The organism is Duganella aquatilis (assembly GCF_009674565.1).
In the GTDB taxonomy this organism is placed as follows: Bacteria; Pseudomonadota; Gammaproteobacteria; order Burkholderiales; family Burkholderiaceae_D; genus Rugamonas; species Rugamonas aquatilis.
The window spans coordinates 737,579-849,164 of record NZ_WKJL01000001.1 but is presented as its reverse complement, the minus strand read 5'-3'; the positions used below and the strand labels follow the sequence as shown (position 1 = coordinate 849,164).

107 protein-coding genes, 1 tRNA gene and 1 other RNA gene (2 of these 109 cut by a window edge) are annotated in these 111,586 nt (G+C 62.9%); 51 read left to right on the top strand and 58 right to left on the bottom strand.

Annotated features, from left to right (window positions below; all coding sequences use genetic code 11):
• Both GJ698_RS03940 and GJ698_RS03935 read right to left on the bottom strand, forming a co-directional pair.
• On the bottom strand, window positions 1–969 hold the 5' portion of the coding sequence (locus GJ698_RS03940) for a sulfate ABC transporter substrate-binding protein (protein WP_154356248.1). The gene continues 36 nt to the left of window position 1, outside the view; 969 of the gene's 1,005 nt are visible here — the first part of the coding sequence; the start codon lies at window positions 967–969; the stop codon falls past the left edge of the window.
• Between the two features lie 88 nt (window positions 970–1,057).
• Window positions 1,058–1,441 carry a diacylglycerol kinase gene (locus tag GJ698_RS03935; protein ID WP_154356247.1) on the bottom strand — a complete coding sequence of 128 codons (384 nt, stop codon included), beginning with the start codon at window positions 1,439–1,441 and terminating at the stop codon, window positions 1,058–1,060.
• A 102-nt stretch (window positions 1,442–1,543) separates the two neighbouring features.
• Here GJ698_RS03935 and GJ698_RS03930 point away from each other — a divergent pair, with 102 nt between their 5' ends.
• Window positions 1,544–2,323 (top strand): IclR family transcriptional regulator, encoded by a 780-nt coding sequence (locus GJ698_RS03930; protein WP_154356246.1) that lies wholly within the window; start codon window positions 1,544–1,546, stop codon window positions 2,321–2,323.
• On the opposite strand, the gene pbpG is transcribed toward GJ698_RS03930, so the two are convergent.
• The 3 genes from pbpG to GJ698_RS03915 form a co-directional block, all read right to left on the bottom strand.
• Entirely contained in the window at window positions 2,305–3,372 is a 1,068-nt protein-coding gene (gene pbpG / locus GJ698_RS03925) for a D-alanyl-D-alanine endopeptidase (protein ID WP_154356245.1), read from the bottom strand. The two genes, GJ698_RS03930 and pbpG, sit on opposite strands and share 19 nt — an antisense overlap.
• A gap of 131 nt (window positions 3,373–3,503) precedes the next feature.
• Entirely contained in the window at window positions 3,504–4,196 is a 693-nt protein-coding gene (locus GJ698_RS03920) for a nitroreductase (RefSeq protein WP_154356244.1), read from the bottom strand.
• A gap of 10 nt (window positions 4,197–4,206) precedes the next feature.
• Window positions 4,207–5,115, bottom strand: coding sequence for a DMT family transporter (locus GJ698_RS03915; RefSeq protein ID WP_154356243.1), 909 nt, complete (start codon window positions 5,113–5,115; stop codon window positions 4,207–4,209).
• 339 nt (window positions 5,116–5,454) lie between these two features.
• Here GJ698_RS03915 and phaP point away from each other — a divergent pair, with 339 nt between their 5' ends.
• Window positions 5,455–6,012 carry a TIGR01841 family phasin gene (gene phaP, locus GJ698_RS03910; RefSeq protein ID WP_154356242.1) on the top strand — a complete coding sequence of 186 codons (558 nt, stop codon included), beginning with the start codon at window positions 5,455–5,457 and terminating at the stop codon, window positions 6,010–6,012.
• Between the two features lie 207 nt (window positions 6,013–6,219).
• Here the strand turns inward: phaP and GJ698_RS03905 are convergent, their stop codons facing one another.
• The 8 genes from GJ698_RS03905 to GJ698_RS03870 form a co-directional block, all read right to left on the bottom strand.
• Window positions 6,220–6,942: an ABC transporter ATP-binding protein gene (locus GJ698_RS03905; protein WP_154356241.1), complete on the bottom strand. Its 723-nt coding sequence runs from the start codon at window positions 6,940–6,942 to the stop codon at window positions 6,220–6,222.
• On the bottom strand, window positions 6,942–7,712 hold the full coding sequence (locus tag GJ698_RS03900; RefSeq protein ID WP_154356240.1) for an ABC transporter ATP-binding protein: 771 nt from the start codon (window positions 7,710–7,712) through the stop codon (window positions 6,942–6,944). Before GJ698_RS03900 ends, GJ698_RS03905 begins: the two co-directional genes overlap by 1 nt.
• 13 nt (window positions 7,713–7,725) lie before the next feature.
• Entirely contained in the window at window positions 7,726–8,943 is a 1,218-nt protein-coding gene (locus GJ698_RS03895) for an ABC transporter permease subunit (protein WP_154356239.1), read from the bottom strand.
• Window positions 8,944–8,952: 9 nt separating this feature from the next.
• Window positions 8,953–9,882: a branched-chain amino acid ABC transporter permease gene (locus tag GJ698_RS03890; RefSeq protein ID WP_154356238.1), complete on the bottom strand. Its 930-nt coding sequence runs from the start codon at window positions 9,880–9,882 to the stop codon at window positions 8,953–8,955.
• Between the two features lie 245 nt (window positions 9,883–10,127).
• Window positions 10,128–11,093 carry a 4-hydroxy-3-methylbut-2-enyl diphosphate reductase gene (gene ispH / locus GJ698_RS03885; RefSeq protein ID WP_154356237.1) on the bottom strand — a complete coding sequence of 322 codons (966 nt, stop codon included), beginning with the start codon at window positions 11,091–11,093 and terminating at the stop codon, window positions 10,128–10,130.
• A gap of 7 nt (window positions 11,094–11,100) precedes the next feature.
• Window positions 11,101–11,553: an FKBP-type peptidyl-prolyl cis-trans isomerase gene (locus tag GJ698_RS03880; RefSeq protein WP_154356236.1), complete on the bottom strand. Its 453-nt coding sequence runs from the start codon at window positions 11,551–11,553 to the stop codon at window positions 11,101–11,103.
• Window positions 11,554–11,704: 151 nt separating this feature from the next.
• Entirely contained in the window at window positions 11,705–11,860 is a 156-nt protein-coding gene (locus GJ698_RS31340) for a hypothetical protein (RefSeq protein WP_371865117.1), read from the bottom strand.
• A complete protein-coding gene (locus GJ698_RS03870) occupies window positions 11,857–12,036 on the bottom strand; it encodes an MbcA/ParS/Xre antitoxin family protein (RefSeq protein ID WP_154356235.1) in 180 nt (59 codons plus the stop codon). Before GJ698_RS03870 ends, GJ698_RS31340 begins: the two co-directional genes overlap by 4 nt.
• 106 nt (window positions 12,037–12,142) lie before the next feature.
• On the opposite strand from GJ698_RS03870, the gene radC reads away from it, so the two are divergent.
• The 3 genes from radC to rpmG all read left to right on the top strand — a co-directional run bounded on the left by radC (window position 12,143) and on the right by rpmG (window position 13,396).
• Window positions 12,143–12,817, top strand: coding sequence for a RadC family protein (radC, locus tag GJ698_RS03865; RefSeq protein ID WP_154356234.1), 675 nt, complete (start codon window positions 12,143–12,145; stop codon window positions 12,815–12,817).
• 161 nt (window positions 12,818–12,978) lie between these two features.
• A complete protein-coding gene (gene rpmB, locus GJ698_RS03860) occupies window positions 12,979–13,215 on the top strand; it encodes a 50S ribosomal protein L28 (RefSeq protein WP_008451488.1) in 237 nt (78 codons plus the stop codon).
• Window positions 13,216–13,228: 13 nt separating this feature from the next.
• Window positions 13,229–13,396: a 50S ribosomal protein L33 gene (gene rpmG, locus GJ698_RS03855; protein ID WP_005665735.1), complete on the top strand. Its 168-nt coding sequence runs from the start codon at window positions 13,229–13,231 to the stop codon at window positions 13,394–13,396.
• A 122-nt stretch (window positions 13,397–13,518) separates the two neighbouring features.
• Here rpmG and GJ698_RS03850 read toward each other — a convergent pair whose 3' ends face one another.
• The 5 genes from GJ698_RS03850 to GJ698_RS03830 all read right to left on the bottom strand — a co-directional run bounded on the left by GJ698_RS03850 (window position 13,519) and on the right by GJ698_RS03830 (window position 18,700).
• Window positions 13,519–14,715: a DesA family fatty acid desaturase gene (locus GJ698_RS03850; RefSeq protein WP_154356233.1), complete on the bottom strand. Its 1,197-nt coding sequence runs from the start codon at window positions 14,713–14,715 to the stop codon at window positions 13,519–13,521.
• Window positions 14,716–14,838: 123 nt separating this feature from the next.
• Complete coding sequence (locus GJ698_RS03845) at window positions 14,839–16,188, bottom strand: mechanosensitive ion channel family protein (RefSeq protein WP_154356232.1); 1,350 nt, start codon at window positions 16,186–16,188, stop codon at window positions 14,839–14,841.
• A 69-nt stretch (window positions 16,189–16,257) separates the two neighbouring features.
• Window positions 16,258–17,556 (bottom strand): RsmB/NOP family class I SAM-dependent RNA methyltransferase, encoded by a 1,299-nt coding sequence (locus tag GJ698_RS03840; RefSeq protein WP_154356231.1) that lies wholly within the window; start codon window positions 17,554–17,556, stop codon window positions 16,258–16,260.
• Between the two features lie 19 nt (window positions 17,557–17,575).
• Window positions 17,576–18,187: a phosphoribosylglycinamide formyltransferase gene (gene purN, locus GJ698_RS03835; protein WP_154356230.1), complete on the bottom strand. Its 612-nt coding sequence runs from the start codon at window positions 18,185–18,187 to the stop codon at window positions 17,576–17,578.
• Between the two features lie 123 nt (window positions 18,188–18,310).
• The gene (locus GJ698_RS03830; RefSeq protein ID WP_229259812.1) at window positions 18,311–18,700 is read right to left on the bottom strand and encodes a barstar family protein; all 390 of its coding nucleotides are present in this window, start codon (window positions 18,698–18,700) and stop codon (window positions 18,311–18,313) included.
• A 424-nt stretch (window positions 18,701–19,124) separates the two neighbouring features.
• Between GJ698_RS03830 and GJ698_RS03825 the strand changes: the two genes are divergently transcribed.
• The 8 genes from GJ698_RS03825 to GJ698_RS03790 all read left to right on the top strand — a co-directional run bounded on the left by GJ698_RS03825 (window position 19,125) and on the right by GJ698_RS03790 (window position 24,653).
• Window positions 19,125–19,640 (top strand): glycine zipper 2TM domain-containing protein, encoded by a 516-nt coding sequence (locus tag GJ698_RS03825; protein WP_154356229.1) that lies wholly within the window; start codon window positions 19,125–19,127, stop codon window positions 19,638–19,640.
• 103 nt (window positions 19,641–19,743) lie between these two features.
• Window positions 19,744–20,556, top strand: a complete 813-nt coding sequence (locus GJ698_RS03820) for a spermine/spermidine synthase domain-containing protein (RefSeq protein ID WP_154356228.1) — start codon at window positions 19,744–19,746, stop codon at window positions 20,554–20,556.
• 25 nt (window positions 20,557–20,581) lie between these two features.
• Entirely contained in the window at window positions 20,582–22,360 is a 1,779-nt protein-coding gene (gene tfpB, locus GJ698_RS03815) for a type IV pilus assembly ATPase TfpB (RefSeq protein ID WP_154356227.1), read from the top strand.
• A gap of 50 nt (window positions 22,361–22,410) precedes the next feature.
• Window positions 22,411–22,486, top strand: a tRNA-Lys gene (locus GJ698_RS03810).
• A gap of 93 nt (window positions 22,487–22,579) precedes the next feature.
• A complete protein-coding gene (relB, locus tag GJ698_RS03805; protein WP_154356226.1) occupies window positions 22,580–22,804 on the top strand; it encodes a type II toxin-antitoxin system RelB family antitoxin in 225 nt (74 codons plus the stop codon).
• Entirely contained in the window at window positions 22,773–23,048 is a 276-nt protein-coding gene (locus GJ698_RS03800; protein ID WP_154356225.1) for a type II toxin-antitoxin system RelE/ParE family toxin, read from the top strand. The genes relB (GJ698_RS03805) and GJ698_RS03800 overlap by 32 nt, the downstream gene beginning before the upstream one ends.
• Window positions 23,049–23,106: 58 nt before the next feature.
• Window positions 23,107–23,886 carry a substrate-binding periplasmic protein gene (locus tag GJ698_RS03795; RefSeq protein WP_154356224.1) on the top strand — a complete coding sequence of 260 codons (780 nt, stop codon included), beginning with the start codon at window positions 23,107–23,109 and terminating at the stop codon, window positions 23,884–23,886.
• A 14-nt stretch (window positions 23,887–23,900) separates the two neighbouring features.
• Complete coding sequence (locus tag GJ698_RS03790; protein WP_229259811.1) at window positions 23,901–24,653, top strand: substrate-binding periplasmic protein; 753 nt, start codon at window positions 23,901–23,903, stop codon at window positions 24,651–24,653.
• Here the strand turns inward: GJ698_RS03790 and GJ698_RS03785 are convergent.
• Window positions 24,650–25,495, bottom strand: a complete 846-nt coding sequence (locus GJ698_RS03785) for a PhzF family phenazine biosynthesis protein (protein WP_154356222.1) — start codon at window positions 25,493–25,495, stop codon at window positions 24,650–24,652. The genes GJ698_RS03790 and GJ698_RS03785 overlap by 4 nt on opposite strands.
• Window positions 25,496–25,630: 135 nt before the next feature.
• Entirely contained in the window at window positions 25,631–27,766 is a 2,136-nt protein-coding gene (locus tag GJ698_RS03780) for a metallophosphoesterase family protein (protein ID WP_154356221.1), read from the bottom strand.
• Between the two features lie 169 nt (window positions 27,767–27,935).
• Between GJ698_RS03780 and GJ698_RS03775 the strand changes: the two genes are divergently transcribed.
• Window positions 27,936–28,643, top strand: coding sequence for a hypothetical protein (locus GJ698_RS03775; RefSeq protein WP_154356220.1), 708 nt, complete (start codon window positions 27,936–27,938; stop codon window positions 28,641–28,643).
• On the opposite strand, the gene GJ698_RS03770 is transcribed toward GJ698_RS03775, so the two are convergent.
• From GJ698_RS03770 to GJ698_RS03750, 5 genes are all read right to left on the bottom strand, one after another.
• Window positions 28,640–29,947: an MFS transporter gene (locus GJ698_RS03770; RefSeq protein ID WP_154356393.1), complete on the bottom strand. Its 1,308-nt coding sequence runs from the start codon at window positions 29,945–29,947 to the stop codon at window positions 28,640–28,642. The two genes, GJ698_RS03775 and GJ698_RS03770, sit on opposite strands and share 4 nt — an antisense overlap.
• Before the next feature lie 180 nt (window positions 29,948–30,127).
• Complete coding sequence (locus tag GJ698_RS03765) at window positions 30,128–30,838, bottom strand: BON domain-containing protein (protein WP_154356219.1); 711 nt, start codon at window positions 30,836–30,838, stop codon at window positions 30,128–30,130.
• 90 nt (window positions 30,839–30,928) lie between these two features.
• Window positions 30,929–31,600 (bottom strand): hypothetical protein, encoded by a 672-nt coding sequence (locus GJ698_RS03760; RefSeq protein WP_154356218.1) that lies wholly within the window; start codon window positions 31,598–31,600, stop codon window positions 30,929–30,931.
• A 96-nt stretch (window positions 31,601–31,696) separates the two neighbouring features.
• Window positions 31,697–33,397, bottom strand: a complete 1,701-nt coding sequence (locus tag GJ698_RS03755; RefSeq protein WP_154356217.1) for a DUF8614 domain-containing protein — start codon at window positions 33,395–33,397, stop codon at window positions 31,697–31,699.
• Window positions 33,398–33,442: 45 nt separating this feature from the next.
• Window positions 33,443–34,042, bottom strand: a complete 600-nt coding sequence (locus GJ698_RS03750) for a short chain dehydrogenase (RefSeq protein ID WP_154356216.1) — start codon at window positions 34,040–34,042, stop codon at window positions 33,443–33,445.
• 95 nt (window positions 34,043–34,137) lie between these two features.
• Here GJ698_RS03750 and GJ698_RS03745 point away from each other — a divergent pair, with 95 nt between their 5' ends.
• Window positions 34,138–35,049: a LysR family transcriptional regulator gene (locus GJ698_RS03745; protein ID WP_154356215.1), complete on the top strand. Its 912-nt coding sequence runs from the start codon at window positions 34,138–34,140 to the stop codon at window positions 35,047–35,049.
• Between the two features lie 11 nt (window positions 35,050–35,060).
• On the opposite strand, the gene GJ698_RS03740 is transcribed toward GJ698_RS03745, so the two are convergent.
• Genes GJ698_RS03740 through GJ698_RS03730 form a run of 3 tightly spaced genes read right to left on the bottom strand, consistent with a single transcriptional unit; the run spans window position 35,061 to window position 39,335 of the window.
• Window positions 35,061–36,536, bottom strand: coding sequence for an efflux transporter outer membrane subunit (locus tag GJ698_RS03740; protein ID WP_154356214.1), 1,476 nt, complete (start codon window positions 36,534–36,536; stop codon window positions 35,061–35,063).
• 38 nt (window positions 36,537–36,574) lie between these two features.
• Window positions 36,575–38,188, bottom strand: a complete 1,614-nt coding sequence (locus GJ698_RS03735; RefSeq protein WP_154356213.1) for a DHA2 family efflux MFS transporter permease subunit — start codon at window positions 38,186–38,188, stop codon at window positions 36,575–36,577.
• 10 nt (window positions 38,189–38,198) lie between these two features.
• Window positions 38,199–39,335, bottom strand: coding sequence for an HlyD family secretion protein (locus tag GJ698_RS03730; RefSeq protein WP_154356212.1), 1,137 nt, complete (start codon window positions 39,333–39,335; stop codon window positions 38,199–38,201).
• A gap of 131 nt (window positions 39,336–39,466) precedes the next feature.
• Between GJ698_RS03730 and GJ698_RS03725 the strand changes: the two genes are divergently transcribed.
• The 4 genes from GJ698_RS03725 to GJ698_RS03710 all read left to right on the top strand — a co-directional run bounded on the left by GJ698_RS03725 (window position 39,467) and on the right by GJ698_RS03710 (window position 41,890).
• On the top strand, window positions 39,467–40,180 hold the full coding sequence (locus tag GJ698_RS03725) for a TetR/AcrR family transcriptional regulator (protein WP_154356211.1): 714 nt from the start codon (window positions 39,467–39,469) through the stop codon (window positions 40,178–40,180).
• A 76-nt stretch (window positions 40,181–40,256) separates the two neighbouring features.
• On the top strand, window positions 40,257–40,439 hold the full coding sequence (locus GJ698_RS03720) for a hypothetical protein (protein ID WP_154356210.1): 183 nt from the start codon (window positions 40,257–40,259) through the stop codon (window positions 40,437–40,439).
• Window positions 40,440–40,448: 9 nt separating this feature from the next.
• Complete coding sequence (locus GJ698_RS03715; protein ID WP_154356209.1) at window positions 40,449–41,381, top strand: alpha/beta fold hydrolase; 933 nt, start codon at window positions 40,449–40,451, stop codon at window positions 41,379–41,381.
• Window positions 41,378–41,890 carry a GNAT family N-acetyltransferase gene (locus GJ698_RS03710; RefSeq protein ID WP_154356208.1) on the top strand — a complete coding sequence of 171 codons (513 nt, stop codon included), beginning with the start codon at window positions 41,378–41,380 and terminating at the stop codon, window positions 41,888–41,890. Before GJ698_RS03715 ends, GJ698_RS03710 begins: the two co-directional genes overlap by 4 nt.
• 3 nt (window positions 41,891–41,893) lie before the next feature.
• Here the strand turns inward: GJ698_RS03710 and GJ698_RS03705 are convergent, their stop codons facing one another.
• Together GJ698_RS03705 and GJ698_RS03700 are read right to left on the bottom strand one after the other, a co-directional pair.
• The gene (locus tag GJ698_RS03705) at window positions 41,894–42,556 is read right to left on the bottom strand and encodes a thiol:disulfide interchange protein DsbA/DsbL (RefSeq protein ID WP_154356207.1); all 663 of its coding nucleotides are present in this window, start codon (window positions 42,554–42,556) and stop codon (window positions 41,894–41,896) included.
• Between the two features lie 33 nt (window positions 42,557–42,589).
• A complete protein-coding gene (locus tag GJ698_RS03700) occupies window positions 42,590–43,501 on the bottom strand; it encodes a LysR family transcriptional regulator (RefSeq protein ID WP_154356206.1) in 912 nt (303 codons plus the stop codon).
• A 91-nt stretch (window positions 43,502–43,592) separates the two neighbouring features.
• On the opposite strand from GJ698_RS03700, the gene GJ698_RS03695 reads away from it, so the two are divergent.
• Together GJ698_RS03695 and GJ698_RS03690 are read left to right on the top strand one after the other, a co-directional pair.
• Window positions 43,593–44,015 carry a PACE efflux transporter gene (locus GJ698_RS03695; RefSeq protein WP_154356205.1) on the top strand — a complete coding sequence of 141 codons (423 nt, stop codon included), beginning with the start codon at window positions 43,593–43,595 and terminating at the stop codon, window positions 44,013–44,015.
• 22 nt (window positions 44,016–44,037) lie between these two features.
• The gene (locus GJ698_RS03690; protein ID WP_154356204.1) at window positions 44,038–45,336 is read left to right on the top strand and encodes a M20/M25/M40 family metallo-hydrolase; all 1,299 of its coding nucleotides are present in this window, start codon (window positions 44,038–44,040) and stop codon (window positions 45,334–45,336) included.
• A gap of 10 nt (window positions 45,337–45,346) precedes the next feature.
• Here the strand turns inward: GJ698_RS03690 and GJ698_RS03685 are convergent, their stop codons facing one another.
• The 5 genes from GJ698_RS03685 to aceE form a co-directional block, all read right to left on the bottom strand.
• Complete coding sequence (locus tag GJ698_RS03685; RefSeq protein WP_154356203.1) at window positions 45,347–45,892, bottom strand: hypothetical protein; 546 nt, start codon at window positions 45,890–45,892, stop codon at window positions 45,347–45,349.
• Window positions 45,893–45,960: 68 nt separating this feature from the next.
• On the bottom strand, window positions 45,961–46,344 hold the full coding sequence (locus tag GJ698_RS03680) for a hypothetical protein (protein ID WP_154356202.1): 384 nt from the start codon (window positions 46,342–46,344) through the stop codon (window positions 45,961–45,963).
• 60 nt (window positions 46,345–46,404) lie between these two features.
• Complete coding sequence (gene lpdA / locus GJ698_RS03675; protein ID WP_154356201.1) at window positions 46,405–48,204, bottom strand: dihydrolipoyl dehydrogenase; 1,800 nt, start codon at window positions 48,202–48,204, stop codon at window positions 46,405–46,407.
• 6 nt (window positions 48,205–48,210) lie between these two features.
• Complete coding sequence (gene aceF, locus GJ698_RS03670) at window positions 48,211–49,536, bottom strand: dihydrolipoyllysine-residue acetyltransferase (protein WP_154356200.1); 1,326 nt, start codon at window positions 49,534–49,536, stop codon at window positions 48,211–48,213.
• A 19-nt stretch (window positions 49,537–49,555) separates the two neighbouring features.
• Complete coding sequence (gene aceE, locus GJ698_RS03665; protein WP_154356199.1) at window positions 49,556–52,246, bottom strand: pyruvate dehydrogenase (acetyl-transferring), homodimeric type; 2,691 nt, start codon at window positions 52,244–52,246, stop codon at window positions 49,556–49,558.
• Between the two features lie 265 nt (window positions 52,247–52,511).
• Here aceE and folD point away from each other — a divergent pair, with 265 nt between their 5' ends.
• The 5 genes from folD to GJ698_RS03640 all read left to right on the top strand — a co-directional run bounded on the left by folD (window position 52,512) and on the right by GJ698_RS03640 (window position 57,834).
• Window positions 52,512–53,357, top strand: coding sequence for a bifunctional methylenetetrahydrofolate dehydrogenase/methenyltetrahydrofolate cyclohydrolase FolD (folD, locus tag GJ698_RS03660; protein ID WP_154356198.1), 846 nt, complete (start codon window positions 52,512–52,514; stop codon window positions 53,355–53,357).
• Window positions 53,358–53,487: 130 nt separating this feature from the next.
• Window positions 53,488–55,566: a M3 family metallopeptidase gene (locus GJ698_RS03655; protein ID WP_154356197.1), complete on the top strand. Its 2,079-nt coding sequence runs from the start codon at window positions 53,488–53,490 to the stop codon at window positions 55,564–55,566.
• Window positions 55,567–55,648: 82 nt separating this feature from the next.
• The gene (locus tag GJ698_RS03650; protein ID WP_154356196.1) at window positions 55,649–56,080 is read left to right on the top strand and encodes a DNA polymerase III subunit chi; all 432 of its coding nucleotides are present in this window, start codon (window positions 55,649–55,651) and stop codon (window positions 56,078–56,080) included.
• A complete protein-coding gene (locus GJ698_RS03645) occupies window positions 56,077–56,454 on the top strand; it encodes a DUF2486 family protein (RefSeq protein WP_154356195.1) in 378 nt (125 codons plus the stop codon). The genes GJ698_RS03650 and GJ698_RS03645 overlap by 4 nt, the downstream gene beginning before the upstream one ends.
• A gap of 246 nt (window positions 56,455–56,700) precedes the next feature.
• Window positions 56,701–57,834, top strand: coding sequence for a branched-chain amino acid ABC transporter substrate-binding protein (locus GJ698_RS03640; RefSeq protein ID WP_154356194.1), 1,134 nt, complete (start codon window positions 56,701–56,703; stop codon window positions 57,832–57,834).
• Here GJ698_RS03640 and GJ698_RS03635 read toward each other — a convergent pair.
• Window positions 57,827–58,762, bottom strand: coding sequence for an SDR family oxidoreductase (locus GJ698_RS03635; RefSeq protein ID WP_166454798.1), 936 nt, complete (start codon window positions 58,760–58,762; stop codon window positions 57,827–57,829). The two genes, GJ698_RS03640 and GJ698_RS03635, sit on opposite strands and share 8 nt — an antisense overlap.
• Before the next feature lie 164 nt (window positions 58,763–58,926).
• Between GJ698_RS03635 and GJ698_RS03630 the strand changes: the two genes are divergently transcribed.
• Window positions 58,927–59,583, top strand: a complete 657-nt coding sequence (locus tag GJ698_RS03630) for a TetR/AcrR family transcriptional regulator (RefSeq protein ID WP_154356192.1) — start codon at window positions 58,927–58,929, stop codon at window positions 59,581–59,583.
• Between the two features lie 5 nt (window positions 59,584–59,588).
• Here the strand turns inward: GJ698_RS03630 and GJ698_RS03625 are convergent, their stop codons facing one another.
• A complete protein-coding gene (locus GJ698_RS03625) occupies window positions 59,589–59,909 on the bottom strand; it encodes a c-type cytochrome (RefSeq protein ID WP_154356191.1) in 321 nt (106 codons plus the stop codon).
• A 154-nt stretch (window positions 59,910–60,063) separates the two neighbouring features.
• On the opposite strand from GJ698_RS03625, the gene GJ698_RS03620 reads away from it, so the two are divergent.
• The 3 genes from GJ698_RS03620 to GJ698_RS03610 all read left to right on the top strand — a co-directional run bounded on the left by GJ698_RS03620 (window position 60,064) and on the right by GJ698_RS03610 (window position 61,252).
• Entirely contained in the window at window positions 60,064–60,288 is a 225-nt protein-coding gene (locus GJ698_RS03620) for a TIGR04438 family Trp-rich protein (protein ID WP_154356190.1), read from the top strand.
• A 116-nt stretch (window positions 60,289–60,404) separates the two neighbouring features.
• Window positions 60,405–60,626 (top strand): DUF2188 domain-containing protein, encoded by a 222-nt coding sequence (locus GJ698_RS03615; RefSeq protein WP_154356189.1) that lies wholly within the window; start codon window positions 60,405–60,407, stop codon window positions 60,624–60,626.
• 8 nt (window positions 60,627–60,634) lie between these two features.
• A complete protein-coding gene (locus GJ698_RS03610; RefSeq protein WP_154356188.1) occupies window positions 60,635–61,252 on the top strand; it encodes a hypothetical protein in 618 nt (205 codons plus the stop codon).
• A 4-nt stretch (window positions 61,253–61,256) separates the two neighbouring features.
• On the opposite strand, the gene ilvD is transcribed toward GJ698_RS03610, so the two are convergent.
• Window positions 61,257–63,119 carry a dihydroxy-acid dehydratase gene (gene ilvD / locus GJ698_RS03605; RefSeq protein WP_154356187.1) on the bottom strand — a complete coding sequence of 621 codons (1,863 nt, stop codon included), beginning with the start codon at window positions 63,117–63,119 and terminating at the stop codon, window positions 61,257–61,259.
• Between the two features lie 147 nt (window positions 63,120–63,266).
• Between ilvD and GJ698_RS03600 the strand changes: the two genes are divergently transcribed.
• Both GJ698_RS03600 and lgt read left to right on the top strand, forming a co-directional pair.
• Window positions 63,267–64,175 carry a LysR family transcriptional regulator gene (locus GJ698_RS03600; RefSeq protein WP_154356186.1) on the top strand — a complete coding sequence of 303 codons (909 nt, stop codon included), beginning with the start codon at window positions 63,267–63,269 and terminating at the stop codon, window positions 64,173–64,175.
• Window positions 64,169–65,026, top strand: a complete 858-nt coding sequence (lgt, locus tag GJ698_RS03595) for a prolipoprotein diacylglyceryl transferase (RefSeq protein WP_154356185.1) — start codon at window positions 64,169–64,171, stop codon at window positions 65,024–65,026. The genes GJ698_RS03600 and lgt overlap by 7 nt, the downstream gene beginning before the upstream one ends.
• Here lgt and GJ698_RS03590 read toward each other — a convergent pair.
• The 8 genes from GJ698_RS03590 to GJ698_RS03555 form a co-directional block, all read right to left on the bottom strand.
• Window positions 65,010–65,468, bottom strand: coding sequence for an EVE domain-containing protein (locus GJ698_RS03590; RefSeq protein ID WP_154356184.1), 459 nt, complete (start codon window positions 65,466–65,468; stop codon window positions 65,010–65,012). The two genes, lgt and GJ698_RS03590, sit on opposite strands and share 17 nt — an antisense overlap.
• Window positions 65,469–65,531: 63 nt before the next feature.
• Window positions 65,532–65,711: non-coding RNA, 6S RNA (gene ssrS / locus GJ698_RS03585), on the bottom strand.
• Window positions 65,712–65,767: 56 nt separating this feature from the next.
• On the bottom strand, window positions 65,768–66,079 hold the full coding sequence (locus GJ698_RS03580) for a cell division protein ZapA (RefSeq protein ID WP_154356183.1): 312 nt from the start codon (window positions 66,077–66,079) through the stop codon (window positions 65,768–65,770).
• Complete coding sequence (locus GJ698_RS03575; RefSeq protein WP_154356182.1) at window positions 66,076–66,318, bottom strand: hypothetical protein; 243 nt, start codon at window positions 66,316–66,318, stop codon at window positions 66,076–66,078. The genes GJ698_RS03580 and GJ698_RS03575 overlap by 4 nt, the downstream gene beginning before the upstream one ends.
• A gap of 88 nt (window positions 66,319–66,406) precedes the next feature.
• Window positions 66,407–69,214: a beta-galactosidase GalA gene (galA, locus tag GJ698_RS03570; protein ID WP_229259810.1), complete on the bottom strand. Its 2,808-nt coding sequence runs from the start codon at window positions 69,212–69,214 to the stop codon at window positions 66,407–66,409.
• A 79-nt stretch (window positions 69,215–69,293) separates the two neighbouring features.
• On the bottom strand, window positions 69,294–71,891 hold the full coding sequence (locus tag GJ698_RS03565; RefSeq protein WP_154356181.1) for a TonB-dependent receptor: 2,598 nt from the start codon (window positions 71,889–71,891) through the stop codon (window positions 69,294–69,296).
• 138 nt (window positions 71,892–72,029) lie between these two features.
• Window positions 72,030–72,998, bottom strand: coding sequence for a LysR substrate-binding domain-containing protein (locus tag GJ698_RS03560; protein WP_154356180.1), 969 nt, complete (start codon window positions 72,996–72,998; stop codon window positions 72,030–72,032).
• 58 nt (window positions 72,999–73,056) lie between these two features.
• The gene (locus tag GJ698_RS03555) at window positions 73,057–73,974 is read right to left on the bottom strand and encodes an SMP-30/gluconolactonase/LRE family protein (RefSeq protein ID WP_229259809.1); all 918 of its coding nucleotides are present in this window, start codon (window positions 73,972–73,974) and stop codon (window positions 73,057–73,059) included.
• 214 nt (window positions 73,975–74,188) lie between these two features.
• On the opposite strand from GJ698_RS03555, the gene dgoD reads away from it, so the two are divergent.
• From dgoD to GJ698_RS03525, 6 genes are all read left to right on the top strand, one after another.
• Entirely contained in the window at window positions 74,189–75,337 is a 1,149-nt protein-coding gene (dgoD, locus tag GJ698_RS03550) for a galactonate dehydratase (protein ID WP_154356179.1), read from the top strand.
• Entirely contained in the window at window positions 75,331–77,862 is a 2,532-nt protein-coding gene (locus GJ698_RS03545) for a beta-galactosidase (protein ID WP_229259808.1), read from the top strand. Before dgoD ends, GJ698_RS03545 begins: the two co-directional genes overlap by 7 nt.
• Before the next feature lie 29 nt (window positions 77,863–77,891).
• Window positions 77,892–78,863, top strand: a complete 972-nt coding sequence (locus GJ698_RS03540) for an arabinose ABC transporter substrate-binding protein (protein ID WP_154356178.1) — start codon at window positions 77,892–77,894, stop codon at window positions 78,861–78,863.
• A 2-nt stretch (window positions 78,864–78,865) separates the two neighbouring features.
• A complete protein-coding gene (araG, locus tag GJ698_RS03535) occupies window positions 78,866–80,398 on the top strand; it encodes an L-arabinose ABC transporter ATP-binding protein AraG (RefSeq protein WP_154356177.1) in 1,533 nt (510 codons plus the stop codon).
• Window positions 80,395–81,372 (top strand): L-arabinose ABC transporter permease AraH, encoded by a 978-nt coding sequence (gene araH / locus GJ698_RS03530; RefSeq protein ID WP_154356176.1) that lies wholly within the window; start codon window positions 80,395–80,397, stop codon window positions 81,370–81,372. Before araG ends, araH begins: the two co-directional genes overlap by 4 nt.
• Before the next feature lie 83 nt (window positions 81,373–81,455).
• The gene (locus GJ698_RS03525; protein ID WP_154356175.1) at window positions 81,456–82,610 is read left to right on the top strand and encodes a YdcF family protein; all 1,155 of its coding nucleotides are present in this window, start codon (window positions 81,456–81,458) and stop codon (window positions 82,608–82,610) included.
• On the opposite strand, the gene GJ698_RS03520 is transcribed toward GJ698_RS03525, so the two are convergent.
• Both GJ698_RS03520 and GJ698_RS03515 read right to left on the bottom strand, forming a co-directional pair.
• On the bottom strand, window positions 82,607–84,061 hold the full coding sequence (locus tag GJ698_RS03520; RefSeq protein ID WP_154356174.1) for an FAD-dependent monooxygenase: 1,455 nt from the start codon (window positions 84,059–84,061) through the stop codon (window positions 82,607–82,609). The genes GJ698_RS03525 and GJ698_RS03520 overlap by 4 nt on opposite strands.
• A gap of 125 nt (window positions 84,062–84,186) precedes the next feature.
• Entirely contained in the window at window positions 84,187–84,936 is a 750-nt protein-coding gene (locus tag GJ698_RS03515) for a helix-turn-helix domain-containing protein (protein WP_154356173.1), read from the bottom strand.
• 205 nt (window positions 84,937–85,141) lie between these two features.
• Between GJ698_RS03515 and groES the strand changes: the two genes are divergently transcribed.
• The 4 genes from groES (at window position 85,142) to GJ698_RS03495 (ending at window position 88,855) form a co-directional block, all read left to right on the top strand.
• Window positions 85,142–85,432: a co-chaperone GroES gene (gene groES / locus GJ698_RS03510; RefSeq protein WP_026637491.1), complete on the top strand. Its 291-nt coding sequence runs from the start codon at window positions 85,142–85,144 to the stop codon at window positions 85,430–85,432.
• Window positions 85,433–85,478: 46 nt separating this feature from the next.
• On the top strand, window positions 85,479–87,125 hold the full coding sequence (gene groL, locus GJ698_RS03505; RefSeq protein WP_154356172.1) for a chaperonin GroEL: 1,647 nt from the start codon (window positions 85,479–85,481) through the stop codon (window positions 87,123–87,125).
• A 141-nt stretch (window positions 87,126–87,266) separates the two neighbouring features.
• Complete coding sequence (locus tag GJ698_RS03500) at window positions 87,267–87,653, top strand: cupin domain-containing protein (protein ID WP_166454797.1); 387 nt, start codon at window positions 87,267–87,269, stop codon at window positions 87,651–87,653.
• Entirely contained in the window at window positions 87,653–88,855 is a 1,203-nt protein-coding gene (locus GJ698_RS03495) for an MFS transporter (RefSeq protein ID WP_154356170.1), read from the top strand. Before GJ698_RS03500 ends, GJ698_RS03495 begins: the two co-directional genes overlap by 1 nt.
• Here GJ698_RS03495 and GJ698_RS03490 read toward each other — a convergent pair.
• The 5 genes from GJ698_RS03490 to GJ698_RS03470 form a co-directional block, all read right to left on the bottom strand.
• Window positions 88,834–89,163 carry a hypothetical protein gene (locus GJ698_RS03490; protein ID WP_154356169.1) on the bottom strand — a complete coding sequence of 110 codons (330 nt, stop codon included), beginning with the start codon at window positions 89,161–89,163 and terminating at the stop codon, window positions 88,834–88,836. The two genes, GJ698_RS03495 and GJ698_RS03490, sit on opposite strands and share 22 nt — an antisense overlap.
• Window positions 89,164–89,381: 218 nt before the next feature.
• Entirely contained in the window at window positions 89,382–89,804 is a 423-nt protein-coding gene (locus GJ698_RS03485; protein ID WP_154356168.1) for a DUF7684 family protein, read from the bottom strand.
• A 58-nt stretch (window positions 89,805–89,862) separates the two neighbouring features.
• Window positions 89,863–90,744 (bottom strand): SMP-30/gluconolactonase/LRE family protein, encoded by an 882-nt coding sequence (locus GJ698_RS03480; protein ID WP_154356167.1) that lies wholly within the window; start codon window positions 90,742–90,744, stop codon window positions 89,863–89,865.
• A 33-nt stretch (window positions 90,745–90,777) separates the two neighbouring features.
• Window positions 90,778–91,401 carry a 2-dehydro-3-deoxy-6-phosphogalactonate aldolase gene (locus tag GJ698_RS03475; protein ID WP_154356166.1) on the bottom strand — a complete coding sequence of 208 codons (624 nt, stop codon included), beginning with the start codon at window positions 91,399–91,401 and terminating at the stop codon, window positions 90,778–90,780.
• Between the two features lie 2 nt (window positions 91,402–91,403).
• Window positions 91,404–92,297, bottom strand: a complete 894-nt coding sequence (locus GJ698_RS03470; protein WP_371865115.1) for a 2-dehydro-3-deoxygalactonokinase — start codon at window positions 92,295–92,297, stop codon at window positions 91,404–91,406.
• Window positions 92,298–92,512: 215 nt separating this feature from the next.
• On the opposite strand from GJ698_RS03470, the gene GJ698_RS30785 reads away from it, so the two are divergent.
• A complete protein-coding gene (locus tag GJ698_RS30785) occupies window positions 92,513–93,097 on the top strand; it encodes a hypothetical protein (RefSeq protein ID WP_229259807.1) in 585 nt (194 codons plus the stop codon).
• A gap of 7 nt (window positions 93,098–93,104) precedes the next feature.
• Here the strand turns inward: GJ698_RS30785 and GJ698_RS03460 are convergent, their stop codons facing one another.
• Together GJ698_RS03460 and GJ698_RS03455 are read right to left on the bottom strand one after the other, a co-directional pair.
• Window positions 93,105–94,352: an MFS transporter gene (locus GJ698_RS03460; RefSeq protein WP_154356164.1), complete on the bottom strand. Its 1,248-nt coding sequence runs from the start codon at window positions 94,350–94,352 to the stop codon at window positions 93,105–93,107.
• Entirely contained in the window at window positions 94,349–94,909 is a 561-nt protein-coding gene (locus GJ698_RS03455) for a PadR family transcriptional regulator (RefSeq protein WP_154356163.1), read from the bottom strand. The genes GJ698_RS03460 and GJ698_RS03455 overlap by 4 nt, the downstream gene beginning before the upstream one ends.
• Window positions 94,910–95,100: 191 nt before the next feature.
• Between GJ698_RS03455 and GJ698_RS30775 the strand changes: the two genes are divergently transcribed.
• Window positions 95,101–96,711 (top strand): methyl-accepting chemotaxis protein, encoded by a 1,611-nt coding sequence (locus tag GJ698_RS30775; protein ID WP_154356162.1) that lies wholly within the window; start codon window positions 95,101–95,103, stop codon window positions 96,709–96,711.
• A 6-nt stretch (window positions 96,712–96,717) separates the two neighbouring features.
• Here GJ698_RS30775 and GJ698_RS03445 read toward each other — a convergent pair whose 3' ends face one another.
• Both GJ698_RS03445 and GJ698_RS03440 read right to left on the bottom strand, forming a co-directional pair.
• Window positions 96,718–98,592: a glucokinase gene (locus GJ698_RS03445; protein ID WP_154356161.1), complete on the bottom strand. Its 1,875-nt coding sequence runs from the start codon at window positions 98,590–98,592 to the stop codon at window positions 96,718–96,720.
• 101 nt (window positions 98,593–98,693) lie between these two features.
• The gene (locus GJ698_RS03440; RefSeq protein ID WP_154356160.1) at window positions 98,694–100,331 is read right to left on the bottom strand and encodes an alpha-glucosidase; all 1,638 of its coding nucleotides are present in this window, start codon (window positions 100,329–100,331) and stop codon (window positions 98,694–98,696) included.
• 231 nt (window positions 100,332–100,562) lie between these two features.
• On the opposite strand from GJ698_RS03440, the gene GJ698_RS03435 reads away from it, so the two are divergent.
• From GJ698_RS03435 to GJ698_RS03405, 7 genes are all read left to right on the top strand, one after another.
• Window positions 100,563–102,110, top strand: coding sequence for a POT-type proton-dependent oligopeptide transporter (locus GJ698_RS03435; protein ID WP_154356389.1), 1,548 nt, complete (start codon window positions 100,563–100,565; stop codon window positions 102,108–102,110).
• A 17-nt stretch (window positions 102,111–102,127) separates the two neighbouring features.
• Window positions 102,128–102,355 carry a type II toxin-antitoxin system RelB family antitoxin gene (gene relB, locus GJ698_RS03430; RefSeq protein WP_154356159.1) on the top strand — a complete coding sequence of 76 codons (228 nt, stop codon included), beginning with the start codon at window positions 102,128–102,130 and terminating at the stop codon, window positions 102,353–102,355.
• Window positions 102,339–102,791 carry a type II toxin-antitoxin system RelE family toxin gene (locus GJ698_RS03425; protein ID WP_154356158.1) on the top strand — a complete coding sequence of 151 codons (453 nt, stop codon included), beginning with the start codon at window positions 102,339–102,341 and terminating at the stop codon, window positions 102,789–102,791. The genes relB (GJ698_RS03430) and GJ698_RS03425 overlap by 17 nt, the downstream gene beginning before the upstream one ends.
• Before the next feature lie 49 nt (window positions 102,792–102,840).
• Window positions 102,841–105,567 (top strand): alpha-1,6-glucosidase domain-containing protein, encoded by a 2,727-nt coding sequence (locus GJ698_RS03420; protein ID WP_154356157.1) that lies wholly within the window; start codon window positions 102,841–102,843, stop codon window positions 105,565–105,567.
• Window positions 105,568–105,570: 3 nt separating this feature from the next.
• Entirely contained in the window at window positions 105,571–105,918 is a 348-nt protein-coding gene (locus tag GJ698_RS03415; RefSeq protein ID WP_154356156.1) for a PKD domain-containing protein, read from the top strand.
• A 104-nt stretch (window positions 105,919–106,022) separates the two neighbouring features.
• Window positions 106,023–108,299: a GH92 family glycosyl hydrolase gene (locus GJ698_RS03410; protein ID WP_154356155.1), complete on the top strand. Its 2,277-nt coding sequence runs from the start codon at window positions 106,023–106,025 to the stop codon at window positions 108,297–108,299.
• 156 nt (window positions 108,300–108,455) lie between these two features.
• On the top strand, window positions 108,456–110,276 hold the full coding sequence (locus GJ698_RS03405) for a sensor domain-containing phosphodiesterase (RefSeq protein ID WP_154356154.1): 1,821 nt from the start codon (window positions 108,456–108,458) through the stop codon (window positions 110,274–110,276).
• Here GJ698_RS03405 and GJ698_RS03400 read toward each other — a convergent pair.
• A protein-coding gene (locus GJ698_RS03400) for an alpha-amylase family glycosyl hydrolase (RefSeq protein WP_154356153.1) crosses the window boundary here: on the bottom strand, window positions 110,192–111,586 show its 3' portion. 276 nt of this gene lie beyond the right edge of the window; 1,395 of the gene's 1,671 nt are visible here — the last part of the coding sequence; its start codon lies off the right edge, out of view; its stop codon occupies window positions 110,192–110,194. The genes GJ698_RS03405 and GJ698_RS03400 overlap by 85 nt on opposite strands.

Below are 111,586 nucleotides of genomic sequence, written 5' to 3'. Positions count from 1 at the left end.
GCCGTCGGCGAAGTGGGTCTTCTGCGCCTTGGTCCAGTCGCCAGCCACATCGGCCAGCGTGAACAGCTTCACTTTCGGGAACTGGCCGGCGTATTTCTTGGCTGCTTTCTCGGTGGCTGGACGGTAGTAGTTCTTGGCGATGATGTCCTGTGCTTCATCGGTGTACAGGAAGTTCAGGTAAGCCTCCGCCACCTTGCGGGTGCCGCGCTTGTCGACCACTTTGTCGACCACGGCGACCGGCGGTTCCGCCAGGATCGAGACCGACGGCGCGATGATGTCGAACTTGGTCGGGCCCAGTTCCTTGACCGCCAGCAGCGCTTCGTTTTCCCAGGCGATCAGCACGTCGCCGATGCCGCGTTCAACAAAGGTGGTGGTGGCGCCGCGGGCGCCGGAATCCAGCACCGGCACGTTCTTGTACAGCTTGGTCAGGTATTCCTTGGCGCTGGCTTCGCTGCCGCCTGGCTGGCGCAGCGCGTAGCCGTAGGCGGCCAGGTGGTTCCAGCGGGCGCCGCCGGAAGTCTTGGGATTCGGGGTGATCACCGACACGCCCGGTTTGACCAGGTCGGCCCAGTCCTTGATGCCTTTCGGATTGCCCTTGCGGACCAGGAACACGATGGTCGAGGTGTACGGGGTGCTGTTGTGCGGCAGCTTCTTCTGCCAGTCCGGCGACAGCAGCTTGTGCTCGGCGATGGCGTCGATGTCATAGGCCAGCGCCAGCGACACCACGTCCGCTTCCAGGCCGTCGATCACGGCGCGGCCCTGCTTGCCCGAACCGCCGTGCGATTGCTTGATCTTGACCGTATCGCCGGTTTTGGCTTTCCACTCCTTGGCAAATGCGGTGTTGACGTCCTGGTACAGCTCGCGCGTCGGATCGTACGAGACGTTCAGCAGCGAAATGTCCGCCGCCAGCACTGGAGCGACGGCGGAGATGGCGAGCACGGCAGCGGCAATAATTTTTTTGGACAGCATTTGATTCCCCTAGTAGTGAAGGTCTCCAGATTACTGCCGGTCTTTATAAATGAGAACTAAGCTTTTATCAGTTCTATATACAAGAAAATCATATGAAGCGGTTGTACAGCACCACCGCCCAGGTGGCGATCGCCAGCAGACAGGTCAGCGCCACGGCCGCGCTGCCGAAATCCTTGGCGTTCTTGGACAAGGGATGGCGCTCCAGCGACACGCGGTCCACCACCGCCTCGATCGAGGAGTTGACCAGTTCGACAATCAGGATCAGCAGCAGCACGCCGATCAGCACCAGCTTTTCAAACGCCGAGATGCGCAGCACCAGCGCAATGATGGCGCCGACCACGAACACGCTGACCTCCTGGCGGAAGGCATGCTCATGCTTCCAGGCGGAGCGGAAGCCGTCCATCGAATATAAAAAGGCCTGGTAAATACGTTTGAGACCGCTCTTGCTCTTGAATTCGCTGACTGGTTCCATGTGGGTGTCGTAACTTTGTAAATGCTTATTATGCATCACCCCGGACTTTTCCACATTATGGTATAAAAGAGGTATTGAATACTGCATTGCACCAACCACATCATGAAAATCGAATCCGTTCCCGAGCAAAAGACCACCATCCAGGTGATCGAACGCATGGTGGCGCTGCTCGATGCGCTGGCCAAGTATCCCGACCCCGTGAGCCTGAAGGAATTGTCGCGCGTCTCCGGGCTACACCCGTCCACCGCCCACCGGATTTTGAACGACATGGTGGTCACCCGTTTTGTCGACCGGGTCGAGCCGGGCACCTACCGCCTCGGCATGCGCCTGCTGGAACTGGGCAATGTGGTCAAGAGCCGGCTGTCGGTGCGTGAAGCGGCGCTGGACTTCATGCGTGCACTGCACAAAAAAACCCAGCAGACCATCAACCTGTCGGTGCGCCAGGGCGACGAGATCGTCTACATCGACCGCGCCTTCTCGGAGCGCTCCGGCATGCAGGTGGTGCGCGCCATCGGCGGCCGCGGCCCGCTGCACCTGACGTCGACCGGCAAGCTGTTCCTGTCGGTGGACGAGCCGAAAGCCATCCGCGCCTACGCCACGCGCACCGGCCTGGCCGGGCACAACAAGAATTCGATTACCGATCTGGGCAAGCTGGAACGCGAGCTGGGGCTGGTGAAGTCGCGCGGCTACTCGCGCGACAACGAGGAACTGGAGCTGGGGGTGCGCTGCATGGCCGCCGGCATCTACGACGACAGCGGCAAGCTGATTGCCGGGCTGTCGATCTCGGCGCCGGCCGACCGTCTGCAGGAAGACTGGCTGGAAGATCTGGTGCTGACTGCGCGCCAGATCTCCGTCACGCTGGGTTACATCCCGGTCGAATAAGCGCCGGTGCTGCTGCCGCCAACCAGGTTGGCCGGGCGCAGCGCTTCCAGCCATTTGCGCATGCGGCCGGCGTCCGCCGTCCGCGACTGCTTGCCCTTGGAATCCAGGAACACCATGATGACCGAGCGGCCTTCGATGACGGCCTGCATCATCAGGCAACGCCCTGCTTCGTTGATGAAGCCGGTTTTCTGCAAGCCGATGGCCCAGTCCGGGCTGGCCACCAGGTGGTTGGTGGTGCCGAACTGCATCGGACGGCCGTTGCTCAGCTCCACCGTGGCTTTCGGATCGGTGGAGAACTGGCGCAGCATCGGCTGCTGGTACGCCGCCATCGCCAGCTTGGCCAGGTCGCGTGCGCTGGCCACATTCATTTTCGACAGGCCGTTGGAATCGACGTAGTGGGTGTCGCTCATGCCCAGTTCGCGCGCCTTGGCGTTCATCGCTTCGACAAAGGCCGGACGGCCGCCCGGATAGTTGCGGCCCAGCGCCGAGGCGGCGCGGTTTTCCGAACTCATCAGCGCGATGTGCAGCATGTTGGCGCGGGTCATCTGCGTGCCGACTTTCAGGCGCGAGCTGCTGAATTTTTCGCGGTCCACGTCCTCGTCGGTGACGGTGAGGACTTCATCCATGTCCTGCTTGGCTTCCACCACGATCAGGCCGGTCATCATCTTGGTGATGGAGGCGATCGGCAGGGCAACGTTGGAATTCTTTTCAAACAGCACTTCCGAATTGGCCTGATCCAGCACCAGCGCCACATTGGACGCCAGCGCCAGCGGATCGTGCGTCGCGTTCAGGCCGGCGAGGTCGCCCATGGTCGGCACCGCCGGCGCGGCGGCCAGCACGCGCTGGTACACCACCTTGCGCTTGCCGTTGACCTTGATCACGCGCTTGACCACGCGGTCGCCCGTATCGGCGGCGGCCACGCGCACGGCGTGGCGCTTCTTCAGCACGACCTTTTTATTGGGCGCGCTGCCGGCATCGGCTGCCTGGACGGTGACGGCTGCCGAAGCAAACATCAGCGAAATAAGAGCGCTTAATGCGAGTTTGATCATTCGTATCCCCAAAAAAAGATTCAGCAAAGCTCGTTGCAGTGTAGCAAAACGCTGCGCCAGCGCAAGCAGATTTAACGTTTATCGCACCAGTAGTTGTGTCGGCGCAATATGGGAAAAACAAGCTAGCCGTATCAGACAAATTTAACAAATTCTTCAAGCGCCATGCGCTCGGTGACCAAAGAGTTTTCGACTTTGCTCAAATCAGCAACACCCAGCGCCATGCCACACACCACGGTTTCCCTGTCCGGCAATTGCAGCTGCTCGCCGATGATGCGGTGGTACTGCGTGAAAGCGGCCTGCGGGCAAGTGTCCAGCCCGCGCGCGCGCGCCGCCACCATGATGTTCTGCAAGAACATGCCGTAGTCCAGCCACGAACCCTGCTCCATGATGCGGTCGATGGTGAAGATCAGGCCCACCGGCGCGCCGAAAAAGTCGTAATTCTTGCCGTGCTGGGCGGCCATGCCGGCCTTGTCCTCGCGGGTCAGGCCCAGCAGCGCATACAGATCCCAGCCGACCTTGCGGCGGCGGTCGATATACGGCGAGGCCCATTCGCGCGGATAGTAGGCATATTCTTCCTTGTGCTGGCGGGCCTGCTCCGGATCGTTATGTGCGGCCAATATCGCCGACGACAACTGCTGCTTGCGCTCGCCTTGCAGCACGTAGACTTTCCACGGCTGCGTGTTGGTGCCGGACGGCGCCCGCCCCGCTACCTTCAAAATCTGCTCGATATCCTCGCGCGCCACCGGCGTCGGCAAAAAGGCGCGCAGGGAACGGCGCGAGGTGATCGCGGCGTCGACGGCCTGCTGTTCGGGTGTGGAAATCATGCGTCCTCGCTCACTTGGGTTTCTTGACCACAAATATAACGCCTGTCACCGCCAGCAACATACCGGCAATGCCGAGGGCGTTGAAAGCTTCGCCAAACATCAGCCACGCCATGATGGCGGTGGTGGGCGGCGTCAGATACATCAAGCTGGTGACCTGGGTGGCGTCGCTGCGGCGTATCAGTGCGAACAGCAGGAAAATCGCACCGATGGACAAGCCCAGCACCGACCATAGCAAGGCACCGATAAAGCGCGGCGTCCACTGCACCGCAGCAAAATCCGGGCCAAGGCCTTCGATCCATATCGCCAGCGGCAGCACCAGCACGGTGGAGGCGGCAAACTGGATCACCGTTCCCACGCGCAGGTCGAACTGCGGGCAATGGTGTTTCTGATACAAGGTGCCGGCGGTGATACTTAATAGTGCAAGCACGCACAACAAGATGGCGTCGGTCGACAGGCCGACCAGCTGGATCTTGGCCGCCACCACCAGCCCGACGCCGCCGATGCCGAACAGCAGCCCCAGCCACTGGCGCGGACGGACCTTCTCGCCGATCAGCGGCGCCGCGAACGCGGTCAGGATCGGCTGCATGCCGACTATCAATGCCGACAAGCCGGCCGGCATGCCCTGCTTGATCGCGCACCAGACGCCAATCAGGTAACCTGCCTGCACCAGCAGCCCGGCAAACGCGATGTGGCCGATCTTGCCATGCGGCCAAGGCGCCCTCAGCACCATCACGGCCGGCACCAGGAACACCAGCACGCCCAGAAAACGCAGCAGCAGGAACGTCAGCGGCGGCGCATACGGCAGGCCGAACTTGGCGACGATGAAGCCGCTGCTCCACAACAGCACGAAAAACAGCGGCAACGGCGACAAAAAGCTGGCGTGCGGCGCGGCTGGCGCTGCGTTCGGGGTCGTGGGCATCAGGTTGGCTTGTGAACTGAAAGGCAATGAGCGCCGTCATGTCGACGCCAACTCAGGTGGACCGAGTCTAACACGGCAAGCGATTTGCCACCGGAAGGCCGCCATTTCCCTCGTACTTTGGGAATAGTTCCGTAGGCAAATACTTCTCTGGAACTAAGTGCACATTCCTTGATGCAACGCACAAAAAATCGCTTGACTTAATTTCCGAAGGCCGTAAAATCGTCTTTGTTGCGTTGCACAATTTGTTGTTCGGTCTGAAACGTAGTTGGCCTGTTTCTCACCGACGGTAGAAACACCAGCAGTAATATTTCAATCAACGACTATTTTCTGGAGAAATACATGTTTTCGATTCCTGAGCAATTTTCCAATGCGACCAAAGCTAATTTTGAAGCCCAATTCGCCATCTTCTCGACCCTGACCAATAAAGCTTTCGAAGGCGTGGAGAAGTTTGTCGACCTGAATCTGACCGCTGCCAAGGCTTCGCTGGAAGAATCGTCGGCCACCACCAAGCAATTGCTGGCTGCTAAAGATCCACAAGAATTCTTCTCGCTGGCCGCTGCCCAGGCTCAACCAAGCGCAGAAAAAACCATCGCTTACGGCCGTCATCTGGCAACCATCGCCACCAGCACCGGCGCTGAATTCAGCAAAGCCGCTGAAACCCAGATCGCAGAAACCAACCGTAAAGTTATTTCGCTGGTTGAAGAAGTCAGCAAAAATGCACCAGCCGGTTCGGAAAATGCAGTGGCGCTGTTTAAATCGGCGATTGGCAATGCGAATGCCGGTTACGAGCAATTCACCAAAACCGCTAAACAGGCTGCTGAATCGCTGGAAAGCAATCTGAGCGCTGCTGTGAATCAATTCACCGCTGCTGCAGCGAAAGCCGCACCGAAGAAATAAATCAAGTTCTCACTTTCACCAAAAAGCCTCGGTTAATCCGAGGCTTTTTTATTACCCTAACAAAATGGTCTGACCCCGTACGGGGTCAAACCCTGGCCGCAGCGGTGTGCGGGTTGAAACGGTGCCGCACATACCAAAACATGGCGCGTACGAGCCAAAATTTAGCATAATGCGAGCAAAAAAAACCCGCCAGAAGCGGGTTGGGGTCTACTCGCCGAGGTAAGCAGCCTTGACGCGCGGATCGTCCAGCATATCCTTGGCCGCGCCATTCATGGTGATATTGCCCGAATCCATCACATAACCACGATGCGCCGCCTGCAGCGCCAGCTTGGCATTCTGCTCCACCAGCAATATCGTAATCCCCTCTTTCGAGACATTACGAATCACCTCGAAAATCTTCTCCACCATAATCGGCGATAAACCCATAGACGGCTCATCCAATAACAGCAACTGAGGATGCGACATTAATGCGCGCGCCATCGCCAGCATTTGCTGTTCACCACCGGATAAAGTCCCCGCCAATTGCTGCGCGCGTTCTTTTAAACGTGGGAATACATCAAACCATTTGGCAATATCGGATTCAATACCGGTCTTATCTTTTCGGGTATAAGCACCCATCATCAGATTCTCATGAATCGACATGCGGGTAAATACACCACGGCCTTCCGGCACCATCGCCAATTTCTTTTCCACCAAATGGAAAGATTTACTGCCCTTCAGCGATTCACCTTGATAAGTAATCGTGCCCTCGACTTTACACGGCGGCAAAGTACCGGTAATTGCTTTCAGCGTGGTGGTTTTACCGGCACCATTGGCGCCGATCAGCGCGATTAACTCGCCTTTATTTACTTCCAGATCGATACCTTTGACGGCTTTAATGCCGCCGTATGCGACTTTCAGTCCCGATACTTTAAGAACGTTGTCGCTCATTAGTGCGATCCTCCCAGATAGGCTTCAATCACCGCCTTATTGCTTTGTATTTCCGCCGGCAGACCTTCCGCAATCGGCTTGCCGTATTCCAGCACCATCATGCGGTCGCACAAACTCATCATCATCTTGACGTCGTGTTCAATCAACAACACGGTCTTGCCTTGCGCCTTGATCTTGACCAGCAGCTCGCGCAGCGCCAGCTTCTCGGTGGCGTTCATGCCGGCCGCCGGTTCATCCAGCGCCAGCAGTTGCGGATCGGTCGCCAGCGCGCGGGCGATTTCCAGCCGGCGCTGGTCGCCGTAGGACAGGAATTTCGACGTGCGGTTGGCAAACTGGCCGATACCGACGAAATCCAGCAGTTCCTGCGCACGCTTGCGGATCGCGGCCTCTTCCTCGCGCGCCGCCTTGTGGCGGAAAATCGCGCCGAACACGCCCTGCCTGGAGCGCACGTGGCGCCCCACCATGACGTTTTCCAGCGCCGTCATCTCGCCGAACAGGCGGATGTTCTGGAAGGTACGGGCGATGCCCGCCTTGGCCACCTCGTGCGGCGCCGACGGCGAGTACGGCTTGCCGGCCAGCTCGAAGGTGCCGGTGTCCGGCTGGTACAGGCCGGTAATCACGTTGAAGAAAGTGGTTTTGCCGGCGCCGTTCGGGCCGATCAGGCCGTAAATCTGGCCCTGCATGATCTTGATGCCAACATCAGTCAGCGCCTGCAAGCCGCCGAAACGCTTGTTGACGCCGGCGATCTGGAGAATTACCTGTTCAGTCATTGTTATCTCTTCCTCACGCCGCCATTACGCCGGACGATTGATTCTTGGTGTCGGAGTCGCCATCCGGGCGGTCTTCATGCTTGGGCGCAGGCCACAAGCCTGCCGGACGCAGCAGCATGGTCAGCACCAGGGCCAGGCCGTACAGCAGCTGGCGCAGCACTTCCGCCTCGATCAGCACGTGGCCGAACAGCTGCTCCTGCAGCGGCTCCACCACGTGGCGCAGGATCTCCGGCAGGGCCGCCAGCAGCACGCCGCCCAGGATCACGCCAGGAATATTGCCGATACCGCCCAGCACCACCATCGCCAGCACCAGGATCGACTCGGTCAGCGAGAACGACTCCGGCGACACAAAGCCCTGGAACGACGCGAACATCGCGCCGGCCACGCCGCCGAACGACGCGCCCATCGAGAACGCCAGCAGCTTGACGTTGCGGGTGTTGATGCCCATCGCCTTGGCGGCGATTTCGTCTTCGCGGATCGCCACCCAGGCGCGGCCCAGGCGCGAGTGCTGCAGGCGGGAGGTGACGAACACCACCGCCACGCACAGCAGCAGGAACAGGAAGTAGTAGGCGTTCACCGACGGAATGCCGACACCGCCGATAAACACGGTGGCGCGCGAACCCGCCTCGCCGCCCAGGTTGACGCCGAACACGCGGATCGGGTCGATCATATTGATGCCCTGCGGACCGTTGGTGAAATTGATCGGCTCGTTCAGGTTGTTCATGAAGATGCGGATGATCTCGCCGAAGCCCAGCGTCACGATGGCCAGGTAGTCGCCGCGCAGCTTCAGCGTCGGCGCGCCCAGCAGCGCACCGAAGAAGGCCGCCAGCAGCGCCGCCAGCGGCACGATCAGCCATACCGACAGGTGGATGCCGTTCTGCTGGATTTCCGGGCCGAGGACCGTAATCAGCGTATTGCCCAGCGTCGGATACTCATTGATGACCGATTCCAGCAGGGTCGCGAACTGCGGCGAGGCCAGCAGGCCGGCCAGGTAGGCGCCCACGGCGTAGAACGCGATGTAGCCCAGGTCCAGCAGGCCGGCGAAGCCGACCACGATGTTCAGCCCCAGCGCCAGCATGATGTACAGCAGCGCCATGTCGGCGATGCGCACCCACGAGTTGCCGAACTGCTGGGCAAAGAACGGGAACGCCATCAACAGCACGACCAGCACCGCCAGGTTGACGGACGCTTTGCGCGGATTGCGGGAAAAGTCGAAATTCACAATAGCCATGTCGTCTCCTTACGCCCGGTCCGCCACGCGCTCGCCCATGATGCCGGACGGACGCACCGTCAGCACCAGGATCAGCACCACGAACGCAAAGATGTCCTGATAGTGGCTGCCGAGGAAGCCGCCGGTCAGGTCGCCGATGTAGCCGGCGCCCAGGCTTTCAATAATACCCAGCACGATGCCGCCGACCATCGCACCGTAGATGTTGCCGATACCGCCCAGCACTGCGGCGCAGAACGCCTTCAGTCCCGGCAGGAAGCCCATGGTGAACTGCACCGACGCGTAGTTGGCGCCCCACATCACGCCGGCCACCGCCGCCAGCGCCGCGCCCAGCGCGAAGGTGGCAACGATGACCAGGTTGGAATCGACGCCCATCAGGCCGGCGACGCGCGGGTTTTCCGCCGTCGCGCGCATGGCGCGGCCCATGCGGGTTTTTTCCACCAGCAGCACCAGACCGGCCATCGACACCAGCGCCAGCGCCAGCAGCAGAATCTGCGTCGGCGTGATCACGGCGCCGCCGATCAGCACCGGATCGGAAGGCAGCAGTTGCGGGAACGGCAGCGGGTTGCGGTCCCAGATCATCATGGCGAACACGTTCAGCAGGGTCGAGATGCCGATCGCGGTGATCAGCGGCGCCAGCCGTGGCGCGTTGCGCAGGCGGCGGTAGGCGATGCGCTCGATCAGCACGTTGACCACCATGCACACCGGGATGGCGCCGCCCATGGCGATCATCAGCTTGACGTAGCCAGGCAGGTCGGGGGCGTACTGGTTCAGGAGTTTGAGGATGGTGAGGCCGGTCATCGCACCGATCATCAGCACGTCGCCATGGGCGAAGTTGATCAGATTGAGCACACCGTACACCATGGTGTAGCCCAGCGCGACCAGTGCGTACATGCTGCCGAGCACTAGTCCGTTAATAATTTGTTGGATAAAAGTATCCATTTTTGCCTTTACCTTTGATTGCGTGACATGTAACAAAAACGGCACCCGGGTGTCCCCGTAGTGCCGCCGTTGACTACACGTTCACGATGCAAGTTTCATGCCAGAACAGTGCCTCGATCGCTTCGCATTATTAAGCCGAAACGACAATATTTTAGAGCGAGGCAAATAATAGCCAGAATTCCGGAAAACTAATCGCGGAATAAGGCTGGTGAAGCTGAATTATATTCCGCTCTGGCCAGGTAAAGTTAGATTGCGCCCTCGATTGGTGCAACTTTCGACACGCCGTCGAGGCCCTTGGGCATCGGGAAAGTGACCGATTCCAGCACGCCGTCCAGCGGACGCACGCTGCGCACACCCAGCTCCTTGAGGCGGTCAATGACCGACTGCACCAGCACTTCGGGCGCCGAGGCGCCGGCCGTGACGCCGACGCGCAGTTTGCCGTCCAACCAGGCCGGGACGATCTGCTCGGCGTGGTCCACCATGTAGGCGGGCGTGCCCATTTTTTCCGCCACTTCGCGCAGGCGGTTGGAGTTGGAACTGTTCGGGCTGCCGACCACGATCACCACCTCCACCTGCGGCGCCATGAACTTGACGGCTTCCTGGCGGTTGGTGGTGGCGTAGCAGATGTCGCCCTTCTTCGGCTCGATGATGGCGGGATATTTGGCTTTCAGCGCGGCGATGATGTCGGCGGTGTCGTCCACCGACAGCGTGGTCTGCGACACGTAGGCCAGCTGGTCCGGCTTGGCCACTTCCAGTTTGGCGACGTCTTCCACGGTCTCCACCAGGTACATGCCCTCTTCCGTCTGGCCCATCGTGCCTTCGACTTCCGGGTGGCCGTCGTGGCCGATCATGACGATCTCGCAGCCCTGCTTGCGCATCTTGGCCACTTCCACGTGCACCTTGGTGACCAGCGGGCAGGTGGCGTCGAAGATGCTGAAGCCGCGCGCATCGGCTTCCGCGCGCACCGCCTTGGACACGCCGTGCGCCGAGAACACCAGCGTATTGCCGGCCGGGACTTCGCTCAAGTCCTCGATAAAGATCGCGCCCTTGGCGCGCAGGTCGTTCACCACATAGGCGTTGTGGACGATTTCGTGACGCACGTAGATTGGCGCGCCAAACTGCTGCAGCGCGCGCTCGACGATTTCGATGGCGCGGTCGACGCCGGCGCAGAAGCCGCGCGGCTGGGCCAACAGAAGTTCTTTATCGCTCATGCAGTCCTCACAGTACGGAAATCAGATGCACTTCAAACTTCAGCGGCTGGCCGGCCAGCGGGTGGTTGAAGTCGAACAGGCAGGTTTCGTCGCCCAGTTCTCGCAGGATGCCGGCAAAGCGGCCGCCGCCCGGCGCGGCGAAGTCGACCAGGTCGCCGATCTTGTAGTCGGCGTCCGGCGCCGAGTTCTGGTCCAGCGTGGCGCGGCTGACTTCGCGGATCAATTCAGGATTGCGCGGGCCGAAGCCGACGCCCGGCTCCAGCTCGAAGGTTTTGTGCGTGCCTTCAGGCAGGCCGATCAGCAATTCTTCCAGCACCGGCGCCAGCTGGCCCTGGCCCATCAGCAACGTGGCCGGCGTGGTGCCGAAGGTGGTAACGATATCCTTGCCTTCCAGGGAAGCCAGACGGTAATTCAGGGTGAGATACGACGACGCGGTGACAACAGGTTGCTCGTTAGACATGACTTAAGCTTCGTTGGACTGGGAAAGGCCATATTGTAAGCCACCTTTGATCCTCATCGCTTTCTCGGCCAGGAAAAGAAGCGCGGATCGTAAATCCACCTGCGCACGGTGGTGGCGCTGAGGCCAGCGGCGTCAGGGTGCTGCGGATCGATCAGAACGCAATACTCGTCCGGGACAATGACTGAAGGAACCAGAAGCAGCCTGGATTATTCCAGCGCCCGCCTGTGATCTTCGCGCCGATACCGGACAGGTCGCCTGCTTTGTACGACGACGTGTCCACCGCGATGCGCCAGACCGGCTGGGTCATGCGTAAGCGCCGCTTTGAATCATCGACAGCAGGTCTTCCACCAGTTTCTGGCCAGCGAAGGTGTCCATATAGCTCGCGGGCGTGGCGCCGCCCAGCGCTGGGAGCGGCGCGGCCAGCCACACGGCCAGCCAGCGCGCCGCATCGCCCCCCTTTGGATTGCCTGACTCGTCAACCATCGATTTGATTCTTTTATTTTCACCACGTCTTTGCACTTCATCAGACACACGTCAGTATTCCCGCCAATTGGCTTGACCATAATGAATGCTCTATCGGAGAGCTTCCATGACGATCAATGAATGGCCAAAAGATCAAAGACCGAGGGAACGGCTGATACGCGAGGGGGCCGGTGCGCTGTCCGACGCGGAACTGTTGGCCATCTTCCTGCGCGTTGGCGTGCGCGGACAGGACGCAGTCCAATTGGGCCAACACATGGTGCACCACTTTGGTTCGCTACAAGGATTGTTTGGCGCCACACTTCGGGAGTTTTCCGAGATTAACGGCTTGGGCCCGGCAAAATTCGCCCAATTGCAAGCGGTGATGGAGCTGGCGCGGCGCGCCCTGATGGAGGAAATCCGCACCGGCACAACGCTCAGCTCGCCACGGGCGGTCAAAGAATACCTGCGTTTGCTGTTCAATGGCCGCTCCTTCGAATCCTTTCATGTGCTGTTCCTGGATGTGAAGAACCGGCTGATCGACGCCAAGGAATTGTTTCGGGGCACGCTGACGCATACCTCGGTGTATCCACGGGAGGTGGTCAAGGAGGCGCTGGCGCGCAATGCCGCCAGTGTGATGCTGGCGCATAACCACCCGTCCGGCACGCCCGATCCCAGCGAGTCCGACCTGCTGCTGACGCGAGCGCTGATGCAGGCGCTGGCGCTGGTCGATATCCGCATCCTCGACCATTTTGTGGTGGCCGGGCATCAGGTTCACTCGTTTGCCGAGCATGGACAACTCTAGGTTTACCCCTATGCGCTCAAGGGTTTACGAGCGAATTCACAATTGTTAAATAAATCCTCAATATCAAGACACAATTGTTTTTCGTAAGTGATTGAAAAACCTGCTGTTTTTGGATATACTCTCGTTTTTCCAATTGTGGAATGTCTTTTAAGGAGTGCGTTATGGCACGTGTTTGCCAAGTTACTGGGAAGAAGCCGATGGTCGGCAACAATGTTTCCCACGCAAACAACAAAACCAAACGTCGTTTCCTGCCTAACCTGCAGAACCGTCGTATTTTTGTTGAATCTGAAAACCGCTGGGTCTCCCTGCGTCTGTCCAACGCTGGTCTGCGCGTAATCGACAAGGTCGGCATCGATGCCGTCCTGGCCGACATGCGCGCCCGTGGCGAAAAAGTCTAAATAGGGAGCTATCATGGCAAAAACTGGCCGCGACAAAATCAAGCTGGAATCGACCGCTGGTACTGGTCACTTCTACACCACGACCAAAAACAAGCGCACGATGCCTGCAAAAATGGAGATCACCAAGTTTGATCCTAAAGCACGCAAGCACGTGATCTACAAAGAAACCAAGATCAAGTAATTCGGTCTTAGCTTCTACGAAAAAGCCACTCATCGAGTGGCTTTTTTATTGGGTGGCGGGTGCGCAGTAGTTGCATGCGGCACTTTAACCCGCAAAAAAAATGGCCCCGGAGGGCCATTTTCTTATGCGTAGCTGCGCAGGCGCAGCGAGAAGTCCTGCAGGGATTTGATGCCCGACGCTTCCGCGCGGTTGCACCAGTCCTGCAGCTTGTGCAGCAGGTCGTCACGGGTGAAGTGCGAACGCTCCCAGATCACGCCCAGCTCCACGCGCATATTGTGCATGGTTTCCAGCGCTTTGCTGTGCTGGAACAGTTCCACCAGCTGCTGCTGCTGCGGCGCTGCCAGCTTGCCCGGCTCGCGCTGCATCAGCTTGCGCGACGATTTCAGGAAGCGCGCTTCCAGCTGGGCCTTGTCTTTCAGGTGCTCCAGCTCTTCTTTCCACGCGTGCTTGATCGATTTGGCGTACTTGGCCATCACGTCGTAACGGTTGGCGATCACCGATTGCAGCGTCTCGAAGTCGGCTTCCAGCTTGTCCTTGGCGAACTTCGGCTCCGGCGCCAGTTTTTTCACCTTGGCCAGGCCCACCATTTCCAGCGCGCGGATATAGCCCCAGCCGATGTCGAACTCGTACCACTTCGACGACAGCTTGGCCGAGGTGGCAAACGTGTGGTGGTTGTTGTGCAGCTCTTCGCCGCCGATCAGCAGGCCGAACGGGATGATGTTGGTGGCCGCGTCGGCGCAATCGTAGTTGCGGTAGCCCCAGTAGTGGCCGATGCCGTTGATGATGCCGGCCGCCGTCACCGGTATCCACATCATCTGCACCGCCCACACGGTGATGCCGATCACGCCGAACAGCGCGAAGTTAATGATCAGCAGCGACACCACGCCGGCCGCGCTATGGCGCGTGTAGACGTTGCGTTCCATCCAGTCATCCGGCGTGCCATGACCGTACTTGTCCATGGTTTCCTTGTTCTTCGATTCAGCGCGATACAGCTCGGCGCCTTCCCAGAACACTTTCTTGATGCCGCGGGTGACCGGGCTGTGCGGATCTTCCTCGGTGTCGCACTTGGCGTGGTGCTTGCGGTGGATCGACGCCCACTCCTTGGTCACCTGGCCGGTGGTCAGCCACAGCCAGAAGCGGAAGAAGTGGCTGACCAGCGGATGCAGGTCCAGCGCACGGTGCGCCTGGCAGCGGTGCAGGTAAATCGTCACGGAAGCAATGGTGATGTGGGTGACCACCATCGTGTAAAAGAACACTTCCCAGCCACTCAGGCGGGTGATGCCATTCGACAGGAAATCCAATACTGCGTATAAATCCATTACTACTCCAACCAAGATTGTATTTTTTACAGGCGTGCGTCGCCCGCCGGTTCCGACTTTTGGACGACATTGTACGATGAATCAGTGCGGATTTGAGGATGCTTTGCCCTCAATCACTGACTATTACTTAGGCACGGTCGTGCTTTCCGGCTCCGACAGAGCGGCCGGCACCGGGCCAAGGATGCGCATCTCCCGTTGCGGGAATGGGACAGAGATATTGTTTTCCTTGAGCGCGCGCCAGATCGCGCGGTTGACGTCGGACGTCACGCCGCTGCGGCCGTTCTGCGGATCGTTGATCCAGAAGCTGACCGTCAGGTCCAGGCCATCGGCGCCAAAGCTGGTCAGCGTGGTCGACGGCGGCTTGTCCTTCAGCACGCGCTCGACCGTCGCCGCCGCCTCGGTCAGCAGCTGGATGACGAAATCGACATCGGTGTCATACGCCACCGACACCTTGGTTGAAATATTCACCAGGCTGCTCGACAGCGAGGAATTCTGCACCGCGCCCGACACCAGCATCTCGTTCGGCACGATCGATTCCATGCCGTCCAGGCCTTGCAGCACCGTGTAGCGGGTGTTGATCTGCGTGACCTTGCCGCTGTACTTGTCGACCGTGATCATGTCGCCGATGGTCAGGCTGCGGTCCAGCAGGATGACGAAGCCGGACACGTAGTTGCTGGCGATCTTCTGCAAGCCCAAACCGAGGCCGACGCCCAGTGCGCCGCCGAACACCGACAGCACGGTCAGGTCGATGCCCACCAGCGACAAGCTCATCAGCACCGCCACCAGGATCAGCACCGCACGCGCCGTGCGCGACAGCACCACCCGCAGGTTGGTGTGCATGCCCGGCATTTTCATCAGCCATTCTTCCAGCGCGGCGCCGGCCCACAGCGCCAGCATCAGCAGCACCGCCACCGAGGCGCTGGCTTGCAGGATGTCGGCGATCGACACCTTGTATTTGCCGATCGGCAGGATGGTGTCGTCCATGAACTGGAACACGTCGATCCACAGGCCGGTGATGTACAGCACGAAGGCCAGCCACACCAGCAGCTGGAAGATCTTCTCGAACGCCAGCATGCCCGGACTGATGGTGCGGCCGTTGCGCGCGAACACGCGGCGCAGCAGGTAGAAGGTGAAGCGGATCACCGCCAGCGAACCGAAGATGGGCATCGCGATCTTGATCCAGTTGACGTGGGTGTAGTGGTACTGCGCTAGGATCACGCGCGACAAGGCCAGCAGGCCGATCACCGCCAGCGGCGCCATCACGCGGCCGAAGCTCTCCACGCCGAAGCCCAGCACGCCGCCCTGATGTTCCTCGTGGCGCCGGCGGCCGAAGCGCTTGCGCAGCAGCCGCGCCAGGCCGAATCCCACGATCACCGAAAGAATGATGGCGGCCAGCTGCCACAGCAGGCTGGGCTCGTGCAGGTCGCCGGTGAGGTCGTCGATCAGATTAAGCAGGGGCTGTTGTTGGGACATTGCGGACGTGGTGAACTATTGAGATGCGTAGATTAACGTAAAACAGGCCGGGAGACCCGGCCTGCTGAATTACTCGTCGACTGCTTCGACTTCTTCCTTGGCCTTCTTGGCCATCTGCTTGCGCTCGAAGACCGCGGCGAAGAAGCCGTCGGTCTGGTGCTTGTGCGGCAGCAGTTTCAGGTAGTCGCCCATGTCCAGATCGATCTTCTGCTCGGCCAGCGCTTTGCTCATCGGCACCAGCTCGAAGTCCGGATGGGTTTCCAGGAACTGCTTGGCGATGAAGTCGTTCTCATCCTCCAGCACCGAGCAGGTGGCGTAGACCAGGCGGCCGCCGCCCTTGACCAGGCGGGCGGCGCCGTCCAGGATCGCCGCCTGCTTGACTTGCAGTTCGGCGATGGCTTCCGGCTTCTGGCGCCATTTGACGTCCGGATTGCGGCGCAGGGTGCCCAGGCCCGAGCACGGGGCGTCGACCAGCACGCGGTCGATCTTGCCGGCCAGGCGCTTGATCTTGGCGTCGCGCTCGTGCGCGATCACCACCGGATGCACGTTCGACAGGCCGCTGCGCGCCAGGCGCGGTTTCAGCTTGGTCAGGCGCTTCTCGGAGACGTCGAAGGCGTACAGGCGGCCGGTGTTGCGCATGGTCGCACCCAGCGACAGCGTCTTGCCGCCGGCGCCGGCGCAGAAGTCCACCACCATCTCGCCGCGCTTGGCCGCGACCAGGGCCGACAGCAGCTGGCTGCCCTCGTCCTGTACTTCGATGTGGCCTTCCTTGAACAGCGGCAGGTTTTGCAGCTGCGGCTTTTGCAGCACGCGCAGGCCTTGCGGCGCGAACGGCGTCGGCGTGGCGCGGATCGGCGCCTCGGCCAGCTTGGCGATCACTTCCTCGCGGTTGGCCTTCAGCGTGTTGACGCGCAGGTCCAGCGGCGCCGGCGTGTTCAGGCTGTCGGCCAGCGCCAGCGTTTCTTCTTCGCCGTACTGCTCCACCAGCTTCTCGAACAGCCATTTCGGCATGTTGGAGCGGCTCGACTTGTGCATCAGCTTGCGGTCGATTTCCAGGATGCGCTGCACCCACGCCACTTCCTCTTCGCTCAGGCCGCCCAGCGAGTCCAGGCCAACGGCGTCGGCCATGCCCAGCAGGGTCAGGCGGCGCATGGTGGCGCCACCGCCGGCTTCCGAGAAGTCGGTGTAGAAGTTCTTGTTGCGCAGCACGTTGTACACGGACTCGGCGATGGCGCCGCGCTCGCGGCCGCCCAGGCGCGGGTGGTCTTTGAAATAGCGCGACAACGTGGTGTCGGCTGGCGCGGCAAAGCGCAAAATCTCGCGCAACACTTCTTCGGCGTTGGCGAGTATCGCTGGAGGCAATCTCATGGAATTCCTTGGTTAGTTTTTACTTACTGTGGTCCACCTGGACCGCGCCCTGCGCCAGTGTCAGCCTGTCTTCCACAAACCAGCGCACCGCGCGCGGGTAGATGACATGCTCCTGTTCCAGCACGCGGGCCGACAGGGTTTCGACCGTGTCTTGCGGCTGCACCGGCACGCTGGCCTGCAGCACCATCGGCCCGTGGTCGAGTTCGGCCGTTACGAAATGCACCGTGGCGCCATGCTCCCGCACGCCGGCGGCCAGCGCCTGCGCATGCGTCGCCAGCCCGGGGAACAGCGGCAGCAGCGACGGATGGATGTTGAGCATGCGGCCCGCATAATGCGTGACGAAGGCCTCGGTCAGGATGCGCATGAAGCCGGCCAGCACCACCAGATCCGGCGCAAAGCCGTCGATCACGGCCTGCAGCGCGGCGTCGAATTCGGCGCGGCTGGCGTAGTCCTTGTTGGCCACCACGGCCGTCGCGATGCCGTGCGCGGCTGCAAAAGCCAGGCCGGGCGCGTCGGCGCGATTACTGATGACGGCGGCAATCCGGGCCGGCCAGCGCTCGGACTGCAGCGCGCGGACGATCGCTTCCATATTGCTGCCGCGACCAGAAATCAGGATGACGATGTTTTTCATAACCCGGCATTGTACCGCGTCCCACCTCGCAGGGCCACTAAAAGGCAAGAATTGTTGCGATGCAGCAGGCGATGCTCGGCCGTGTCAGGGCCGCCCCAACGCAGGGCGGCAGCGGCGGCCGGCTTACTCGAAGGAGTAAAACACCCGGAACGGCACTTTTTTGTCGGCCCAGTAGTCGGCCGCGTCGCGGAAGACATCCAGCAGGGTTTCCCGTGCTTCCTTGTCAAATTTCTGGGTATTGGGCAATTGTTCCAGCACCACCAGGAAACCGGTCTGTGCGCCGGCCTGGAACATGGTCTCGGTCAGCGTGGCGCGCAGCCCGTCGAAATTCTTGCCTACCCCTTTGGGAAACTGGAACGATTCCGAAATAATGCCCAGCACCTGCTGCTTGGTCGCGCCGGCGATGCAGTGCGCGTACAGGAAGTGCTGCCCCAGGCGCGCCGCCTCCTCCTGCAGTTCACCGACGCGGAAGGCGCGGATGGACTGCACGAGGTTGGCTGGCACGCTGGCCAACAGGCTCTCGTTTCCCTCAATTTGACCTGGTATGTACGGAGTGTCCACTTTGCTGTCGGGAGTGCCTAACTTGTGAATTAATGAATAAATAATTTGAGCACCTGTCCACGAAACATGGCGGGCGGGTCGGCGCCGGCCATGGTTGATTCAATATGTTTCTGAATCCCATACGCATATTAGGGTAACGTGTTGTTCCTTCCAGATCAACACGTATATGATATCTAACGCAATATTTGTTAAAAACAGAAGATTTTTGCGGGATTTAGGGGTGAAATCGGCACAATTCGATCTTGGTCCGCTGTTACAATTTGTTGCCACAGATACTGGTCAGCCACTAGCCGCGCCCCGCTGGCGGGATTAAGATACGAATCATGCAATATCAGAATTCCCCTGATAGACATCCCTGAACCAAACGAGGTAACAAATGAACTTGCAAGCCAAACTGATCGCTTCTGCCCTGTGCCTCGGCGCCCTGCCTTTCGCCCAGGCTGCCGACTTTGAAGATTTCGGCCGCGTGGTGCGCGTCGTGCCGCAGACGCAACAAGTCAACAGCCCGCGCCAGGAATGCCGCACCGAATACGTGCAGGTCCAGCAGCCGGCGCCACAGCGCGGCGTGGGCGGCGCCATCATCGGCGGCCTGGTCGGCGGCCTGGCCGGTAACCAGATCGGCGGCGGCTCGGGCCGTTCGGTCGCCACCGCGGCAGGCGCCATCGCCGGCGCGCTGGTCGGCGACCGCGTCGACAACGCCGACACCCCGAACAGCGGCGGCGTGCAGGAACAGGCCGTCAAACAGTGCCGCACCGTCGACCACTGGGAATCGCGCACTTCCGGCTACGAAGTCACCTACGACTACCGCGGCCGCAACTACACCAGCGTGATGTCCTACGATCCGGGCGAACGCATCCGCCTGCGCGTGCTGGTGGAACCCGCCCAGCGCTAAGCCATCAGGCGAATGACGCTCCCAACAATGCCGGCCTTGCGCCGGCATTGTTGTTTTCAGATAATGCCGGTTCCTTCCTGCCGCGCACTTGCCCATTTTCCCAATGTTAATCAAACGTAAATCCATCGAAAAAGAAGAATCCTCGCGTCCGGCCGCCACGCCGGCGCCGGCCGCGCGCCGCAAGGTCAAATATGCGCCGGTGACGCTGTCGGAGCAGGATGGCGTGCGCTACCTGCATTTCGGCACGGAGTGGGTGCAGGGCGCGATGCGCATCCGCAAGCCGAACTGGCCGGAACTGGAATACGCGCAGCAGATGATGGCCTGGATGCTATGGCTGGAGCAGCCGCGCCGCATCGCCCAGCTGGGCCTGGGCACGGCGGCGCTGACCAAGTTCTGCTACGCCACCTTCCCCCAGGCGCAGGTCACCGCCATCGAACTGAATCCGTCGGTGATCGCCATCTGCGCATCGATGTTCAAGCTGCCGCCCAACGACGAACGGCTGCAGGTGCAGGAGATGGACGCGCTCGACTTCGTCAACGACAAGGCCAACGCCGGCACGCTGGACGCGCTGCAGGTCGACCTGTACGACGCCACCGCGCGCGGCCCGGTGCTCGACACGCCGGAGTTCTACCAGTCCTGCAACGCCTGCCTGAGCGACGACGGCGTGATGACCGTCAACCTGTTCGGCGACCACCCGAGCTACGCGCGCAATCTGAAGGCGATCCGGTTCGCCTTTGCGCAGGTGATTTGCCTGCCGCAGGTACATGATGGTAACGTGGTGGCGATCGCCTTCAAGCGCCCGCGCGACATCGATCCGGCGGCGCTGGCCGCGCACGCCGCGCAGATCGTCGCCGACACCAAGCTGCCGGCCAAGTCCTGGCTGGCCGGGATCAAAGCAGGCATCACCGCGAAATAAGTTCTTTGTGAAAGTGGCCGCACCGATGAGTTCCGCCCCGCTAGATCTGCAACAAATCTACACCTGGCTGCTGGCCGACGGCATGATACGCAAGGCCGAGGTCAAGCAGCTGTATGCGGAAAGTTCGGCCATCCTGAAGAACACCAGCGGCTATATGCATCCCTTGTGCGCGGTGGCGCACGCCAAGCTGCTGTCGGCGCAACCGCCGCACAAGCTGCTGACGCTCGACGCGCTGTGCGAATGGCTGGCGGCGCGCGTCAACCTGCCCTTCATCCGCATCGATCCGCTGAAGATCGACTTCACCCGCGTGGCCGACGTGATGTCGGCCAATTACGCGGCGCGCTTCAACATCCTGCCGGTGGAACTGACGGCCGATACGCTGGTAGTGGCCACCGCCGATCCCTACACCCACGAGTGGGAAGCCGAGATCGCCAAGATCTCGCGCCGCCTGGTGCGCCGCGTGATCGCCAACCCGCTCGACATCGCGCAGTACACCACGCAGTTCTTCAGCCTGGCCAAGTCGATCAAGAAGGCCAACAAATCGACCGGCAACGACCTGTCGCTGCGGAATAACTTCGAGCAGCTGGTCGAGCTGGGCAAGAGCAACAAGCAGGTCGACGCCAACGACCAGCACGTCATCAACATCGTCGACTGGCTGTGGCAGTACGCGTTCGAGCAGCGCGCCTCCGACATCCACCTGGAGCCGAAGCGCGACATGGCGGCGATCCGTTTCCGCATCGACGGCGTGCTGCACCAGGTGTACCAGGTGCCGGCGGTGGTGATGATCGCCATGACCGCGCGCATCAAGCTGCTGGGCCGCATGGACGTGATCGAGAAACGCCGGCCGCAGGACGGCCGCATCAAGACCCGCACCGCCGGCGGCCAGGAAGTCGAGCTGCGTTTGTCGACGCTGCCGACCGCGTTTGGCGAAAAGCTGGTGATGCGCATCTTCGATCCCGACGTGGTGGTGAAAACCCTGCCGGAACTGGGCTTCCCGCTGGACGACGCGCAGCGCTGGGATGCACTGACCCAGCGTCCGCACGGCATCATCCTGGTGACCGGACCGACCGGCTCCGGCAAGACCACCACGCTGTACACCACGCTGAAGGCGCTGGCCACCTCCGAGGTCAACGTCTGCACGGTGGAAGACCCGATCGAGATGGTGGAACCGGCCTTCAACCAGATGCAGGTGCAGCCCGGCATCGAGCTGTCGTTCGCCGACGGCGTGCGCGCGCTGATGCGGCAAGACCCGGACATCATCATGGTCGGCGAGATCCGCGACCTGGCCACGGCCGAAATGGCGATCCAGGCGGCGCTGACCGGCCACCTGGTGCTGTCCACGCTGCACACCAACGACGCGCCGTCGGCCGTGATGCGGCTGCTGGAACTGGGCGTGCCCTACTACCTGCTGGAAGCGACGCTGGTCGGCATCATGGCGCAGCGCCTGGTGCGCACGCTGTGCGAGGACTGCAAGGCCAATGGCGGCGAGTTGAGCGACGACATCTGGCGCAGCCTGGCCGGCGAGTGGGACTTGCCCAAGCCGCAGCAGGTGTACAAGCCGGTCGGCTGCCCCGAATGCCGCCAGACCGGCTATCGCGGCCGCACCGGCTTGTACGAATTGCTGACCGTGACCGAAGCCTTCAGCGCCCAGGTGCGCGAGGAAACCGACATCCAGGCGCTGCGCCGCCAGAGCATGGCCGACGGCATGAAACCGCTGCGCATCGCCGGCGCGCTGAAGATCCAGGAAGGCGTGACCACCGCCGACGAAGTGCTGAAAGTGACGGCAGCGCTGGGCATGAAATAAAAAGGCCTTTGCAATTGCCTCTGAGCTGTATATAATACGGCCTCTTTCGGGGGTCGTTAGCTCAGCTGGTAGAGCAGCGGACTTTTAATCCGTTGGTCGCAGGTTCGAATCCCGCACGGCCTACCACCGAATTCCTAAAAAAGCTTCCTCACGGGAGCTTTTTTTTTCGCTTGTGCCAACGCAAAGCCCTGCTGTCGACGTGGCGTATAATCAGCGATCATGTCCTCCCTTCCCACATCAGATCACGACGGATTCGCAACGGCCGAAGAAGCAGAGGCTTACGACCGCTGGTATCGCAGCAAAGTGCAAAAGTCGCTGGATGATCCTCGCCCGGGCATCCCGCACGATGTGGTAATGGCCGAAATTATGGCTATTATCGAAGCGAAAATTGAGGCCCAAAGGAAAGCTGCCCATGCTTCCCGTGATCTGGAGCCACGCAGCTAGGGCAGATCTCACAAACATCGTCGAATACATTGCTGAGCGCAGCCCCTCGGCTGCACTCACTCTGCGCGATGCATTGATACGCGCTGCGGCGAAGCTCCCCCAACATCCTCTTCTCTATCGTCCAGGCCGAGTCGCCAATACCCGTGAACTGGTCGTACATAAAAATTACATCCTCGTATACGAGATCCACAACGCCGAAATCCGGGTGCACGGGGTGCTGCATGCACGACAGCAATACCCCTAAAGCGTCCACTGGTGTAAGCTAGGGTTCAGAGCGCGAGGCGCCGATTTTTGGGGACGTTATGGGTGGCAAGTACAGCATGGGGGCAGCGCTGCTCGTCGCGGCCATTGGGCTGCCCTTGCTGGCCGCCGCCCAGGCCCCGTCGCCGATCCAGCTGCGCACCGCCGCCCAGGAAGGCTCCGAACCCAAATTCCTCGCTGCCGGCAACGGCCAGATCGTCGGCCTGTGCATCGACATCATGCGCGCCGTCGAACAGCTCGATCCCGGCCTGCGCTTCGTCGGCGACCAGCAGTGGAAGCCGCTGATCCGCGCCAACGCCGAGCTGGCCAGCGGCCTGGCCGACGTGGCCTGCGCGCTGCAGCGCACGCCCGAGCGCGAAAAAATCTTCCACTACTTCGGCCCGGCACTGTACACCATCGACTATCACTTTCTGGTACGTAGCGACGACGACATCGCCATCCGCAACTGGAACGATGTGCGCGACCTCGGCCCCGGCGCGGTGGTGCTGGTCAACCGCGGCTACGCGGCCGGCGAAATCCTCGCCGCCATGGGCGGCTTCACGGTCGACGCCAGCTCGCCGCGCGCCGAACTCAACCTGCACAAGCTGATCGCCGGCCGTGGCCGCCTGTATTTCCATCGCGGCCCGGGCCTGACCGGGCTGCTGGAACGCACCGGCACCGCCGACAAGGTTAAAATTCTGCCGCAGGTGATGTACAGCGCCAAGTTATACTTTGCTGCCAGCAAACAGCTCGACAGCAAGGCCCGCGACCGGCTCGCCGCCGCGCTGTTCGTGCTGGAGAAAAAAGGGGAACTGGAAAGGCTGATGCGCAAATGGGATTGAGGCTGTCACAACGGTTGCATGCCGTACTGCTGCTGTGCTGCGCGCTGCTGGCCGCGCCGGCATGGGCGCAGCCGACGGTGCTGCGCGTGGTGGCGCAGGAAGGCACCGAGCCCAAGTTCATTCCGGCCGGCATCGGCCGCGTGGTCGGCCTGTGCGTGGACCTGTTCCGCGCCATCGAACATGTCGATCCCGGCCTGCAGTTCGTCGGCGACCAGCAATGGCTGCCGCTGCTGCGCGCCCACTCCGAACTGGCCACCCACCAGAACGACGCGCTGTGCGCCGTGCAGCGCACCGACGAACGCGTCCGCCAGTACGTCTTCCTCGACCCGCCGCTGTTCCAGTTCCGCTACCAGCTGATCGCCCGCGCCGACGATGCGGCCGCCATCGGCAATTGGGACGACGTGCGCAAGCTCGGCGCCAACAGCGTCATCCTGACCAACCGCGGCTACACCACGCCGGAGATGCTGGAGCGCATCGGCGGCCTGCGCATCGATTCCAGCGCCACCAGTCCGGCCATCAACCTGCACAAGCTGGTGGCCGGCCGCGGCCGCTTCTTCCTGCACCGCGCGCCTGGCATGCAGGGCTTTATCGACCGCGCCGGCGTCGCCAGCAAGGTCAAGATCCTGCCGACGGTGATGGCGTCCACCGACGTCTACATGGCGATGGGCACCCACGTCGATCCCGCCGTGCGGCTGCGGGTGCAGCGCGCGGTCGAGCAGCTGGAGCGCAGCGGCGAACTGGCGCGGCTCCTGAAGAAGTGGGACTAGTCGCCAATCATGCGGGCGCTGCCGGCCACGCGGATTGAGCTGCCCGGCTGCGACGGAATCTCCACCTGCAAATGGCATGGCGCGCCCATGTCCTCGCCCTGCACGATATCGATGGCGCCGCCGTGCGGCCAATCCAGGTCGCGCAGATAGCCGGCCAGCGCGGCGGCGGCGGCGCCGGTCGCCGGATCTTCATATACCCCGCCCGACGCAAACGCATTGCGCGCATGGAAGCGCTGCGGCGTTTCCGCATAGACCAGCGAGATGGTGGCAAAGCCATAGCGCCGCATCAGCTCGCGGCCTGCCGCCAGGTCGTAGCGCATCGCGCGCAGCTTGTCGCGGCTGTTCAGCGCCAGCACCAGGTGATGCGCGCCGCCGTTGGCCACCCCGGGTGGAATGCGGTCATCCAGGTCCGCCAGCTTGTAGCCGAACATCGCCAGCGCCTCCTGCACCAGCGCCGGCGAAGCGGGCGAACTGTGCGTGGCCGGCGACTGCAGCGCCGCATGCGCGCCGTTGGCGTGGGCGCGGCCCTCGACCGTCACCCGCGCGTGGTTGGTGGTCAGCGGAAAAATGCCGTCGCCATTCTGCTGCGCCAGCACCGCGCCCAGGGCGATGGTGGCGTGGCCGCAAAACGGCACCTCGCCATCCGGCGAAAAATAGCGCACGCGCCAGCCATCCTCGTGCGGCGCGGCGAACACGGTTTCCGAATAGCCCATTTCAGCAGCGATACGCTGCATCGCCGGCTCCTCCGGCAGCGCGGCGCGTATCATGACGCCGGCCGGATTACCGCCCCGCTCCCCGGCGGTAAAGGCGGCGACTTTGTGAACTTTGGTAATGGTCTGCATGTTGTCTCCTGGGTCTGAAGGATGAGAATACTTGACTGACAGCAATGACGGATGTGGCCACTATCTTTGTTCCTCTGACTATACCGCGACTTTCCGTTCTTGCCCTCATCATTTCGACCCAGTTGACTGGCGCCTCTAGTTGAAGCTCAGGCCGCTGCTGCTGGCGTTGTTGAGCTTCTGCGCTTTCAGGTCGATCGTGAAATGGTCGCTCGGCTTGCCGGACCCGAGGCCTTTCAGAATCGAGAACACCTGCTTGAACTGCGACTGAAACGCCACCTGCACCGGGTTCTGATCCGACAACTGGTCGCCGATCTTGACGATGGCCGCCGGCGATGCCGGGAAGGCGTTCATCAGCACCTTGTACTGCGCCACGCGCTCGGCGCCCATATCGCGCAAGGCCAGTTCGCCGGCGTACACGGTGCGGTGGAAGTCGCCGTAGAACTCGTAGGCGCTGATCTTGGCGAAGTCGTCCAGTTTCAGGTTGGCGGCGGCCGCCACCTGCTCGGCCTTGGCGGTGGCCGTGGCCCAGTCGGCGGTCAGCTGGCTGGCGGCGACGCCGCCGTCCGCCACCGTGCCCTTGGCGGCGCAGGTCGCGGTGATCGGCAGCACCGATGGATTGTCCTTCAGCTGCGCCAGCGTCACCTTGGTTTGCAGCTGCGACAGGATCAGCATCTGGCGCGCGTCCAGCGACATCGCCGCCTCCTTCATTTCGCACGGCCAGTAGTCGCTCATGAAGCGCAGGCGCGACAGTTCACCAAAGTAGGTGCGCGTGAATTCGCCATACGATTTGCTGTCCAGGATGCTGCGGTTCCAGCGCTTGGCGATGTCGCCGGCGGCGCTGCTGCCTTGCAGGTAGTCGTACTCCACCTGATACAGCGGGAACAGCTCGTTGTGGCGCGCCACGCTGTTCAGACCCACGGTCTGCACGTCGACCAGATCCTTGTTCTGGTAGCTGACGATCTTGTACGCCGCACCAAACACCGCCAGCGACGGCGACTGCACGTTGACCAGGTAGTTGCCGGCGCTGTCCTTGTAGTCATTGCTGCCGTTGAAGTGCATGTGGCCGCCGATGTGCAGCGGCAGGCCGGTCGCCGCCAGCGCGGCGGTCGTGGCCGCCGCCGGCATGCGCGACACCTGGAACGCGCCGGATTTGAACACGGCCTTCATGGCGTCGGTCTGGTTGGCGTAGAAGTCCATGGTCGGGTAGTGCGAGAAGGACATCAGTTGCTTGCCCTGCGCCTTGGCGCGCGCGGCCACCGACCTGATCCATTCCATCTGGTGGATCTTGTGCGTCAACACCTTGTTCCAGCCGGCGTCGCCAGCGTTGTCGAAGCCCTTGAAGGCGGTCGGATTGGCCGGGTCGAAATTGGCGTTGGGCACGTGCACATTGGCGTCCAGCGCCAGCAGCCAGATGCCCTTGACCGGTTCCACCAGGTAGCTGGCGTCGATGATGTTGGCGCAGCGCGAGTAGGTTTTGCCGGCCACCTTGTACTTGCCGCCCTCGCCTTCGCTGCAGATCTCGAACTGGCGCTTGCCCAGGTCGGCCGCAGCGCTGGCCGCCTCGTAGCTGTACTTGCCGTCGGCGTAGGTGGTGAACGGCGTTTCCCAGTAGACGTCGTTCTTGTTCGGCGCATAGCCGAATTCGGCCAGCTTGGTCAGCAGCTTGTCGTAGCCCTGTTCCATCAGCTGGTTGGTGCAGACCACCGTCGGATCCTTGGCCTTGCAGGCGGCGTTGTTGACGGCGTAGATTTTCTGCTCCTTGCCGTCCTTGGTCAGGAAGTCGTTCTTACCGGCCTCGTCGTCGTCGAACGGCTCGTTCGGATCGTGGTTGCCGGGCGCGATGAAGAAGCGCATGCCCTTGGCCTGGTACTCGTGCAGGATGTCGACCAGGCCGTCGATATTGATCGGCTGGGCATCGTCGGAGATATCACCGGGCAGCGCCACCAGGCGCAGTCCTTTGCCGTAGGCATCGTCCAGCGCGGCGCGGAAGGCGAAGTAGTTTTCGTTGAACAGCCGCGTCGAGGTCAGCTGCGCGTACATGGTGCGGATGGTGGCGTTCTTGCCGTCCTTGGTCGGGATGCCGGCGAACTGCGTGCTCTTCAGGTCGCCATAGATGTTTTCGAAGTGGACGTCGCTCATGAAGGCGACGGCGGTCGAGTTCACCGTGTCGGCGGGCGGGGTAACCACGGCCGGCTGATTGTCGCTGCCGCAAGCTGCCAGCAGCGCGGCGACGGCGGCCGCAACGGCCGCCGCAGGAAATACGTAACGCATACAAAACTCCATCAGGATGTGAAAACAGCCACATTGTCACCTTGGCAAATGACACCCTGATTACATTTTGGAAGCGCTCCCATATACATCTCATGGAACTCGGGATTGCGTCCTAGGCCAAAGTAAAATACTGTACATATAAACAGTTAAAATTATCTTGGGAGCCATCATGAACCTTTTACTAAGTCGTTTCCTAGACAAGTTATACCTGCAGATGCAGGCGAATCCGGCAGCGGTCACGGCAACACTCCTGCTGGTCGTGATGCTCCTGGGAGTCACAAAATACATGACTCTCCATTACAACTTGCGCGACAAGGCCACCTCGCTGAACGCCAAGCGCTTCAAGGCGTTTTTAGCGCTGCTACGGCAAGGCAAATATACTGAGGTTCATCCTCTGGAACTGGAAATCGCGTTTCATCAGGCCTATGGATTCAAGCTGAGCAGCGACGAAATCGATTTCGCGTTGAAACGCAAAAATACTACCCGCTTGTTGTTTGACATTCGGTATGGAAAAGCATTTCTGCATTTAAATGACACTAAATCGCAATTTATGCCGATACATCAGCACAGGCTGTCCCTTAAGACGCGCGAGAAGATCGTTGGCGGCCTCAATTATGCGCTGATTGTTCCAGGTATTTTTTGGGCTGGCCTGTACTGCTTTGTTAATCGAGCAGGTGGCATTCCGATTCTGATCGAACTAGTGATCGGCTTCTGGATCTTCCTGGTTCTAATGCGCCAGCTAAACTGCGCCCATCGGCTGGAAATGCTCACAGAGGAGCCGGACCTTCCGCCTGTCAGCAAGCGGAAGCGGCCCAAACCCAAACAGCCCGAGACCAGTGCGCTCAGCATCGTGCCGGACGCCAGCACCGGGAGCTAAGCGGCCTTCGCCTGCACCGGCGGCACGGCGCTGGCGGCCGCCGGTTTGCGGATGATCCAGATCATGGCGGCGGCCAGCAGGCAGGCGGCGCCGGCGGCAAACAGCGCCGGATTGTAAGTCAGCAGCAAGGTGCGCACGCGGCCCGCGCCATAGGCCGCCACCGCCGCGCCCAGTTGGTGGGCGGCGAAGATCCAGCCGAACACCATGCCGGCTTTTTCCTTGCCGAAGGTGGCGCCAGCCAGGCGCACGGTCGGCGGCACGGTGGCGATCCAGTCCAGGCCGTAGAACATGGCGAACACCGACAGGCCGTACAGCGTGAATTCCGAATACGGCAGCCACAGCAGCGACAGGCCGCGCAAGCCGTAGTAGATGAACAGCAGCTTGCGGTTGTCATAGCGGTCCGACAGCCAGCCCGAGGCGATGGTGCCGACCAGGTCGAACGCGCCCATCATTGCCAGCACCGAGGCGGCCGGCACCGGGCCGAGGCCGGCGTCGCCGCACAGCGAAATGAAGTGGGTCTGGATCAGGCCGTTGGTGCTGAGGCCGCAGATGAAGAAGGTGCCGGCCAGCACCCAGAACACGCGGTTGCGCGCCGCCTCGGCCAGGATCCTGAACGGCGTGGCCAGCGTGACCTTCATGGCCGGCGCGGCGGCCAGCACCTCCGTGCCGGGCAGCGCGCCATATGGACGCAGGCCGACGTCCGACGGCCGGTTGCGCATCAGCAGGAACACCGCCACCGCCATCACCGCGCAGGCGACGAACACCGGCACCACCGCCATGCGCCAGCCCAGGTGCTCCACCAGCCACGCGCCCACCGGCAGGAAGATCAGCTGGCCGGTGGCCGAACTGGCGGTCAGAATGCCGACCACCAGGCCGCGATGGCTGTCGAACCAGCGGTTCGACACCACGGCGCTCAACACCAGCGCCGTCAGGCCGGAGCCGACGCCCAGCATCACGCCCCAGAACAGTACCAGGTGCCAGAACTGCGTCATCTGCGTCGCCAGCGCCATGCCGGACGCTACCAGCGTCAGCGCCACCACCACCACATTGCGCAGGCCGAAGCGCTCCATCAGGATCGCGGCAAACGGCCCCATCAGGCCGAACAGCGCGAAACGCACCGCCAGCGCCGACGAAATCTGCTCGACATCCCAGCCGAACTCCCTGGACAGCGGTTGCAGCAAGGCCCCCGGCAAGCCCAGCGCGGCGGACGAACTGAGCGCCGTCATAAACGTCACGGCGACGATGACCCAGGAAAAGTGCAGGCCGCGCCGGTGCAGCCAGTTGGATAGGGATTGTGCAAACATCATGGTCCTCACAGTAGCAATGCGCGCGGAAAGCACGCTTGAAACTATTTTATATGATGATCATCATGAATACAATCAAAAAAAACCGCCGCGTGGCGCACGTGGTGGCGCCCGGCTACGTTGGGGGGAAACGTTGCCGGGCGCCAGGACGGGGCGGTGGGGGGAGACCGCCCTGCCCTTTTACTTGATGCGCAGCGAGCTTTGCACCTTGTTGACGCCTTTGACATTGCGCGCCACGTCGACAGCCTTGTCGACTTCAGCTTGCGATGGCACGAAGCCGCTCAGCATGACGGTGCCATTGTTGGTTTCCACGTGCACGTCCAGCGATTTCAGTGCAGGTTCGGCCAGCAGTTCGGTTTTGACTTTGGTGGTGATGGCGGTGTCAGCCAACGCATCCTTGGTCAGTTCGGTTTTCGAACGGGCTTCGCACGAAGCCTTGTCGCTGCCGGTCATGCTGCTGCAATCGATGCCGGTCTGCGCCACGTCGGCGGCTTTCTTGCCGGCCTTGGCGTCGTTGACCCAGGCGGTGTGCTGCTGTTTGGCGCCGCTCAGGCAGCTGTCCTTGTCGGCGCCGGTGCGGGTGGCGCACTGTGCCTTGGCCAGGTCATAGTTGGCGTCAGCCACATTGATCTGGGCTTTCTCGACCGATTTTTTATCGTTCTTGAATTGCAGGGCGGCGGTCGATTCGGCGTTGGCGCGCGACACCTTGGCTTGTTCCTGGCAGACATCCTTGGCATTACCCGATTGTGCATCGCAGGCAGCCTTGGCGGTTTTGTAGTCGGCGTCCGACTTGTTGATGGCAGCTTTGTAGGCAACGGTGTCGTTGGTAGGCGAAGCGGCGAAGGCTGCGCTGGCGGCGGTGGCCAGCACGAAGCAGAGTAATTTATTCATGATGTGTGTCCCTCTTTGTGGTGGTTGATGGACACATTAAACGCCCGCCCGGCCTACGCCACCGTGCGGAAACGTACATAGATGAGGATTTCAGCGATCTTGCAACAGGCCTTGGCGCCACACAAGATTGGCCTGTTCGAACACCGGCAGGCCGGGTGTGAAGGCGGCGCCGGTGGTTGCCAGTTGCAGCCAGTTCAGCGTGCTGTGCGAGCCGACGGCCGGCGCCGGTTCGCGCACCTTGCGCATCCAGGCGGCCACGCTGGCGTACTGCTCGGGATGCTGTTGCTGTATCCAGGCCAGCGCCACCAGGTCGGCATAGCCTTCTTCGCGGCGGGTGTCGCGCAGCTCGTCGGCGGCGCCTGGCTGCGGCGGCTGGCGCGCTTCAAAACCGGCCGGCAGCGCATGCCACACGCCTTGCGCGTAGCGCCAGCAGTGGCCGATCTCGTGCGCCACCATGGCTTCGATCATCAGCGGGCGTTGCGCGGCGGGGACACCGGCAAGAATGTCTTCGGCGTTGTCGTTGCCGCGCATCGACAGCACCAGCTTGCAGCGGCCGTTGTCGTAGCCCAGCGCCAGCGGCACGTCGTTGGGACGGGCCTGCGGTTGAACGGTGATATCGATCGGCAGCTTCAAATCCTGCTTGGCGTAGGACAGCACGGCGGCGCCGGCTTTCAGCCAGCGGATTTCCATCTCGGTCAGGTCGGCGGCGGAGGCCAGGCCGGACGTCAACAGCAGCAGGGGAAGGAAGGTGCGCTTGATCATGGTGATCAAACTGTAGCATGCACCGGGCAAAAATTATTGCCCGGTGGCAGCTATATTACTACGTAGAAAAAGCTGAATGATTAAGCTTTTGGAATGCTACTTGCCCAGCAGGCTATTGGCGGTCTTGAATTCCGGGCGGATATCGTTCGGCACGGTTTTCATCTTGTCCAGGGCCTTTTGCACGTCGGGACGGATGACCACGTACTTGGTCATCAGCGCCTTGGCGCGGGCGTAGTCGCCGGTCGCTTCGATGGTCAGGAACTCGCGGTCCAGATCGGCCACGGCCTGCTTGATCTTGCCGAAGTCCACCGCGAAAGTGCCGTCGCCATGCGACACGAAACCGCCCTTGTCGAGGATGTAGTTGACCTGGATCGCCATGCCGCGCGCGTGCGAATCGGTCAGGCCGAAGTGCAGCGTGCGGAAGGCCGAGGCCAGGAAGGTGGTGTACAGCTTGCGCTCCGCCGCTTCGCCCTGCCCCAGCGTGCCTTTCAGCTGGCCCTTGTCCATCATGTAGGCCAGCACGTACAGGCCGGTGATGTCGGCCTTGGCTTCCTCGATGGTCGAATAGGCTTCTTTCAGATCCTGGCGCGGCGTCGATTCCTTGCCGTCCTTGCGCGTGATGTGCGGGCCCAGGCCGTGCGTGATCTCGTGCGCCAGGATGTGGGTGAAGAAGGAATCGAAATCCACGTCCTTCTGGTCGACCGGACGCAGCACCAGTTTGGAAATCGGCGTCAGCGTCGATTTGAATTTGGCCTGCTGCACATTCTTCAGCATCACGCGCTTGGAGCCGCGCTGGCTGATGATGCGCTCGTCGTTCGGCAGGTTGTAGGCGGCGGTCTGCACGCCCATGTTGCCGTCGCCGGCGCCGTAGACCTGGTTGACCACCACCATCGGCGCCAGCGCGCCGACCTTCGGATTGCGGTACTGCGCGTCGATCGGCAGGTTGTCTTCCAGCTCCTGCATGTGCTTGGCGAAGAAGTCCAGCTTCTGCGTTTCCTTCTGGTCGCGGATGTTCACATATGCTTCAAACGCGGCCTTGTAGCCGAACAGCTCGTCGTTATAGGTCTCGTAGGGGCCGATGGTGATGTCGACCGGCGAATCCAGATCCATCCAGGCGAAGTCGGAGGCCAGGTAGTCGTTGCTCAGGAAGGCATCGGCGCGCAGCTCCAGGAATTTTTTCAGCGAGGCGCTGTCGGTGTCGGCGGCGGCCTGCTTCAGCAGCGCGGCGGCTTTTTCCAGGTCGGCCTTGTATTCGTCGGAATACTTCACGGTGGTGAACAGGCCGTCCTTGTTCTTGCGGATCACGGTGAAGAACCATTGCGCCTGCTCTTTGTCGACCGCCGGCAAGGCGTTCATCCAGGTTTCCAGTTCAGCCTTGGTGGCGCCTTCCGGATAGAAGTTGCCGGCTTCCGGTTTCTTGTCCGGCACGTTGACGCCACCCACTTGCGCCGGCAGGAAGGACTGGTGATCGTCGAGGATCGACCATGGGCCCTTGTTGAGCCAGAAGTAGTTCAGGCGCGCCTTGCCCAGCGGCGTGGTGTCCTTTTGCAGCGCGGCCCACAAGGCCTCGTTGCCGGACCAGCGCTGGCGCAGTTGCAGCACATCGATGATCTTGGCCGCTTCGATCAGCTTGGCGATGGCTTTCTTGTCGCCGGCCGAGAGCTGGCTGGTGTCGGCGGTCAGCGCGATCGGCGCGTAACGCTTGCTCATCTTGTTGAGGTCATTGACGCCGGCGGGTGCGGCATAGGCGGTGGCGCATGCAACAACCAGCGCCAGCGGGAGCAGGATTTTTTTCATGTGGTCCTCTTGTGGAGTGAGGACCACATTGTAAAGCACCGCAGGCTACCAGGCCTTGTAGACCTTGCCGGTCTGCGCACCATCGACGCTGCGTGCATACGACAGCGCGGCGCGGCTGGCGGCGATGGGTTCGAAGCCGATGAAGAACGGGCCGTAGCTGTCCATCGACTCCTGCACCACGTTCGGGCTGACGACGTTGATGCGCAGACCGCGCGGCAATTCGATCGCCGCACCGCGCACAAAGCCTTCGACCGCCGAGTTGACCATGCTCGCGCTGACGCCGTTGAGAATGGATTCCTCCGCCACGATGCCGCTGGTGAGCGTGATCGAGCCGCCATCGTTCAGATACTCCTGTGCCGCCAGCGCCACATTCACCTGCCCCATCAACTTGCTGTTCAGGCCAACGTAGAACTGCTCCGGCGTAAAGCTGGCCAGCGGCGCGAAGTGCAGCGCGCCGGCAGCGACCACCACCGCATCGACCTTGCCGATCTTGGCGAACAACGAGCGCAGCTGTGCGATGTCCGTAAAGTCGGCCTGATGCTGGCCACTGCTTGCGCCCACCGTCACCACCTCGTGGCGCTTGCCCAGTTCCTCCGTTACTGCCTTGCCGATTGCGCCGGTGGCGCCGATCACGATTACTTTCATGCTGTCCTCCTGAAGAAAACACCAGTATGTTCTCCTTCACCAAAGGAATAAATGAGCTACCATGAACAACATTACCAACCCATGGTTAGCAATCAATGGACAAGCTGCGCAGTATGGAAATCTTCGTCGCCGTGGTCGATGCCGGCAATTTCACGGCCGCCGCCGCGCGCTTCAGCATCTCGCCGGTCATGGTCGGCAAGCACATCGCCCAGCTGGAGGCGACGCTCGGCGCGCGCCTGCTGACGCGCACCACGCGCCGCCAGAGCCTGACCGAGATCGGCGCGCAGTACGCCGACCAGTGCCGTGCCATCCTGGCGCAGATCGCCGCCGCCGAAAGCGGCGCGGAAGCCATGCGCAGCGTACCGCGCGGCCGCCTGCGCGTCACCGCGCCGTTCTCGTTCGGCAGCGAATGGCTGGCGCCCGCCATCACCGACTATCTGCGCCTGCATCCGGACGTCAGCGTGGACCTCAGCCTCAACGACCGCATGGTGGACCTGGTGGAAGAAGGTTTCGACGCCGCCATCCGCGTCGGCGCGCTGGACGATTCGAGCATGATCGCCCGTCCGCTGTTCTCCTACGGGATGAGCATCTGCGCCTCGCCGGCCTACCTGAAGCAGCGCGGCACGCCGCAAACGCCGGACGATCTGGCGCAGCACGAATGCCTGGACTTCATGGTCGGCGCGGTGGGCGTGCGCTGGCGCCTGCAATCGCTGCAGGGCAAGCGCGAACTGCCGGCGAGCCGCATGCGCACCAACAGCGGCCAGGCATTGCGCATGGCCGCGCTCAAGGATTTCGGGATTGTGATGCAAGCCGAAGTGCTGCTGGCGCAGGACATCGCCGCCGGCCGGCTGGTGCCGATCCTGACCGACTATCTGCCCACGCCGCGCGCGATGCACCTGGTGTACCCGCGCGACCGCAGGGCCACGCCCAAGCTGACCACCTTCATCGACTTCATTGTGGAACGCTTCGGACCAGCGGCACGTTTGCCGCTGGCCTCTTCGGCGTAAAGGGACGGCGCTTACTGCGCCTTGATATTGCCGTTCTGCGCGACCTGCGACAGTTGCGCCGAAGGCTGCCAGCCGGCGCCCAGCGCACGCGCCACCGAGACGGCGGCCAGCAGGCGCTGGGTGTTGATCTGCACCGCCGCGCGGTCCGCGCTCAGCGCGCTGCGCTGGGCATCGGTCACGTCAAGGTAGGTCGACACGCCACGCTCGTAGCGCGCACGCGCCACCAGGTAACCGCGCGCCGCAGCCACTTGCGACGCGTGCTGCGCCTCACCCTGCTGCTGGCGTTGCTGCACGTCCGACAGCGCATCTTCCACTTCGCGCAGTGCGGTCAGCAGCTTGGTCTCGTGATTGGCAATCGCCTCTTCGTAGCGCGACTTGGCAATCGCCAGATTGGCCTTGTTGCGGCCACCGTCGAACACCGGCAGCGACAAGGCCAGCGGACCCACGCTGAACTGGCGCGAATCGCCCTTGGCCAGGTTGCTCAGGCTCTCGGACGCATAGCCGAAGTTGCCGGTCAGCGTGAACGAAGGATAGAACGCGCCTTCCGCCACGCCGATCTGCGCATTGGTGGCGCGCAGGGTCGCCACGCTGCCTGCCAGATCGGGACGTTGCGCCAGCAGGCTGGCCGGCAGGCCGACCGGAATCGCCGGCGGCAGCGGCAGCACGGCGGCATCCGCCTTCGGCGCCGTCAGCATCGACGACGGCGAGGCGCCGATCAGCGTGGCCAGGCTGTGTTCCAGCAGGTTGCGCTGACGCTGCACTTCATGCAGGTCCGCCTGCGCATTGGCGCGCTCGATGCGGGCACGCGAGACATCCAGCTCGTTCGACAGGCCGGCGTCGAAGCGCGCGGTGACCAGCTCCTCGCTTTCGCGGCGGGTATCCAGCGCGCCGTTCAGGATGGCGATTTCCGCATCCAGGCCGCGCAGCTGCCAGTAGGTGGTGGCCAGTTGCGACGACAGCATCAGCAGCACGCCATCGCGGTCCGCCTCGGCGACCAGCGCCTGCGCGTCCGACGCTTCCACCAGGCGGCGTACGCGGCCCAGCAGGTCGATTTCGTACGAGAAGCTGGAACCGACCGAGTAGTTGTTACCCTTGATCGAACGGCCACCCAGCGCGATACCCTGCGAGGTTTCGGCCGAGGTGCGCGAGTTCGAGATGCCGGCGTTGACGCTCAACTGCGGCTGCTGGTTGGCGCGCGACACGCCGGCCTGTTCCAGCGCCTGCACCAGGCGCTGTGCGGCGGCTTTCACGCTTGGGTTGTCGCGCAGCGCCGTCTCTTCCAGATGGTTGAGGGTGGCGTCGTTAAACACCGTCCACCATTGCGCAGGCAGGTGCGCCTCGCTGGCGCCGGCTTGCGGCAGATGACGGAACGAGGCGTCGGCGACATTCGCCGGCGCTTTGAAGTCACTGCCCACGGTGGCGCAGCCAGTGACGGCCAGGGTTACGGAAACAGCGAGCGTCAGGCGCTTCAGAGCTGAATTCAACATGGTGTTACCTCACTTTAAATTTGATTGAGCGTGGGCGCTTAGTGCGCACCGCCGCCGCCACCGCCGCCAGGGGCTTTGACTTTGTCCGAGAACCACAGCACGCCGATACAGCCGAACAGCACCATCGCCACCAGGAAGAAGCCGTCGTTGTAGGCCATCACATACGCTTCGCGGCGCACGATGCCGTCCACCGCCTTGAGGGCCATATTGGCGGCCGAAGCGCTGTCGAAGCCATTGTTGATGAACGACGCCGTCAATGCCGACAAACGGTCCTGCGTGTTCAGCGCGTAGTTGCTCACCGACTCGCCGATGCGCACCGAGTGGAAGTGCTCGCGGTTGGTCAGCGCGGTGGCCAGCAGCGCGATGCCGATCGAACCGCCCAGGTTACGGGTCATGTTGATCAGGCTCGATGCCGATGGAATGTCCTTCGGCTGGATGCCGTTCATCGCGAAGTTCGACAGCGTCAGCATCACGAACGGCTGGCCCAGCGCGCGCACCACCTGCGACAGCAGCAGCTGGTCGTAGCCGGTGGTCGCATCCATATAGGAGTTCATCAGGCAGGAACCGCCGAACAGCAGCAGGCCGAAGGTGCACAGGATGCGGTTGTCGACCTTCGACGACAGCTTGGCCACGAACGGCATGATGAACAGCTGCGGCAAACCGGCCCACATGATCACTTCACCGATCTGCATCGGCGAGTAGCCGGGAATCTGCGCCAGGAACAGCGGCAGGATGAACGCCGAACCGTACAGGCCCATGCCCATCGCCATCGACAGCGCGGTGGCGGCGGCGAAGTTGCGCTGGCCGTACAGGCCCAGGTTGACGAACGGCTGCTTGCGCAAGGTGCTGTTGACCACCCAGCCCAGCAGGCCGACCACGGCCAGCGCGGCAAAGGTGTTGATGAACGGCGAGTCGAACCAGTCCTTGGTGTTGCCCTCTTCCAGGAACACGGTCAGGCTGCCCAGGCCCACGGCCATGAAGGCGATGCCCAGCCAGTCGGCGTTGAACAGCGCCGACAGATTGTGCTTTTCCTTGTCCAGGCCGACGGCGATACCGCCGATCAGCAGCAGGCCAGGCACCCAGTTGATGTAGAAGATCGACGGCCAGCCATACAGCTCGCTCAGGTAACCGCCCAGCGTCGGGCCCATCGACGGCGCCAGCGTGGCGGTCAGGCCGAAGATGGCCATGCCGGTGGCGCGCTTGGACGGCGGCAGCTTGGCCATCACCAGCGTCATCGCCATCGGAATCAGCGCGCCGCCGGTAAAGCCCTGCAGCATGCGGAACATGATCATGCTTGGCAGGTTCCAGGCGAAGCCGCACAGCGTGGAGAAGCCGAGGAACAGCGTGGTGGTGCCGATCATGTAGGCGCGCATGCCGAACACGCGCACGAACAGACCGGTCATCGGAATGACGATGATCTCCGCCACCAGGTAGGCGGTGGCAATCCAGGAACCTTCTTCCTGCGTGGCCGACAGGGCGCCGAGGATGTCCTTCAGCGACGAGTTGGTGATCTGGATGTCGAGCACCGCCATGAAGGCGCCCAACATGCCGGCGGCGACCGCCAGCCAGGTGCGGCCGGAGACCTTCTCGCTTGGCATTGGCGGCGCGAGCGGCTTCCCGCCGCCCGGCGTATCGATTGTGGTGCTGGCCATGACGCGCTCCTTACTGGGCGGCGTGGTCGGATTTCAGCGACACTTCGGCAATCGCCGACATGCCCGGCACCAGACGGCCGCTCAGGGCCTTCACGTCTTCCGGCTTGAAGGTGACCTTGACCGGCACGCGCTGGACGATCTTGGTGAAGTTGCCGGTGGCGTTATCGGCCGGCAGCAGCGCGAACTGCGCGCCGGAGGCTGGCGAGAAGCTGTCCACCTTGCCGATCAGCTCACGGCCCGGCAGCGCATCGACCGACACTTTGACTTCCTGGCCCGGCTTCAGTTCAGCCAACTGGGTTTCCTTGAAGTTGGCGGTCAGCCAGACGTTTTCCTGCACGATGGCGGTCAGCTGCTGGCCAGGCTGGACGCGCTGACCCACCTCGATGGTGCGCTTGCCGATACGGCCCGTCACCGGCGCCAGGATCTTGTTGTACGCCAGTTGCTGCTGCGCGTCTTTCAGTTGCACTTGCAGCACGGCGACCTGCGCCTGCGCCACATCGCGCGCCGACTTGGCCGACTCGATCTGCGCCTTGGCGGCGGCGGTGCTGTCCTTGCGCGCGGCGACATCGGCCACGGCGCTGGCGCGGGCGGCGACAGCGGCGTCCAGTTCCGACTTCGACACGGCTTTCATCTGGCTGTTATACAGCTGGCCGAAACGCTCGGCGTCCTGATTGGCGCGCACCAACTGCGCCTGCGACTGCGCCACTTGCGCGGCGGCGGCGCTGGCTTGCGCCTGCACTTGCACGATCTGGGCGTCGGCCTGCACCACCTGCTGCTTGGCCGAAGCGATCTGCGCCTGGATCTGCTCCACGCGCACGCCCTGGTCGAACGGGTCCAGCTCGGCGATGACGTCGCCTTCCTTGACCAGCTGGTTGTCCTCGATCAGCAGCTTGGTCACCACGCCGGAAATGCGCGACGACACCGGCGTCACGTGACCGGCGACGTAGGCATTGTCGGTCTCGACATAGTAATGGCTGCGGTACCACATGCGGCCACCCACGCCGATTGCGACCAGGGCGACGATGGCGGCGATCACCAGTACGCGGCGGTTCGGCGGCTGCGAAGCGGCGGCCGGAGCGGCTGGCGCAGCAGGAGCGGCGCCGGCGGCCGGTGGAACAGCACTGAGTTTTTGTTCTTGGGTGGACATGGACAGCTCCGAGAAAAATGAAATGAGATGGGAGCATTATGGCTGGTTTCTGTCCAAAGTCAAGAAATGAAACGGTTGCATTTCATTTTTTTTTGGACTAGCATGGCGGCATTCGCTATCATTCGACCGCCATGAATACCACCGCCCCGACCGACGCCGCCGCGCTGGACGAGCAAGATTGTCCGGAAGGCCACTATTCCCCTGATTCGCCGTGCTTCGGCAAGGCCGCCGGCCGTCCGCGCGCCGCCGACAAGGCCGCCCGCCGCGAAGCGCTGCTGCACACGGCAGGCCAGCTGTTCCTGGAAAAAGGCTACAGCAAGGTCAGCCTGGAAATGATCGCCCGCGAAGCCCACGTGGCGGTGCGCACCATCTACGTGAAATTCGGCGGCAAGGCCGGACTGCTGAACGCCATCATCGCCAACGGCCGCGAGCACTATATGGCCGGCGTGGAATCGATGGAAACCGATCCGCGGCCAATGGAAGAGATCCTGCACGACTTCGGCCTGCGTTTCCTGCGCCTGTGCTCGATGCCGACTTTCACCAACCTGCACCGCATGGTGGTGGCTGAAGCCAAGACCACGCCGGAACTGGCGGAAACCTTCTTCAAGGCCGGCCCGCAGCTGACCCGCGAGGAGCTGGGACGCTTCTTCGCCCGGCCGGAAATCAAGGCCCAGCTGCGCCCCGGCCTGCGCGACGAGATGCTGCCGGTGTTCCTGATCAACTGCATCATGGGCGACTACATGAGCCGCCTGCTGTTCCCGCGCGAACACGCGCCGACCAACGACGAACTGCGCATCCGCGCGGCCGAGGGCGTGGACCTGTTCCTGCATGGCGTGCGCCGCTAAGTACGCTAGCGCACATCAAAAGACGCCCAACATTTGCCTTTTGTTCTATACTGATTTTTTGGAAATCGGAGTGCATATGAGCAAAATGAATCGTCTGGACTGGAGCAAGCAAATCACGCTCATGAACGAGCGCATCAAACACTTCCAGGCCAACCCGGGCCAGGAGCAGCTCGAAGCGGTGGTCGCCGAGCTGAAAGCGTACGCTGAAGCGGCACGCAGCGGCGGCATCGAAATTCCCGCCCGCTTCACCGTCAACTAAGCGGTCGCCATGAAGACGCTGCGCTGGATCCTGCTTGCCGTGTTGCTGGCCGGAGCCGGCGCCACCGGCTACTACTACCACAAGAATCCCGAACACCTGACGCTGGACGCCGCTGCGCGCCAGCAGGCGCCCGGCACCTTCGTCACGCTGAGCGACGGCGTTACCCATTACGAAATGGCCGGACCGGCCGACGGCCGCGTGGCGGTGCTGGTGCACGGCTTCTCGGTGCCTTCCTACATCTGGGATCCGACCTTTGCCGCGCTGCGCGACGCCGGCTACCGCGTCATCCGCTACGACCTGTTCGGCCGCGGCCTGTCCGACCGCCCGGACGCCGCCTACGACGGCGCCTTCTACGACCGCCAGCTGGACGAACTGCTCAAGGCGCTCAAGGTGGACGGCAAGATCGACCTGTTCGGCCTGTCGTTCGGCGGCTACGTCACGGCGCATTACGCGTCCACGCATCCGGACCGCATCCGCACGCTGAACCTGGTCGATCCGTCCAACAGCGCGCCGCAGATCGGCTGGCAGATGGCCACGCCGCTGCTTGGCCCCTACCTGTTCCAGACCGGCGCCGTGCCCGGCATGGCGGACAACCAGAGCAGCGACTTCCTGCATCCCGAACAATTCCCCGGCTGGGCCGACCGCTATCGTCCGCAGATGCAGTATCACGGCTTCGGCCGCGCGCTGTACCGCTCGCGCCTGGCCTTGTCGCGGGAGGATTTCGACGGCATCTACGCCAGCATCGCGCGCGCCGGCACGCCGGTACACCTGGTGTGGGGCAAACAGGATCCGACGCTGGCGGTGACGCAGTCGGCGCACATCCGCAAGGCCATACCGACATTGGAATACCGGGAAATCGACCAGGCGGGCCACCTGCCGCAGATGGAGCAGACGGCCCTGTTCAACCACGACATGCTGACTTACCTGGCGGCCCACCCATGAAAATCCGCACGCTGCAAGCCGACGACGTCGACCGCCTGCTGGCGTTTGAAACGGCCAACCGCACGTGGTTCGAACAGCACGTGGAAGCGCGCGATCCGGCGTTTTATTCGGCGGCCGGCGTCGCCGCCCACATCGCCGATTACCTGGACAGCTACAAGGCCGGCGCCATGCATCCGTGCGTGCTGACCAGCGACGACGACGCCGCCATCGTCGGCCGCGCCAACCTGCGCCGCATCGACCACGCGACCGGCACCGGCGAAGTGGGCTACCGCATCGCCCACGACCAGGCGCGCAAAGGGCTGGGCAGCCAGGCGCTCGCGCACCTGATGGACGTGGCGCGCGGCCAGTACAAGCTGCGCATCCTCAACGCATGGATCTCGCCGCAGAACCTGGGCTCGCGGCGCATCCTGGAAAAGGCCGGCTTCATGCGCGACGTGCTGGCCGCGCCGACGGTGGCGCAGGTGGCGGGCAAGCCGCACACGTCGCACCTGTATCAGTGCCACCTGTAAGACTTACTTCTTGCTGCGCGCCTGTTCGACCAGCGCATCCAGCACCTGCAGCGTGGCCGCGTTCAGCATCGGACGCGGCGTGCCGGGATTGCTGGCGTCCACCATCGTTGGATTGGTGAGGAAGCGGCCGTCGACCACCAGCGTCGGCGTGCTGTCGACCTGGTAGGCTGTCGCCACGCGGCCGGCGTTCTTCAGGCGCGTGATCACCGCGAACGAGTTGTACATATTGGTGAACTTGTCCTTATCGACGCCGTTCTTCACTGCCCAGTCGATATTGTCCGCATCGTTTTTCAGGCGGCGGCGTTCGACGTGCCAGGTGGTCAGCAGCTTGGCGTGCAGCTGTTCTTCGAGCTTCAGCGCATCCAGCGTCAGGAACATATGCGCTTCCGGATCGTTCTCGCCGGTCAGCGGCAGGTGGATGCGGCGGAAGCTGATGTTATCGCCCTGCTTCTTCACCCACGCCAGCATGTCCGGCTCCAGCGCGTAGCACGCCGGGCAGTGGTACATGAAGAACTCGATCACCTCGACCTTCTTGCCTTGCGCCTGTACCGGCTGCGGCGTTTTCAGGGTGGTGTATTCGGCGCCGTTGCGCGGCGCGGTCGGCGAGGCAAACGCGGTGGCGGCGCACAGGCCGGCAACCACCAGGGCAATCTTCAACAAACGCATGATCATCCTCAAAAGAGCAAAGACAGCAGATTATCACTTCCGGGCGGGACGCGCTTCCAATCCGGCGATATCCTGCATCAGCGCGATCAGCCGCCGCGAGCCCAGGCCCAGCGGGCGGTCGTTGAGCCAGACCACGTCCACCCATAGCCGCAACTCGCTGCTCATGTGGGCGAAGACGATGCCCAGCAGCTCGCCGCCTTCCATCAGCGGCTGCGCCAGGCGGCGCGGCAGATAGGCCCAGCCCAGGCCCGCGCGCACCAGTCCCAGCGTGGCGAGGTGGCTGTCGGTGCGCCACACCTTGCGCGAGATCAGCACGCGCTGGTCGGCATCCTCCGCCACGCGACTGAAGATGGCGATCTGGCGCAGGTCGACCAGGTCTTCCAGCCGGAAGCTGCCGTTGCGCTCCAGCGCCAGCGGGTGGCGCGGCGAGATCACCGGCACCAGCACTTCGCTGCCCAGTTCCTGGAAGCTCTCGCGGTCATCGACCTTGGTGCGTTCGTAGATCAGCGCCAGTTGCGCGGCGCCGTCGTGCAGCATGCGCAGCGCGTCGTCCTGCGGCGCCGACAGCACCTCCACTTCCAGCGACGGGAACTCTTCCGCCAGCCGCGCCAGCGGATCGCTCCATGGCGCCGACAGCAGCTCCGGCGCGATCGCCAGCGTGAGCCTGCGCTCCAGCCCCTGATGCAGCGACAGCGCGTGCGCCTGCAGGCGGCGCAACTGGCCCGCCATCTGCCGCGCCTCGGCCTCCAGCGCGCGCGCCGATTCGGTCGGCCGCACCTCGCGCGAACTGCGCTCGAACAGCGCCAGGTCCAACTCCGCTTCCAGCTGCGCGATGGCCATGCTGACGGCGGACGGCACGCGCCCCAGCGCCCGCGCCGCAGCGGAGAAGGAGCCGTGATCAATCACGGCCAGGAACACAGCAACGTTATCGGAGGAGAAGGCCATAGCTCAATCTATCAGAAAAATTGAAAGCTGCCGACTTTTTCGATCAGAAAAACATCTTTATCATGCTGACTTGTAAAAGAAAGGACGCACCATGCAAGGCTTGAAACGCAAAGTTGTCTACGCTTCCCTGTTCGAATTGATCGCCGTCTGCCTGACCAGCACCCTGCTGATGTTCGGCGCCGGCCATGACGCCAGCCACGCCGGCGTGGCGGCTGTCGCCTCGTCGACCATCGCCTTCATCTGGAACTTCGTCTTCAATTCGCTGTTCGAGTCATGGGAAGCGCGCCAGGCCACGCGTGGCCGCAACTGGAAACGCCGCGTCGCGCACGCCGTCGGCTTCGAGGGCGGACTGGTGGTGATGCTGGTGCCGCTGTTCGCGTGGTGGCTCAACATCTCGCTGTGGGATGCGCTGCTGCTCGATATCGGCCTGCTGTTGTTCTTTATGGTGTATACGTATATCTTCAGCCTGACGTTCGACCGAATCTTCGGCCTGCCCGCATCGGCGCAAGGCTAAGACACCACCTACTGGAGACCACATGAAGTTGCATCCGCTTGCTGCCGCAGTCCTGGCCCTGACCTTCAGCGCGGCGCGCGCCGATGCACTCTCTCCCACCGAGCAGAAAATCGTCGCCGAGGTGAAGGCGCATTCTGCGCAGGGCCTGGAGCTGCTGGAGCGCTCGGTCAACATCAACAGCGGCACCATGAACCACGACGGCGTGCGCGCGGTGGGCAAGCTGTTTGGCGAACAGTTCGACCAGTTGGGCTTCAAGACCCGCTGGTCCGACATGCCGGCAGAGATGCAGCGCGCCGGCCACCTGATCGCCACGCGCGAAGGCAAGCAAGGCAAACGCCTGCTGCTGATCGGCCATCTGGACACGGTGTTTGAAAAGGACAGCCAGGTGCAGCTATGGCAGCGCAACGGAGACCGCGTGCGCGGCCAGGGCGTCAACGACATGAAGGGTGGTGACGTCATCATCGTCGAAGCGCTGCGCGCCTTGCAGCGCGTGGGTGCGCTGGACAACACCAGCATCACCATCGTCTTCAGCGGCGATGAAGAGAATGCCGGCGATCCGATTGCGGTCTCGCGCGCCGACATGGTCAACGCCGCCAAGCGCAGCGACATCGCCCTCGCCTTCGAGGCCACGGTGCGCGACAAGAGCGGGCGCGATACCGGCACTGTCGGCCGCCGCTCGTCATCGTCGTGGGAATTGAAAGTCAGCGGCAAGCAGGGTCACTCCAGCGGCATCTTCAGCGAGAGCGCCGGCTACGGCGCCATCTACGAAGCGGCGCGCATTGTGGATGCCTTCCGCCAGCAGGTGATCGAACCGGACCTGACCTTCAGCCCGGGCCTGATCGTCGGCGGCACCGACGCCAGCACCAACGCGCTTGGCACCACCGGGCAGGCAGCCGGCAAGACCAACGTCATCTCGCGCACCGCCACCATAGAGGGCGACCTGCGCTACCTCAGTTACGAACAGCGCGACCGCGCGCACGCGAAGATGAAGTCCATCGTCGCGCAGAACCTGCCGGGCACCAGCGCCAGCATCACTTTCCATGATTCCTACCCGCCGATGTCGCCGACGGCCGGCAACCTTGCGGTGCTGAAGGTCTACTCGCAAGCCAGCAAGGATGCAGGTTTGGGCGAGATCCCCGCCCTGCCGCCAGGCCAGCGCGGCGCCGGCGACATCCAGTTCGTCGCCCCGCTGCTCGATTCGCTGGACGGCCTCGGCGCCACCGGCAACGGCGCCCACTCGCCGGACGAAGACCTGGAAATCGCCTCCATCGAACGCGCCACCATCCGCACGGCGATCCTGCTGTACCGACTGACGCGCTGATGTCGCGAGACTAATTCCTGATCAACTCCACCGTGTTGATGCAGTCCCCGGTCTGCACCACGCGCACATGCATTTCGCTGTCGCTATGACCGGGGAAAACAAACTGGTAGGTGTGGACCGGGATGTAGGGTAGCGTCGGCTCAGGAAATGCCGGCGAAGCCGATGCGACAGGCGTACTCTGAAAAACCTTGATCAGGTCTTCGGGACGAAGGCATTGTCTATCTGCGTGCGCCATGAACATCACGACGCCGCCGGTATCTTCGGCAGCGTCCCGGTTGACGGTCTTATAGCCAAGAAAGGCCAATGGCTGATTGTCCTCTTCGCCAGGGCGATAAATACAAACATGGTAATTTCCGGCGCCAGGCTCGGTCACATCTGCGCACTTCTCCGCCAGCTTTACTTCCAGCGCGTTCGACACCTGCTCAGGAGAGATACGCGCAGGCGACAAAGCCAGCGCCTTCACTGCCGCCAGCTTGCGTGCGGTATCGGCATCGACATCCGCATGGGCGGCAGCGCATAAAACGGTCAGAAGAAGTGCGATGCAATGAGTTTTCATCGTTTTAATCCGCGACAGCCTCGATTGCGCGGCGCGACCACAAATTCCGCATTGGCTGCCATGTGCGTTCAATGCCTCATCACGGAAACCATCTCCGCCCACAGGAATCCCAGTGGCACGAGGAAGGCATAGCCAAGCAATCCCACTGCGGCGGCGCCATTGCTGCCCAGCGGCTCGCCGTCCCGCTTGCGGGCACGCGAGGCGAGATACCAGGCGCACACGCCAACCTGTATCACCACCGTGGCCGCCAGACCAATCAAATCGGGGATGACGTCGCCTGACAAACGATTAAAGAGCACGCCCAGGCCAAACACCACCATCAGCATCAAACTGACAATGACGGCGTCGCGCCAGCGCAGCCGCACGCGCCGGCACAGCAGCGCCGCCAGTTTGAAGGTGCTGGCGTACAGGCCTATGATGATCAGCAAGAACACAAAAGAGAACGCAGTCATGGTCAAACCTCACGCATAAAAAAACCGGGAACGTGTCCCGGTTTTGTTTCAGCTTCCTGCTTAGCGCTTGCGCGGTGGCGGCAGGTCGGTGCAGACGCCTTCGTAGACTTCGGCGGCCATGCCGATCGATTCGCCCAGCGTTGGATGCGGGTGAATCGTCTTGCCGATGTCGGTGCCGTCGGCGCCCATCTCGATCGCCAGGGCGATCTCGCCGATCATGTCGCCGGCGTGCGTGCCGACCATGGTGCCGCCGATGATGCGGTGCGTTTCAGCGTCGAACAGCAGCTTGGTGAAGCCTTCGGCGCGGCCATTGGCCACGGCGCGTCCGCTCGCTGCCCAAGGGAAGTGACCCTTCTCGATCTTGATACCCTTGGCTTTCGCTTCGTCTTCGGTGATGCCGACCCATGCCACTTCCGGATCGGTGTAGGCCACCGATGGAATCACCTTCACGTCGAAGTGCGACTTCTGGCCTGCTGCCGCTTCCGCCGCCACGTGGCCTTCGTGCACCGCCTTGTGCGCCAGCATAGGCTGGCCCACCAGGTCGCCGATGGCGAAGATGTTCGGCACGTTGGTGCGCATCTGGCTGTCGACCGGGATGAAGCCGCGGTCGGTCACCACCACGCCAGCCTTGTCGGCAGAGATCTTCTTGCCGTTCGGGCTGCGGCCCACTGCGACCAGCACCAGATCGTAGATCTGCGGCGCAGGCGCGGTGGCGCCGGCTTCCGCTGCTTCGAACGTGACCTTGATACCTTCCGGCAGCGCTTCAACCGCCACGGTTTTGGTCTTGGTCATGATGTTGTCGAAGCGGGCTTCGTTGTACTTCTGCCAGACCTTGACCGCATCGCGGTCGGCGCCTTGCATCAGGCCATCCATCATTTCGACCACATCGATGCGCGCACCGAAGGTCGAGTAGACGGTCGCCATTTCCAGGCCGATGATGCCGCCGCCGATGACCAGCATGCGTTTCGGGATCTGGCGCAGTTCCAGCGCGCCGGTCGAATCGACGATGCGCGGATCTTCCGGCACGAACGGCAGCTTCACCACCGACGAACCGGCGGCGATGATGGCCTGCTTGAACTGCACCACTTTCTTGGTGCCGTCGTTGGCGGTGACTTCGATGTGGTTCGCGCTCAGGAACTGGCCGACGCCGGTGACAACCTGCGTCTTGCGTGCCTTGGCCATGCCGGCCAGGCCGTTGGTCATGTTCTTGATGACGCTTTCCTTGTGCTTGCGCACCTGGTCGATGTCGATGGTCGGCTTGGCGAAGGTGACGCCGGTCTTGGCCATGTGCGAGGTTTCGTCGATCACGGCGGCCACGTGCAGCAGTGCTTTCGATGGGATGCAACCCACGTTCAGGCACACGCCGCCCAGCACGTCGTAACGCTCGACCAGCACGGTGTTCAGGCCCAGGTCCGACGCGCGGAACGCAGCCGAGTAACCGCCGGGGCCGGAGCCCAGCACCATCATGTCGCAGTCGATGTCGACCTGGCCGGTGTAGCTGCTACCAGCTGGCGCGGCGATCGGTGCGGCAGCGGCAACAGCGGCAGCAGCCGGCGCCGGCGCAGGTGCGGCGGCGGCAGGCGCTGGGGCAGCGGCGGCCGGCGCAGGAGCGGCAGCGCCTTCGCTGGCTTCCACCACCAGCAGCGCAACGCCTTCCTTGACCTTGTCGCCAACCTTGACGCGCACTTCCTTCACCACGCCGGCGTGCGACGATGGGATTTCCATGCTGGCCTTGTCCGATTCCACGGTAATCAGCGACTGATCGACCTTGATCGTGTCGCCCACCTTGACCATCACTTCGATTACTTCTACTTCCGCGAAGTCGCCGATATTCGGCACTTTTACTTCTGTGCTCATCATGGCTCCTTACAGCAGAATTTTACGCATGTCGCCGAGCACTTCGCTCAGGTACACGGAGAAGCGCGCGCCCATCGCGCCATCGACCACGCGGTGGTCGTAGGACAGCGAGGTGCCCATCAGCAGGCGTGGCTGGAATGCCTTGCCGTCCCACACCGGCTTGAGCGACGCCTTGGACAGGCCCAGGATCGCCACTTCCGGCGCGTTGACGATCGGCGTGAAGTGCGTACCGCCGATGCCGCCCAGCGACGAGATGGTGAAGGTCGCGCCTTGCATGTCGGTCGGTTTCAGCTTGCCTTCGCGCGCTTGCAGCGACAGCTCGGTCATTTCCTTGGCGATCTGCGTGACCGATTTCTGGTCGGCGTTTTTGATCACTGGCACAACCAGGCCGTTCGGCGTGTCGGCGGCGAAGCCGATGTTGTAGTACTTCTTCAGTATCAGGTTCTCGCCTTTTTCGTCCAGCGACGAATTGAAGGTCGGGAATTTCTTCAGCGCGGCGACCGATGCCTTGATCACGAAGGCCAGCATGGTCAGCTTGGTGGCGTCCTTGTTCTTGGCATTGGCGTTGTTCGACTCAACGCGGAAGGCTTCCAGGTCGGTGATGTCCGCGTCGTCGAATTGCGTAACGTGCGGGATCTGTACCCAGTTGCGGTGCAGGTTAGGACCGGAGATCTTCTTGATGCGCGACAGCGGCAGCAGTTCGGTTTCGCCGAATTTGCTGAAGTCCAGCGACGGCCATGGCAGCACGCTGAAGTTGCCGCCGCCACCGACGGCGCCACCAGCGGCGCCCGAAGGTGCAGCCACGGTGCCGGCGATCACGCCCTTGACGTAATTCTGCACGTCGATCTGGGTGATGCGACCTTTAGGACCGGAACCTGGCACCTTGCCCAGGTCCACGCCCAGTTCGCGCGCGAACTTGCGGATCGATGGCGACGCGTGCGCCAGCTTGCCGGTGGTGACCGAGCCTTGCGATGCGGTCGGCGCTGCGGCGGCAGCAGCGGCAGCAGCGGCAGGAGCCGGTGCCGGCGACGGCGCGGCGGCCGGCGCAGGTGCCGCGGCGGCAGGCGCTGCGGCCGCAGGTGCCGCGGCTGGGACACCAACTGCGTCCACCACGAACACGATCGTGCCCATGGCAACCTTCTCGCCAACCTTCACCTTGATTTCTTTCACCACGCCGGCGGCGGACGAAGGAATCTCCATGCTGGCCTTATCCGATTCAACGGTGATCAGCGACTGATCGACCTTGATGGTGTCGCCAACTTTAACCATCACTTCGATGATCTCAACTTCCTTGAAATCGCCGATATCCGGGACTTTAACTTCCACAATGCTCATAGCGTTTGCTCCGTTCTAATTATTGGGTCACCGGATTTGGTTTGTTCGGATCGAGGTTGTACTTGGCCACAGCCTGTTCAACCACTTTCGCATCGATCTTGCCTTCTTCCGACAGCGACTTCAGTGCGGCGACCGTGATGTAGTAACGGTTCACCTCAAAGAACTCACGCAGCTTGGCGCGGCTGTCCGAACGGCCGAAACCATCGGTGCCCAGCACGCGGTAGGTGCGGTCTTTCGGAATGAAGGCGCGGATCTGTTCAGCAAACGCACGCATGTAGTCGGTGGTCGCAACGATCGGGCCTTGCGTATCCTTCAGCAGTTGCGTCACGTAAGGCACGCGCTGTTCGGCGGTCGGATTGACCAGGTTCCAACGCTCGGCGTCCTGGCCGTCGCGCGCCACCAGGGTCAGCGAAGGAGCGGACCACACGTCGGCGGCGATGCCCCAATCGTTCAGCAGCAGTTCCTGAGCGAAGATCGACTCGCGCAGGATGGTGCCGGAACCGATCAGCTGCACGCGCTGCTTGGCTTTCTTGTCGCCTTCCTGCAGCAGGTACATGCCTTTCAGGATGCCCTCTTCCTGGCCTGGCTTGATGCCTGGGTGCGGGTAGTTCTCGTTCATGATGGTGATGTAGTAGAACACGTCTTCCTGTTCTTCCACCATGCGGCGCATACCGTCCTGGATGATGACTGCCAGCTCGTGACCGAAGGTCGGATCGTACGGCATGCAGTTCGGCACAGCCGCTGCAAACAGGTGGCTATGGCCGTCTTCGTGCTGCAGGCCTTCGCCGTTCAGCGTGGTACGGCCGGCGGTGCCACCCATCAGGAAGCCGCGAGCGCGCATGTCGGCTGCTGCCCACACCAGATCGCCGATACGCTGCATACCGAACATCGAGTAGTAGGTATAGAACGGGATCATCACGCGGTTGTTGGTCGAGTACGAGGTCGCCGCAGCGATCCACGAGCTCATACCGCCGGCTTCATTGATACCCTCTTGCAGGATCTGGCCAGCCTTGTCTTCGCGGTAGTACATCACCTGGTCTTTGTCGACCGGCTCGTACAACTGACCTTGCTGGTTGAAGATACCCACCTGGCGGAACAGGCCTTCCATACCGAAGGTACGCGATTCATCGACCAGCACCGGCACGATACGTGGGCCTACGCTCTGGTCTTTCAGCAGCGTGGTCAGGATACGCACATAAGCCTGGGTCGACGACACTTCACGGCCTTCGGCGGTGGCGTCCAGAACGTTCTGGAAGGCGCTCAGCGGCGGCACGGTCAGCTTTTCGTCAGCGTGCTGGCGACGGGCCGGCAGGTAGCCGCCCAGCGCGGCGCGGCGCTCGTGCAGGTACTTGATTTCCGGTGCGTCGTCGGCTGGCTTGTAGAACGGGATGTCGGCCAGTTGATCGTCCGGAATCGGGATCGAGTAGCGGTCGCGCATTTCGCGCACGGCTTCGTCGGTCAGTTTCTTGGTGTTGTGCGCGGTGTTGCGTGCTTCGCCGTGCTTGCCCATACCGAAGCCCTTGATGGTTTTCACCAGCAGGACGGTCGGTTGGCCTTTGTGTTCCTGTGCGACCTTGAACGCAGCGTAGATCTTGTGCGGATCGTGACCGCCACGGGTCAGACGCCAGATGTCGTCGTCGGTCATGTTGGCAACCATCTCCAGCAGCTTTGGATGCTTGCCGAAGAAGTGCTTGCGCACGTAGGCGCCGTCTTTGGCCTTGTAGTTCTGGTACTCGCCGTCGACGGTTTCCATCATCACCTTGCGCAGGATGCCTTCTTTATCCTTGGCCAGCAGCGCGTCCCAACCTGGGCCCCAGATGACTTTGACCACGTTCCAGCCGGCGCCGCGGAATTCGCCTTCCAGTTCCTGAATGATCTTGCCGTTGCCGCGCACCGGGCCGTCCAGGCGCTGCAGGTTGCAGTTGACGACGATGACCAGGTTGTCCAGCTTCTCGCGTGCGGCCATGCCGATCGCGCCCAGCGATTCCGGCTCGTCCATCTCGCCGTCGCCGCAGAATGCCCAGACCTTGCGGTCGGTGGTGTCGGCGATCGAACGCGCGTGCAGGTACTTCAGGAAGCGTGCCTGGTAGATCGCCATCAGTGGGCCCAGGCCCATCGACACGGTCGGGAACTGCCAGAAGCTTGGCATCAGTTTCGGGTGCGGATACGACGACAGGCCGCCACCGTCGACTTCGCGACGGAAGTGCAGCAGTTGGTCTTCGGTCAGGCGGCCTTCCAGGAACGCGCGGGCGTAGACGCCTGGCGACGAGTGACCCTGGATGTACAGCAGGTCGCCGCCGTGGTTTTCGCTTGGCGCTTTCCAGAAGTGGTTGAAGCCGATGCCCAGCATGTTGGCCAGCGAGGCGAACGAGGACAGGTGGCCGCCAAGGTCGCCGTCGAAGCGGTTGGCCTTGACCACCATCGCCATGGCGTTCCAGCGCATCCACGAGCGCAGTTTTTCTTCGTATTCCAGGTTGCCTGGGCAATGCTGCTCCTGGCTCAGTGGAATGGTGTTAACGTAAGCGGTATTGGCCGAGAAAGGGATGTCCGAGCCGCTTTGGCGGGCCAGGTCAATCAGGCGTTCCAGCAGGTAATGAGCACGATCAGGGCCCTCTTGTTCCAGCACTGCGGCCAGGGAATCCAACCATTCTTTGGTTTCTTGCGAATCAGGGTCGGTGTTTGCCGTTACCTGGTCAAGTTGAGCTGACATTTATTAAGTCTCCTGAGTTGAGATGTGCCCCGAACCATGCGGCTTCCGGGTAAAGAATTTGCTGATTATTTACTATTACTTTAATGACGTGTGGGGATTCTAGCAGTCTATTTTGGCTTTTTCAAATTACGATAAGGCATTTCATATCGTGAGATTTCCCTATGAAAACCTTGTGCAGTGCAGCATGCGACAAACATGGAAAACGAGGCGGGATGCGCTGTGCGGCCTTATAATGCTGTTCTCCCTCTACCACTCTGGTTAAATCATGCCTGCTCAACTGATCGACGGAATCGCCCTCTCCAAAAAACTGCGCACTGAAATTGCTGCACGTGCTGCCGCCCTCACCGCCAAAGGCAAGCAACCCGGCCTGGCCGTGATTATTGTCGGCGACGATCCGGCCAGCCATGTTTATGTGCGCAACAAGGTCAAGGCTTGCGAGGACGCCGGTTTCTATTCGCTCAAGGACCAGTACCCGGCCGACCTGACCGAAAGCGCGCTGCTGGACCGCATCGCCCAGCTGAACGCAGATCCGGCCATCCACGGCATCCTGGTGCAAATGCCGCTGCCCAAGCACATTAACCCGCACAAGGTGATCGAGGCCATCTCCACCAAGAAGGATGTGGACGGCTATTCGGTGCTGAGCGCCGGCGAGCTGATGACCGGCCTGGAAGGTTTCCGCCCTTGCACGCCGTATGGCTGCATGAAGCTGATCGAGAGCACCGGCGTCGACCTGCGCGGCAAGCATGCGGTGGTGATCGGCCGTAGCAACACGGTTGGCAAGCCGATGGGCCTGCTGCTCTTGCAAGCGAACGCCACCGTCACCATCTGTCATAGTGCGACTCCGGACATCGGCGTGTACACGCGCCAGGCGGACGTGGTCGTGGCCGCAACTGGCCGCCGCAATACCCTGACTGCCGACATGGTGAAACCGGGCGCGATCGTGATCGACGTCGGCATCAACCGTGACGAAGACGGCAAGCTGTGCGGCGACGTGGATTTCAACGGCATCAAGGAAGTGGCGTCGCACATCACCCCGGTGCCGGGTGGTGTGGGGCCGATGACCATCACCATGCTGTTGATGAACACGGTGGAAGCGGCTGAGCGCACTTAACCCCAGACGATGGGGTCTGACCCATGGTCAGGTGAGGGGCTATGCCCCGCCGGCCCATGGGCCGGCCCCCTGTATGCGGTGTGCGGGGTAAACGGTGCCGCGAGCGCACGTAAATTAAACGGATCTGACTATGACTACTGATGCTATCAACCCTCTTCTCGATTTTTCGGGTCTGCCGCGTTTCGACGCCATCCAGCCTGCGCACGTGACGCCGGCCATCGACGAGCTGCTGGCCAGGAGCCGCGCCGTGGTCGAACAGCTGCAGGCGCCATCGGACGACGTCAGCTGGAACAGCTTCGTCACCCCGCTGGAAGACGCCACCGAGCTGCTGGGCCGCGCCTGGGGCATCGTCAGCCATCTGAACAACGTGGTCGACACGCCGGAACTGCGCGCCGTCTACAACGAGAACCAGCCCAAGGTCACCGAGTTCTGGACCGAACTGGGCCAGAACGAAGCGCTGTTCGCCAAGTACAAGGCGCTGCGCGCCTCGGCCGAATTCGCCACACTGACGCCGGCCCGCAAACGCATCATCGACAACGCCATCCGCGACTTCCGCATGGGCGGCGCCGAGCTGCCGGAAGACCAGAAGGAACGCTTCGCCGCCATCCAGGAAGAGCACGCGATGACCTCCACGCGCTTCTCGGAAAACGTGCTGGACGCCACCAACGACTACAAGCTGCTGGTCACCGATGAAGCCGACCTGACCGGCCTGCCGGACGACGTGAAATCCGCCGCCCGCGCCGCCGCCGAAAAATCGGAAAAGCAAGGCTGGGAGTTCTCGCTGCACTTCCCGTCCTACTACCCGATCCTGCAATTCGCCGACAAGCGCGAACTGCGCGAAACCATCTACCGCGCCAACGCCACCAAGGCGTCCGAACAGGGCGAGGTGTTCAGCAAGAAGGAAGACTGGGACAACACCCAGAACATCGTCACCCTGCTGAAGCTGCGCGACGAAGAAGCCAAGCTGCTCGGCTATAACAACTTCGCCGAAGTCTCGCTGGTGCCGAAGATGGCCAAGTCGCCTGACGAAGTGATCGCCTTCCTGGAAGACCTGGCCAAGCGCGCCCGCCCGTTCGCCGAGAAAGACCTGGCCGAACTGAAGGCCTTCGCCAAGGACAAGCTGGGCATCGAGGAACTAAAAGCCTGGGACATTGCGTACGCCTCCGAAAAACTGCAGGAAGCCCGCTACGCCTTCTCCGCGCAGGAAGTGAAGCAGTACTTCCCTGAACCGAAAGTGGTCGACGGCCTGTTCCGCCTGATCCAGAACCTGTTCAACGTCGAGATCAAGCCCGACGACGCGCCGGTGTGGCACAAGGACGTGCGCTTCTTCCGCATCGAACGCAACGGCAAGCTGATCGGCCAGTTCTACCTGGACCTGTACGCCCGCGCCGGCAAGTCCGGCGGCGCCTGGATGGACGACGCGCGCGGCCGCCGCGCCGACGCCACCAATGTGCAGACGCCGGTCGCCTACCTGACCTGCAACTTCACCGAGCCTGCGGTGGTCGATGGCGTCGCCAAGCCATCGCTGTTCACGCACGATGAAGTAACCACGCTGTTCCACGAATTCGGCCACGGCCTGCACCACATGCTGACGCAGGTGGACGAGCTGGGCGTGTCCGGCATCTCCGGCGTGGAGTGGGATGCGGTCGAACTGCCGTCGCAATTCATGGAAAACTTCTGCTGGGAATGGGAAGTGCTGGAACACATGACCGCGCACGCCGTCACCGGCGAACCGCTGCCGCGCGCGCTGTACGACAAGATGCTGGCCGCGAAGAACTACCAGTCCGGTTTGCAGACGCTGCGCCAGGTCGAATTCTCGCTGCTGGACATGCACCTGCACTACGACTACGACGCCAGCACCGGCCAGACGGTGCAGCAGCTGATCGATGAAGTGCGCAGCAAATTCTCGCTGGTCATTCCGCCGTCGTTCAACCGCTTCCAGAACTCGTTTGGCCACATCTTTGCCGGCGGTTACGCGGCGGGCTACTACAGCTATAAGTGGGCCGAAGTGTTGTCCGCCGACGCCTACGCAGCCTTCGAGGAAGCGCAGAAGCTGGGCCCGGCCGCCGTGTCGGAAACGGGCAAGCGCTATCTCGCGGAAATCCTGTCGGTCGGCGGTTCGCGCCCAGCGCTCGAATCGTTCACCGCCTTCCGCGGCCGCGAGCCGAGCATCGATGCCTTGCTGCGTCACAGCGGCATGGCAGCCTGACAATTCCCTCCTTCCCGCACGCCGCTCGGTAGCAACATCGATGCCAGCGGCTTGCGGCGTTTTCGCATACACTGGATTCACCATGACGCGCATCGACTTCCACACCAATGTACCGGATAAAGTGAGCTACGTCTGCCGCCTCGTGCGCAAGGCCTGGGCCGCCAACAACCGCGTCGTGCTGATGACGGAAGATGACGCGCAACTGGCAGAACTTAATGCAGCGATGTGGACATTTTCCGCCACCGACTTCCTGCCGCACGTGCTCGCGGACGATGCGCTGGCGGCGCAGACGCCGATCCTGTTGACGGCCAGCGATGAGGCGGAATTACCACACACGCACAAAGAATTATTGGTCAATTTGTCGCGCCGCAGTCCCCGCAACGTGGACCAGTTCGCGCGCATGATCGAAGTGATTTCCTCCGAAGAGGATGATGCGGCTGCCGGCCGCAAGCGTTATGTCGCATACAAGCAGCAAGACTATCCACTGACCCACTTTGTCACAGGAAAATCATGAGCCAAGCATCGTTTGACGCAAGTATCCCTGTCCTGACGGAAGTTCTGAAAGCAGAGCCGGTGAGCGATGACGGCGGCGCGCCGCCGCCCGTCTCCGCCGCCGCCGAGCTGGAAGCCGACGCCATCGACGGCTGGACCGAAGCCGAATGGGCCGTCATGGAACACCGCCTGTCGGTGCGCATCATGCACCAGTTGCAGTCGCGCGTGGACTTCGTGCTGGAGCAGCGCATCAAGGACAGCATGGCGGAGGTATTGAGCCATGCCCTGCATGACCTGACCAACGAGATCCGCATCGGCCTGCACGACACCATCGAGAAGATCGTCTCGCGTGCCGTCGCACAAGAGCTAACCCATCTGCAAGCGCAAAAAAAATAACCCCGACCGAAGGGGTCTGACCCCGTACGGGGTCAGACCCCGGCCGCAGCGGTGTGCGGGGTAAAACAGTGCCGCCAGCCGCCAAATCAACCCCATCCCGGTGCGCCACGCGCACCACCCCGAAGCACCCTCGCATCAAATCGGGGAACCGCTCCAAAAAAGTTCAAAACCATCGGTTTGCCGCTTTGCGCGGCGAATAATTTGTTGTACCTTGGTGGCCTTGCATACAACTTTGGAGATTTGCTCATGCAGTTCAAATTCATTCCCCTGGCCCTCGCCCTGGCTTTCGCCGGCAGCGCCGGTGCGCAGGAAGTGATCAAGATCGGCCATGTCGGCCCAGTCTCCGGTCCGTCGGCCCACCTTGGCAAGGACAATGAAAACGGCGCCAAAATGGCGGTCGAGGATTTGAACGCCAAGGGCTTCAAGATCGACGGCAAGCCCGTCAAGTTCGTGCTGCAACTGGAAGACGACGGCAGCGATCCCAAGCAAGGCACGGCCGTCGCGCAGAAGCTGGTCGACGCCAAGGTCAACGGCGTGATCGGCCACCTGAACTCGGGCACCTCGATCCCCGCCTCCAAGATTTACTACGACGCCGGCATTCCGCAAATCTCGCCGGCCACCACCCAGACCAAGTACACGCAGCAGGGCTTCAAATCGGCCTTCCGCGTGGTCGCCAATGACGCCAAGCTGGGCGGCTCGCTGGGCAACTACGCCATCACCAAGCTGGGCGCGAAAAAGATCGCCGTCATCGACGACCGCACCGCCTACGGCCAGGGCGTCGCCGACGAATTCATGAAGGCCGCCAAGAAGGCGCTGCCGAGCGCGGAGTTCACCAAGGAATTCACCAACGACAAGGCCACCGACTTCAACGCCATCCTGACCAAGATCAAAGCCAAGAATCCGGACCTGGTGTTCTTCGGCGGCATGGACTCGGTGGGCGGCCCGCTGCTGCGCCAGATGAAGGCGCTGGGCATCAACGCCAAGTACATGGGCGGCGACGGCATCTGTACCGAATCGCTGCCGAAGCTGGCCGGCGCGGCTGCCGCCAACGGCGTGGTCACCTGCGCGGAAGCGGGTGGCGTCACCGCCGAACAGCAGAAAGGCATGGACGACTTCGTCGCCCGCTACAAGAAGAAGTACAACGCCGACGTGCAGATCTACTCGCCATATGTGTACGACGCGGTCATGACCATGGCCACCGCCATGCAGGAAGCCAAATCGTCGCAGCCGGCCAAGTACCTGCCCTTCCTGCAGAAGATCAAGTACCAGGGCGTCACCGGCCTGATCGCCTTTGACGACAAGGGCGACATCAAGGACGGCGCGCTGACCCTGTTCACCTACACCGACGGCAAGAAGACCAAGATCGAAGTCATCAAGTAAGCCGGCCTGCGTGGGAGGTTCGGTTCACCAGCGCTTCGCTGGCCTCCCACAAACGCCTGGCCACCGCGTCGTCATGCGCCAGCGGATTGGGCGACCGCAGCGGCCAGCCGCCCTTGCGCAAAGCCGGATCCTTGTAGCGCGCGACCTGGCTGTAGTACGCGCCGGATTGCCCGGCCACTTCCGGCGCCAGCAGCGCGTGCAGCGTGGTCTGCGTGCCTTCCCACGGTTCCAGCATGCCGCTCAGGCGCAACACCGGAATCACCACCAGACGCTGCAACCACATCGGCAGCGGAATCGTCAGCAGGTTGGTGCGCACAAAGCCGGGATTGACGCTGACGCTGGTCACACCGGTTCCCTCCAGACGACGCGCCAGCTCGCGCGCATGCAGCAGATTGGCCAGCTTCGACTGCGCATAGGCTTCCCACGAATCGAACGGACGGCGCTGGTAATTCAGGTCGTCGAAATGGATCGCGCCCTTGCGGCCCATCGCAAACTCGTGGAAGAAGCTCGACATATTGACCACGCGCGACGGCGCGCCAGCCTTCAGGTTGTCGATCAGCAGATTGGTGAGCAGGAAATGCCCCAGATGGTTAACGCCGAACTGCGTCTCGAAGCCATCCTTGGTATGGCTGAACGGCGTGTTCATGACGCCGGCGTTGTTCACCAGTCCTTGCAGTGATGGATAGTGGCGCTTCACCTCGGCGGCGAAGGCGCGCACCGAGGCCAGGTCGCCCAGCTCCAGCGCAAACACTACCAGCCGGGCCGACGGCGTCTCCTGCCGGATCTCGGCGGCCACACGCTCGCCCTCCGCCACGCGGCGCACGCCCATCACGACCGTGGCGCCCTGCCTGGCCAGTTGCCGCGTGGTGACCAGGCCGATGCCGGAATTGGCGCCGGTGACCACATAGGTCTTGCCGGTCAAATCCATGTTGAGAAGCTCCTGACGAACCATGAGTGGCGTGGGCATATGCGTGCTCCGAGTAAATTGAAGAATAAAGAACCAGTGGTCTCCAATTTATAAGACCATCGGTCTCTTGTCAAGCAGTGTCGCAGGCGCTAGAGTGGCGGTTCAACTGAATTTCCCACCGCACCATGACAACGCCAGAGCCATTTCAACGCGCCCGCCGGCCGGAACAGAAGGAAGAGCGCCGCCAGCACCTGCTGGCCACCGCCAAGGCCGCGCTACAGACCGACATGGAAGTCAGCGACTTGGGGCTGAACGAACTGGCGCGCCGCGCGCAGATGACCAAGTCCAACGTCTACCGCTATTTTGAAAACCGGGAAGCGCTGCTGCTGGCCTTGCTGGAAGAGGAATCGGAACTATGGGAAGCGGTATTGCGCGCGCGGGTGGCGGCAGCCGATGACAGCGAGGAGCAACTGGCACGCGCCTTTGCCGGCGCCTCCGCGGCTTTCCCCTTGATGTGCCGCCTGCTCAGCATCCTGCCGTCGATTATCGAACGCAATGTGTCGCACGAACGGCTGGCGGAATTCAAGCTGCGCTCGTTCGATTTGATGGGACGGGCGGCGCAACTGCTGCACGAGAGCGCGCCGACGCGGCCGATCGAGGCCTACGTGACGCTGTTGCGCCTGGCAATGGGAATGATGATAGGACTGTGGCCGTTGAGCCATCCGGCCCCGGTGCTGTCCGGCGTACTGTCCACGCCGGCGCTGCAACCGTTGCGTTACAACTTTGAGCCAGACTTCGCCGCCGGCCTGCTACTGCTGCTGCGCGGCTTGAAGTCTGGCTGAGACCATCATTTCTGCGACAGTACCCATTTCACCAGGGTGTGCGCTTCCGCTTCATTGATCTGCGGATTGGCTGGCATCGGGATCGCGCCCCATACACCGGAACCGCCCTTCATCACTTTGGTGACCAGCTTGCCTTCAGCATCTTTCTGGCCGGCGTATTTGGCGGCGACATCCTTGTAGGCAGGGCCGACCAGTTTGCTGCCGACCGCGTGGCACGCCATGCAGTTTTTCGCTTTGGCCAGATCCAGGCCGGCGTCCGCCATCGCTGCTTGCGAAGCAAATGCGGTTGCAACCACTACTCCAACCATCATCAAATTGCGTTTCATTGTGTTCTCCAGGTTAATGCGACTAAATCCCGCTGGTCAATTCTACCTCGTTTTGCCCTGATGCATTAACGCCCAGATCAAGGAAAGGTTGACTAAGCTGGGGTAATGTTTCTCCCTATGAAACCAAGGTAAGATAGCGGAAAAGGAGAACATCATGCCACTGATCCTGTTGATCGTTGCTTTGGTAGTGCTGCGCTATTTTGAAGTATGGAAATTTGCCGAGCTTTCCTGGTGGGCCATCGGCGCCCTGATGGTGCTCGCCTTCCTGTGGTTCGAATTCCTGGAACCGATGCTGGGCTTCGACAAACGCAAAGCCCACAACGAAGACGAAAAGCGCCGCAAGGAGCGCGTCAAGCAGTCGTTCGACAAGAAGAAATAAGCTTGATTTTTCCCATGGCGGCGCTCGGTTAAAAGCGCAAGATCTCGATAGACGTATACGGTCCATCAGCGCAGAATTTCCGTGCTGGCTTTTCATCGCCATCGAAGGAGTCAATCATGGATACTAGAAACACGCATGTAGCGCCTGCTGTGTATGGAGGATGGATGGTCTTCAGAACTGGCGCGCGTCGAGCAACCAGAAATTTCAAAACCGAAAAAGAAGCACTTACACTAGGCCGCGCCATTGCCAAGAAGAACAAAGCTACTCTTTTTATTCATCGTGACGATGGTTCAGTACGAAAAATAACAGAGTACGGCGCGCCTAAAGTTCCTCACTAACGACTCTTATGTCGTTTGAAGAGAATGTTTTCATCAATTGTCCATTGGACCTGCACTATTACGTCATGCTCAGGCCAATTCTTTTCACAACCATTTATTTAGGTCTGACGCCACGGATTGCTATAGAACGGGCAGACTCCGGAGAGTCCCGACTAAGCAAAATCATTCAGCTGATTGCAGAATCAAAATACGCAATTCACGATCTCTCCCGGATGGAAGCAAGCCGCGCCTCAGAGCTGTATAGACTTAATATGCCATTTGAGCTCGGCATCGATTTTGGCTGCAGACAATTTGGGAAACGTCACCACACAACGAAGCGTTGTCTGGTACTGGAAGCACAGCAATATCGATATCAGGTAGCGCTGTCCGATCTGGCGGGATCAGATATCTCTGCACATCACAACGATCCTCGATTAGTTGTTACGATTGTGCGCAACTGGCTTGCTCCGATGTGTTACCCGAATGCCCCAGGCGCTGCGCAAATCTGGCAGCACTTCGTAAGCTTCAATGGAGAAAACGAGGCGCAATTGAAAACACGGGGATACTCCAAGCAAGACTTACAGGAGTTGAGTATCCCCGAGCTGATTCAGTGGATGACGTGGTGGGTCGCGGGTCAGGCTAACTAACCAGTCAACGCTTCAGTTGCGACAGGTCGCGTACGGCGCCGCGGTCGGCGGAGGTGGTCAGCGCGGCGTAGGCTTGCAGCGCCTGCGAGACGTAGCGCTCGCGGTTCACCGGTTGCCAGGCGTCGGCGCCCTTGGCTTCCATCGCCGCGCGGCGCGCCGCCAGTTCGGCATCGCTGATGCGCAGACCGATGCTGCGGTTCGGGATGTCGATGTCGATCATGTCGCCCTCTTCCACCAGGCCGATGGCGCCGCCTTCCGCCGCTTCCGGCGATGCGTGGCCGATCACCAGGCCGGACGAGCCGCCCGAGAAGCGGCCGTCGGTGAACAGCGCGCAGGCCTTGCCCAGCCCCTTGGACTTGATGTACGAGGTTGGGTACAGCATCTCCTGCATGCCAGGACCGCCTTTCGGGCCTTCGTAGCGGATGATGACGACGTCGCCGGCGTTCACGGTGTCGCCCAGGATGGCTTCCACCGCCGCGTCCTGCGATTCGAACACGCGCGCCTTGCCGCTGAACTTCAGGATGCTTTCATCCACGCCCGCCGTCTTGACGATGCAGCCCTTCTCCGCCAGGTTGCCGTACAAGACAGCCAGGCCGCCGTCCTGCGAATACGCGTGCTCCTTGTCGCGGATGCAGCCCGCCGTGCGGTCCAGATCCAGCGAAGCGAAACGTTCCGATTGCGAGAACGCCACCTGGGTCGGCACGCCGCCCGGCGCTGCGCTGAACAGCTTGTGCACGGCAGGATCGTCGCTGCGCTTGATGTCGTTGCGTTCGATGGCATCGGCCAGCGTCGGCGCGTGAATGGTGGGGCGCGTGGTGTCCAGCAGGCCGCCGCGCGCCAGTTCGCCCAGGATCGAGATGATGCCGCCGGCGCGGTGCACGTCTTCGATGTGGAACTTGTCGGTCATCGGCGCCACCTTGCACAGGCATGGCACCTTGCGCGAGATGCGGTCGATGTCGGCCATGGTGAAGTCCACGCCCGCTTCGTGCGCAGCGGCCAGCAGGTGCAGCACGGTGTTGGTCGAGCCGCCCATGGACACGTCCAGCGCCATGGCGTTTTCAAAGGTCGCCTTGTTGGCGATGGTGCGCGGCAGGATCGAGTAGTCGTCCTGCTCGTAGTGGCGCTTGGCCAGTTCGACGATCAGGCGGCCGGCGCGCAGGAACAGCTGTTCGCGGTCGGCGTGGGTGGCGACGATGGTGCCGTTACCCGGCAGCGACAGGCCCAGCGCCTCGGTCAGGCAGTTCATCGAGTTGGCGGTGAACATGCCGGAGCACGAACCGCAGGTCGGACAGGCCGAACGCTCGATCTCGGCCACGTCGGCATCGCTGACGGTGGTGTCGCCGGCCTTGATCATGGCGTCCACCAGATCCAGCTTGATGATCTTCTGGCCGCCGTTGACGACCTTGACCACCTTGCCCGCTTCCATCGGGCCGCCCGACACGAACACCACCGGAATGTTGAGGCGCATCGCGGCCATCAGCATGCCCGGCGTGATCTTGTCGCAGTTGGAGATGCACACCATCGCATCGGCGCAGTGGGCGTTGACCATGTACTCGACCGAATCGGCGATCAGGTCGCGCGACGGCAGCGAGTACAGCATGCCGCCGTGCCCCATGGCGATGCCGTCATCGACGGCGATGGTGTTGAATTCCTTGGCCACGCCGCCCGCTTTTTCAATCTCGCGCGCCACCAGTTGTCCCAGATCCTTCAGGTGCACGTGGCCCGGCACGAACTGGGTGAAGGAATTGACCACGGCGACGATCGGCTTGTCGAAGTCGCCGTCTTTCATGCCGGTAGCGCGCCACAGGGCGCGGGCGCCGGCCATGTTGCGGCCGTGGGTGGTGGTGCGGGAACGGTATTGCGGCATGATGTGTTTCTCCAATAATAAGGCGAGCTTAATTCCGCTGGCTTAGCATGGGAGTTTGCGACGTCCCCACGACGGTGTCAAATATATGATTTGCGTGGCTGTGAGTCGTATAAAATATCACACAGAACAAATTCAACAGTAAACCATATGGAACTGCGCCAGCTCCGTTACTTTATCGCCGTCGCCGAAGAACTCCACTTCGGCAAGGCGGCGCTGCGCCTGCACATGACGCAGCCGCCGCTGTCGCAGACCATCCAGGCGCTGGAAGAGGAGCTGGGCGCCGCGCTGTTCGAGCGCAACCGCCGCGGTGTGGCGCTGACGCCGGCCGGCATGGCGCTGCTGCCCGAGGCGCGCCGCCTGCTGGCGCAGGCGCAGGAACTGCCGCAACTGGTGCAGCGCGCCGCCGCCGGCGAAGTCGGACGCCTGACGCTGGCCTTCGTCTCCTCGGCCGACTACAGCGTGCTGCCGCCCTTCCTGCGCGCCTACCGTGCCGCCTACCCGCAGGTGCAGATCACGCTGCAGGAAGCCACCTCCGATTTGCAGCTGGACGACCTGCTGCACAACCGCATCGACGCCGGCCTGCTGATCCCGCCGCTTCCCGACAAGGCGCGCGAGCAGCTCGACTACCTGCCGGTGCTGAACGAACCGCTGGTGCTGGCCTTGCCCTCCGGCCTGCCCGCGCTGAAGAAGCAAGGCAAGCTGAAACTGTCCGCGTTGCCGCAGCTGCCGCTGATCATCTTCCCACGCGCGATTTCGCCGGCGCTGCACGACGCCATCCTGTCCGTGTTCCACGACGCCGGCATCACGCCGGACATCGGCCAGGAAGCGATCCAGATGCAAACCATCGTCAGCCTGGTATCGGCCGGCATCGGCATGGCGCTGGTGCCGCAGTCGGTCTCCAACCTGATGCGGACCGGGGTAGAATACCGGGCGCTGGCCGACGCCACGCCCTTGGTCGAAACCGGCCTGGCCTGGCGGCGCGACAACGCCTCGCCGGTGCTGCACGGCTTTTTGGAATTATTAAGAAACGAATTGAGGAAAAGCGCCCTATGCTGATACACCCGATGCCCGATCCCATCGCCCTGCAACTGGGGCCAGTCGCCGTCCACTGGTACGGCCTGATGTACGTGCTGGCCTTTGCGCTGTTCATCGCGCTGGGCCGGGTGCGCATCAAGCAGCCGCACATCGCCGCGCAGCTGTGGAAGAAAGAGGATCTGGACGACATGCTGTTCTACGGCATGATGGGCGTGATCATCGGCGGCCGCCTGGGCGAAGTGCTGTTCTACGAGCCGGTGAAATACTTCTCCGATCCGATTGAAATCTTCAAGGTCTGGCACGGCGGCATGTCCTTCCACGGCGGCTTCCTCGGCGTGCTGATCGCCATGTCGCTGTGGGCGCGCAAGGCCGGCCGCAACCTGCTGGACGTGTACGACTTCATCGCGCCGCTGGTGCCGCTGGGTTATGCGGCTGGCCGCATGGGCAACTTCATCAACGCCGAACTGCCGGGCCGCGTGGTCAGCGACCAGTCGCTGCCGTGGGCCATGCTGTGGCCGGACATCCGCTACCCGCTGCATCCGGACCCGGTGTTCCTGCAGGGCCTGCGCCATCCGTCGCCGATCTACCAGATGCTGATCGACGGTTTGCTGGTGTTTGTGCTGCTGTGGATCTTCGCCCGCAAGGAGCGTCCGCGCCTGGCGGTGGGCGCCTTCTACACCCTGCTGTACGGCTGCGCGCGCTTCTTCACCGAGTGGTTCCGTACGCCGGACTGGGAAACCACCGTGCTGGGCCTGCCGATCACTTCCGGCCAGGTGCTGTCGCTGCCGATGATCGTCGGCGCCATCCTGATGCTGGTGTGGGCCTACAAGGTGCGCCAGCGCGGCCGCGCACCGATTATTTCAAAAGCTTGACCACCGCTTTCCATTGCGCCGGCGTGACCGGCGTGATGGACAGGCGGCTGCCCTTCTGCAGCACCACCATCTCTTCCAGCGCCGGAATCGTGCGCATCTCCGCCAGCGGCAGCAAGCGCGTTTTCTGCGTGCCTTTCACATCGATGGAAATCCAGCGCGGCTGCTCCTGCGTCGCCTTCGGATCGTAGTATTTGCCCTTGGCGTCGAACTGCGAGGCATCCGGATAAGGAGTGCTCACTATCTCCGCCAGGCCCGCGATGCCGGGCTCCGGGCAGCTGGAGTGATAGAACAGCACACCGTCGCCGACCTGCATCTGGTCGCGCATGAAATTGCGCGCCTGGTAGTTGCGCACGCCGAACCACGCCGTGGTCTGGTCCTTCGACGCCATGACGTCGTCGATACTCACTTCATCCGGTTCGGATTTCATCAGCCAGTATTGCATGCATATCTCCAGACGAAAAAAAGCGGCTGCGCATTCACATGCTTGCAACCGCTTTTTGTTGAATAAGGCCCCGCATGTGCCGTCTTGCCGGCATCCCGAACCAAAAGGCTCAGGTGGTCACAGTTAGTTCAATTTCGGGTTCATCGGACTAGCGACGCTCTCGCCCATCGAACAAATTTCCGTAACCGGTGCAAAAAAATGGTTCAAGGAATATATGACAAGTCTCGAACACCGCAGGGTGAAAAGAAGTTTACTCTCTTGTGCGCCGCAAAGGAAGGGCTGTTCGAATTAAAAAGCGATTAAAACAGGGTTTCTTGCGGAGTCAGTGCGCTATCGAGCACTTTGTGCATGGCGCTGATCTTGGTCTGTACTTCGAGGATCGACATGTCAGACAACGGACCTTGTGGCGCTTTCACCGACAGGAATTCCGCAGCCACGCTCAACGCCGCCATCACGGCGATGCGGTCGTTGCCCTTGACCTTACCGGCGTCGCGGATCGCGCACATTTTTTTGTCCAGGAAGGACGCCGCCTTGCGCAAGGCCTGTTCTTCGTCTTCCTTGCAGGCCAGCTTGTAGCTCAGGCCCATGATCGTGACATCGACCTGGATCATCGTGCTTCCTCGTTTTCAGGCTGCTTGTCCTCGGCGGCGTCGCCACCGATGGCGGGGATTTGTTCCAGCAAAGCTTCGACGCGGACGGAGGCCTCGCTCAGGCGGCGCTGGTAGCCCATGTTTTCAATCACCAGGGCGGCATTGGCCTGGCGCAGCTGCGCGTTTTCCCGACGCAGCGCTTGCGTCATCTCGGCCAACTGGTCGATTTTATCGGAGAGTTCTTGGAAATCTGAAATCATCCCGCCACTATAGGCAGCGCGCGGGACGCCGTCAACCGAATCGCGTGTTTGCGGTCAACAAGCACGCGATTTATTTACTCATCGTCAACTACTTGGCTTCAATGGTGACATTGCCCTCAATACCGCTGCCCTGTCCCGCTTCCGCCTCGATCAGCACATTCAGTTCGCGCTTGCCGTCGCCGGCCGGCAGCACCACGTCCAGCGGCGCGGCGGCGTAGCTGTCCTTCCTGCCGACCAGCGCGCCGTTGAGCCAGATCTCCGCCTTGCCCTTGATCGAGGCAAAACGGATGCGGCCATTGCCATCGGCCAGGTTCTTGCGCGGCGTGAAGCTGGAGCGGTACAGGTGATAGGTGCTGCCGGCGGCGGCGCGCATCGGCGGCGATCCCCAGCCCCAGGTATTCATGTCGAAGCTGGCCAGTTTCTGGTTCGGGTCCGGCCGTGCATCGCCATCCGGCGCGATGCGCCAGCTGCGCACGAAGGTCAGCGGCGCGTCGGCTGGCGCCACGTAAGGCTGGGCCGCCACCTGCTTCACCGGTATCGTCACGCGCGCGGCTTGCAGGCCGGGCGCGGTGGCGCTAATGGTGACCGCGTCTTTCGCATCGTAGTTGGTCTGCACGATCAGCTGCGCCAGGCCGTTGAACAGACGGCGCGTGGCGCCCTTCTCGTCCTCGTGCGAATTCGGATCGCCATTGCCATGGCCTATGGAGCGGCCGCCGCCCGTCACGGCGAAGGTCACCTCGTTGTCCGCCAGCGGCACGGCGCGGCCTTGCGCATCGAGCGCGCGCACGGTGATCGGCATCGCGTCGCGGCCGTCGCCGGCCAGTTGCGCGCGGTCAGGCGCCAACTCCAGCGATACCGGTGCGCCGGTGGTCTCCACCGCCGTGCGCACCACTTCCTTGCCGCCCTTGTAGCCGATGGCTTCCAGCTTGCCCGGCTCGAAGGCGACGTCGAAGTTATTCATGCGATAAGGGTCGGCCTTCTGCTCGCCGATGGCGCGGCCGTTCAGCAGCAGCTGGATGCGCTCCACGTTCGCCATCACCATCACGCGCACCTTGTCGCCCTGCTTCCAGTTCCAGTGCGGCGCGATGTGAATCAGCGGTTTGTCCTTGATCCACTGTACCTGGTGGATGTAGTAGGCGGTTTTCGGGAAACCGTTCAGGTCCATGATGCCGAACACCGAGCTGACCGACGGCCACTCGTTCGGCGTGGGTTCGCCGCGATAATCGAAGCCGGTCCAGACGAAGCCGCCGGCCACGAAGGGACGCGTGTCGATGGCTTCCCATGCGTCGCGATGGGTGTTGCCCCACTGCGCCGCATCGTCGTCATAGCTGGCGATCAGGTTCTTCTCTTTCACCGTCTTGTACTCGCCGCGCGTCATGAAGGCGGAAGTGTCTTCGGAGCTGGTGAACGGCTTGTTCGGATAGGCCTTGTGATAGCGGTCGTAGTCCGGCACCTGGTAGTTGGCGCCCACCACGTCCACCGCGTGCGACACATTCAGCTCGGTCAGGAAGCCGCCGTTCATGGCGGCGGTGACCGGCCGCGTATCGTCCAGCGCCTTGACGGCGGCCGACATGCGGCGCGCCATTTCGTAACCGACTTCGGTCGCCTGCACCGGCTCTTCGTTAAACACCGACCACAGGACGATGCCCGGATGATGGCGGTCGCGCTTGACCATCCACTCCAGCTGCTTCATGTAGTCCGCCGACGGATTGAAGTTGCGGTTCTCGTCCATGACCACAAAGCCCATGCGGTCCACCATGTCCAGCACTTCCGCGGCCGGCGCGTTGTGCGAGAAGCGGATGGCGTTCACGCCCATCTCCTTCAAGCGGCGCAGACGATACTCCCACACCGAATCTGGTACTGCCACGCCGACGCCGGCATGGTCCTGGTGGATGCACACGCCCTGCAGCTTGACGTGCACGCCGTTCAGGAAGAAGCCCTGCGCCGCATCGAAGCGGATGGTGCGGAAGCCGGTGTTCAGCGATACCTCGTCCTGCGCCTTGCCGGCTTGCAGAACGCGCGTGGTCACGCGATACAGATTGGTTTTCTCGATCGACCACAACGCCGGATTGTTGATCGTGACCGGCACCTGCACGCTGCTGGTGGCCAGCACGCCGACGCGCGCCGGCGCGGTGCGCTGCGCCACCTGCTTGCCGGACGGGTCGTACACCGTCACTTCGACGATTACATCGCCGGCCGTCTTGCCGCTGTTGTTCAGCGTGACTTCCACCGGAATGCTCCACTGCCTGTCCTTGACGAGGCGCGGCGTGGCGTGCACGCCATCGGTCACCACGTGCACCGGATTGCGCTTCACCAGCCAGCTGTGGCGGTACATGCCGGCGCCCTCATACCACCAGCCTTCCATCGCTTCCGCATCGACGCGGATGGCGATGGTGTTCATCGCATCGCCGTAGCGCAGGAAAGGCGTGATGTCGATATAGCTGGCGTTGTAGCCGGACCAGTTGCGGCTGACCACATTGCCGTTGACCCAGACCGTGGCGTGCGTGGCGATGGCGTCGAACTGCAATTCAAAATGCTTGCCGCGTTCCGACGGATCGACGTGCAGATAGCGGCGATACCAGCCGATGCCGCGCGGACGATAGCCCTGCGCCACATTCGCCTTCGGATCGAACGGGCCTTCGACGGCCCAGTCGTGCGGCAGGTCGAGATGGCGCCAGGTGGAGTCGTCGTATTCGTTGCCGGCCGCGCCACTGGCGTTGCCAGCCTTGGCATTGCTGTAGGACTCTTCATGGCCCACGATAGGCGGTTCAACGATATCGCCCTGGTGGAACAGCCAGCCGCGATCCAGCGACAGGCGCTCACGCGTGGCCGCGCCGGCGTTGAACGCCAAGCAGGCCAGCATCAACAGCACGGTGGTGATCAGTCTTGTTTTCAAATCTGTCTCCCCTGATAAAAAAAACGGAGCAACGCCATCACGCGCCGCTCCGTAAAACCACGATAAAAAGGTTACGTGCTTACAGCTTGAACGACAGACCCAGATTGTAACGGCGGCCGAACTCGGTCACCTCTTGCTGAACAGGGATGTTCGCGCTGGTGTAGACCGACTTCTGATTGGTCACGTTGTCGATGCCGAAGCGCAGTTGCAGGTTAGGCGTCAGTTGCTTGGCGAAGTTCAGCGTCACATAGGTTTCGGCTTCGTTCATCAGCAGCTGGCCGGCGGTCCAGGTCGGGTTGCGCACGAACGGGCTGTGATAGTTGGCCGACAGGCGCGCTTCGTAGCCCGCCTTCTCATACCACAGCGTGATGCCGCCGTTGGACTTCATCAGGCCTTCGATCTGGTACGGATTCACAGACGGCGTTTCTTCGTGAATGCTGCTTTTGGTGTAAGCGTAGTTACCCGAGAAGCCCAGGCCATCGAACGGCGCCGGCAGCCAGCTGAACGACTGCTGGTACGCCAGTTCCAGGCCGCGGATGTTGCCGCCTTCGCCGTTCACCGAACGGGTCAAGGTTGCAGGACGGCCGTTGACGGTCGTGGTGTCCGAGGTGATGGCGATGTAGCGTTGCACCTGTTTATAGAACGCGCCAGCCGACAGCAGCGAACCTTTGGCGAAGTACCACTGGTAGGCCAGATCAAGCTGGTTGGCCATCATCGGTTTCAGCGTCGGATTGCCGGCGCTGCCGGTGGTCGGCTGGGTCGAATCGACCGGCACGCTCAGGTTGCGCGAGGCGCGCAGTTCGTCCAGCGGTGCGCGCGACATGGCGCGGGCAAGGCTGAAACGCACCTGGCGTTCCTGCGCTTCGTCCATATTGAAGATCAGGTTCAGGCTAGGCAGGATCTCGGTGTACGTGGCGCCGTCTTCCACCGGCGTGGCGGCCGCGCCGTCCACCGACTGCATGCCGTAGCCGGTCTGCTTGGTGTGCACCACGCGCACGCCGACGTTGCCGCGATAGGTTTTGCCGAAGGCTTCGCCGTCCAGGTCACCCTGCACGAAGGCCGAGGTGCTGCGCTCCTTGACCTTCCAGCCGGACAGCAGATCGTTCTGCGTCTGTACGCGGCCGGTCGGGTCGAAGGCATTGGCGCCAAACACCGACGATGCGGTGCCGTAGAAATCCTTCAGCTGGATGAAGGCCGGATCGCCGGACACATTCACCGTCTCGTAGGCCGAATCCGGAATCGCCGACGTTGGCGTCAGCGACCAGGTGGTCTGGCGATAGCTCTTTTCGCGGTCGGTGGCGCGCACGCCGACTTTCAGGCGGCTGATGATGCTGTTGTCCAGCGGACGCGAAGCGCTCAGGCTCACCGCGTTCAGCAAGTCCTTCACGTGGCCGTCGGTGTCGACGTACAGCGTGGCGCCGCCGAAGTTGGCCGGATTGCCGGTGTCCATGCCGAAGCTGTACGACTGGTTCTCGTCGCCGGTGAAGTCCCAGGTGACGTTGGTGCCGTTCTTGGAATACTGGCGCATGTCGCGCCACTGGCTGCTGCGCAGCGCGTGCGAGGTCGACAGGTCGGCGTCGATCTTCCAGTCGCCGGCGTTGAACTTGCCGTTCAAGCCGCTGGCGGCAACGCTGGTGTCCTGCACGTAGAAGAAGTCGTTGTTGATGACGCTGACGTTGCTGACCGTGGCGCCGGCCACGTAGCCGTTGCGGATATCCAGGTTGCTGTAGTTGCTGTTCTGGTAGCCGTCCCAGTTACCCAGGTCGCCGGTCCAGTGCTGCAGGCCGCGCTCATTGATCTTGGCCGATGCGTAGTAGGTGTCGGCGGTGATCAGCACATCGCTGTTCGGTTTCCATTCGACTTTACCCAACACGCTGGCGCGCTTGTCCTTGCCGCGGCGCGCTTCGTCCTGGAAGCCCCATGGCGTCTTGTCGATTTTGCCGTCGCCGTTGATGTCGGCCGAATTGGTTTCGTTGAAGCCCCAGTGGCGCACGTTCTTCTGCACCGAAGGCTGGTCCTGGTAGCTGAACGCGATGGCCGCGCCGATGGTCTTGTTGGCGAACTGGTCGACGTAGATGCCGCCGATACGCGGCGCCGTGGTGTCGCCGCCCGGAATATCCTTGGCCAGCGGGTAGTACAGCGCATCGGCTTTCAGCGACAGCTGGCGGCCGTTGTACTTCAGCGGCGACACGGTTTGCAGGTCGATGGTGGTGGCGATGCCGCCTTCCACCAGTTCGGCGTTCTGCGTTTTGTACACGGTCGCGCCGCTGATCGACTCCGACGGGAACTGCTCGAAACGCACGGCGCGATTCGGCTCGGACGACGCCAGTTCGCGGCCGTTCAGCGTGGCGCCGATGAAGCGCGGCCCCATGCCGCGCGCGACGATCTGCGAAGCGTTGCCGCGATCCAGGCCGGACGACAGGCCAGGCAGACGCGCCAGCGATTCGGCGATGGTGGTATCCGGCAGCTTGCCGATGTCTTCCGACGAAACCACTTCCACGATGCTGTTGGAGGCTTCCTTGGCCGCCAGCGCATTGCGCACCGAGGCGCGGATACCGGTCACGTTGACTTGTTGAATATCGCCTGCGGCAGCAGCATCCTGGGCAAATGCTTCTTGAACGAGCAGCGGCGAAGTGAAGAGCGTGGCGATCAGCCAGCTGATTTTTTTATGTTTCATTGTGCATCTCCAGTGTTTGTATGAGTCCCGTCTCTGATGAAGATGTGGACGGATAACCGGATGCTAACGAAACACGAATTTACAAACCAATAGCTTATTTAGTTTGGGGCATACCAAGTTCGTATATCAGGCTGCTAGTCAGCCGTGGCTTGGCGCGCGATAGTGAGGATAGATGCTGGCTGCGGCCTCGCGCAGCGCCAGCAGCATGGCATCCGCACCAGGCGAGAGCTGGTGTCGTTTGCGGGTCACAATGCCGAACGAGTCCATGCTGACGCCCAGGTCGAACGGCAGCGCTTTAAGCAGCCCAGCATCCATATAGGGTTGTACCGCTTCCACTGGAAGCGCAACCACCATGTCGTTGTTGAGCAGCAGGCTGGCGACCACCGGCATGTCCAGCGTTTCGACAGTCTCCGCCGGCTGCTCCAGGCCGTGCGACAGGAACAGCGCGGTCAGGCGGTCGCGCAGGATCGAGCCGGCCGGCGGCAGTATCCAGCACTGCTCCATCAGGTCTTCCAGCTTCAGGTCGGTGCGGTCCATCAGCGGATGGCTGGCGCGCGCGATCAGCAGATGCGGCTCGTCGGTCAGCGGTTCGAAATTCAGTTCATCGGCCGCCTCGGTGTCGAGGATGCGGCCCACCACCAGATCCAGTTCGCCGCTGCGCAAACGCTCCACCAGCACTTTGCTGGTCGACATGTTCACCGCCACGTGCACGCGCGCGTGGCGCGACTTGAGCAGGTTGATCGCCTTCGGCACCAGGCCGGTGGCCGGCGCCAGCACGGTGCCCAGGCCCACGCGGCCGCGCAGGCCGGACAGCAGTTCCATCACTTCCTGGTGCGCCGCGTCCATCTCCGCCAGCGCCGCGCCGGCACGGCGGATCAGCACCTTGCCGTACCAGGTCGGCGCCACGCCGCGCGACAGCCGCTCGAACAGCTGCACGCCCAGCGCGTGTTCCAGCTCGCCCAATAATTTGGACGCGCCGGGTTGCGTCAGGTTGGCGGCTTGCGCCGCGTGCGCGATGGAGCCATGGCGGCCTAGTTCGACCAGCAAGACCAGATGGCGGGTTTTCAGGTGGGAGCGAACAAAGCGGTCCGAGCGGGAATCAGTCATAAGGGTGATAGGTTTGATTGCCCATCATAAATGGGGGCCGCACCAGCGTCAATCACCGTCATGTGCGCGAAACAGGTATGGAAGCGCTACCGCTATCAATAAACAAGCTGTCCGGCACGCCCCGCGCCAGCCCCTGGGCCAGATCCGGCGGCAGGCCGTACAGTCCGCCCTGCGCGCCCAGCACCAGCAATTGCCGCATGCCCTCGCCGCCGAAGGCCACGCTGGCGACCGCCTCGCGCGCCAGGGCGATCTGCCGCAGCACCCGGCCCTGGCTGTCGTATTGCACCAGCACGCCGCCCTGCACGCTCCACAGGTTTTCCTTGCTGTCGACGATGGCGGCGCCGGCGCCCGGCTCCAGCAGCTCCGAAAACGTTTTCACGTTGACCACCTTGGCCCGTTCGGCGTCGTAGTCGCATTGCATCAGCGTGCCGCGCGCGGCGTCGGCAAAGTACATGCGGCGGCCGTCCGCGCTGAAGGCGATGCCGGCCGCCTTGACCACCGCCGGCAAGGCCAGCCGGCGCAGGCCGTGGCGTTGCGAATATTGGTAGAAACTGCCGATCGGCCGCTGGTCCTGCGCCGTGTTGGCGGTGCCGAACACGAAATTGCCGTCGCGGTCGGTACAGCCGTCGCTGATGCTGGTGCGCGGCTCGGCGGCGTCGATGGTGATCAGCACCTGGGCCTGCAGCGGGCGGATCGGCTGGCCCGGCTGCGGCAGGTCGGCCATGCCGAGACGCTTGCCCAGCCCCAGCAGCACGCGGCCGGAGCTGCAGCAGGCCATCACACAGGCGCTTTCCAGCATGCGCACGCCGCTTGGCATGGCGGGCGGCGCCGGCCAGGCGTACAGCTGGCTGCCGACCGGGTCCGGCCAGCGCCAACATTTCCGCATGGCATCCCAGCGCAGCGCGCAGCCGGCCTGCCCGACCCGGACCAACATGATGCCGGGCGTGGAAGCGACGGTGGTGCTGGCAGAATTCATACGGCTCCGGAAACGGTTCAGGGGTGGAGAAAGTCTAAGGGAATGACGCCTGCCTCAGCTATGAATAAAGCGCCGCCAGCCATGCCGATATCGGATAGCTCGACCGCCCCATCAGCTATCCGATATTGATATGGCTCCCTGCGAATTAATCATATTTCCAGTCTAGGCACCGGCCTTAGACTGGACGCTGTTCCCCGAACTACACCCTGACCCTATGAAAATCATCAAACTGACGACCTACCGTGTTCCACCGCGCTGGATGCTGCTTAAAATCGAAACCGATGAAGGCGTCGTCGGCTGGGGCGAACCGGTCATCGAAGGCCGCGCCCGCACCGTGGAGACGGCTGTGCAGGAAATGGAACCGTACCTGATCGGCCAGGACCCGTCGCGCATCAACGACCTGTGGCAGACCATGTACCGCGCCGGCTTCTATCGCGGCGGCGCCATTCTGATGAGCGCGATCGCCGGTATCGACCAGGCGCTGTGGGACATCAAGGGCAAGGTGCTGGGCAAACCCGTATATGAACTGCTGGGCGGCCTGGTGCGCGACCGCATGAAGATGTACAGCTGGGTGGGCGGCGACCGTCCGTCCGACATCATCGAACAGATCCGCACGCTGCAAAAAGGCGGCTTCAACACCTTCAAGATGAACGGCACCGAGGAACTGGGCATGCTGGACACCTCGGCCAAGGTCGATGAAGCGGTGCGCCGCGTGGCTGAAATCCGCGAAGCCTTCGGCACCACCATCGAATTCGGCCTGGACTTCCACGGCCGCGTGGCCGCGCCGATGGCCAAGACCCTGCTGCGCGAACTGGAACAGTTCCGCCCACTGTTCGTCGAAGAACCGGTGCTGGCCGAGCAGGCCGAATACTACCCGCGCCTGGCCGAGATGACCTCGATCCCGCTGGCCGCCGGTGAGCGCATGTACTCGCGCTTCGAATTCAAGAACGTGTTCGCGGCCGGCGGCCTGTCGATCGTGCAGCCGGACCTGTCGCACGCCGGCGGCATCACCGAATGCCTGAAGATCGCGTCGATGGCCGAAGCCTACGACATCACGCTGGCGCCGCACTGCCCGCTGGGCCCGGTCGCGCTGGCGGCCTGCCTGACGGTGGACTTCGTGTCGTACAACGCCGTACTGCAGGAGCAGAGCATGGGCATCCACTACAACAAGGGCGGCGAACTGCTGGACTACGTGGTGAACAAGGAAGACTTCAAGATCGTCGACGGCTACTGCAACCCGCTGCCGAAACCAGGCCTGGGCGTGGTGGTGGACGAAGAGCGCGTCATCGAAGCCAGCAAAAATGCGCCGGACTGGCGCAACCCGGTATGGCGCCACGAAGACGGCAGCGTCGCCGAATGGTGATCGCGCCCCGCCTCCGCATGTGCGCGGTGGCGGTGGCAAGCGTGCTGGCCACCGGCTTTGCCGGCGCCGGCACGTTGTCCATCGACGCCAGCGCCCCGACGCCCGCCCCGCTCAACGCCGCGCTGCGCCTCGGCACGGCGACCGCGCCGAATGGCGACACGCTCGGCGCCAACGCCCGCTACCTGACCCGCAACGGCGCCCCATGGCTGCCGGTGATGGGCGAATTCCACTACAGCCGCACGCCCGCTTCGCAGTGGGAAGCGGAACTGCGCAAGATGAAGGCGGCCGGCATCGACATCGTCGCCAGCTACGTGATGTGGAATCATCATGAGGAAGTCGAAGGAAAATTCGACTGGTCCGGCAACCGCGACCTGAAACGCTTCGTGCAGCTGGCCGCCAAGGCCGGCCTGGAGGTCGTGGTGCGTGTCGGCCCGTGGGCGCATGCGGAAGTGCGCTTCGGCGGCTTCCCGGACTGGGTGATCAACGCCATGCCGACCCGCGCCAACGATCCGCAATACATGGCCCACGTCGAGCGCCTGTACGCGCAGATCGGCCAGCAGATCAAGGGCCAGCTGTGGAAAGACGGCGGCCACGTGATCGGCGTGCAGCTGGAAAACGAATACAACATCGATGGCGACGGCAAGGGCGCGGCGCACATCGCGGCGCTGAAAAAGCTGGCGCTGAAGGCGGGCATGGATGTGCCCTACTACACCGTCACCGGCTGGGATGGCACCATCTACCCGACCGGCGAAGTGACGCCGGTGTTCGGCGGTTATCCCGACGAGCCCTGGGGCGTGAGCACCAAAGAGCTGCCGCCGAAAGAGACCTACGCCTTCCGCTTCGACACGCGCGTCAGCGGCGACCTTGGGGCACAGACCGCCGCCCACGCGCCGGGCACCGCCGAAACCGACAAGGAAGTCACGCCGTTCCTCGGCGCCGAATATGGCGCCGGCCTGCCGTTCATGTATCGCCGCCGCACCGTAGTGTCGGCCGACGATATCGCCTCCATGCTGCCGGTGCAGCTGGGCTCCGGCGTGAACCTGATGGGCTACTACATGTTCCACGGCGGCCGCAATCCGCTGAGCCTAGGCGGCACGGGCATGGAAGAAAGCACCCTCAGTGGCGGCTACAACGACACCACCATGATCAGCTACGACTTCCAGGCGCCGCTCGGCCCGGACGGCCAGCAGCGCAAGGTGCTGGAGAAGCTGCGGCCATTCCATTTGTTCGTCCACGACTTCGGCGCGCGACTGGCGCCGATGACCGTGCGCAAACCGGAGGTGTCGCCGGCCAAGCCGGACGACCTGAGCACCGCGCGCTTTGCCGTGCGCAGCGAAGGCGATCGCGGCTTCCTGTTCGTGAACAACCACGTGCGCCAGTACCCGATGGCGGCGCAGCAGGCGACGCAGTTTGCCGTCAAGCTGCCGGGGCAAAGCATTACGCTGCCAAGCAAGCCGGTCGACATCGCCGATGGCGCTTACTTCATCTGGCCGCTGAACCTGGACCTGGATGGCACCAATCTGCACTACGCCACCGCGCAGCCTCTGGCGCTGCTGGATCAGGGCAAGGCAGGCGTGGTGGCGGTGTTTGCCGCCAGCGCCGGCGTGCCGGTCGAGTTGTCGTTCGATGCCGACGCGCGCGTGACCGCAGCCGGCGCGCAGACTGCGTCGGTTGGCGGCCACACGCTGGTCAGCGGCGTGCAGCCGGGCGCCAACGCAGCGGTGTCGGTGCAACGCGACGGCAAGCGTCCGCTGACCATCGTCGTGCTGACGCCTGAACAATCGCAGCAACTGAGCGTAGTGCAGCTGGCCGGCCAGCGTCGCCTGCTGTTAAGCGCCGACCAGGCCTACGCCGATGGCAATGCGCTGCAACTGCGCTCGGTGGGCGACAGCAAGTTCCGCTTCGCCGTCTACCCGGCTCTGTCCAGCGCACCGAAAGCCACCACCACAGGCGCCGCATGGGCCGCGAAGCCCGTCAAGGGCGTCGCCGCAGCCGATGCAACCGCCGCCACCGTGGCCCTGCGCGCGGCCGGCAACGACGGCATCTTCCAGGTATTCGAAGCGACGCTGCCGGCGCATGAGGTGAAAGCCACCGTCACGCAAACGCGCAGCGCGCAGGAAGCGGCGCCAATCGTCATCGGCGGCACGGCGAAAGCTGCGATCCAGCCGCTGCCGGAAAGCTTCAAGGCTGCCGGCGCATGGCAGATCAACGTGCCCCGCGAACAGCTCAAAGGTCTGGACGACGCGCTGCTGCAAATCGACTTCGTCGGCGACATCGGTCGTTTGTACTCCGGCACCCGCATGCTCGACGACTGGTATTACAGCGGCTATCAATGGCAGTTCGGCCTGCGCCAGCAAGCCGCGCTGCTCGACCAGCCGCTGACCGTATCCGTGCTGCCGCTCCGCGCCGACGCGCCTATCTACCTGCCCAAAGAGGCACGCCCCGATTTCGGCGGCGCGACGCAGATGGCAACCGTCCGCAGTGTGACAGTCATTCCAGTGTATCAATTACGTATCACACCATAAAAAAAATATAAATCGAATGGAGACTCGATATGAAACGTACTTTGTTGGCCGCCGCGGCGCTCTGCGTCGCCGGTATGGCTTATGCAGCTGATCCGGTAAAAATCGGCTTCCTCGTCAAGCAGGCGGAGGAACCGTGGTTCCAGGACGAATGGCGCTACGCGGAAGTCGCCGCCAAGGAGAAAGGCTTCACGCTGGTGAAGATCGGCATCCCGAACGGCGAGAAGATGATGGCAGCCATCGACAACCTGGCCGCGCAAAAGGCGCAAGGTTTCGTCATCTGCGCACCAGACGTCAAACTCGGCAAGGCCGTCGAACGCGCGGCCAAGCGCAACAACCTCAAGGTCGTTTCTGTCGATGACCGCCTGGTGGACGGCAGCGGCAAACCTATCGAGTCCATTCCCCACATGGGCATCTCCGGCTACCAGATCGGCAAGCAGGTCGGCGAAGGCATCGTCGCCGAAATCAAGGCGCGCAAATGGAATATGGCGGAAGTCGGGGCGATCCGCGTCGCCTACGACCAGCTGCCGACCGGTAAGGAACGCACCACCGGCGCCGTGGATGCCCTGAAAGCCGCAGGCTTCCCCGCCGCGAACATCATCGACGCGCCACAAGCCAAGACCGACACCGAAAACGCCTTCAACGCCGCCAACATCGCGCTGACCAAGAACGCCAAATTCAAGCACTGGGTGGCGGTAGGCCTGAACGACGAAGCGGTGCTGGGCGCGGTGCGCGCCGCCGAAGGACGCGGCATCAAGGCCGACAACATGGTCGGCATCGGCATCGGCGGCGCCAAGGCGGCCGAGAATGAACTGAACAAACCGCAGCCGACCGGCTTCTTTGGCTCGGTGATGATCAGCGCCAGGGAACACGGCTACCAAACCTCCGTCAACCTATACAACTGGATCACCGGCAAAGGCACGCCGCCGGCGGAAGTGCTCACCAAAGGGATGTTGATGACCCGGGCCAATCAGGCCGAGGTCCGCAAAGCGATGGGCCAGTGACCATGGCTGCATATCTGGAATTCGACCAGGTCTGCAAATTCTTCCCCGGCGTGAAGGCGCTGAACGGCGTGAGCTTCTCGGCCCACGCCGGCCAGGTGCATGGCCTGCTGGGCGAGAACGGCGCGGGCAAGTCGACGCTGTTGAAAATCCTCGGCGGCCAGTACAAGCCGGATGGTGGCCGCCTGCTGGTCGATGGCAAGGAGCGCCACTTCGGCAGCGCCAAGGACGCTATCGCAGCCGGCATCGCCATCATTCACCAGGAACTGCAATACGTGCCCGAACTGACGGTGGCGGAGAATGTGCTGCTGGGCCGCATGCCGACGCGTTTCGGCCTGCTCGATAAAAAGAAGGCACACCGCATCGTCGCCGAAAAGCTGGCCGCCATCGGCGTCGACCTGTCGCCGGATGCACGGCTTGCCGACCTGTCCATCGCGCAGCGCCAGATGGTGGAGATCTGCAAGGCCATCATGCAGGACGCCCAGGTGATCGCCTTCGACGAACCTACCTCCTCGCTCTCACACCGCGAAACCGAGATCCTGTTCCGGCTGGTGAAGGAACTGCGCGCCAACGGCCGTACGCTGATCTACATTTCGCACCGGCTGGAAGAGCTGTATGCGCTGTGCGACGCCTGCACCATCTTCCGCGACGGCCGCAAGATCGTCACGCACGATGTGATGGCCGACGTGCCGCGCGACCGGCTGATCAGCGACATGGTCGGCCGTGAGCTGAGCGACATCTACGATTACCGCGAACGTCCGTATGGCGCAGCGCGCCTGCAGGTGCAAGGCCTCAATGGCAAGCACGTGAAAGGCCCGCAAAGCTTTGTCGTGCATGGCGGCGAGGTGCTGGGCTTCTTCGGCCTGGTTGGCGCAGGCCGCAGCGAGTTAATGCGGCTGCTGTACAACGCTGATGCACGCACCGGCGGCACGGTGCTGCTGGACGGTGCGGCTGTCGCCACCGGCGGCCCGGCGGAGGCGATTGCGGCCGGCATCGTGCTGTGCCCGGAGGACCGCAAGGAGCAAGGCATTCTCGCCACCGCGTCGGTAGCAGAGAACATCAACATCAGCGTGCGCCGCAACGACCTGCGTGGCGGGCTTTTCCTGCGCCACAAGCGCGAGGCCGCGCTGGCCGATGAATTCATCGCCCGCCTGCGCATCAAGACGCCCCATCGCCAGCAGGAGATACGCCTGCTTTCCGGCGGCAACCAGCAGAAAGTGATTTTGGCGCGCTGGCTGGCGGAGCCTGGCCTCAAGGTGCTGATACTCGATGAGCCGACGCGCGGCATCGACGTCGGCGCCAAGAACGATATCTACCGCATCATTCACGAAGTGGCGGAACGCGGCTGCTGCGTCATCGTCGTATCGAGCGAGCTACCGGAAGTGCTGGGCATCTCGGACCGCGTGATCGTCATGCGCGAAGGCGCCATTTGCGGCGAGCTGCCGCGCGCGCAGGCCAGCGAAACCGAAGTGCTGCGCCTCGCCCTGCCCGATGGCTTGGCGCCCGCCGCACCACTACCTGAAAGGAGCATCGCATGAGCACCTCACCCATGAATCCCGTCGCCGCCGCGCCGCTGGTCTCACGCCAATGGCTGTCCGACTACAGCATGCCGCTGGCCTACCTGGTGCTGTTCGCCGTGCTGTCAGCCACGGTGGAAAACTTCTTCTCGCTGACCAACGTGGTCGGCCTGATGCTGTCGGTGGCGCAGATCGGCATGGTGGCATGCACCATGATGCTGTGCCTCGCCTCGCGCGACTTCGACCTGTCGGTCGGCTCCACCATCGCCTTCGCCGGCGTGCTGGGCGCCATCGTGCTGGAACACAGCGGCAGCGTGGCGATCGCCGTCGCCGCCGGCCTCGGCGCCGGCGCCTTGATCGGCGCCCTCAACGGCGTACTGATCGCCTACCTGCGCGTGAACGCCCTGATCGCCACGCTGGCCACCATGCTGATGGTGCGCGGCCTGGCCTTCATCGTCTCCAAGGGCCAGGCCGTCGGCATCAACGACGACAGCTTCATCGACTTCGGCGACACCCGCATCGTCGGCCTGCCGCTGCCGGTGCTGGTGGCCGGCGCCTGCTTCGTCGTCTTCGGCATCCTGCTGAATCAAACGGTCTTCGGCCGCAACACGCTGGCCATCGGCGGCAATCCGGAAGCCGCGCGGCTGGCCGGCGTGCGCGTCGAACGGCTGCGCGTGTGGATCTTCCTGCTGCAAGGCGTGGTGACCGCGATGGCGGGCCTGATCCTGGCGTCGCGCATCACCAGCGGCCAGCCGAATGCGGCGCAGGGATTTGAGCTGGACGTTATCTCCGCCTGCGTGCTGGGCGGCGTCTCGCTCCAGGGCGGCAAGGCGCGCATCTTCGGTGTGCTGATCGGCGTGCTGATCATGGGGACCGTGGAAAACGTCATGAACCTGCTGGACGTCGACGCCTTCTACCAATACCTGATGCGCGGCCTGATCCTGCTGATCGCCGTGCTGCTGGACCAGCTCAAGACGCGCGGCGAACGGCGCTAGGCAGTTCGACTTCTTCGAGATTACCGTGATGCCGGCGTATCATGCGTTTGGCGCGTGCCGCAACCTTCGACACTGAGCAAACCATGGTAAAACCGATAATCCGAAAAACCTTCATCGCCGTCGCCCTCCTGCTGGCGCAGCAGGCGCATGCCGCGCCGGTGCGCGACCAGCAATGGTCGCTGCTGGCCAACCAGCTGTTCCCCGCATTGATGGACATGGGCACGGCGCACATCAATCCGCCGGTTCTGGCCGAACGCCGCACGCGCCTCGATGCCTGCAAACAGGAACCGGTCTGCGTGATCAACGCCGGCCTGTGGACCGACGCCGAAATCGACAGTTTCGCCAGCGCGGCCGGCAAGGCGCCTGCCTCCGCGTGGCGCAAAGCCAGCATGGCCGATGACGGCGTCAAAACCCAGGTGGTGCGCGAATTGCGCGGCTTGAACAGCATCCTGCAGGTGTATGGACTGGGTAACGCGCCGCGCTATCCGCTGATTGACGGACCGCTCGACGCGGCAGGCAGCCCGCGTTTCGTCGCCACGGTCAACGAGGCGGTATGGCTGGCCAAAGCCGGCGAGGACGATCCGGCGCTGCCGCAGGACGCCAGCATCAAGCTGGCACTCGCCCTGCTCGATGCGAACGACCGCCAGGACTCGGTAGCCTTCGAGCCGCTCGACACGGCGCACAACGCGGTGGCGCTGAACCGCGCGAAGAGCATCGACTGGAAGCTGTACCGCTATTCGGCGATTGTCGTTCCCGGCATCGGCCCGGAAACGCCGTTGATGCCACTGAGCGCGCGCGGCAAGCTGAATGTGCGCATGGCGGCCAAGCGCTTTGCCGATGGCGAAGCGCCGTTCATCATCCTCAGCGGCGCTTCCGTGCATCCGAGAGGGACGCGCTTTGTCGAGGCGGTGGAAATGCGCCGGGCGCTGATCGAACGCTTCGGCGTGCCGGCGGAAGCCATCATCATCGAACCGTATGCGCGCCACACCACGACCAATCTGCGCAATATCACGCGCCGGCTGGCCGCAATGGCGGCGCCGCTGGACAAGGACACGCTGGTCATCACCAACGTCGGCCAAAGCAGCTATATCGAAAGCCCGGATTTCAGCGCGCGCAACCTGAAAGACCTGGGCTACGTGCCTGGCACGGTGGGTGTACGGCTCTCGCCGAACGAGCTGACGTTCCGTCCTTCGATCAAATCGCTGCGCGTCGATCCGTCCGATCCGCTCGATCCTTAACAGAACCAGCGGGCCGCCGCCTGCTGCAATGCGCCGATATCGGGATCGTCGCCATCCGAGCGCCAGGCGACGATTCCGTCAGGCCGGACCAGCAAGGCATGCATGCCGAGCGACTCCTTGACGCGGCCGGAGACATACTTTACGCCGGCCTCGCCGGCCCACGCGGCCAATGCCGGATTGGCGTCGAAGTCCAGCAGCATGCCGAGTCCATCGCGCAGCAATGCGCCGACGGTGGCGCCATCCTCAAATTCAAAATTGGGGACGCTGTGCGCGGAAATGCCCCACACTCTCCCCGCAACATAGGTCGCCACATCGCGCGTCTTCATCAAGTCGCGGAAGATGGCGTGCAATGCGCGTGCTTCGGCACTGGTGCCCATGATGGCGACCTGCGCGCGCGACCAATCCAGCACCTGCTCGCCGACCGGATGGCGTTCGGTCTGATAAGTATCCAGCAGCCCTTGCGGCGCGCGGCCTTGAATGGTGGCGGCCAGCTTCCAGCCCAGATTCATCGCGTCGCCCAAGCCGAGGTTCAGGCCCTGTCCGCCCAGCGGCGAATGGATATGTGCGGCGTCGCCGGCCAGCAGGATGCGGCCATTGCGGTAGCTGGTGGCTTGCCGCGCGCGGTCGGTCCATGTGGTGGCGACGTGCAGCGCGCTGATGGTCACATCGGTGGCCGAAATCCGCCGCAGCACCGCCTGCGCATGTTCCAGCGTGACCGGCTCGCCGGTCTGGTGGAATGCACCGCCGTCGAAATCCTGCATGGCGAAGTAGCCTGGCTGCGATTGAAAGTACATGCCGCGCGGCGTGACGTTGCGGCCGGCACTCAGCTTGTCCGGATCGACCAGATCGACGCGCATGGTGTAGCCGGTGAAGGCTGGCTCGGTGCCGACGAATTCGAAGCCGCCCTCCTTGCGCACCACGCTGCGCGCGCCGTCGCAGCCCACCAGCCATAGGCCGTTGAAGGCCTGTTCACCGGCATGCACCGTCACGCCATCGTCATGCTGCGCGATGCCGGTGACGGCGGCGCCGCGCATGATGGACACGCCCAGCGCTTCGGCGCGCCGCGTCAACACGGCTTCGGTTTCCGCCATTTCGGAAATCACGCTGGTCGGCGTTGAACTGGGCAGGCGATGCGGCCATTGCGCGGTATCGACATCACCGAACAAAAACGGAATGCCGGCGAAGTGCCCGGCCTGCGTGGAGCCGACGTGGCCGAATGGATTCTTGACGCGCTTGGGCACATCCAGTTGCGCCAGCAGTCCGCGGCGATCCAGCGCCTCGATGGTCGGCGCGGACAGGCCGCGTATGCCGAACGGCATCTGCTTCAACGGTGAATGGGGATCTTGCGCCTTCTCCAGCACCAGCACGGAACACCGGGCCAGCGCCAGTTCGCAAGCGAGAAACAGGCCGACCGGACCGGCGCCTGAAATAATGACATCGTAAGTTTTCATGCCCGCCAGTCTAGGTTTGGCAGGCCGCGCCGGATTGTATAAATGCGACAAAAACATCGGGGTCAGTGCCGACATTCGGACATTTCGCTCGCGAAATGTCCGAATGTCGGCACTGACCCCGATTCTTATCGGCGGCGTTTTTGCGCAAACGCGGCTGGCGTCATGCCGCTGTAGCGCTTGAACTCGCGGTTCAGGTGCGATTGATCCGTATAGCCCAGCTCCTGCGCCAGCGCGGCCAGGCTGACCTCCGGTTCATGCCACAAGCGGTTGCGCGCCTGCTCGAAACGCATCAGGCCCGACAGATCCTTGACCGTGTAGCCGGACGATTGCTTGAACTTGCGCTCCAGCGTGCGCACCGTCGCATGCGCCGCTGCCGCCACCTGGCTGACCGGCATCGCGCCGCTGGCTTCCAGCATGGCGGCGCCAGCCTTGAACAAGGTGCTGTCGACCGCGCGCGGACGGGCCTCCAGGAAATACCGCGACACCAGCGCCACCGCGTCGGCGATGCGGCCATCCGTCACGCATTCCTGCAACGGTTCCTGCAGCTGTGCCACCGGATGCGCGAAGATGCGCGGGCCGTCCTTGCCGGGCGGCAGGCCGAGCACGTCGAACACGGTCCATGGATAGCAACGGACGCCGATCACTTCCAGCCGGCCCTGCGTGGTCAGCACCACCGGCTGGTTGAGCAGTCCCATCAAAAACGGCGACGGCAGCGGCTGGCCGGCAAGGCTGCAACCGCTGCCGAAGTAGAAAACAATCTCCGCATAGCCGTCCGGGACGACTTCAAAGTCCGGTCCGGTAAATGGCCGGTCCGTGTACCAGAAGCACTTTATGGCGTCGCGCAGCGGTGCTGGCGGTTCAAATTCCTGATGCATAACGCCGAGTGTAGTCGAATCAGCAGCATTTTCTGCCCTTTTTGATGTTTCGCAAGCCCGCATGCCTTGAAATGCACCAAGGTCATCCCTATAATTAGCACTCGTTACGGTGGAGTGCTAACAACACCGAACCCAACTTTCCGTTGCAGCAATCTGATTGCTTTGACAACAAACTGTACCATTGTTAAAAATTAAGGAGTTTTGTATGAACCTTCGCCCTTTGAACGATCGCGTAATCGTCAAACGCCTCGACCAGGAAACCAAAACTGCGTCCGGCCTGATCATCCCTGATGCGGCCGCTGAAAAACCAGACCAGGGCGAAGTCCTGGCTGTAGGCAATGGCAAGATTCTGGAAGACGGCAAAGTACGTCCTCTGGATGTCAAAGTAGGCGACCGCGTCCTGTTCGGCAAATACGCCGGCCAGACCGTCAAGATCGACGGCCAGGAACTGATGGTCATGCGCGAAGAAGACATCATGGCGATCGTCACCAAGTAATTCTTGGCTGAACTGATCCCACTCAACACCTCAAGGAGTAATAAACATGGCAGCTAAAGAAGTTATCTTCGGCGACGCAGCGCGCGCCAAAATGGTCGAAGGCGTCAACGTCCTGGCCAACGCAGTAAAAGTCACCCTGGGCCCGAAAGGCCGCAACGTTGTGCTGGAACGTTCGTTCGGCGCCCCTACCGTCACCAAGGACGGCGTATCCGTTGCTAAAGAAGTCGAACTGAAAGACAAGCTGCAGAACATGGGCGCGCAAATGGTCAAGGAAGTTGCTTCCCGCACCAGCGACAACGCCGGCGACGGCACCACCACCGCTACCGTGCTGGCCCAGGCCATCGTGCGCGAAGGCATGAAGTTCGTTGCCGCCGGCATGAACCCAATGGACCTGAAGCGCGGCATCGACAAGGCTGTTGCAGCCACCGTCGAAGAGCTGAAAAAAATCGCCAAGCCAACCACCACCTCGAAAGAAATCGCCCAGGTCGGCGCGATCTCGGCCAACTCGGACACCTCGATCGGCGAGCGTATCGCTGAAGCGATGGAAAAAGTCGGCAAAGAAGGCGTGATCACCGTGGAAGACGGCAAGTCGCTGAACGACGAGCTGGACATCGTGGAAGGTATGCAGTTCGATCGCGGCTACCTGTCGCCATACTTCATCAACAATCAAGAGAAACAAGTTGCCGCCCTGGACAGCCCGTTCGTCCTGCTGTGCGACAAGAAAATCTCGAACATCCGTGACCTGCTGCCGGTACTGGAACAAGTCGCCAAGGCTGGCCGTCCACTGCTGATCATCGCTGAAGACATCGAAGGCGAAGCGCTGGCTACCCTGGTGGTCAACAACATCCGCGGCATCCTGAAAACCGTTGCTGTGAAAGCTCCTGGCTTCGGCGACCGTCGTAAAGCCATGCTGGAAGACATCGCGATCCTGACCGGCGGTCAAGTGGTTGCTGAAGAAGTCGGCCTGACCCTGGAAAAAATCACCCTGGAAGAGCTGGGCCAAGCCAAGCGTATCGAAGTCGGCAAGGAAAACACCATCGTCATCGACGGTGCTGGCCAGGCTGCTGCGATCGAAGCGCGCGTCAAGCAAATCCGCGTGCAGATCGACGAAGCAACCTCGGACTACGACCGTGAAAAACTGCAAGAGCGCGTGGCCAAGCTGGCCGGCGGCGTTGCCGTGATCAAGGTCGGTGCAGCCACCGAAGTTGAAATGAAAGAGAAGAAAGCCCGCGTTGAAGATGCACTGCACGCGACCCGCGCTGCCGTGGAAGAAGGCATCGTGCCAGGCGGCGGCGTTGCCCTGCTGCGCGCTCGCGCCCTGGTGCAAGGCCTGAAAGGCGACAATCCAGACCAGGACGCAGGTATCAAGATCGTTCTGCGCGCCATGGAAGAGCCACTGCGCATGATCGTGCAAAACGCCGGCGAAGAATCGTCGGTGGTGGTTGCTGCGGTTCTGGCTGGCTCGGGTAACTACGGTTACAACGCTGCCAACGGCACCTACGGCGACATGGTGGAAATGGGCGTTCTGGACCCAGCAAAAGTCACCCGTTCGGCACTGCAAAACGCAGCGTCGATCGCTGGCCTGATGCTGACCACCGACTGCATGATCGCTGAAGTCACCGAAGACAAGCCAGCCATGGGCGGCGGTATGGGTGGCATGGGCGGCATGGGTGGCATGGACGGCATGATGTAATATCGCCGGCCGGCTGCTGCAGCCTGCTCTCTGAAAAGCCCGCGTGCGCTTCGGCCACGCGGGCTTTTTTTGTCTGTTAAACTTAGGGCCATGAAATTACTTGCCCTCCTACTTCTTTCCACGCCGGCCTTTGCGCAGTCTGTGATTCAGACCGACAGCCTGCCGCTGATTAACGCGGCGCCCGGCGTCACCCTGCGCGAGTTGAGCGGCAAGACCGCGCCGCCTGATGCGCGCAGCGACAAGGTCAGCGTTGCCTGGTTCCGGCTGGAGCCGGGCAAGGCCAGCGCCTGGAGTCACAACAAGCTGGGCGAGGAATCCTTCTTCGTCCTCAGCGGCGAAGGCGAAGTCTGGACCGGCAGCAAGGTGCAGGCGGTGCGCGCCGGTTCCTACATCGTCATCCAGCCGGCCACCGTGCGTTCGATCCGCGCCAGCAAGGGCGTGCCGCTGGAGTTCTACGCCATCACCTCGCCGGCCTGGAGCAGCGACGACGATGTGCTGACCACCGCGCCCGCAGGCGCGCCGAAATAATGGCCACGCCGCCGTCCATCGCCCTGGCTGCGGACGACGCGGCCAAATCCCGCCGCCGGCGCTCGCTGTTCGCGGCCAGCACGGCGCACGCGGTGCATGATGGACTGACCGATCTCATTTATGTTTTGCTGCCGATCTGGCAGGCGCAGTTCGCCATCAGCTACGCGATGATCGGCTTGCTGCGCGCATCGTATTCCGGCGTGCTGGCGGGCTTTCAGCTGCTGGCTAGCCGCCTGGCGCGTCGCTGGGGACGCGAGCGCATGCTGATTGGCGGCACGGCGCTGGCCGGCGTGGCATATCTGATCGCCGGCCAGGCTGGCGGTCTGGCGACGCTGCTGGTGGCGCTGATGCTGGGCGGCCTTGGCGCCAGCACGCAGCATCCGCCGGCCTCGTCGCTGGTGACGGATGCCTATGAGCACGGCGGCAACGTCAAGGAGGCGCTGTCGCAATATAACTTTGCCGGCGATATCGGCAAGACGCTGATACCGGGCGCCATCGGCTTGCTGCTGGTGGTGGTCAGCTGGCAGACCAGCGTGACCTTGATTGGCTTGCTCGGCCTGGCTGCGGCCTTGCTGCTGTGGTGGCTGATTCCCTCTTCCGCCGGCACGCCGGCGCATGCGGAGCGCGCGCTGAAGGCAGGCAGCGGCAACGGCTCGGTCAGCGGCCTGCGCGCCTTGCTGGCGACCGGTACGCTCGACAGCACGGTGCGCATGGGCTTTCTCACCTTTCTGCCGTTTCTGTTGAAGAGCAAGGGCGCGGGCACGGCGGGCATCGGCATTGCGCTGTCGCTGCTGTTTGTCGGCGGCGCGTTTGGCAAGCTGTTCTGCGGCTATCTCGGCGCGCGCATTGGCATGATGAAGACAGTATGGGTGACCGAGTCGCTGACGTCGCTGTTGATCGTGTCGGCGGTGTGGTTGCCGCTGAGCGGCGTGATGATCATGCTGCCGTTGATGGGACTGGCGTTGAACGGCACCTCGTCGGTGCTGTATGGCGTGGTGCCGGAGTTGGCGGCGCCGGGCAAGCGCGAGCATGCGTTTGCCTTGTTCTATACCGGCACCATCGGCGCGGGCGCGCTGTCGCCGGTGCTGTTCGGGCGCTTGAGCGATGTGATGGGCATGCCGGTGGCGCTGGAGTCGCTGGCGGTGATTTTGCTGCTCACGCTCCCGCTATCGTGGCGCGTTCAGAAAGCGCTTTCGGGCTGACTGGCGCCTGCTGCCCACTCGGCACGCATCTGGCGCAGTAATTCCTCGCCGTTGTCCGGATAGAATTCAGGGTCGCGTTCGTCGAGTATGGCGGCTGCTTCGCTCATCGCGCGGGAATAGAACCTGATCGCTTGTTCATCCAGCTGATCGATTTCCTTTTGCTGCTCCGCTTCGATGCTTGCCAAGATCGCCAGCGTCAACGCCCGGCTTTCCGGGCCTGGCAGGCAATCTGGATGATCGACAAAGATGTCCGGCCGGATCGCCTTCGGCCAGGCCGCATGCTCAAATGCGCGCCCGACGTAAAACATCGCTTCGATAGCGAACGCCGGACTTCCCTTATTTTTGCGGAGTGAAGATCACCAGAGTCGGCATCCCTTTTGAGGCGCCAATAAATGGCCCTGGGATTCGAGCTTGGCGGTATGGAGTTTGGGACGCTGAGCACGGAGTCGGCGTCAAAGAATGGGGCGCACCAGGCGTAGTGGCGCTGGGCGTAATAGTGTTGGCAGATCTCGTAGGACAGGTCAACTCAGGCGTCGTGGTACTGGGCTTCGAGTTCTTCGCGGCGCGGCGCGTCGGCGATGTGGATGATCAGCGTTTCGTGCAGGTCGGCCGGATGCGCGGCGCGGTGCTTGGCGAACCAGAACACTTCCTCCAGGTCGTCATCCTCGTGCGAGGTCGAGATCAGCGCGCGCTGCTCGGGCATGTCCTCGTAGTCGGTGGCTTCCAGGAAGGCATCGTCGATCGCTTCCTGCCACGCCACACTCTCCTTGCCCCACGACAGCGCATACAGACAGCCGGATTCGACCAGCCAGCGGCTGACGTCCCACATCATGCTTTCGTGCACATCCGCCTCCACGGCAATGATCGCCTTGAACTGGCGCAGCCCTTCCAGCGCGGGCAGCTCGCTGTCGGGAGTAAGGTGCAGATATTTAACGGCGTGGTTTTGCATGGGAATGACTTAAGGCTGGGACGAAGGCCTGCATTTTACCAAGCTTCGCCACGCAAGATCAGCCGAAACGGGCGGCCGCGACACCGGGCACGTTGACGCGCACGGCGAACACGGCGCCGGTCAGCGGATGGGCCGCCAGTTGCTCGGGCGTGTTGTCCTCGCTGGCGGTGGTGATGAACAGCGTTTTCAGATCGTCGCCGCCGAAAGTGCAGGAGGCTGGATTGCGCACCGGTACAGGAATGGTCTCCAGCAGCTCGCCCTCGGCCGAGTAACGGCAGACGCGGCCGCCGCCCCATTGCGCGATCCACACGCAGCCTTCGCTGTCGACCGTCATGCCGTCCGGCGAACCTTCGCCGTCGCCGAACTGGCGCCATACGCGCGGTTCGCCCAGCGTGCCGTCGGCCGCCAGCGGGTAGGCGTAGGTGCGGCCTTCGTAGCTGTCGGTATGGTACATGGTGCCGCCGTCAAGACTGAAGGTCGGGCCGTTGCAGATGTGGTAGTCGTTCTCCAGCGCGTGCAGCTGGTGGTCGGTATCCAGGCGGAACAAGGTGCCGATGGCTTGGGCGTAATCGGTGTTGTGCATCGAACCGGCCCAGATGCGGCCGGCGCTGTCGACCTTGGCGTCGTTCATGCGCAGGCCGCTGTCGGCCGGGAATGGACGGTGCAGATATTCGATGCGCAGTTCCGGCTCCAGCCAGACGCGGGCGATACCGTCGCGCAGGCCGGCCATGAAACCGTCGCCGTCGCGGCGCGCGATCAGCCAGCAGATGTAGTCCGGCATGGCCCAGCTGCGGCGCTCGCCGCCGCCGGCATCCACCGCATGCAAGGTCTGGTTCTTCAGGTCGACAAAGTACAGGCGGTTCTGTTCGGCCACCCACAGCGGGCCTTCGCCCAGTTGCGCGCCCACGTCCCACAGGCATTGCACGTCATGCTTGCTCATCAGTTCGATTCCGTAATGTTTAGACAGCCGCCATCATACGGCCAAAGCGCGCCAGGTGTTGACGAAGCTGGCCGCTCGTTCGGCCAACTGTTCCAGCGTGACGCCCGGCGTGTACAGCGCGCCGCCGATGCCGAAACCGGTGGCGCCGGCCTTGACCCAGTCCGCCATCGTTTCCGGCGACACGCCGCCCACCGGCCATACCGGCGTACCGGCCGGCAGCACGCTCTTCAGCGCCTTGATGCCGCCGTGGCCGACCGATTCGGCCGGGAAGATCTTCAGCGCATGGGCGCCGGCGTCCAGCGCGGCAAACGCTTCGGTTGGCGTGGCCACGCCCGGCGCGCAGTACATGCCGAGGTCGGCGGCGCGGCGGATCACGGCCGGCACGCAGTTCGGCGACACCAGCAGGCGCCCGCCGGCCGCATGCACCGCTTCCACGTGCTCGACGTTGAGCATGGTGCCGCCGCCGACCAGCGTGTCCGCCAGGTCCAGCTTGACGATGGAGGCGATCGCCTCGATCGCGCCCGGACGGTTCAGCGGCACTTCCAGCGCCCGGAAGCCGGCGGCGTGCAGCACCTTGGCGACATCGACCGCTTCGGCGGGATGCAGGCCGCGCAGGATGGCGACCAGCGGCGTGGTGGGATGGGAAAGCGTAGTCATGATCAGGCCTTGATGAATTGGGAAATCGCGGTGCAGTACACCGCATGTGGGTCCAGCACCTTGCAGTGCAAGCCGAAATTTTCGGCCGCCAGCGCATAGCGTGCGGCCAATGCCGGGGAGCCGATGACGGTGATGCCCTGCCCTTCGGCCGCGCGCGCGGCAGCGGCGAACTCGGCGCCGATCAGCAGGCCGCTGACGGTGGCTGCCGCCTGCTGCGCCGGCGCCGAACGCGACACCACGCCGGCGCGCACGCGGAACAGCGAATTCGACAGCGGCTCGTTGCGCGCCGCCTGCGTCAGGCCGGCGGCAAAGCCGGCGGCGTCGCTGGTGTCGCCGTTCATCATCGAGGACAGGGTGCCGCCCTTGGACAGCATGGCGAACAGCTCGCCGGTCATATAGGTGGCAAAGGACTGGATCACGCCGTCGCGCAGCAGCACCCACTTGCTATGGGTGCCCGGCAGCACGATCCAGCCGTTGCGCTGGCCCAGCGCGATGGCGCCCAGCAGCTGGGTTTCCTCGCCGCGCATCACGTCGGCCGAAGCGCCGTTGCGGTAGACATAGCCGGGAACGATGTGGGCGCGGCCGCTCCAGGCCGCGTCGGTGATGGCGGCCAGGTGCCGCGGCAGCTGTTCCAGCGGCACCGAGGCGTCGAGGTAGTCGACTTCCTGCCAGCCGGAAGCGCTGCCCACCATGCCGGACATGATCACCGGCGTCTCGGCCGGCAGCCGCATCGCGTCCAGCACGCCGGCCAGCGAGGCGCCGAACTGGTCCCGACTGCCCACCGCCAGCATGCCCTGGCCGTCTTCGTGTTCGGCCAGGCAGGCGCCGGACGGGGCGATCAAATAGGCGCGACGATTGCTGGTGCCCCAGTCGATCCCCAAAATATTCTTGTTCACAGGCGTATCCTTTACTGATGCTGCAGCGATGGTACGGAAAACTGCCGTTAACAGCCAATAAATTATCTCGACGGATTAATACCAAAATAATATAGGCTCGCCATGAAAGCATGCCAGGAAGACCACGAAAATCGCGTAAAAAAGGGGCAAAAGTTGCCCCTAAGATGCCTTTAGTTTAGTATGGCCGACTATAAAATCAGTCTTCTGAATCCCACATGGAATTAAGCAAGCAGTCTTCCCGCAAACTGGTCGTCGCCGGCGTCGCCACGACGGTCGTCGCGCTGGGTCTGGCCGCCTGGTTCGCCAGCGCGCCATCGGCCGAATCGCAGGTGCAGGTCAAGGTGCCGGTGGCGCCGCCCGCCAGCGCCAGCAGCGCCGCCAGCGCGGTGAAGCCGGCTCCGGCCGCCGTCCCGCACAAAACGGCCGACATCAAGGATCCGCCGCCGCCCGGCGAACCGCCGGCCATCCGCACCAAGGAACAAGGCGCCGCTGCGCTGATGAGCCTGCCGGAACTGCAAGCCTGGTCGGCCCTGATCGAAAAGAATTCCAACGGCAAGGCGCACGGCGGCCTGCTGGAATACGATCCGGTGCCGCGCAAGCTGAACGGCAAGAACTACTGGCAGTTCAGCTTTGTGGAAAACAGCGCCGAGTCGGCGCTGCGCTGGGAAAGCTTCCTGGTGTCGTCCAGCGATGACGAAATCCTGGTGGAAGACGCCTCCAGCGACGAGGTCATCAGCCTGGCGCGCTGGCGGCGCGAGAAGCATCCGTCCAAGCGCACCAGCATCGACAGCAGCAACTAAGTAGAAGCTAAGCCGCCTTCACCTCTCCCACCGGCGCCGCCACCGACGCGGCGCCGCGTACCTGCCCCACCCACAGCACCGTCAGAATGGCCAGCCCGGCCGCGATCCAGCCATTCAGGCCGTAGCCGGCAATGTGGCCGGACGCTTCCGTATGCAAGGTCAGCCCGCCCAGCAAGGCGCCGACACCGGTGCCCACCTGCTGGATCGCCGCGTTGGCGCTGAGGAAGGCGCCACGCCGCGTCGGCTCCGGCACCGTCGTCATCAGCGCCTGCATCGGGATATTGCGGCCCGACGCCAGCACCATGAAGAACGGGAAGAACAGCATCACGCCCACCAGCGGTATCACCGGCATGTGGGTGATGAACAGCACCGGCAGGATGAACAGCAGCGAGACGATGCGGTACACCTTCTGCGCGCCGTAACGGTCCGACCACTTGCCGATCATGCGCGCGGTGAAGAAGGTGGCGATGCCGCCGGCCAGGTAGACATAGGTGATCTGCGCCGGCTCCAGGCCGACATTGCTGACCAGCACGGGCGAGATGAAGGGAATCACCATCATGCCCGTCATCATGTTGATGACCGACAGCAGGAAGGCCTTCAGGTGCATGGGCTTCTTGTACAGCGCGATCAGGTTGGGCACCGTGGCCGACAGCGGCGCGCGGTTCGGCAGATGGCTGTCCAGCGCCGGCAAGACGCGCGCGGCCAGCACCAGGATCGGCAACGAGCACAGCACCAGGATGTAGAACGGCGACGCCCAGCCATAGTGGGCGGCCAGCATCACGCCGGTCGGCACGCCGGCCACCGAGGCGATGCTGAAGGAAGTCATCACCACACCGGTGGCGGCGCCACGGCGGTTGGCCGGAATCAGGTCGCCGATGATGGCCATGACAATGGCGCCGAGGATGCCGCCGCTCAGGCCGGCAAAGGCGCGCGACAGCACCAGCACGTGGAAGTTCGGCGCCGCCGCGCAGGCCAGGTTGGACAGCGTGAACAGCGCGAACACCACCAGCAGCAGTTTCTTGCGGTCGAAGCGGTCGATGTACATGGCGGCGGCCAGGCCGGAAATGCCGGCGCACCAGGCGTAGGCCGACACCGCGCCCGACACGGCGGCCGGTTCGATCGAGAAGGCGCGCATCAGCTGCGGCGCCAGCGGCATCATCACCATGAAGTCCATGATGACGGTGAACTGCGTCAGCGCCAGCAGCCACAGCACCAGGCGCTCGCGCGCCGGAGTCAGGGGAAGCGCGCCGCTCATAGGGCGTTGATGTCGATGACGGCCTGGCGCAGGATGGCGCGGATCTGCTCGATGCGTTCCGGGCTGTGGTTGCCGGCGCGGGCCTGTTCGATGGCGGCGTGCTTCAGCTCGTGCATGGCGCTGCGCAGGCCTTCGCGGTGCTCATCGCCCTCGGCCAGGCGGGCCAGGATGGCGTCGACGAACTGGCGGTTCTCGGCCAGGAAGGCCTCGCCTTCCGGCGTGATGGTGTGCAGCTTCTTGTTGCCGTCGGCCGAGGCCGAAACGTGGCCCATGTCCAGCAGCATGGCCAGCAGCGGATAGATGGCGCCGGGACTCGGCGAGTAGCCGCCGCCGGAACGCTGCTCCAGCTCCTTGATGATCTCGTAGCCGTGGCGCGGCTTTTCGGCGATCAGTTGCAGCACGACGTAGCGCATGGCGCCGGCGTCGAACATTTTCGGACCGCGGCCGCGCGGACCGCCGTGGCCGCCGGGACCGCCATGGCCGTGATGGTGGGCAGGACCGCCGTGATGATGCGGATGACCGTGCGGCGCGCGCAGTGGATGCATGAATCGGAACATGTGAAACTCCTTAAGATATAACTTAATACGATATATCTTAACTCAATTTGCGCGCTGTACAAGCATCAATTTGTAACAACGCACCGCCCATCCATGCCGCAGCCACATAACAGCTAGCGCCATATTGACATTGTTTAATTAGTTTCATCTGCCACACTATTTCGTTCTCAAAAGAAACAGGAGGCTTCATCATGAACAGGTTTTACGATTTTAAAATTGCGACGAAATTGATGATTTCGTTTGCCGCAGTCATTTCACTGACGGTGCTGCTGGGCGTGTTCTCCATCAGCCGGCTGTCGCAGGTCAACCAGACCACCACCAAGCTCGGCGCCGAGTGGATGCCCAGCGTGCGCATCCTGCTGCAAATGAAAACCAATGTGGTGATCTTCCGCCTGCAGGAGCTGCGCCATATCCTGGCCATCGACAATGCCGAACGCGCCAGCCGGGAACAGGCGATGGACGTGCTGCTGGCCACGCTGCGCAAGCAGCGCGAGGAGTACCTGGCGCTGGCCAGCAACGACATGGAGCGCGCGGCGATGGCGGAATTCGGCGGACTGTGGGACCAGTACATGGTCGAACACGAACAACTGATCGCCCTGTCGCGGCAGGAAAAGGATGGCGAGGCCAACGGCTTCATCCAGGGCAAATCGCTGGCGATTAACAAGAAGCTGACCGACTGCCTGGAAAAACTCACCACCTACAACATCGACGGCGGCACCGCCGCCTACCAGGATGGCGCGCTGCTGTATTCCCAGGCACGGGGCTGGATCATCGGCATGCTGCTGGGCTGCGTGGTACTGGGCGCCTTGCTGGCGGTCCTGATTGCACGCATCATCTCGCGTCCGCTGACGCGCGCGGTGACGCTGGCGCGCAGCGTGGCGGCCGGCGACCTGACCAGCAATATCGAGATCGACAGCCAGGACGAGACCGGCCAGCTGCTGCTGGCGCTGCGCGAGATGAATGACAATCTGGCCGGCCTGGTCAGCAAGGTGCGCGATGGCGCCGAGACCATCGCTACCGCCTCCAGCCAGATCGCCTCCGGCAACCAGGACTTGTCCGCGCGCACCGAGCAGCAGGCCAGCTCGCTGGAGGAAACCGCGTCGTCGATGGAAGAGCTGACCAGCACCGTCAAGCACAACGCCGACAACGCGCGCCAGGCCAACGGGCTGGCGGAAAAAGCTTCCAGCGTGGCCGCGCAGGGCGGCGAGGTGGTCAACCAGGTGGTGGTCACCATGGGCGACATCAACGCCTCTGCGCAGAAGATCAGCGACATCATCAGCGTCATCGACGGCATCGCGTTCCAGACCAACATCCTGGCGCTGAATGCCGCTGTGGAAGCCGCGCGCGCCGGCGAACAGGGGCGCGGTTTCGCGGTGGTGGCCGCCGAGGTGCGCAACCTGGCGCAGCGCTGCGCCGCGGCCGCCAGGGAAATCAAGGAGTTGATCGGCGACGCGGTCGAAAAAACCAGCGTGGGTAGCAAACTGGTCGACCAGGCCGGCGTCAGGATGCAGGAAATCGTGGCGAGCATCGCACGCGTGACGGAGATGATGAGCAGCATAGCCGACGCCAGCCGGGAACAGACCGTCGGCATCGAACAGGTCAATGAAGCGATCACGCAAATGGATCAGGTGACGCAGCAGAATGCCGCGCTGGTCGAGGAAGCGGCGGCGGCCGCCGAATCCATGCAGGAACAGGCCAGCGCAATGGTGAGCCTGGTCAGCGTGTTCCGGCTCCATCCATCCGCCGCCAATCCGGCGCACGGCGCGAACCAGGCCGGCGCCGGACTGCTGATGCTGCGCTGAGGATGGTCAGCCGTCGAGGTGGGAAATCATCAGGCGGCGGTTGTCGGCCTCGCCGTTGCTGCTCTTGTGTTCGACCACCAGGCGCGAGTTCTGCGCGTCCAGCGAGATGCCGACCGACAGGATGTCGATCAGCAGCAGTTGCAGGATGCGCGAGATCATCGACAGGAAGCTGGTGCTGTCCTCGGTGTGATCGACCGCCAGGCAGACGCTGGCCTTCTTGGCCAGCGGCGAGTTGCTGGAGGTGATGGCGATGACGTCGGCGCCGGCCGCGCGCGCGGCGTCGACCGCCGCCAGCAGGTCCGGCAGCTTGCCCGAGTTGGAGATGGCGATCACCACGTCGCCCGGATTCAGCAGCTCGGCCGCCAGCGTCAGCAAATGCGAATCGCCGTAGGCCGAGGTGGGAATGCGGAAGCGGAAGAACTTGTGCTGGCCGTCCAGCGCCACCACGCGCGAATTGCCCATGGCGTAGAACTCGACGCGCTTGGCCTTGGCCACCAGCGCGATCGCCTTGTCCAGCGAACGCACGTCCAGCTGGTCGCGGAATTTCAGAATCGCAGAAACGGTATTGTCGATGACCTTGGCGCTCAGGTCGTGCGTGCTGTCGCTGACGCGCACCTGGCTGTGGCGCACCGGAATGGCGCCGGTCAGGCTGCTGGCGAACTTCAGCTTGAAGTCGGCCAGACCGAGGAAGCCCAGCGAGCGGCAGAAGCGGATCACGGTCGGCTGGCTGACTTCGGCCAGGCGCGCGATGTCGGCGATCGGCTCGTTCAGCACCAGGCGCGGCTGCTCCAGCACCAGTTGCGCCACGCGCTGCTCGGCCGGCGTCAGTTCGTGCTGCAAGTGCTGCACGCGCTCCATCAGCGTGTTGGCGCCGCTGCGGCCGCGCAGGTGCTCGGACAGAATCGTCGCCACGCCGTAGAACGCCGGGTTCGGCGTGGTGATCACATAGGTCGGGATCTCGGCCAGGTAGCTGGTGAAACGGCCCTTGGCTTCGAAGCGTGCGCGGAACGGCGAGCTGGCGAACCATTCGCCCAGGCGCGGCACGATGCCGCCGCCGATGAACATGCCGCCGAACGCACCCAGCGTCACGGCCAGGTTGGCGGTGGCGCCGCCCAGCATGGCGCAGAAGCATTCCAGCACTTCCAGGCACAGCGGGTCTTTGTCGGTCAATGCACCGGAGATGATTTCCTGCGACGACAGGTCGCGCACCTGGCGGCCGTTGCGCTTGGCGATGGCGCGGTAGATGATTTCCATGCCGGGGCCGGAGATCAGGCGTTCGGTCGAGACGTGCGACCAGGTCTGCCAGGCGTATTGCAGGATCGCGTATTCGCGTTCGTCGGCCGGGGCGAAGTTGGTGTGGCCGCCTTCGGAACCGAGCGTGACGAAGCCGTCGACGGTGGGAATCACGCCCGACACGCCGAGGCCGGTACCCGGCCCCAGCACGCCGATCACCGAGTTGGTGGCCGGCTTGCCGCCGCCCACCTGCATCAGGTCGGCCGGCTTCAGGCCCGGCAGCGACATCGCCAGCGCGGTAAAGTCGTTCACCACCAGCAGCGTGTGCAGGCCGAGCGCGCGGCGCACTTCGTCGGTGGAGAATTCCCAGTCGCGGTTGGTCATGCGGATGTAGTCGCCGCTGACCGGGTTGGCGACGGCCAACGCCGCGTGATTCAGGTTGACGCCGGCGTGGTCCGCCAGGTAGGAGCGCAGCATCGCCACGATGTCCGGGTAGTCGTCGCACTTGAGCACGCGCACGGCGCGGAACTCGCCGGGGGCGGTCTGCAAGGCGAAGCGGGCATGGGTGGCGCCGATGTCGGCCAGCAGGCGCGGGCCGTCGGCAAAGGCGGTGCGATTCAGTTTTTGATCCACTTCAGCTTGTTTCATCGTCGGTTCAGTCCAAACAGTTGGCGGAAGCATACATGAAATGTCAACTTCTCACTACGTCATTCCCGCCTGCGCGGCGGTCCCCCGCTGCGGAACGACGGTCAGGCCGTGTAGCCGAACCAGCCGCCGTAGGCCGGCAGCTGGACCTTGCCGTCGGCTGCGCTGCCCGGCAGGCCGTAACCTTGCAGTTGCTCGGCGCCGGCGCTTTGCGGCAGGTCCACCGTCACGGCTTCGCCGCTCAGGTTGAACACGGCCAGGATGCTGCGCTCGCCGGCCAGGTCGCGGCGCAACGCCAGCACGCTGTCCTGCGTATCGAAGAACACGATCTCGCCGCGCTGCAGCTGCGGATGCCGGCGGCGCCAGGCGACGAAGGCGCGGGTGAAGGCCAGCGACGACTCCTGGTCCGCCTCCTGCACCGAGGCCGCTTTGGCCAGGTGGTCCGGCGACACCGGCAGCCATGGCTTGCCGGTGGTGAAGCCGCCGTTGGCGCCGTCGGTCCAGGCGATCGGCGTGCGGCAGCCGTCGCGGCCCTTGAATTCCGGCCAGAAGGTGATGCCGTACGGGTCTTGCAGCAGTTCGAACGGCACGTCGGCTTCGGCGAAGGCCAGCTCGTCGCCCTGGTACAGGCACGGCGTGCCTTTCAGCGACAGCTGCATCGCCAGCGCCAGCTTGGCGAAGGCCTGCGGCGCGGCCGGGCCGCCCCAGCGCGAGGCCACGCGCGGCACGTCGTGGTTGCCCACCGACCAGGAGGCCCAGCCGCCCTTGACGCGCGCCTCGAACTGTTCGACCTGCTGGCGGATGTAGTGCGACGACAGCAGGTTGACCAGCAGGTTGAAGCTGTAGGCCATGTGCAGCTTGTCGCCGCCTTCGGTGTATTCGGCCATGGTGGCCAGCGAATCGTCGGAACCAACTTCGCCGATCGACACCGCCTGGTATTCATCCAGCAGCGCGCGCAGCTTTTGCAGGAAGGGCACGTTCTCCGGCTGGGTCTTGTCGAAGTCGTGCGCCTGCATGCCGTATGGATTGACGTCGGTGACGGTGATCGAGTCGCGGTTGGTGGCCGGCGGATTGTCGCGCAGTTGCCGGTCGTGGAAGTGGTAGTTGCTGGCGTCCAGGCGGATGCCGTCGACGCCGCGCTCCAGCCAGAAACGCAGCGCGGCCAGGTGCGCCTGCTGCACTTCCGGATTGTGGAAGTTCAGCTGCGGCTGGCTGACCAGGAAGTTGTGCATGTAATACTGGCGACGGCGGGTGTCCCACTGCCAGGCCGAGCCGCCGAACACGGACAGCCAGTTGTTCGGCGGATTGCCGTCCGGCTTGGGATCGGCCCAGACGTACCAGTCGGCCTTCGGATTGTCGCGGCTGGAGCGGCTTTCCTTGAACCACGGATGCTCTTCCGCAGTGTGCGCCATCACCTGATCGATCATGATCTTCAGGCCCAGGCTGTGCGCCTTGGCGATCAGCACGTCGAAGTCGGCCAGCGTGCCGAACAGCGGATCGACGTCGCAGTAATCCGAGATGTCGTAGCCGAAGTCCTTCATCGGCGACTTGAAGAAAGGCGAAATCCAGACGATGTCCACGCCCAGCGATGCGATATAGTCCAGCTTTGCCGTAATGCCCGGAAGATCGCCCACGCCATCGCCGTTGCTGTCCATGTAGCTGCGCGGGTAAACCTGGTAGATGATCGCGTCGCGATACCAGTCTGCGGCGTGGGGGGAAACTTGAGTAAGTTGCTTAGTCATAAGAAAATCCGGGGTTGGCTGGCGGGGATATTAATTTTGTAGAGAATATACATCACGAAAACAGATTTTTCAATCCGCAACCAACTGAACGAATACAGAGAATATTCGTTATAAAACAAAAACTTAAGCATTCTTATCCAGGATTCTTGAGATAAAAAATAGTAGTCAAACTACACAACCACAGGAGTAGATATAGTGAGCAGTACTGTCAGCCACAACGGCAACGGGCCGATGCCTCGGCAAATTCCCTACATCATCGCCAACGAAGGCTGCGAGCGTTTCAGCTTTTACGGCATGCGCAACATCCTGACGCCCTTCCTGCTCAGCACCCTGCTGCTGTTCATTCCGATCGGCGACCGCACCACCGAGGCCAAGCACGTTTTCCACACATTTGTGATCGGCGTCTACTTCTTCCCGCTGCTGGGCGGCTGGATCGCCGACCGCTTCTGGGGCAAGTACAAGACGGTGTTCTGGTTCAGCCTGATCTACGTGGCGGGCCACGCCTGCCTGGCGATTTTTGAAAACAATCTGAACGGCTTCTACCTGGGCCTGGCGCTGATCGCCTTCGGCTCGGGCGGCATCAAGCCGCTGGTGGTGGCGTTTGTCGGCGACCAGTTCGACCAGACCAACAAAAACCGCGCCAAGGTGGTGTTCGACGCTTTCTACTGGATCATCAACTTCGGTTCCTTTTTTGCGTCGCTGCTGATGCCGGTGTTCCTGCGCGACTACGGTCCGGCGGTGGCGTTCGGCATTCCCGGCATCCTGATGGCGATCGCCACCGGCGTGTTCTGGCTGGGCCGCAAGAAGTACGTGCACGTGCCGCCGGCCGCGCCGAATCCGGATTCGTTCAGCAGCGTGGCGCGCACCGCCCTGCTGGCGCGGGCGCCGGGCCAATCGCGGCCGGGCCTGATGGTGGCGGGCGCCGGCGCGGTGGCGGCGGTGGTCTCGCTGTGCATGACGCCGTCGTGGGGCTTTGTGATCGCGGCCTGCACGGCGCTGGTGCTGCTGCTGGCGTTTGGCGGCATCGGCGTGTCGATGCAGCTGGAACGCGCGCGCGGCGCGCATACCGATGCGGCGGTGGAAGGCGTGCGTTCGGTGCTGCGCATCCTGATCGTGTTCGCCATGATTACGCCGTTCTGGTCGCTGTTCGACCAGAAGGCGTCGACCTGGATCGTGCAGGCCAATTCGATGCACAGCCCGCTACTGTCGGTGTTCGGCTGGGAATTCACGCTGCTGCCGGCGCAGATGCAGGCGGTCAATCCCATCCTGGTGATGCTGCTGATCCCGTTCAACAACATCGCCCTGTTCCCGCTGATGCGCGCGGTCGGCATCACGCCAACGCCGCTGCGCCGCATGGGGCTGGGCATTGCGCTGTCGGCGTCGTCGTGGGTGGTGATCGGCATGATCCAGCTGTGGATGGACGGTGGCGACCGGGTGTCGATCCTGTGGCAGCTGCTGCCGTATGCGCTGCTGACCTTGGGCGAGGTGCTGGTGTCGGCCACCGGCCTGGAGTTCGCCTACAGCCAGGCGCCGGCGCCGATGAAAGGCATCATCCTGAGCTTCTGGTATTTGGCGGTCACGGTGGGCAATCTGTGGGTGCTGATCGTCAATGCGGGCGTGAAGAACGACGTGGTGGGCGGCTGGATCGCCGGCAGCGGCCTCAGTTCGATCGCCTTCCAGATGTTCTTCTTCGCCGCCTTCGCCGCGGTCGTGGCCGCCCTCTTCGCGCTGTACGCCATCCGCTACAAGATGGTGGATAATTATCGCAAGACGGCGTAACCACAGCGAGACAAGCCATGGTCATTTCATTTGAGCTGGATGCAAAAACTGAACAGCGACTCAAGAAGCTGGCCATGCGCACGGGCAAGAAGCTCGACGTGCACCTGCGAGAGCTCATCGCCTATGGCATCGAGGATTTGGAAGATCTCTATCTCGCCGAGTCCACGATGCAACGCGTTACCAGCGGCACGGAGCCGATCCACTCATCAGAACAGGTCAGGAAAAATCTTGGCCTGGCAGATTGACTATACGCGCCAGGCGCAACGCCAGCTAGCGAAGCTGGACAAGGCCGCCGCACGGCAAATTCTGGACTACATGGACCAGCACGTCGCACCGCAAACCGACCCACGTGTTCTGGGCAAAGCCCTGACAGGCCCACAGCTCGGCAACTATTGGCGCTATCGCGTGGGCAACTATCGGGTCATCTGCGATATACAAGACGGCGTTCTCTTTGCGCGCAGCCGCACCGAGTTTCAGCGAATTGGTAAACGCAGTCTCTGCGAGCACCATTTCGCTGCTCTTGAAGTACAGGATGCCAAGCGCCCCACAGTACAGCCTATATTCACAATGCTGCCGTGGGAGTTTTCACTACTTCTTGAGCAACCGCAAACTCTTCAGTCAAATCGAAAAGTATCAAAACTACAGATTCTGGAGTACCATAACCGCCAAATTCAAGGGTAATTTGCAGATTCTGTAACTGCACTACCTAAATTAACGGTTTGGAGACGATATGGCGGGCAAGCGCGGAATAGTGGTTGGGTTGGGAGGCGCGCTGGCGCTGACTTGTTTGGCGGCTTCGGCGGCGCCTTCGTTGGCGGATTGCGATGGCGCGTTTGCCACCACCCTGCACGCCGCGCCGGCCGTCGATGCCCGCGCGTATTGGCTCAATCGCCAGCTGATCAAGTGGCCGGGCGCGGATGCCGCCGGCGGCGTCTTCAAGCTTTACTACTCCGCCAGCGCACAACTGCACGCAGCCCCGGGCGCACGCGTGACCGGCGCCGATGGCGCGCTGACGCTGTCGCGCTTTGATGGCGGCCTGCCCGCCGACGTGGCGCAGCGCTTCAAGTTTGTCGGCAACGGCGCGCTGCTGGCGGTCGCCGACACCGCGCGCGTGCCGTCGGCCCTGACGCAGCAGGTGCTGCTGGTGCGCGAAGCCGACGATGGCACGGTGGCGGAGGCCACCTCGCTGCAAATCGCCGGCGCGCTGGACGACATCTACGCCAGCGCCGCCAAGGCCGATGATCTCGGCGTCACCGTCGGTCCCCGCGACGCCGGCTTCAAGCTGTGGGCGCCGACCGCGCAGAACGTGGCGGTCTGCACCTACGCCAGCGGCGCCGGCAAGGCCAGCGCCATCACGCCGATGACGCGCGATGACGCCACCGGCATCTGGTCCGCCCGCGCCGGCCGCGACGGCCAGTACTATCAATACCTGGTCGACGTGGTCGCGCCATCGGCAGGCCTGGTGCGCAACCTGGTGACCGATCCCTACTCGGTCAGCCTGACCACAGACTCAAAACGCAGCTATATCACGGACCTGGGCGCGGCCAAACTCAAACCGGCCGGCTGGGACAGGACGCCTGCGCCGAACAAGGTCGCCGCGCAAACCGACATGACGGTCTACGAACTGCACGTGCGCGATTTCTCCATCAACGACAGCACCGTCAGCGCCGCCCACCGCGGCAAGTTCGCCGCCTTCACCGAGACCGGCTCGAACGGCATGAAACACCTGGCCGCGCTGAGCAAGGCCGGCATGACCGATATCCACCTGCTGCCGGTCTACGACATCGGCAGCGTGCCGGAACAGGGCTGTGTCGCGCCGCAGATCGCGGCGGCCGCGCCGGACAGCGACACGCAACAGGCGGCGGTAGCGAAAACCCAGGCGCAGGACTGCTACAACTGGGGCTACGATCCGTTCCACTACAACGCGCCGGAAGGCAGCTACAGCACCGATCCGGCCGACGGCGCCAGGCGCATCGTCGAATTCCGCCAGATGGTGCAGGCACTGCACAAGACCGGCCTGCGCGTCGGCATGGACGTGGTCTATAACCACACCTTCATCGCCGGCCAAAATGAAAAATCGGTGCTGGACCGCGTGGTGCCCGGCTACTACCACCGCCTGAACGCCAAGGGAGCGATCGAACGCTCGACCTGCTGCGACAACACCGCCACCGAAAACCTCATGATGGGCAAGCTGATGGTGGACTCGGTGGCGCTGTGGGCCAAGCAGTACAAGATCGATTCCTTCCGCTTCGACCTGATGGGCCACCAGCCGCGCGCCGCCATGGAGCAGTTGCAGGCCAGGGCCGACCGCGCCGCCGGCCGCCACATCAACCTGATCGGCGAAGGCTGGAACTTCGGCGAGGTGGCCGACGGCGCGCGCTTCGTGCAGGCGTCGCAGCTGTCGCTGAACGGCAGCGGCATCGGCACCTTCAGCGACCGTGGCCGCGATGCGGTGCGCGGCGGCGGCGCCGGCGACAGCGGCGTGCAACTGATCACGCAACAGGGCTACATCAATGGCCTGGTGTACGACGCCAACGAACAGGCGCCCCAGCGCCCTGCCGCCGATCTGCTGCACGCGTCGGACATGGTCAAGGTCGGCCTGGCCGGCACCATCCGCAGCTATCCGCTGACCACCGCCGACGGCCGCACCGTGGCGCTGCAGGACATCGTCTACGGCGGCAACCAGCCGGCCGGCTACGCCAGCGAGCCGGGCGAGGTGGTGAACTATGTCGAGAACCACGACAACCAGACGCTGTACGACATCAACGCCTTCAAGCTGCCGCAGACCACCACCGCGCACGAACGCGCGCAGGTGCAGATGCTGGGCGCCGCCATCAACGCCTTCAGCCAGGGCGTGGCCTACTTCCACGCCGGCTTCGACATCCTGCGTTCCAAGTCGCTGGACCGCAACAGCTTCGAGTCGGGCGACTGGTTCAACCGCGTCGACTGGAGCTACCAGAACAACTATTTCGGCACCGGCCTGCCGCCGGCCGCCGACAACGGCAAGGACTATGCGCTGATCAAGCCTTTGCTTCGCAACGCCGCCATCAAGCCGGCGCCGGCGGACATCGCCTACGCGCGCGACGCCTTCCGCGACCTGCTGGCGATCCGTTCCAGCAGCACGCTGTTCCGCCTGCGCACGGCCGCCGACATCAGGCAGCGCCTGCGCTTCTTCAACACCGGCCCGGCGCAGGTGCCGACCGTGATCGCCGCCCACATCGACGGCCAGGGCTATGCCGGTGCGCACTTCAAGTCCATCGCTTACCTGATCAACGTCGACAAGACCGCGCAGCGGATCACCGTGGCGGAGGAAAAGAACCGCCGCTACACGCTGCATCCTGTCCACACCGGCATGGCCGCAGCGGACAAACGCGTGGCCTCGCAAGCCAAGTTCGATCAATCCAGCGGAACCTTCACTGTTCCGCCACGCAGCGCGGTCGTTTTCGTTGAAAATTGATGGATGCGAAAATCCTTCATCCTGATTCTGCTGGTGCTCGGCGGCTGCGGCGGCGGCGATTACGTCGCCCAGGCTAACCGCGCGCCGGTGGCCGACGCCGGCCCGGCGCAGACGGTGGCCGCCGGCACCTCGATCAAGCTGGCCGGCAGCGCCACCGATGCCGACCAGGACATCGTCAGCTATTCGTGGACGCTGGTGAAGCCGGCCGGCAGCAGCGCCGCGCTGCTCAACTATCATGTCGCCACGCCGACCTTTTTCGCCGATCTGCCGGGCGATTACGTCGCCACCCTGACCGTCAACGACGGCACGCTCGATAGCGCGCCGTCCTCGGTCACCATCACCGCGCGCTAATCCCCACGGCTTGTTTAGTAAATCCCGATAAACTCGGGGCGTCCCGTTGCCAGCCGCAGTGTAGCTGCTACACTGGTTTGTCTTCATCCAACGATAAACAGGACATGAAACTGCACACGCTCGCAATTCCCGCCTTGCTGGTCGCGCTCAATGCTTACGCCACCCCGGTCAAAGATCCGGTGGAACTGGTCAATCCCCTGATGGGAACCGCCAGCAAGCCCGAGCTCTCCAACGGCAATACCTATCCCACCATCGCGCTGCCGTGGGGGATGAATTTCTGGACGCCGCAGACCGGCAAGATGGGCAACGGCTGGGCCTACACCTACGACGCCGACAAGATCCGCGGCTTCAAGCAGACGCACCAGCCGTCGCCGTGGATGAACGACTACGGCCAGTTCGCCATCATGCCGGTCACCGGCAAGCTGCGCTTCAACCAGGACGACCGCGCCAGCTGGTTCTCGCACAAGGCGGAAACCGCCAAGCCGTACTACTACAGCGTGTACCTGGCCGACGCCGACGTCACCACCGAGATCACGCCGACCGAACGCGCCGCGCAGTTCCGCTTCACCTATCCGAAGACCGATGAAGCCTACGTGGTGGTGGACGCCTACGACAAGGGCTCCTACATCAAGGTGCTGCCGGAGCAGCGCAAGATCGTCGGCTACAGCACCCGCTACGCGCGCGGCCCGCTGCCGAACTTCAAGAACTACTTTGTCATCTACTTCGACAAGCCGTTCACCTCCTCCCGCATCTGGAGCGGCAACAAGCTGGTGGAAGGCGTGACGGAGCTGGCCAGCGAGCATAGCGGCGCGGTGGTCGGCTTCAAGACCGAAAAGGGCGAGAAGGTCGGCATGCGTGTCGCCTCCTCCTTCATCAGCGAGGAACAGGCGGAGTTGAACCTGAAGCGCGAACTGGCCGACGACAGCTTCGACGCCACCGCGCAAAAGGGCAAGGACATCTGGAACAAGACGCTGGGCCGCATCAGCGTCGAAGGCGGCAGCGTCGACCAGACCCGCACCTTCTATTCCAGCCTGTATCGCATGCTGTTCTTCCCGAACAAACTGTACGAGGTCGATGCCAACAACCAGATCGTCCACTGGAGTCCTTACAACGGCAAGATCCTGCCCGGCTATATGTTTGCCGGCACCGGCTTCTGGGACACCTTCCGCGCGCTGTATCCGTTCCTGAACCTGATGTACCCGTCGATCAACAAGGAGATGCAGGCCGGCCTGGTCAACGACTACAAGGAAGGCGGCTGGCTGCCTGAATGGTCCAGCCCTGGCCTGGCCAACGTCATGGTCGGCAACAACTCGGCCTCGGTGGTGGCGGAAGCCTACGTCAAGGGCCTGCGCGGCTACGACATCGAGACCCTGTGGCAGGCGCTCAAGCACGGCGCCGACAACGAGGGCCCGATGGACGCCGTCGGCCGCAAGGGCGTCAAGTACTACAACGAGTTGGGCTACGTGCCGTACGACGTGAAGATCAACGAGAACGCCGCGCGCACGCTGGAATACTCGTACGACGATTTCGCCATCTGGCAGCTGGGCAAGGCGCTGGGCAAGCCGGAGTCGGAAATCACCATCTACAAGCAGCGCGCGATGAACTACAAGAAGCTGTTCGATCCGGAGTCGGGTCTGATGCGCGGCAAGAACAAGGATGGCAGCTTCCAGTCGCCGTTCAATCCCTTCAAGTGGGGCGACGCCTTCACCGAGGGCAACAGCTGGCACTACACCTGGTCGGTGTTCCAGGACGTCGACGGCCTGGTGCAGCTGATGGGCGGCCGCGACAAATTCGTCGCCAAGCTCGATCAGGTGTTCTCGCTGCCGCCGACCTTCGACGACAGCTACTACGGTGAGGTGATCCACGAGATCCGCGAAATGCAGATCGCCAACATGGGCCAGTACGCCCACGGCAACCAGCCGATCCAGCACATGATCTACCTGTACGGCTACGCCGGCGCGCCGTGGAAAACCCAGTACTGGGCGCGCGAGACCATGAACCGCCTGTACAAGGCCACGCCGGACGGCTACTGCGGCGACGAGGACAACGGCCAGACCTCGGCCTGGTATGTGTTCTCGGCGCTGGGCTTCTACCCGGTGACGCCGGCCGTGCCGCAGTATGTGCTCGGTGCGCCGCTGTTCCCGAAAGCCACGCTGCATCTGGAGAATGGCAAAACCGTCACCATCAACGCGCCGGCCAACAGCGACGCCCAGCGCTATGTGCGCACGCTGAAGGTGAACGGCAAGCCGTACGCCCACAACTGGCTCGATCATGCGGCGCTGATGCGCGGCGCCACGCTGGACTTCGACATGACGGCGCAGCCCAATACCCAGCGCGGCACCACGCCGGCCGACGCGCCGTATTCGCTATCGACCCAATAGAAATTGCCGTTAGCGGCGCGGGCGGGATCGTGATATGATATAGTTTCTATGTGGAAATATACTTGGTATTTCCACCATCACGAGCCCTGCCCCGCTCTCCGCTCTTCTCCAGTGCCCTGACCCGCATTGCATTCAAACTGCTTTACGGATCCGCACATGACACCTGGTGAACTAAGCGAGGCACGCCGCCTCGACGCGCTGCACAAACTCAATCTGCTCGACACCCCGCCCAGCGCGGCCTTCGACCGCATCACGCGCATGGCGGCCAGCATGTTCCGCCTGCCGATCGCCGCCATCTCCCTGACCGACGCCGACCGCCAGTGGTTCAAGTCGCGCGTCGGCGTCGAGCACGATTCCATTCCGCGCCTGCGCGCGCCGTGTGGCCAGGTGGCCGACAGCAGCACCGTGCTGGTGATCCCCGACCTGCTGCAGGATGACTATTTTCACGACAGCGTGCTGGCCGCCAGCGGCATCCGCTATTACGCCGGCGCGCCGCTGACCACCACCGACGGCCACTGCCTCGGCGCCATGTGCGTGCTGGGCACCGAGCCGCGCGACACCACGCCCGAGGAACTGACCGCGCTGTGCGACCTGGCCGGCATGGTGATGGCGCAGATCGAATTGCAGCATGCGCTGGGCCGCGTCGACGCCGTCAGCGGCCTGCCCAACCGCAACCAGTTCATCGACGACTTCCACGACCTGCAGCGGGACGCCGGCGAAGGCGAGCAGCGGCTGGCGGTGCTGGTCAACCTGGCCACCCACGAGCAGCTGGCGCACGCCGCGCGCGCCATGAAGTCGTCCTATCTCGATGAACTGGTGACCGAGGGTGCGCGCTGGCTGCGCGCCGAAATCGGCAGCGGTCCGCGCATCTATCACGTCGCCACGGCGCAGTTCATGCTGCTGTCGCCGACCGGCGAAACGCTGGACTCCTGGCTGCCGCGCGTGGAACGCAGGATGCAGGCGGCGCTGGCCATCGCCAGGACCCGCTATGTGGCCACGCCGTCGGCCGGCGTGGTGCCGTTCGACGTCGGCCACGACGACAGCCTGGCGGTGCTGCGCAAGGCCCGCAGCGCCGCGCATGACGCCATCGACCTGCCGAGCCACGTGGCGGTGTATTCGCAGGCCGAGGATGCGCTGTACCAGCGCCGTTTCAGCCTGCTCGGCGATTTCGGCGCGGCGCTGGAGGGCGCCGGACAGTTGCGCATGGTGTATCAGCCGCGCATCGATGTGGTCAGCGGCGCCTGCGTCGGCGCCGAGGCGCTGCTGCGCTGGAACCATCCGACGCTGGGCGCGGTCGGTCCGGCCGAGTTCATTCCGCTGATCGAGCGTTCCGGCCTGGCGCAGGCCACCACCGCCTGGGTGCTGGACGCCGCGCTGCGCCAGCAATGCGCGTGGCGCCGGGATGGCCTGGTGTTGCAGGTGTCGGTGAATGTGTCGGCCGCCAATCTGGTGGAGCCGGCGTTCGCCGCCAGCGTGGCGGCCTGCCTGCAGCGCTATCGCCTGCCGGCCGACTGCCTGGAACTGGAGATCACCGAGAGCGCCATCATGGAGCAGCCAGTGAAGGCGCACGCCACGCTGGCGCAGATCGCGGCGCTGGGCGTCGGCCTGGCGATCGACGACTTCGGCACCGGCTACAGCAGCCTGGCCTATCTGCAGAAGATGCCGGCCGACGTGGTCAAGATCGACCAGTCCTTCATCCGCGACCTGGCCGGCGACCCGCGCCAGCAGGCGCTGGTGACGGCGATGATCACGCTGTCGCAGGAACTGGGCCACCGCGTGGTGGCCGAGGGTGTGGAGACGGCGCCGGTGCTGGACTTCCTGCGCCGCGCCGGCTGCGACGAGGTGCAGGGCTATCTGTTCGCGCGGCCGCTGGAGGCCGAGGCGTTTGCGGGCTACTCCTGCCCGATCAGCACCAGCGCGTTGCGCGTGCCGAAGTTGACGGCGCCGCCGCGCACCACGGCGGTCTTGCCGGAGTAGTAGTCCTTGACGCGCTGGCCGTTGGCGAACACGCCGTGCAGGTTGATCGTGGAGGCCTTGGTGGTCGGCAGGTCCAGCGCCACCACCACCTTGTCGCGCACGCCGTCCTGGTCGTAAGTGCGCTTGAAGATGTAAGGCTTGGCTTGCAGCTGCTGGTGCACGCCGGCGCCGACCGCCACGTGGGCCTTGCGGAACAGGCCCAGCTTGGCCCAGTGCGCGCGCACGTCGGCGATCTTGTTGCCGTTGCGGACGACGTTCTGTTCCAGCTCGTTCCAGTTCATGAAGGAGCGCAGCTTGGCGTCGCCGGTCGCCTCGGCGACATCGAGCCGGCGCGCGGTTTCGTCGCCGTAGTAGATCTGCGCGGCGCCGGGCGCCAGCAGCAGCTTGTTGGCGCTCTCGAACGGCTTCTTGCGCGACGGGTCGAACGGCGCGCCGTCGTCGTGCGAGTCGAGGTAGTTCAGCACCGAGTAGCCGTTCAGGCGGCCGCCGTGCAGGGCGTTGGAGTAGCTGCTGAACAGCGTTTCGTAATCCTGCTCGGCATCCTTCACCAGCCCGAAGTTGATCATGCTGTTGAAGTTGGCCTGGTAGTAGTTGACGCTCTGGCCGCCGCCCAGGTCGTGATACAGGCCGTCGCTGACCTTGTAGTTGTAGACCTCAGCGGTCATGTAGAACTTGTCGTCGCCCAGCTTCTTCTCGGGATTGGCCTTCTTCCAGTCGTCGAAGGCGATCACCGCCTCCTTCTGCAGTTCCTTCCATACCTTGGCTTCGACGTGCTTGACGGTGTCGGCGCGGAAGCCGTCCACGCCGTACTTGCGGATCCAGTCGGTGTGCCATTTGATCAGGTAGTAGCGCGGCGCGCGCGGATAGCCGGTGCGCGCGAAGAATTCGTTCAGGCTCTTGATCTCCTGCTCGAAACGGCCTTCGCGCTGCCACTTGGCCATCAGGCGCTCCGGCAGCTCGACCGGCTCGTCGCTCTCGGTCAGGAAGTCCGGCAGGTTTTTCACCAGCGTGCATTCGATGGTGGTCTTGGCGGTTTTATAGGTGCATTCGGGCGCGGTGCGCACCCAGTCGCTCGGCCACACGGGATCTTCCTCGGTCACCGGGCCGGTGTGGTTCATCACCACGTCCAGCAGCACGCGGATGCCGTGCGCGTGCGCGGCGTCCACCAGGTTGCGGAAGTCGTTCTCGTTGCCCAGGTTGGCGTCGACGGCGGTGAAGTCGGAGGCCCAGTAGCCGTGGAAGGCGTAGGACTTGCCGGTGCCTTCGTCGGTGCTGCCGTGGATCTGCTCGACCGGCGGCGTGACCCAGAT

What these genes read in the sequence shown, in the direction of transcription:
- GJ698_RS03750 (WP_154356216.1), bottom strand. Translation starts at nt 34,042, where the DNA reads ATGAAAGTAATCGTGATCGGCGCCACCGGCGCAATCGGCAAGGCAGTA.
- GJ698_RS03580 (WP_154356183.1), bottom strand. Translation starts at nt 66,079, where the DNA reads ATGATCCAGGTCGATGTCACGATCATGGGCCTGAGCTACAAGCTGGCC.
- GJ698_RS03440 (WP_154356160.1), bottom strand. Translation starts at nt 100,331, where the DNA reads ATGACTAAGCAACTTACTCAAGTTTCCCCCCACGCCGCAGACTGGTAT.
- GJ698_RS03695 (WP_154356205.1), top strand. Translation starts at nt 43,593, where the DNA reads ATGCAAGGCTTGAAACGCAAAGTTGTCTACGCTTCCCTGTTCGAATTG.
- phaP (WP_154356242.1), top strand. Translation starts at nt 5,455, where the DNA reads ATGTTTTCGATTCCTGAGCAATTTTCCAATGCGACCAAAGCTAATTTT.
- rpmB (WP_008451488.1), top strand. Translation starts at nt 12,979, where the DNA reads ATGGCACGTGTTTGCCAAGTTACTGGGAAGAAGCCGATGGTCGGCAAC.
- tfpB (WP_154356227.1), top strand. Translation starts at nt 20,582, where the DNA reads ATGAGTTCCGCCCCGCTAGATCTGCAACAAATCTACACCTGGCTGCTG.
- GJ698_RS03720 (WP_154356210.1), top strand. Translation starts at nt 40,257, where the DNA reads ATGAGCAAAATGAATCGTCTGGACTGGAGCAAGCAAATCACGCTCATG.
- GJ698_RS03625 (WP_154356191.1), bottom strand. Translation starts at nt 59,909, where the DNA reads ATGAAACGCAATTTGATGATGGTTGGAGTAGTGGTTGCAACCGCATTT.
- folD (WP_154356198.1), top strand. Translation starts at nt 52,512, where the DNA reads ATGCCTGCTCAACTGATCGACGGAATCGCCCTCTCCAAAAAACTGCGC.
- GJ698_RS03690 (WP_154356204.1), top strand. Translation starts at nt 44,038, where the DNA reads ATGAAGTTGCATCCGCTTGCTGCCGCAGTCCTGGCCCTGACCTTCAGC.
- GJ698_RS03780 (WP_154356221.1), bottom strand. Translation starts at nt 27,766, where the DNA reads ATGCGTTACGTATTTCCTGCGGCGGCCGTTGCGGCCGCCGTCGCCGCG.
- GJ698_RS03685 (WP_154356203.1), bottom strand. Translation starts at nt 45,892, where the DNA reads ATGAAAACTCATTGCATCGCACTTCTTCTGACCGTTTTATGCGCTGCC.
- GJ698_RS03775 (WP_154356220.1), top strand. Translation starts at nt 27,936, where the DNA reads ATGAACCTTTTACTAAGTCGTTTCCTAGACAAGTTATACCTGCAGATG.
- GJ698_RS03770 (WP_154356393.1), bottom strand. Translation starts at nt 29,947, where the DNA reads ATGTTTGCACAATCCCTATCCAACTGGCTGCACCGGCGCGGCCTGCAC.
- relB (WP_154356159.1), top strand. Translation starts at nt 102,128, where the DNA reads ATGGTCATTTCATTTGAGCTGGATGCAAAAACTGAACAGCGACTCAAG.
- GJ698_RS03435 (WP_154356389.1), top strand. Translation starts at nt 100,563, where the DNA reads ATGCCTCGGCAAATTCCCTACATCATCGCCAACGAAGGCTGCGAGCGT.
- GJ698_RS03930 (WP_154356246.1), top strand. Translation starts at nt 1,544, where the DNA reads ATGAAAATCGAATCCGTTCCCGAGCAAAAGACCACCATCCAGGTGATC.
- GJ698_RS30775 (WP_154356162.1), top strand. Translation starts at nt 95,101, where the DNA reads ATGAACAGGTTTTACGATTTTAAAATTGCGACGAAATTGATGATTTCG.
- GJ698_RS03740 (WP_154356214.1), bottom strand. Translation starts at nt 36,536, where the DNA reads ATGTTGAATTCAGCTCTGAAGCGCCTGACGCTCGCTGTTTCCGTAACC.
- GJ698_RS03880 (WP_154356236.1), bottom strand. Translation starts at nt 11,553, where the DNA reads ATGTCTAACGAGCAACCTGTTGTCACCGCGTCGTCGTATCTCACCCTG.
- GJ698_RS03800 (WP_154356225.1), top strand. Translation starts at nt 22,773, where the DNA reads ATGCTTCCCGTGATCTGGAGCCACGCAGCTAGGGCAGATCTCACAAAC.
- GJ698_RS03600 (WP_154356186.1), top strand. Translation starts at nt 63,267, where the DNA reads ATGGAACTGCGCCAGCTCCGTTACTTTATCGCCGTCGCCGAAGAACTC.
- dgoD (WP_154356179.1), top strand. Translation starts at nt 74,189, where the DNA reads ATGAAAATCATCAAACTGACGACCTACCGTGTTCCACCGCGCTGGATG.
- GJ698_RS03405 (WP_154356154.1), top strand. Translation starts at nt 108,456, where the DNA reads ATGACACCTGGTGAACTAAGCGAGGCACGCCGCCTCGACGCGCTGCAC.
- ilvD (WP_154356187.1), bottom strand. Translation starts at nt 63,119, where the DNA reads ATGCCGCAATACCGTTCCCGCACCACCACCCACGGCCGCAACATGGCC.
- GJ698_RS03870 (WP_154356235.1), bottom strand. Translation starts at nt 12,036, where the DNA reads ATGGTTGACGAGTCAGGCAATCCAAAGGGGGGCGATGCGGCGCGCTGG.
- GJ698_RS03560 (WP_154356180.1), bottom strand. Translation starts at nt 72,998, where the DNA reads ATGACTGATTCCCGCTCGGACCGCTTTGTTCGCTCCCACCTGAAAACC.
- GJ698_RS03905 (WP_154356241.1), bottom strand. Translation starts at nt 6,942, where the DNA reads ATGAGCGACAACGTTCTTAAAGTATCGGGACTGAAAGTCGCATACGGC.
- GJ698_RS03575 (WP_154356182.1), bottom strand. Translation starts at nt 66,318, where the DNA reads ATGATTTCAGATTTCCAAGAACTCTCCGATAAAATCGACCAGTTGGCC.
- radC (WP_154356234.1), top strand. Translation starts at nt 12,143, where the DNA reads ATGACGATCAATGAATGGCCAAAAGATCAAAGACCGAGGGAACGGCTG.
- GJ698_RS03630 (WP_154356192.1), top strand. Translation starts at nt 58,927, where the DNA reads ATGACAACGCCAGAGCCATTTCAACGCGCCCGCCGGCCGGAACAGAAG.
- rpmG (WP_005665735.1), top strand. Translation starts at nt 13,229, where the DNA reads ATGGCAAAAACTGGCCGCGACAAAATCAAGCTGGAATCGACCGCTGGT.
- GJ698_RS03545 (WP_229259808.1), top strand. Translation starts at nt 75,331, where the DNA reads ATGGTGATCGCGCCCCGCCTCCGCATGTGCGCGGTGGCGGTGGCAAGC.
- GJ698_RS03415 (WP_154356156.1), top strand. Translation starts at nt 105,571, where the DNA reads ATGCGAAAATCCTTCATCCTGATTCTGCTGGTGCTCGGCGGCTGCGGC.
- ispH (WP_154356237.1), bottom strand. Translation starts at nt 11,093, where the DNA reads ATGAGCGATAAAGAACTTCTGTTGGCCCAGCCGCGCGGCTTCTGCGCC.
- GJ698_RS03725 (WP_154356211.1), top strand. Translation starts at nt 39,467, where the DNA reads ATGAATACCACCGCCCCGACCGACGCCGCCGCGCTGGACGAGCAAGAT.
- GJ698_RS03540 (WP_154356178.1), top strand. Translation starts at nt 77,892, where the DNA reads ATGAAACGTACTTTGTTGGCCGCCGCGGCGCTCTGCGTCGCCGGTATG.
- GJ698_RS03525 (WP_154356175.1), top strand. Translation starts at nt 81,456, where the DNA reads ATGGTAAAACCGATAATCCGAAAAACCTTCATCGCCGTCGCCCTCCTG.
- GJ698_RS03920 (WP_154356244.1), bottom strand. Translation starts at nt 4,196, where the DNA reads ATGATTTCCACACCCGAACAGCAGGCCGTCGACGCCGCGATCACCTCG.
- GJ698_RS03610 (WP_154356188.1), top strand. Translation starts at nt 60,635, where the DNA reads ATGTCGTTTGAAGAGAATGTTTTCATCAATTGTCCATTGGACCTGCAC.
- GJ698_RS03825 (WP_154356229.1), top strand. Translation starts at nt 19,125, where the DNA reads ATGAACTTGCAAGCCAAACTGATCGCTTCTGCCCTGTGCCTCGGCGCC.
- GJ698_RS03655 (WP_154356197.1), top strand. Translation starts at nt 53,488, where the DNA reads ATGACTACTGATGCTATCAACCCTCTTCTCGATTTTTCGGGTCTGCCG.
- GJ698_RS03915 (WP_154356243.1), bottom strand. Translation starts at nt 5,115, where the DNA reads ATGCCCACGACCCCGAACGCAGCGCCAGCCGCGCCGCACGCCAGCTTT.
- GJ698_RS03555 (WP_229259809.1), bottom strand. Translation starts at nt 73,974, where the DNA reads ATGAATTCTGCCAGCACCACCGTCGCTTCCACGCCCGGCATCATGTTG.
- GJ698_RS03445 (WP_154356161.1), bottom strand. Translation starts at nt 98,592, where the DNA reads ATGAAACAAGCTGAAGTGGATCAAAAACTGAATCGCACCGCCTTTGCC.
- GJ698_RS03850 (WP_154356233.1), bottom strand. Translation starts at nt 14,715, where the DNA reads ATGGATTTATACGCAGTATTGGATTTCCTGTCGAATGGCATCACCCGC.
- GJ698_RS03455 (WP_154356163.1), bottom strand. Translation starts at nt 94,909, where the DNA reads ATGTTCCGATTCATGCATCCACTGCGCGCGCCGCACGGTCATCCGCAT.
- GJ698_RS03795 (WP_154356224.1), top strand. Translation starts at nt 23,107, where the DNA reads ATGGGTGGCAAGTACAGCATGGGGGCAGCGCTGCTCGTCGCGGCCATT.
- GJ698_RS03840 (WP_154356231.1), bottom strand. Translation starts at nt 17,556, where the DNA reads ATGAGATTGCCTCCAGCGATACTCGCCAACGCCGAAGAAGTGTTGCGC.
- GJ698_RS03480 (WP_154356167.1), bottom strand. Translation starts at nt 90,744, where the DNA reads ATGAGCAAGCATGACGTGCAATGCCTGTGGGACGTGGGCGCGCAACTG.
- GJ698_RS03735 (WP_154356213.1), bottom strand. Translation starts at nt 38,188, where the DNA reads ATGGCCAGCACCACAATCGATACGCCGGGCGGCGGGAAGCCGCTCGCG.
- GJ698_RS03895 (WP_154356239.1), bottom strand. Translation starts at nt 8,943, where the DNA reads ATGGCTATTGTGAATTTCGACTTTTCCCGCAATCCGCGCAAAGCGTCC.
- GJ698_RS03520 (WP_154356174.1), bottom strand. Translation starts at nt 84,061, where the DNA reads ATGAAAACTTACGATGTCATTATTTCAGGCGCCGGTCCGGTCGGCCTG.
- GJ698_RS31340 (WP_371865117.1), bottom strand. Translation starts at nt 11,860, where the DNA reads ATGACCCAGCCGGTCTGGCGCATCGCGGTGGACACGTCGTCGTACAAA.
- GJ698_RS03410 (WP_154356155.1), top strand. Translation starts at nt 106,023, where the DNA reads ATGAAACTGCACACGCTCGCAATTCCCGCCTTGCTGGTCGCGCTCAAT.
- GJ698_RS03495 (WP_154356170.1), top strand. Translation starts at nt 87,653, where the DNA reads ATGGCCACGCCGCCGTCCATCGCCCTGGCTGCGGACGACGCGGCCAAA.
- GJ698_RS03785 (WP_154356222.1), bottom strand. Translation starts at nt 25,495, where the DNA reads ATGCAGACCATTACCAAAGTTCACAAAGTCGCCGCCTTTACCGCCGGG.
- GJ698_RS03765 (WP_154356219.1), bottom strand. Translation starts at nt 30,838, where the DNA reads ATGAATAAATTACTCTGCTTCGTGCTGGCCACCGCCGCCAGCGCAGCC.
- GJ698_RS03760 (WP_154356218.1), bottom strand. Translation starts at nt 31,600, where the DNA reads ATGATCAAGCGCACCTTCCTTCCCCTGCTGCTGTTGACGTCCGGCCTG.
- GJ698_RS03680 (WP_154356202.1), bottom strand. Translation starts at nt 46,344, where the DNA reads ATGACTGCGTTCTCTTTTGTGTTCTTGCTGATCATCATAGGCCTGTAC.
- GJ698_RS03755 (WP_154356217.1), bottom strand. Translation starts at nt 33,397, where the DNA reads ATGAAAAAAATCCTGCTCCCGCTGGCGCTGGTTGTTGCATGCGCCACC.
- purN (WP_154356230.1), bottom strand. Translation starts at nt 18,187, where the DNA reads ATGAAAAACATCGTCATCCTGATTTCTGGTCGCGGCAGCAATATGGAA.
- GJ698_RS03820 (WP_154356228.1), top strand. Translation starts at nt 19,744, where the DNA reads ATGTTAATCAAACGTAAATCCATCGAAAAAGAAGAATCCTCGCGTCCG.
- GJ698_RS30785 (WP_229259807.1), top strand. Translation starts at nt 92,513, where the DNA reads ATGGAATTAAGCAAGCAGTCTTCCCGCAAACTGGTCGTCGCCGGCGTC.
- aceF (WP_154356200.1), bottom strand. Translation starts at nt 49,536, where the DNA reads ATGAGCATTGTGGAAGTTAAAGTCCCGGATATCGGCGATTTCAAGGAA.
- GJ698_RS03615 (WP_154356189.1), top strand. Translation starts at nt 60,405, where the DNA reads ATGGATACTAGAAACACGCATGTAGCGCCTGCTGTGTATGGAGGATGG.
- GJ698_RS03640 (WP_154356194.1), top strand. Translation starts at nt 56,701, where the DNA reads ATGCAGTTCAAATTCATTCCCCTGGCCCTCGCCCTGGCTTTCGCCGGC.
- groL (WP_154356172.1), top strand. Translation starts at nt 85,479, where the DNA reads ATGGCAGCTAAAGAAGTTATCTTCGGCGACGCAGCGCGCGCCAAAATG.
- araH (WP_154356176.1), top strand. Translation starts at nt 80,395, where the DNA reads ATGAGCACCTCACCCATGAATCCCGTCGCCGCCGCGCCGCTGGTCTCA.
- GJ698_RS03845 (WP_154356232.1), bottom strand. Translation starts at nt 16,188, where the DNA reads ATGTCCCAACAACAGCCCCTGCTTAATCTGATCGACGACCTCACCGGC.
- groES (WP_026637491.1), top strand. Translation starts at nt 85,142, where the DNA reads ATGAACCTTCGCCCTTTGAACGATCGCGTAATCGTCAAACGCCTCGAC.
- GJ698_RS03745 (WP_154356215.1), top strand. Translation starts at nt 34,138, where the DNA reads ATGGACAAGCTGCGCAGTATGGAAATCTTCGTCGCCGTGGTCGATGCC.
- GJ698_RS03700 (WP_154356206.1), bottom strand. Translation starts at nt 43,501, where the DNA reads ATGGCCTTCTCCTCCGATAACGTTGCTGTGTTCCTGGCCGTGATTGAT.
- GJ698_RS03460 (WP_154356164.1), bottom strand. Translation starts at nt 94,352, where the DNA reads ATGAGCGGCGCGCTTCCCCTGACTCCGGCGCGCGAGCGCCTGGTGCTG.
- GJ698_RS03730 (WP_154356212.1), bottom strand. Translation starts at nt 39,335, where the DNA reads ATGTCCACCCAAGAACAAAAACTCAGTGCTGTTCCACCGGCCGCCGGC.
- GJ698_RS03705 (WP_154356207.1), bottom strand. Translation starts at nt 42,556, where the DNA reads ATGCGTTTGTTGAAGATTGCCCTGGTGGTTGCCGGCCTGTGCGCCGCC.
- GJ698_RS03620 (WP_154356190.1), top strand. Translation starts at nt 60,064, where the DNA reads ATGCCACTGATCCTGTTGATCGTTGCTTTGGTAGTGCTGCGCTATTTT.
- GJ698_RS03900 (WP_154356240.1), bottom strand. Translation starts at nt 7,712, where the DNA reads ATGACTGAACAGGTAATTCTCCAGATCGCCGGCGTCAACAAGCGTTTC.
- lgt (WP_154356185.1), top strand. Translation starts at nt 64,169, where the DNA reads ATGCTGATACACCCGATGCCCGATCCCATCGCCCTGCAACTGGGGCCA.
- GJ698_RS03515 (WP_154356173.1), bottom strand. Translation starts at nt 84,936, where the DNA reads ATGCATCAGGAATTTGAACCGCCAGCACCGCTGCGCGACGCCATAAAG.
- GJ698_RS03935 (WP_154356247.1), bottom strand. Translation starts at nt 1,441, where the DNA reads ATGGAACCAGTCAGCGAATTCAAGAGCAAGAGCGGTCTCAAACGTATT.
- relB (WP_154356226.1), top strand. Translation starts at nt 22,580, where the DNA reads ATGTCCTCCCTTCCCACATCAGATCACGACGGATTCGCAACGGCCGAA.
- lpdA (WP_154356201.1), bottom strand. Translation starts at nt 48,204, where the DNA reads ATGATGAGCACAGAAGTAAAAGTGCCGAATATCGGCGACTTCGCGGAA.
- GJ698_RS03590 (WP_154356184.1), bottom strand. Translation starts at nt 65,468, where the DNA reads ATGCAATACTGGCTGATGAAATCCGAACCGGATGAAGTGAGTATCGAC.
- GJ698_RS03645 (WP_154356195.1), top strand. Translation starts at nt 56,077, where the DNA reads ATGAGCCAAGCATCGTTTGACGCAAGTATCCCTGTCCTGACGGAAGTT.
- GJ698_RS03565 (WP_154356181.1), bottom strand. Translation starts at nt 71,891, where the DNA reads ATGAAACATAAAAAAATCAGCTGGCTGATCGCCACGCTCTTCACTTCG.
- araG (WP_154356177.1), top strand. Translation starts at nt 78,866, where the DNA reads ATGGCTGCATATCTGGAATTCGACCAGGTCTGCAAATTCTTCCCCGGC.
- GJ698_RS03475 (WP_154356166.1), bottom strand. Translation starts at nt 91,401, where the DNA reads ATGACTACGCTTTCCCATCCCACCACGCCGCTGGTCGCCATCCTGCGC.
- pbpG (WP_154356245.1), bottom strand. Translation starts at nt 3,372, where the DNA reads ATGATCAAACTCGCATTAAGCGCTCTTATTTCGCTGATGTTTGCTTCG.
- GJ698_RS03635 (WP_166454798.1), bottom strand. Translation starts at nt 58,762, where the DNA reads ATGGATTTGACCGGCAAGACCTATGTGGTCACCGGCGCCAATTCCGGC.
- GJ698_RS03490 (WP_154356169.1), bottom strand. Translation starts at nt 89,163, where the DNA reads ATGTTTTACGTCGGGCGCGCATTTGAGCATGCGGCCTGGCCGAAGGCG.
- GJ698_RS03715 (WP_154356209.1), top strand. Translation starts at nt 40,449, where the DNA reads ATGAAGACGCTGCGCTGGATCCTGCTTGCCGTGTTGCTGGCCGGAGCC.
- GJ698_RS03890 (WP_154356238.1), bottom strand. Translation starts at nt 9,882, where the DNA reads ATGGATACTTTTATCCAACAAATTATTAACGGACTAGTGCTCGGCAGC.
- GJ698_RS03650 (WP_154356196.1), top strand. Translation starts at nt 55,649, where the DNA reads ATGACGCGCATCGACTTCCACACCAATGTACCGGATAAAGTGAGCTAC.
- GJ698_RS03420 (WP_154356157.1), top strand. Translation starts at nt 102,841, where the DNA reads ATGGCGGGCAAGCGCGGAATAGTGGTTGGGTTGGGAGGCGCGCTGGCG.
- GJ698_RS03485 (WP_154356168.1), bottom strand. Translation starts at nt 89,804, where the DNA reads ATGCAAAACCACGCCGTTAAATATCTGCACCTTACTCCCGACAGCGAG.
- aceE (WP_154356199.1), bottom strand. Translation starts at nt 52,246, where the DNA reads ATGTCAGCTCAACTTGACCAGGTAACGGCAAACACCGACCCTGATTCG.
- GJ698_RS03710 (WP_154356208.1), top strand. Translation starts at nt 41,378, where the DNA reads ATGAAAATCCGCACGCTGCAAGCCGACGACGTCGACCGCCTGCTGGCG.